106 protein-coding genes and 1 pseudogene (2 of these 107 running past the window's edge) are annotated in these 115343 nt (G+C 62.9%); 55 read left to right on the top strand and 52 right to left on the bottom strand.

The features are described 5' to 3' along the window. Positions 1 to 1715: the 3' portion of an FAD-dependent oxidoreductase gene (locus PP1Y_RS04070; protein WP_013836817.1), read on the top strand. 274 nt of this gene lie to the left of the window's left edge; 1715 of the gene's 1989 nt are visible here — the last part of the coding sequence; the start codon falls outside the window, past its left edge; it ends in the stop codon at positions 1713 to 1715. Between the two features lie 7 nt (positions 1716 to 1722). Here the strand turns inward: PP1Y_RS04070 and PP1Y_RS04065 are convergent, their stop codons facing one another. Genes PP1Y_RS04065 through PP1Y_RS04050 form a run of 4 tightly spaced genes read right to left on the bottom strand, consistent with a single transcriptional unit; the run spans position 1723 to position 5875 of the window. Further along, positions 1723 to 2565 (bottom strand): helix-turn-helix domain-containing protein, encoded by an 843-nt coding sequence (locus PP1Y_RS04065; protein WP_013836816.1) that lies wholly within the window; start codon positions 2563 to 2565, stop codon positions 1723 to 1725. A gap of 38 nt (positions 2566 to 2603) precedes the next feature. Then, a complete protein-coding gene (locus tag PP1Y_RS04060) occupies positions 2604 to 4019 on the bottom strand; it encodes an SRPBCC family protein (protein WP_013836815.1) in 1416 nt (471 codons plus the stop codon). 19 nt (positions 4020 to 4038) lie between these two features. Beyond that, the gene (locus PP1Y_RS04055) at positions 4039 to 5064 is read right to left on the bottom strand and encodes an NADP-dependent oxidoreductase (protein WP_051009941.1); all 1026 of its coding nucleotides are present in this window, start codon (positions 5062 to 5064) and stop codon (positions 4039 to 4041) included. 16 nt (positions 5065 to 5080) lie between these two features. Then, positions 5081 to 5875 (bottom strand): SDR family NAD(P)-dependent oxidoreductase, encoded by a 795-nt coding sequence (locus PP1Y_RS04050; RefSeq protein WP_013836813.1) that lies wholly within the window; start codon positions 5873 to 5875, stop codon positions 5081 to 5083. Between the two features lie 299 nt (positions 5876 to 6174). Between PP1Y_RS04050 and PP1Y_RS04045 the strand changes: the two genes are divergently transcribed. Continuing rightward, entirely contained in the window at positions 6175 to 6789 is a 615-nt protein-coding gene (locus tag PP1Y_RS04045; RefSeq protein ID WP_158511830.1) for a TetR/AcrR family transcriptional regulator, read from the top strand. A 42-nt stretch (positions 6790 to 6831) separates the two neighbouring features. Here PP1Y_RS04045 and PP1Y_RS04040 read toward each other — a convergent pair whose 3' ends face one another. Then, positions 6832 to 9135: a TonB-dependent receptor gene (locus PP1Y_RS04040; protein WP_013836811.1), complete on the bottom strand. Its 2304-nt coding sequence runs from the start codon at positions 9133 to 9135 to the stop codon at positions 6832 to 6834. A gap of 267 nt (positions 9136 to 9402) precedes the next feature. Here PP1Y_RS04040 and PP1Y_RS04035 point away from each other — a divergent pair, with 267 nt between their 5' ends. From PP1Y_RS04035 to PP1Y_RS04025, 3 genes are all read left to right on the top strand, one after another. Continuing rightward, positions 9403 to 10638, top strand: a complete 1236-nt coding sequence (locus PP1Y_RS04035) for an aromatic ring-hydroxylating dioxygenase subunit alpha (protein ID WP_013836810.1) — start codon at positions 9403 to 9405, stop codon at positions 10636 to 10638. A gap of 11 nt (positions 10639 to 10649) precedes the next feature. Continuing rightward, positions 10650 to 11222 carry a VOC family protein gene (locus PP1Y_RS04030; protein WP_013836809.1) on the top strand — a complete coding sequence of 191 codons (573 nt, stop codon included), beginning with the start codon at positions 10650 to 10652 and terminating at the stop codon, positions 11220 to 11222. A gap of 198 nt (positions 11223 to 11420) precedes the next feature. Then, the gene (locus PP1Y_RS04025; RefSeq protein ID WP_013836808.1) at positions 11421 to 12275 is read left to right on the top strand and encodes a p-hydroxycinnamoyl CoA hydratase/lyase; all 855 of its coding nucleotides are present in this window, start codon (positions 11421 to 11423) and stop codon (positions 12273 to 12275) included. Positions 12276 to 12468: 193 nt separating this feature from the next. Here PP1Y_RS04025 and PP1Y_RS04020 read toward each other — a convergent pair whose 3' ends face one another. Next, positions 12469 to 14598, bottom strand: a complete 2130-nt coding sequence (locus PP1Y_RS04020; protein WP_013836807.1) for an acetate--CoA ligase family protein — start codon at positions 14596 to 14598, stop codon at positions 12469 to 12471. Positions 14599 to 14885: 287 nt separating this feature from the next. Here PP1Y_RS04020 and PP1Y_RS04015 point away from each other — a divergent pair, with 287 nt between their 5' ends. The 4 genes from PP1Y_RS04015 to PP1Y_RS04000 all read left to right on the top strand — a co-directional run bounded on the left by PP1Y_RS04015 (position 14886) and on the right by PP1Y_RS04000 (position 18774). Next, the gene (locus PP1Y_RS04015) at positions 14886 to 16310 is read left to right on the top strand and encodes an aldehyde dehydrogenase family protein (RefSeq protein WP_013836806.1); all 1425 of its coding nucleotides are present in this window, start codon (positions 14886 to 14888) and stop codon (positions 16308 to 16310) included. A gap of 172 nt (positions 16311 to 16482) precedes the next feature. Continuing rightward, complete coding sequence (locus tag PP1Y_RS04010; protein ID WP_013836805.1) at positions 16483 to 17610, top strand: cobalamin-independent methionine synthase II family protein; 1128 nt, start codon at positions 16483 to 16485, stop codon at positions 17608 to 17610. Then, a complete protein-coding gene (locus PP1Y_RS04005) occupies positions 17607 to 18008 on the top strand; it encodes a nuclear transport factor 2 family protein (protein ID WP_041558362.1) in 402 nt (133 codons plus the stop codon). The genes PP1Y_RS04010 and PP1Y_RS04005 overlap by 4 nt, the downstream gene beginning before the upstream one ends. 7 nt (positions 18009 to 18015) lie before the next feature. Next, positions 18016 to 18774 carry an IclR family transcriptional regulator gene (locus PP1Y_RS04000; RefSeq protein WP_013836804.1) on the top strand — a complete coding sequence of 253 codons (759 nt, stop codon included), beginning with the start codon at positions 18016 to 18018 and terminating at the stop codon, positions 18772 to 18774. A gap of 210 nt (positions 18775 to 18984) precedes the next feature. On the opposite strand, the gene PP1Y_RS03995 is transcribed toward PP1Y_RS04000, so the two are convergent. Further along, positions 18985 to 20388 (bottom strand): aminomethyltransferase family protein, encoded by a 1404-nt coding sequence (locus PP1Y_RS03995; protein ID WP_013836803.1) that lies wholly within the window; start codon positions 20386 to 20388, stop codon positions 18985 to 18987. Next, positions 20388 to 21002, bottom strand: coding sequence for an alpha/beta fold hydrolase (locus tag PP1Y_RS03990; protein WP_232512244.1), 615 nt, complete (start codon positions 21000 to 21002; stop codon positions 20388 to 20390). The genes PP1Y_RS03995 and PP1Y_RS03990 overlap by 1 nt, the downstream gene beginning before the upstream one ends. A 281-nt stretch (positions 21003 to 21283) precedes the next feature. Between PP1Y_RS03990 and PP1Y_RS03985 the strand changes: the two genes are divergently transcribed. From PP1Y_RS03985 to PP1Y_RS03970, 4 genes are read left to right on the top strand one after another with little or no spacing between them, the layout of a single operon-like run. After that, the gene (locus PP1Y_RS03985) at positions 21284 to 22153 is read left to right on the top strand and encodes a methylenetetrahydrofolate reductase (RefSeq protein ID WP_013836801.1); all 870 of its coding nucleotides are present in this window, start codon (positions 21284 to 21286) and stop codon (positions 22151 to 22153) included. Positions 22154 to 22186: 33 nt separating this feature from the next. Continuing rightward, positions 22187 to 23044, top strand: a complete 858-nt coding sequence (gene purU, locus PP1Y_RS03980) for a formyltetrahydrofolate deformylase (protein WP_013836800.1) — start codon at positions 22187 to 22189, stop codon at positions 23042 to 23044. Between the two features lie 29 nt (positions 23045 to 23073). Continuing rightward, positions 23074 to 23484 (top strand): protocatechuate 4,5-dioxygenase subunit alpha, encoded by a 411-nt coding sequence (gene ligA / locus PP1Y_RS03975; protein WP_013836799.1) that lies wholly within the window; start codon positions 23074 to 23076, stop codon positions 23482 to 23484. After that, a complete protein-coding gene (locus PP1Y_RS03970) occupies positions 23484 to 24395 on the top strand; it encodes a class III extradiol dioxygenase subunit beta (protein WP_013836798.1) in 912 nt (303 codons plus the stop codon). Before ligA ends, PP1Y_RS03970 begins: the two co-directional genes overlap by 1 nt. Before the next feature lie 125 nt (positions 24396 to 24520). On the opposite strand, the gene PP1Y_RS03965 is transcribed toward PP1Y_RS03970, so the two are convergent. From PP1Y_RS03965 to PP1Y_RS03955, 3 genes are all read right to left on the bottom strand, one after another. Beyond that, the gene (locus PP1Y_RS03965; RefSeq protein WP_013836797.1) at positions 24521 to 24964 is read right to left on the bottom strand and encodes a DUF6152 family protein; all 444 of its coding nucleotides are present in this window, start codon (positions 24962 to 24964) and stop codon (positions 24521 to 24523) included. 89 nt (positions 24965 to 25053) lie between these two features. Beyond that, on the bottom strand, positions 25054 to 25548 hold the full coding sequence (locus PP1Y_RS03960) for a DUF6644 family protein (protein ID WP_013836796.1): 495 nt from the start codon (positions 25546 to 25548) through the stop codon (positions 25054 to 25056). Positions 25549 to 25586: 38 nt separating this feature from the next. Next, positions 25587 to 26057, bottom strand: coding sequence for a DUF6644 family protein (locus PP1Y_RS03955; RefSeq protein WP_051009940.1), 471 nt, complete (start codon positions 26055 to 26057; stop codon positions 25587 to 25589). 203 nt (positions 26058 to 26260) lie between these two features. On the opposite strand from PP1Y_RS03955, the gene PP1Y_RS03950 reads away from it, so the two are divergent. The 3 genes from PP1Y_RS03950 (at position 26261) to PP1Y_RS03940 (ending at position 28899) form a co-directional block, all read left to right on the top strand. Continuing rightward, positions 26261 to 27043, top strand: a complete 783-nt coding sequence (locus tag PP1Y_RS03950) for a hypothetical protein (protein WP_232512242.1) — start codon at positions 26261 to 26263, stop codon at positions 27041 to 27043. A 118-nt stretch (positions 27044 to 27161) separates the two neighbouring features. Beyond that, entirely contained in the window at positions 27162 to 27518 is a 357-nt protein-coding gene (locus PP1Y_RS03945; protein WP_041558359.1) for a DUF6152 family protein, read from the top strand. Between the two features lie 82 nt (positions 27519 to 27600). Then, the gene (locus tag PP1Y_RS03940) at positions 27601 to 28899 is read left to right on the top strand and encodes an allantoate amidohydrolase (protein ID WP_369799478.1); all 1299 of its coding nucleotides are present in this window, start codon (positions 27601 to 27603) and stop codon (positions 28897 to 28899) included. A 470-nt stretch (positions 28900 to 29369) separates the two neighbouring features. Here the strand turns inward: PP1Y_RS03940 and PP1Y_RS03935 are convergent, their stop codons facing one another. The 18 genes from PP1Y_RS03935 to PP1Y_RS03850 form a co-directional block, all read right to left on the bottom strand. Further along, positions 29370 to 31676: a TonB-dependent receptor gene (locus PP1Y_RS03935; RefSeq protein WP_013836792.1), complete on the bottom strand. Its 2307-nt coding sequence runs from the start codon at positions 31674 to 31676 to the stop codon at positions 29370 to 29372. A gap of 260 nt (positions 31677 to 31936) precedes the next feature. Then, a complete protein-coding gene (locus tag PP1Y_RS03930) occupies positions 31937 to 32665 on the bottom strand; it encodes a hypothetical protein (RefSeq protein ID WP_232512241.1) in 729 nt (242 codons plus the stop codon). A 183-nt stretch (positions 32666 to 32848) separates the two neighbouring features. Beyond that, positions 32849 to 34213 carry a nucleobase:cation symporter-2 family protein gene (locus PP1Y_RS03925; RefSeq protein ID WP_051009939.1) on the bottom strand — a complete coding sequence of 455 codons (1365 nt, stop codon included), beginning with the start codon at positions 34211 to 34213 and terminating at the stop codon, positions 32849 to 32851. Between the two features lie 142 nt (positions 34214 to 34355). Next, positions 34356 to 36434 (bottom strand): TonB-dependent receptor, encoded by a 2079-nt coding sequence (locus PP1Y_RS03920; RefSeq protein WP_232512239.1) that lies wholly within the window; start codon positions 36432 to 36434, stop codon positions 34356 to 34358. A 121-nt stretch (positions 36435 to 36555) separates the two neighbouring features. Continuing rightward, complete coding sequence (gene uraH / locus PP1Y_RS03915) at positions 36556 to 36888, bottom strand: hydroxyisourate hydrolase (protein WP_013836788.1); 333 nt, start codon at positions 36886 to 36888, stop codon at positions 36556 to 36558. Continuing rightward, on the bottom strand, positions 36885 to 38333 hold the full coding sequence (locus PP1Y_RS03910) for an FAD/NAD(P)-binding protein (protein ID WP_013836787.1): 1449 nt from the start codon (positions 38331 to 38333) through the stop codon (positions 36885 to 36887). The genes uraH and PP1Y_RS03910 overlap by 4 nt, the downstream gene beginning before the upstream one ends. After that, positions 38330 to 38770 (bottom strand): 2-oxo-4-hydroxy-4-carboxy-5-ureidoimidazoline decarboxylase, encoded by a 441-nt coding sequence (uraD, locus tag PP1Y_RS03905; RefSeq protein ID WP_013836786.1) that lies wholly within the window; start codon positions 38768 to 38770, stop codon positions 38330 to 38332. The genes PP1Y_RS03910 and uraD overlap by 4 nt, the downstream gene beginning before the upstream one ends. Continuing rightward, positions 38767 to 39147: an oxalurate catabolism protein HpxZ gene (hpxZ, locus tag PP1Y_RS03900; RefSeq protein ID WP_013836785.1), complete on the bottom strand. Its 381-nt coding sequence runs from the start codon at positions 39145 to 39147 to the stop codon at positions 38767 to 38769. The genes uraD and hpxZ overlap by 4 nt, the downstream gene beginning before the upstream one ends. After that, entirely contained in the window at positions 39144 to 40031 is an 888-nt protein-coding gene (puuE, locus tag PP1Y_RS03895; RefSeq protein ID WP_013836784.1) for an allantoinase PuuE, read from the bottom strand. Before puuE ends, hpxZ begins: the two co-directional genes overlap by 4 nt. Beyond that, positions 40028 to 41209, bottom strand: a complete 1182-nt coding sequence (locus PP1Y_RS03890) for an alanine--glyoxylate aminotransferase family protein (protein ID WP_013836783.1) — start codon at positions 41207 to 41209, stop codon at positions 40028 to 40030. The genes puuE and PP1Y_RS03890 overlap by 4 nt, the downstream gene beginning before the upstream one ends. Before the next feature lie 102 nt (positions 41210 to 41311). Next, positions 41312 to 42955, bottom strand: a complete 1644-nt coding sequence (locus tag PP1Y_RS03885; RefSeq protein WP_013836782.1) for a gamma-glutamyltransferase family protein — start codon at positions 42953 to 42955, stop codon at positions 41312 to 41314. Next, positions 42892 to 44265 carry an AtzE family amidohydrolase gene (locus PP1Y_RS03880; protein WP_041558352.1) on the bottom strand — a complete coding sequence of 458 codons (1374 nt, stop codon included), beginning with the start codon at positions 44263 to 44265 and terminating at the stop codon, positions 42892 to 42894. Before PP1Y_RS03880 ends, PP1Y_RS03885 begins: the two co-directional genes overlap by 64 nt. Further along, positions 44262 to 44453: a DUF4089 domain-containing protein gene (locus tag PP1Y_RS26300; protein ID WP_041558351.1), complete on the bottom strand. Its 192-nt coding sequence runs from the start codon at positions 44451 to 44453 to the stop codon at positions 44262 to 44264. Before PP1Y_RS26300 ends, PP1Y_RS03880 begins: the two co-directional genes overlap by 4 nt. Continuing rightward, entirely contained in the window at positions 44450 to 45007 is a 558-nt protein-coding gene (locus PP1Y_RS03870) for a cytochrome c (protein WP_041558348.1), read from the bottom strand. Before PP1Y_RS03870 ends, PP1Y_RS26300 begins: the two co-directional genes overlap by 4 nt. Positions 45008 to 45317: 310 nt before the next feature. Beyond that, a complete protein-coding gene (locus tag PP1Y_RS03865; protein ID WP_013836779.1) occupies positions 45318 to 46253 on the bottom strand; it encodes a LysR family transcriptional regulator in 936 nt (311 codons plus the stop codon). Positions 46254 to 46581: 328 nt separating this feature from the next. Continuing rightward, positions 46582 to 47838 (bottom strand): chorismate-binding protein, encoded by a 1257-nt coding sequence (locus PP1Y_RS03860; protein WP_232512237.1) that lies wholly within the window; start codon positions 47836 to 47838, stop codon positions 46582 to 46584. After that, a complete protein-coding gene (locus tag PP1Y_RS03855) occupies positions 47829 to 48218 on the bottom strand; it encodes a dihydroneopterin aldolase (RefSeq protein ID WP_013836777.1) in 390 nt (129 codons plus the stop codon). The genes PP1Y_RS03860 and PP1Y_RS03855 overlap by 10 nt, the downstream gene beginning before the upstream one ends. A gap of 30 nt (positions 48219 to 48248) precedes the next feature. Then, positions 48249 to 49133, bottom strand: a complete 885-nt coding sequence (locus PP1Y_RS03850; protein ID WP_041558346.1) for a bifunctional 5,10-methylenetetrahydrofolate dehydrogenase/5,10-methenyltetrahydrofolate cyclohydrolase — start codon at positions 49131 to 49133, stop codon at positions 48249 to 48251. Between the two features lie 316 nt (positions 49134 to 49449). Here PP1Y_RS03850 and PP1Y_RS03845 point away from each other — a divergent pair, with 316 nt between their 5' ends. Beyond that, positions 49450 to 49926: a MarR family winged helix-turn-helix transcriptional regulator gene (locus tag PP1Y_RS03845; protein ID WP_232512235.1), complete on the top strand. Its 477-nt coding sequence runs from the start codon at positions 49450 to 49452 to the stop codon at positions 49924 to 49926. Between the two features lie 175 nt (positions 49927 to 50101). Here the strand turns inward: PP1Y_RS03845 and PP1Y_RS03840 are convergent, their stop codons facing one another. From PP1Y_RS03840 to PP1Y_RS03825, 4 genes are all read right to left on the bottom strand, one after another. Next, positions 50102 to 51547, bottom strand: coding sequence for a sulfatase (locus PP1Y_RS03840; protein ID WP_041558344.1), 1446 nt, complete (start codon positions 51545 to 51547; stop codon positions 50102 to 50104). Positions 51548 to 51655: 108 nt separating this feature from the next. Next, positions 51656 to 53125 (bottom strand): aldehyde dehydrogenase, encoded by a 1470-nt coding sequence (locus tag PP1Y_RS03835; RefSeq protein WP_013836773.1) that lies wholly within the window; start codon positions 53123 to 53125, stop codon positions 51656 to 51658. Between the two features lie 74 nt (positions 53126 to 53199). Continuing rightward, on the bottom strand, positions 53200 to 54687 hold the full coding sequence (locus PP1Y_RS03830; protein WP_013836772.1) for a carotenoid oxygenase family protein: 1488 nt from the start codon (positions 54685 to 54687) through the stop codon (positions 53200 to 53202). Positions 54688 to 54853: 166 nt separating this feature from the next. Beyond that, positions 54854 to 56467: a GMC family oxidoreductase gene (locus tag PP1Y_RS03825; RefSeq protein ID WP_013836771.1), complete on the bottom strand. Its 1614-nt coding sequence runs from the start codon at positions 56465 to 56467 to the stop codon at positions 54854 to 54856. Positions 56468 to 56702: 235 nt separating this feature from the next. On the opposite strand from PP1Y_RS03825, the gene PP1Y_RS25950 reads away from it, so the two are divergent. The 4 genes from PP1Y_RS25950 (at position 56703) to PP1Y_RS03810 (ending at position 60509) form a co-directional block, all read left to right on the top strand. Continuing rightward, entirely contained in the window at positions 56703 to 56840 is a 138-nt protein-coding gene (locus tag PP1Y_RS25950) for a hypothetical protein (protein ID WP_158511829.1), read from the top strand. Between the two features lie 30 nt (positions 56841 to 56870). After that, positions 56871 to 57179 carry a hypothetical protein gene (locus PP1Y_RS03820; RefSeq protein ID WP_013836770.1) on the top strand — a complete coding sequence of 103 codons (309 nt, stop codon included), beginning with the start codon at positions 56871 to 56873 and terminating at the stop codon, positions 57177 to 57179. 404 nt (positions 57180 to 57583) lie between these two features. Beyond that, the gene (locus PP1Y_RS03815; protein WP_013836769.1) at positions 57584 to 59566 is read left to right on the top strand and encodes an acyltransferase family protein; all 1983 of its coding nucleotides are present in this window, start codon (positions 57584 to 57586) and stop codon (positions 59564 to 59566) included. Between the two features lie 418 nt (positions 59567 to 59984). Then, positions 59985 to 60509: a MarR family winged helix-turn-helix transcriptional regulator gene (locus PP1Y_RS03810; RefSeq protein ID WP_013836768.1), complete on the top strand. Its 525-nt coding sequence runs from the start codon at positions 59985 to 59987 to the stop codon at positions 60507 to 60509. Positions 60510 to 60617: 108 nt separating this feature from the next. Here PP1Y_RS03810 and PP1Y_RS03805 read toward each other — a convergent pair whose 3' ends face one another. After that, positions 60618 to 61712, bottom strand: a complete 1095-nt coding sequence (locus PP1Y_RS03805) for a PLP-dependent aminotransferase family protein (RefSeq protein ID WP_232512365.1) — start codon at positions 61710 to 61712, stop codon at positions 60618 to 60620. Between the two features lie 123 nt (positions 61713 to 61835). After that, positions 61836 to 62036 (bottom strand): annotated as a pseudogene (locus tag PP1Y_RS26295) (GntR family transcriptional regulator); the annotation flags it as partial. 65 nt (positions 62037 to 62101) lie between these two features. On the opposite strand from PP1Y_RS26295, the gene PP1Y_RS03800 reads away from it, so the two are divergent. Both PP1Y_RS03800 and PP1Y_RS03795 read left to right on the top strand, forming a co-directional pair. Further along, positions 62102 to 62572: a DUF983 domain-containing protein gene (locus PP1Y_RS03800; RefSeq protein WP_013836766.1), complete on the top strand. Its 471-nt coding sequence runs from the start codon at positions 62102 to 62104 to the stop codon at positions 62570 to 62572. Next, positions 62565 to 62870, top strand: coding sequence for a hypothetical protein (locus PP1Y_RS03795; RefSeq protein WP_041558544.1), 306 nt, complete (start codon positions 62565 to 62567; stop codon positions 62868 to 62870). The genes PP1Y_RS03800 and PP1Y_RS03795 overlap by 8 nt, the downstream gene beginning before the upstream one ends. A gap of 288 nt (positions 62871 to 63158) precedes the next feature. On the opposite strand, the gene PP1Y_RS26290 is transcribed toward PP1Y_RS03795, so the two are convergent. Beyond that, a complete protein-coding gene (locus PP1Y_RS26290) occupies positions 63159 to 63521 on the bottom strand; it encodes a hypothetical protein (RefSeq protein WP_232512233.1) in 363 nt (120 codons plus the stop codon). A 64-nt stretch (positions 63522 to 63585) separates the two neighbouring features. Between PP1Y_RS26290 and PP1Y_RS03780 the strand changes: the two genes are divergently transcribed. From PP1Y_RS03780 to PP1Y_RS03770, 3 genes are read left to right on the top strand one after another with little or no spacing between them, the layout of a single operon-like run. After that, positions 63586 to 65859 (top strand): arylsulfatase, encoded by a 2274-nt coding sequence (locus PP1Y_RS03780; RefSeq protein ID WP_232512231.1) that lies wholly within the window; start codon positions 63586 to 63588, stop codon positions 65857 to 65859. A 34-nt stretch (positions 65860 to 65893) separates the two neighbouring features. Further along, positions 65894 to 67171 carry a TetR/AcrR family transcriptional regulator gene (locus tag PP1Y_RS03775; protein ID WP_013836764.1) on the top strand — a complete coding sequence of 426 codons (1278 nt, stop codon included), beginning with the start codon at positions 65894 to 65896 and terminating at the stop codon, positions 67169 to 67171. Between the two features lie 50 nt (positions 67172 to 67221). Further along, positions 67222 to 69537 (top strand): arylsulfatase, encoded by a 2316-nt coding sequence (locus tag PP1Y_RS03770; protein WP_013836763.1) that lies wholly within the window; start codon positions 67222 to 67224, stop codon positions 69535 to 69537. A gap of 119 nt (positions 69538 to 69656) precedes the next feature. Here the strand turns inward: PP1Y_RS03770 and PP1Y_RS03765 are convergent, their stop codons facing one another. Beyond that, complete coding sequence (locus tag PP1Y_RS03765) at positions 69657 to 70037, bottom strand: UrcA family protein (protein WP_041558541.1); 381 nt, start codon at positions 70035 to 70037, stop codon at positions 69657 to 69659. A 156-nt stretch (positions 70038 to 70193) separates the two neighbouring features. Continuing rightward, entirely contained in the window at positions 70194 to 70742 is a 549-nt protein-coding gene (locus PP1Y_RS03760; protein ID WP_013836761.1) for a cupin domain-containing protein, read from the bottom strand. A gap of 266 nt (positions 70743 to 71008) precedes the next feature. Here PP1Y_RS03760 and hisD point away from each other — a divergent pair, with 266 nt between their 5' ends. Together hisD and PP1Y_RS03750 are read left to right on the top strand one after the other, a co-directional pair. Then, positions 71009 to 72340 carry a histidinol dehydrogenase gene (gene hisD / locus PP1Y_RS03755; RefSeq protein WP_013836760.1) on the top strand — a complete coding sequence of 444 codons (1332 nt, stop codon included), beginning with the start codon at positions 71009 to 71011 and terminating at the stop codon, positions 72338 to 72340. A gap of 96 nt (positions 72341 to 72436) precedes the next feature. Continuing rightward, positions 72437 to 73201, top strand: a complete 765-nt coding sequence (locus tag PP1Y_RS03750) for an SDR family NAD(P)-dependent oxidoreductase (RefSeq protein WP_013836759.1) — start codon at positions 72437 to 72439, stop codon at positions 73199 to 73201. A gap of 129 nt (positions 73202 to 73330) precedes the next feature. Here the strand turns inward: PP1Y_RS03750 and PP1Y_RS03745 are convergent, their stop codons facing one another. Continuing rightward, positions 73331 to 75892: a cation-translocating P-type ATPase gene (locus tag PP1Y_RS03745; RefSeq protein WP_148274822.1), complete on the bottom strand. Its 2562-nt coding sequence runs from the start codon at positions 75890 to 75892 to the stop codon at positions 73331 to 73333. A gap of 181 nt (positions 75893 to 76073) precedes the next feature. Then, positions 76074 to 77159: a L,D-transpeptidase family protein gene (locus PP1Y_RS03740; RefSeq protein ID WP_232512230.1), complete on the bottom strand. Its 1086-nt coding sequence runs from the start codon at positions 77157 to 77159 to the stop codon at positions 76074 to 76076. Positions 77160 to 77279: 120 nt separating this feature from the next. On the opposite strand from PP1Y_RS03740, the gene PP1Y_RS03735 reads away from it, so the two are divergent. Continuing rightward, complete coding sequence (locus tag PP1Y_RS03735) at positions 77280 to 77879, top strand: murein L,D-transpeptidase catalytic domain family protein (RefSeq protein WP_013836756.1); 600 nt, start codon at positions 77280 to 77282, stop codon at positions 77877 to 77879. Positions 77880 to 78007: 128 nt separating this feature from the next. On the opposite strand, the gene PP1Y_RS25695 is transcribed toward PP1Y_RS03735, so the two are convergent. Next, complete coding sequence (locus PP1Y_RS25695) at positions 78008 to 78718, bottom strand: EthD domain-containing protein (RefSeq protein WP_041558336.1); 711 nt, start codon at positions 78716 to 78718, stop codon at positions 78008 to 78010. After that, the gene (locus PP1Y_RS25690) at positions 78715 to 79266 is read right to left on the bottom strand and encodes a carboxymuconolactone decarboxylase family protein (protein ID WP_158511828.1); all 552 of its coding nucleotides are present in this window, start codon (positions 79264 to 79266) and stop codon (positions 78715 to 78717) included. The genes PP1Y_RS25695 and PP1Y_RS25690 overlap by 4 nt, the downstream gene beginning before the upstream one ends. Positions 79267 to 79513: 247 nt before the next feature. Here PP1Y_RS25690 and PP1Y_RS03720 point away from each other — a divergent pair, with 247 nt between their 5' ends. Continuing rightward, positions 79514 to 81001 carry a thymidine phosphorylase family protein gene (locus PP1Y_RS03720; RefSeq protein ID WP_013836753.1) on the top strand — a complete coding sequence of 496 codons (1488 nt, stop codon included), beginning with the start codon at positions 79514 to 79516 and terminating at the stop codon, positions 80999 to 81001. Beyond that, entirely contained in the window at positions 80998 to 81888 is an 891-nt protein-coding gene (locus PP1Y_RS03715) for a ribose-phosphate diphosphokinase (RefSeq protein WP_013836752.1), read from the top strand. Before PP1Y_RS03720 ends, PP1Y_RS03715 begins: the two co-directional genes overlap by 4 nt. Here PP1Y_RS03715 and PP1Y_RS03710 read toward each other — a convergent pair. Beyond that, positions 81879 to 83507 (bottom strand): MBL fold metallo-hydrolase, encoded by a 1629-nt coding sequence (locus PP1Y_RS03710; protein ID WP_013836751.1) that lies wholly within the window; start codon positions 83505 to 83507, stop codon positions 81879 to 81881. The two genes, PP1Y_RS03715 and PP1Y_RS03710, sit on opposite strands and share 10 nt — an antisense overlap. A gap of 233 nt (positions 83508 to 83740) precedes the next feature. Here PP1Y_RS03710 and atpD point away from each other — a divergent pair, with 233 nt between their 5' ends. From atpD to PP1Y_RS03640, 14 genes are all read left to right on the top strand, one after another. Next, the gene (gene atpD / locus PP1Y_RS03705; RefSeq protein ID WP_013836750.1) at positions 83741 to 85171 is read left to right on the top strand and encodes a F0F1 ATP synthase subunit beta; all 1431 of its coding nucleotides are present in this window, start codon (positions 83741 to 83743) and stop codon (positions 85169 to 85171) included. Further along, positions 85168 to 85617, top strand: a complete 450-nt coding sequence (locus PP1Y_RS03700; protein ID WP_041558335.1) for a F0F1 ATP synthase subunit epsilon — start codon at positions 85168 to 85170, stop codon at positions 85615 to 85617. The genes atpD and PP1Y_RS03700 overlap by 4 nt, the downstream gene beginning before the upstream one ends. Continuing rightward, positions 85614 to 85901, top strand: coding sequence for an AtpZ/AtpI family protein (locus tag PP1Y_RS03695; RefSeq protein WP_041558333.1), 288 nt, complete (start codon positions 85614 to 85616; stop codon positions 85899 to 85901). The genes PP1Y_RS03700 and PP1Y_RS03695 overlap by 4 nt, the downstream gene beginning before the upstream one ends. Continuing rightward, positions 85898 to 86182 (top strand): ATP synthase subunit I, encoded by a 285-nt coding sequence (locus tag PP1Y_RS03690; RefSeq protein WP_041558331.1) that lies wholly within the window; start codon positions 85898 to 85900, stop codon positions 86180 to 86182. The genes PP1Y_RS03695 and PP1Y_RS03690 overlap by 4 nt, the downstream gene beginning before the upstream one ends. Further along, positions 86179 to 86889: a F0F1 ATP synthase subunit A gene (locus PP1Y_RS03685; RefSeq protein ID WP_013836749.1), complete on the top strand. Its 711-nt coding sequence runs from the start codon at positions 86179 to 86181 to the stop codon at positions 86887 to 86889. The genes PP1Y_RS03690 and PP1Y_RS03685 overlap by 4 nt, the downstream gene beginning before the upstream one ends. Beyond that, on the top strand, positions 86873 to 87121 hold the full coding sequence (locus PP1Y_RS03680; protein ID WP_007014698.1) for a F0F1 ATP synthase subunit C: 249 nt from the start codon (positions 86873 to 86875) through the stop codon (positions 87119 to 87121). Before PP1Y_RS03685 ends, PP1Y_RS03680 begins: the two co-directional genes overlap by 17 nt. Positions 87122 to 87125: 4 nt before the next feature. Continuing rightward, entirely contained in the window at positions 87126 to 87869 is a 744-nt protein-coding gene (locus PP1Y_RS03675) for a F0F1 ATP synthase subunit delta (RefSeq protein WP_013836748.1), read from the top strand. Next, on the top strand, positions 87856 to 89412 hold the full coding sequence (locus PP1Y_RS03670; RefSeq protein WP_013836747.1) for a F0F1 ATP synthase subunit alpha: 1557 nt from the start codon (positions 87856 to 87858) through the stop codon (positions 89410 to 89412). Before PP1Y_RS03675 ends, PP1Y_RS03670 begins: the two co-directional genes overlap by 14 nt. After that, complete coding sequence (locus PP1Y_RS03665; protein ID WP_013836746.1) at positions 89405 to 90268, top strand: F0F1 ATP synthase subunit gamma; 864 nt, start codon at positions 89405 to 89407, stop codon at positions 90266 to 90268. The genes PP1Y_RS03670 and PP1Y_RS03665 overlap by 8 nt, the downstream gene beginning before the upstream one ends. Positions 90269 to 90374: 106 nt before the next feature. After that, a complete protein-coding gene (locus PP1Y_RS03660) occupies positions 90375 to 91700 on the top strand; it encodes an erythromycin esterase family protein (RefSeq protein WP_013836745.1) in 1326 nt (441 codons plus the stop codon). After that, positions 91697 to 92353 carry a dienelactone hydrolase family protein gene (locus PP1Y_RS03655; protein ID WP_013836744.1) on the top strand — a complete coding sequence of 219 codons (657 nt, stop codon included), beginning with the start codon at positions 91697 to 91699 and terminating at the stop codon, positions 92351 to 92353. The genes PP1Y_RS03660 and PP1Y_RS03655 overlap by 4 nt, the downstream gene beginning before the upstream one ends. Next, the gene (locus tag PP1Y_RS03650) at positions 92350 to 93036 is read left to right on the top strand and encodes a phosphoribosyltransferase (RefSeq protein WP_013836743.1); all 687 of its coding nucleotides are present in this window, start codon (positions 92350 to 92352) and stop codon (positions 93034 to 93036) included. Before PP1Y_RS03655 ends, PP1Y_RS03650 begins: the two co-directional genes overlap by 4 nt. A 116-nt stretch (positions 93037 to 93152) precedes the next feature. Beyond that, positions 93153 to 94178 (top strand): TonB-dependent siderophore receptor, encoded by a 1026-nt coding sequence (locus tag PP1Y_RS03645; protein ID WP_013836742.1) that lies wholly within the window; start codon positions 93153 to 93155, stop codon positions 94176 to 94178. Continuing rightward, positions 94151 to 95188 (top strand): TonB-dependent receptor, encoded by a 1038-nt coding sequence (locus tag PP1Y_RS03640; protein ID WP_013836741.1) that lies wholly within the window; start codon positions 94151 to 94153, stop codon positions 95186 to 95188. The genes PP1Y_RS03645 and PP1Y_RS03640 overlap by 28 nt, the downstream gene beginning before the upstream one ends. On the opposite strand, the gene PP1Y_RS24570 is transcribed toward PP1Y_RS03640, so the two are convergent. After that, a complete protein-coding gene (locus PP1Y_RS24570) occupies positions 95107 to 96606 on the bottom strand; it encodes a winged helix-turn-helix domain-containing protein (RefSeq protein ID WP_148274818.1) in 1500 nt (499 codons plus the stop codon). The two genes, PP1Y_RS03640 and PP1Y_RS24570, sit on opposite strands and share 82 nt — an antisense overlap. A 263-nt stretch (positions 96607 to 96869) precedes the next feature. Here PP1Y_RS24570 and PP1Y_RS03630 point away from each other — a divergent pair, with 263 nt between their 5' ends. The 3 genes from PP1Y_RS03630 to PP1Y_RS03620 are packed head-to-tail and all read left to right on the top strand — an operon-like array spanning position 96870 to position 100198. Further along, a complete protein-coding gene (locus PP1Y_RS03630) occupies positions 96870 to 97820 on the top strand; it encodes a transferrin-binding protein-like solute binding protein (RefSeq protein ID WP_148274817.1) in 951 nt (316 codons plus the stop codon). Next, positions 97817 to 98827, top strand: a complete 1011-nt coding sequence (locus PP1Y_RS25685; protein ID WP_041558325.1) for a hypothetical protein — start codon at positions 97817 to 97819, stop codon at positions 98825 to 98827. Before PP1Y_RS03630 ends, PP1Y_RS25685 begins: the two co-directional genes overlap by 4 nt. 15 nt (positions 98828 to 98842) lie before the next feature. Further along, the gene (locus PP1Y_RS03620; RefSeq protein ID WP_013836738.1) at positions 98843 to 100198 is read left to right on the top strand and encodes a surface lipoprotein assembly modifier; all 1356 of its coding nucleotides are present in this window, start codon (positions 98843 to 98845) and stop codon (positions 100196 to 100198) included. 42 nt (positions 100199 to 100240) lie between these two features. Here the strand turns inward: PP1Y_RS03620 and PP1Y_RS03615 are convergent, their stop codons facing one another. Genes PP1Y_RS03615 through PP1Y_RS03605 form a run of 3 tightly spaced genes read right to left on the bottom strand, consistent with a single transcriptional unit; the run spans position 100241 to position 103169 of the window. Beyond that, positions 100241 to 100933 carry an ABC transporter ATP-binding protein gene (locus PP1Y_RS03615; protein WP_013836737.1) on the bottom strand — a complete coding sequence of 231 codons (693 nt, stop codon included), beginning with the start codon at positions 100931 to 100933 and terminating at the stop codon, positions 100241 to 100243. Further along, on the bottom strand, positions 100930 to 102180 hold the full coding sequence (locus PP1Y_RS03610) for an ABC transporter permease (protein ID WP_013836736.1): 1251 nt from the start codon (positions 102178 to 102180) through the stop codon (positions 100930 to 100932). Before PP1Y_RS03610 ends, PP1Y_RS03615 begins: the two co-directional genes overlap by 4 nt. After that, positions 102177 to 103169 (bottom strand): efflux RND transporter periplasmic adaptor subunit, encoded by a 993-nt coding sequence (locus PP1Y_RS03605; protein WP_013836735.1) that lies wholly within the window; start codon positions 103167 to 103169, stop codon positions 102177 to 102179. Before PP1Y_RS03605 ends, PP1Y_RS03610 begins: the two co-directional genes overlap by 4 nt. A gap of 305 nt (positions 103170 to 103474) precedes the next feature. On the opposite strand from PP1Y_RS03605, the gene PP1Y_RS03600 reads away from it, so the two are divergent. The 4 genes from PP1Y_RS03600 to PP1Y_RS03585 all read left to right on the top strand — a co-directional run bounded on the left by PP1Y_RS03600 (position 103475) and on the right by PP1Y_RS03585 (position 107071). Then, on the top strand, positions 103475 to 104149 hold the full coding sequence (locus PP1Y_RS03600; protein WP_013836734.1) for a TetR/AcrR family transcriptional regulator: 675 nt from the start codon (positions 103475 to 103477) through the stop codon (positions 104147 to 104149). A 200-nt stretch (positions 104150 to 104349) separates the two neighbouring features. Further along, positions 104350 to 105558, top strand: coding sequence for a CaiB/BaiF CoA-transferase family protein (locus PP1Y_RS03595; protein WP_041558323.1), 1209 nt, complete (start codon positions 104350 to 104352; stop codon positions 105556 to 105558). Further along, positions 105555 to 105923 (top strand): Zn-ribbon domain-containing OB-fold protein, encoded by a 369-nt coding sequence (locus PP1Y_RS03590; RefSeq protein ID WP_013836732.1) that lies wholly within the window; start codon positions 105555 to 105557, stop codon positions 105921 to 105923. The genes PP1Y_RS03595 and PP1Y_RS03590 overlap by 4 nt, the downstream gene beginning before the upstream one ends. Further along, complete coding sequence (locus PP1Y_RS03585; RefSeq protein ID WP_013836731.1) at positions 105920 to 107071, top strand: thiolase; 1152 nt, start codon at positions 105920 to 105922, stop codon at positions 107069 to 107071. The genes PP1Y_RS03590 and PP1Y_RS03585 overlap by 4 nt, the downstream gene beginning before the upstream one ends. Positions 107072 to 107120: 49 nt before the next feature. Here the strand turns inward: PP1Y_RS03585 and PP1Y_RS03580 are convergent, their stop codons facing one another. Then, on the bottom strand, positions 107121 to 107579 hold the full coding sequence (locus tag PP1Y_RS03580) for a VOC family protein (protein ID WP_158511827.1): 459 nt from the start codon (positions 107577 to 107579) through the stop codon (positions 107121 to 107123). A gap of 103 nt (positions 107580 to 107682) precedes the next feature. Between PP1Y_RS03580 and PP1Y_RS03575 the strand changes: the two genes are divergently transcribed. After that, positions 107683 to 108453, top strand: coding sequence for an enoyl-CoA hydratase/isomerase family protein (locus PP1Y_RS03575; protein WP_013836729.1), 771 nt, complete (start codon positions 107683 to 107685; stop codon positions 108451 to 108453). 26 nt (positions 108454 to 108479) lie between these two features. Here PP1Y_RS03575 and PP1Y_RS03570 read toward each other — a convergent pair whose 3' ends face one another. Further along, positions 108480 to 109106 (bottom strand): TetR/AcrR family transcriptional regulator, encoded by a 627-nt coding sequence (locus PP1Y_RS03570; protein WP_013836728.1) that lies wholly within the window; start codon positions 109104 to 109106, stop codon positions 108480 to 108482. A gap of 396 nt (positions 109107 to 109502) precedes the next feature. On the opposite strand from PP1Y_RS03570, the gene PP1Y_RS03565 reads away from it, so the two are divergent. After that, on the top strand, positions 109503 to 109811 hold the full coding sequence (locus PP1Y_RS03565) for a hypothetical protein (RefSeq protein WP_148274814.1): 309 nt from the start codon (positions 109503 to 109505) through the stop codon (positions 109809 to 109811). A 340-nt stretch (positions 109812 to 110151) separates the two neighbouring features. Continuing rightward, a complete protein-coding gene (locus PP1Y_RS03560) occupies positions 110152 to 111117 on the top strand; it encodes a LacI family DNA-binding transcriptional regulator (protein ID WP_232512228.1) in 966 nt (321 codons plus the stop codon). 206 nt (positions 111118 to 111323) lie between these two features. Here PP1Y_RS03560 and PP1Y_RS03555 read toward each other — a convergent pair whose 3' ends face one another. The 3 genes from PP1Y_RS03555 to PP1Y_RS03545 form a co-directional block, all read right to left on the bottom strand. Then, positions 111324 to 113012: a glycoside hydrolase family 3 protein gene (locus PP1Y_RS03555; protein ID WP_013836725.1), complete on the bottom strand. Its 1689-nt coding sequence runs from the start codon at positions 113010 to 113012 to the stop codon at positions 111324 to 111326. Next, positions 113009 to 114352, bottom strand: coding sequence for a sulfatase (locus PP1Y_RS03550; RefSeq protein ID WP_148274813.1), 1344 nt, complete (start codon positions 114350 to 114352; stop codon positions 113009 to 113011). The genes PP1Y_RS03555 and PP1Y_RS03550 overlap by 4 nt, the downstream gene beginning before the upstream one ends. 61 nt (positions 114353 to 114413) lie before the next feature. Continuing rightward, a protein-coding gene (locus PP1Y_RS03545) for a TonB-dependent receptor (protein ID WP_013836723.1) crosses the window boundary here: on the bottom strand, positions 114414 to 115343 show its 3' end. The gene runs 1446 nt beyond the window's last position; the window shows 930 of its 2376 coding nt (coding positions 1447–2376); its start codon lies off the right edge, out of view; the stop codon is at positions 114414 to 114416.

The raw sequence follows: 115343 nt of genomic DNA, 5'->3' as shown, positions 1-115343 counted from the left end.
CCGCGCAATGCGCACCGCACGGCATGAAGATCTTCCAGCAGATCGGCCACCTCGGCAACGAGGTTCCCGAACTGGACGGCTCGCCCCCGTGGTCCTCGTCGGACAGTGTCGGGGCCATGGTCGGCATCCCGTCGCAGCCAATGACGCTTGCACAGATGGATTTCCTCGTCGAATGCTACGTCAAGGCAGCGCGCGACTGTGCCGATGGCGGGCTCGACGGCGTCGAACTGCACATGGCGCATGGCTACCTCCTGCAGCAGTTCCTCTCACCTCTCTACAACCGGCGCGAGGATGCCTACGGCGGCAGCTTCGAGAACCGCATCCGCCTCCCGGTCAGGCTGCTCGAGGCGGTTCGTGCAGCAATCCCCGACACCATGGCGCTGGGCGTCCGCCTGAGCAGCGAGCCGTTCGAAGGCGGACTTTCGCCCGATGACGTCAGGCACATTGCCGGCCATTTTACGGAAAGAGGACTCATAGACTTCCTCAATCTCTCCTCAGGTACCGACTACAATCCGCACAAGATCATCGGGGCCATGCACGAGCCGGCGGGCTATGAACTGGAGGGCGACCGGCCCGCGGCCCACGCCAGCAAGGTCCCGGTCATTGTCACGGGTCGCTTCCGCACACTTGAGGAAGCCGAGCAGGTGATCCGCGAAGGCGACGGCGATCTGGTCGGCATGACCCGCGCGCACATCGCCGACCCCGCACTCGTGCACAAGACCATGGAGGGACGGGCCGACGACGTGCGTCCGTGCATCGGCTGCAACCACGGCTGTATCGGCGGCCTGCTCACTCGCGGCCAGATAGGCTGCACCGTCAATGTCGCGGTCGGGATGGAAGCCTCGTTGTCGGAAGAGCTGATCCGGCCATCGGCCGACCCGAGGCGGGTGCTGGTCGTCGGCGGCGGACCTGCGGGACTGGAAGCTGCCCGGGTTGCCGCCATGCGTGGCCACAAGGTCGTGCTCGCGGAGGCCTCCCCCCATCTGGGCGGCGCCGTCAATATCGCCGCACTCGCACCCCGGCGCGCCGGGATCGCCGATATCGTGCACTGGCTGGAGCGCGAGGTGCGCCGCTGCAGCGTCGACATCCGCCTGTCGACCTACATCGATGCCGAGGACATCGCAGACTACGCGCCCGATGCCGTCATCGTGGCGACCGGTTCACTGCCGCGCCTGGACGGCGCGCAGCACCGCTCGCCCGGCCTCGTAGCCACGGGCATGGATCATGGTTCAGTCGTCTCGAGCCATGAAGTGCTGACCGAGGGCAGCAACCGCCATTGGGGGAGCCGCGCCGTCGTGTTCGACGATACCGGGCACTACGAAGCAGTCGCCGCTGCCGAATACCTCGTCGCCAAAGGCCTCGCGGTAACCTTCGTGACACCCCACAAGTCCTTCGCCCCCGGCCTCGAACCCGCGCTCAGCGATGAAGCCGCGCTCGAACGGCTGGCCGCGAACGGGAACCTGCGCCTCGTCACCTATGGCGAATTGCTCGGGGTCGGCGACGGCGGCGTGGAGGTCAGGCAACGCTTCGGCGGCGGGGCCTTCCACATCGATGCCGATACGGTCGTGTTCGTCTCGCACAATGCGCCCAATCGGGACCTGCTCGACGAACTGGGCGATGCCCCCTTCCCCGTGATCGCTGTGGGCGACGTGCGCAGCCCGCGCTATCTGCAGACCGCAATCCGCGAAGGACACATGGCCGCGCGCAGCCTGTAATTCGCCCTCAACCCAAGGTGATGTAGCCCAACTGCGAGGCCTTGAAGAGCGTCTGGCAACGATTCACCGCATTGAGCTTGAGCGAGGCATTGTGGATGTGAAAGCGCACCGTCGCGCGCGAGCGCGAGATGATCATGCCGATTTCCAGATCGGTCTTGCCCAGCGCGGCCCAGCGCAGGCACTCGACTTCTCGCTTGGACAGCAGCGCGCCCGCAGGCAGAGCCTGCGCCCCGCCCATCAACTTGACGTATGTCGTCACGAAAAGCCGCGAATAGATCGCCAGCATGTCACCATGGGCGGCGAAGATGTCCGACAGGTCCGTGCGCGACTGGTCCTGCGGCGTCAGGCAGACAACGCCGATCTGGCCGAACGCCATGTGCACCGGCACAACGATTGCGGCGCTGGTCAAGGCCCGGGCCTCGAAGTCGACAAGGTCGATCGCATCGAGATAATGGTTCACCGCATGCGCATGGAAACCCTCGGCGTTGACCCAGAAAGGTTCGGTTTCGAACCGGCAGGCCATGGTTATCGGCGATTGCAGGGCGATGCGCGAATTGCGCCACCAGACTTCCTCGTCAGCCTCCCAGCCGAAAACATCGCGGGCCAGCACGTTGCCCGCCGCATCGACGGGCGTTCGCTTGTCGGTCAGGTCATGTGCACAAGCGACGCGCAGTCCCTTGGCTGCCGCCAGGTCACGCAGGAACTCGGCTGCCGGGCGAATGTCGCTCTCGCCGGAAATCCGCACGGCATCCAGTTCGGCCAGGGTCAGCTCGCCGACGGGTCGACGCACACGCCTGAATTCGACCTCGATCACCGATGACGGCCGTTGCCTCGCGGGCAGCCTGCTCATTGAGATCATCTTGCCTTCTCCTCCTCCTCGGCACGCGTTCAGGCCCTGTCGCCAGGCTCTCCCGTCACGTACTTCGTCATGGTGTCCTGGAACTGCCGGATGCGTATTTCCTGGTAATTGGCGTAGTTCACTTTGCCGCTTTTGGAGGCCTTCAACCCGGCCTGGACGTAAGGCAGATTCTCCATGTCCTGTTCGAAGACTTCCGCCAGCATTCCCAGTTCAGGTGCCTCGGTCCATTTCTGGTCGAGCGTGAGATACCTGGGCGGAGCGCCGTGCGGCACGGGCTGGCCCTTCTTCACGCGCGCGAGTATGCGCACTTCCATCACACAGGTATCGGGCGTCTCTCCCGGGATCCAGCGATAGACGATGTTCGGCATGAACCCGCCCCACGGTGCGAAGTTCGGGAAGACGTTGTAAACCAGTCCATCCAGCAATTCGCAGTCGCTGGCGTCCGCATGATCGTAGCCGGTCTGTTCGGTATAGACGGCACGCATCGCCTCGCCCAAGGCCTCGCGCGCGGTTTGCCCCTCGGGGACGGTGATCGCCATCGGGTCCGCTTCGGGATCGTAATTGTCCGAGGAGCGCCCGTTATACTTGGCGAATTCGTCGACGATCCACTGCTCGCCCTGCCCTTCGGCAATATGCGGGCTCATGATCCCGAAGGGCACCAGATTGACGTTCACGTTGTCACCGTACGTGCGATAGCCCGCGTTGCAGTCCCCGGTGAATGGCAACAGCTGCGGGTGGGTGACGATCGTGTGCCAGGCCTCCATGAAGGCCTCCATCACGACCTTCCAGTTCGCCGGGACTTCCTTGGCCACGCGCATGACGGTCGCGCATTCTTCGTGCCGCCAGCGCTTGAAGTGCTCGGGCAGCGGCGCGAGGTATTCCTCAAGGCTCGGCCCGCCCTTTTCCTCGCGGATGAAGACGTAGCCCGCCCAGCGGCCCACTTCGGCTTCGGGAAGCCCCATCTCCTTTTCCTTGAGATGCGGGAAGTCCCACTGGCAGGGCATCGAATTGAACGAGCCGTCCTTGTTCCAGGCAAAGCCATGGAAGGGGCAGACGAACTTGTCGGCGCTGCCGTCTTCGGTGCGCAGCTTGCGACCACGGTGGAGGCAGACGTTGTGCATCGCACGGATCGAACCGTCCTCCTGCCGCACGACGAGGTACGTGCGCCCGGCGTTCTCATAGACCACGAAGTCGCCCGGCTCGGGCAAGTCCTCTTCACGTGCGGCAAATTGCCACACGTACGGCCACATTTTCTCGCGCTCCAGCTTCGCGATTTCCTCGCTGGTGTAGCGTTCGGCCGGGACCGGCTCGGAGCCGCGATAGGTGTAGCTTTCCTTTGTCAGAAAATCCGGAACCGCGCGGGAATCGAGAGCCATCAACCCGTTCCAGTCGATGCCCTTGCTGCGCGCGCTACCGTCAGTCAATTCGGGATCCCTCTCCGCCATGGTCAGTCGTTTCCTTGCATCAGGCGATCTTCACGAGCTTGCGGCCTTTTACCCCGCCATGGAAACCGGCGAGTGCGGCATCGGGTACGGTCTCGAAGCCTTCCGAGATATCGAGCCATTCGTGAATGCGCCCTTCGACCAGCCAGCGGGCGAGACGCTGGCGCCCCTCCTCCCACAGGTCGACGTGGTCGAAGTAGAAGAAGCCGCGCATCGTCAGCGAACTCATCGCCATGTAGATGTGGTTGTAGATCGGCTCCGGCTTGGCCCCGTAATGCGCAGTCCCGCCGCAGATCAGCACTTGTCCGTAGTGCCGCATGTTGACGAGCGCAGCATCGAGCAGCGGTCCGCCGACATTGTCGAAAAACAGGTCGACACCTCCGGGGCAGGCCCTGGCGATCTGGCCGGGCAAGTCGTCAGCCTTGTAGTCGACCATGGCATCGAAGCCGCTTTCGAGCGCGGCCGCACATTTCTCCGGCCCACCGGCAATGCCCACGGGCCGCGCTCCGAAGAGGGGGACCAATTGTCCGGCAATCGATCCGATTCCGCCCGAAGCACCCGAGACCAACACGGTATCGCCGGGTCGTGGCCGGGTGAAATGGGCCAGCCCCAGCCAGGCGCAAACCCCGCTCATCCCCAATGTCACAAGGCCGCTGGCCGTGGCTACACCCTCGGGAATGCGCTGGAGTGGCACACCCATGTGGTCGGTACCGTCGCTGAGCGAATAGTCCGCCCAGTCGAGGAAGCCGGTCACACGCGTACCCTCTGTCCAGTCGGCATTGCGGCTCTCGACGATCGTCCCGGCAATGCCCCCGCGCATCGTCGCGCCGGGAGCGAGCGGGTCGAACTTGCCCGGCATGCCGCGCACCCAGGCATGGTTCATGGCGTCGGGCGAGAAGTACTCCGCCCTTACCAGCACCTGCCCTTCGCCGACTTCGGGCACTGGGCCCTCGCCGCGCTCGAAATGACCGCGCACCAGCGCCATGCCGCCAGCGGTATCGTCGTTGGGCTTGCCCACCTGCCAAAGGCGGTTAGGGACATTGCGCATCGCTGCCTCCTTGCGATCAGGGCAGCGTATGCATGCCGCCTTCGAGCATGACGGTCTGGCCGGTGATGTAGTCCGACCCCGGGCTCGCAAGGAACACGGCAAGCGGTCCGGCATCGCGTTCGGGATCGCCCAGGCGACGCATCGGGATCTTCTCCTTCAGGGCCTCGACGAATTCCGGGCGAGCCTGCTTCCACTTGTCGAAGGCGCGCGTCTCCAGCGCGGGATTGATGATATTGACGTTGATCCCGTACTGCCCCCACTCGCGCGCGGCGGTGCGTGAAAGTGCGCGGATCGCCTCCTTGGTAGCGTTGTAACAGGTATTGCCCTCGAACCCGATCTGCCCCGAACTCGACGCGAAGTTGATGATCTTGCCCCAGCCGGCCTTCTTCATGTGGGGAAAGCAGGCCTTCATGAACCACAGGCTGGCCGTCGCGCCGGTCCGGAAGGTATATTCCCACTCGTCCTCGTCGGTTTCCTCACAGGCAACGAAGACGGTCGAGGGCTGGGGATCGGCCTCGGTGCCGAAACCTTGCGCATTGTTGACGAGGATATGCACTGTGCCGAAGGACTCGACCGCCTTGTCGACGCAGGCCATGACTTCGGCCCGATGGCCGACATCGCAGGCGACCCCGATCGCAGTCCCGCCGGCATCGACGATTTCCCGGGCCACCCGCTCGACCGTATCGGGCGTGCGTGAGGCTACCACCACTTTCGCACCGGCCGCGCCATAGGCGAGTGCAATCGCCCGCCCTATTCCGCGACCCGCGCCGGTGACGATCGCAACCTTGCCCTGAAGAACCTTGCCTTCCATCGCTTTCCTTCCCATTGCCGCGCGGCATCGATGGGCCACGCTTGCTTTCAGTACTGGTTTCGCGAGCAGATTGCTCCCGCCCTGTACTCTTCGATACTATCCTATATTATAGTTTAGGTATCGACGCTATTGGCCCCGACGGCCAGGCAAGGCATATAGACGAGACATAACGATCTTCACGAAAAACAAGGAAATTTTGAGTGCCTGAGGTAGCTCTAGCCGATCGGATCGGCGAATATGCGACAGATCGCAGAGGCCGGAAACTAAGCAAAAATCGTCTATTGCGGCGCGCGATGATCATGCGTCAGACGCTCCATCTCGTCGCGGCGCGCGGGTACGATGCCGTCACCGTCGACGAGCTGGCCGCAGCCAGCGGCGTCACCAAGAAGACGCTTTACGACATCTACGGCAGCAAGCAGGCCCTGGTGGCGCAGGCGGTTGCCCTGCGCCTCGACACGCTGATCGCGGATTTCGAGGAAATGCTGTCGGGCAATGGGCTAGCCCGCCTGATCACGATCGTCGAACAGACCTGCCGCGCCGTGCTCGACACCCCCGAGCTGTCGCGTGCGCTGGCGCCGCGGCTCGTCAGCTCCGCCGACGAATTCCATCTGACGGCCTTCTTCGAACGCCTCCACTGTCAGGCGATCGCACAAATGAAGGCAGAGAAGCTCGTCCAGCCCTGGGTCAACGTAGACTTTACCGCGCGCTCGATGATGTTCGACCAGGTCGCAGTGCAGAACATGTGGGCCGGCGGCAACATCAGGGACGAGGACTATACCGGTTTCGCCCTCCTGGGCGCGCTGCGCATCGTCACCCCGTTGGCGCGTGCTTCGCTTCGCAAGGATCTGGTCGAAAATGTCCGCAAGCTCCAGTCCGAGCTGAGCTACGGACAGGAGCTTGCGGCAGAGGGCTGACGGCGGCGGGCCCCAAGGGAGGAGTAGCCGCGCCGGGCTCCGTCAGAATTCGATGCCGAAAGACGCGCCGAAGACGCGCGGCTCGCGCGGTACGGCATAGTGCCAAAGGTTCGGATAGGCTGCGACCGCGAAGGAGAATGAAGGCCCGCGATCGTCAAGCACGTTGCGCACGAAACCCGTCACGCGCGCCTTGGCGCCTGCGTCGTTCATCGGGAAGACCGCCGAGATGCTCAGATCGACGAGGTTCTGCGGATCGGAACGCACGCGCGGATCGTTGCGTGGCACGATGAACGGCACGTCGCTCGGCCCGTCCGCCAGGAGCTGGCCATAGAGCGCCGGATCGGGCGCGATCTGCTGGTCATAAGGCGCAAGGTAGCGATAGCCCGCCGACAGGGTGACGTCGACCTGGCCGACCGGAATCGTGTAGTCGCCATTGACCGAGACAGTCCACTTGGGTGCGAAAATCGGATCGACCCCCGAATAGTCGAGCGGACGCAGGAACACAGAGCCGTCCGCCTGGGTAATCGGCTGGCCGATGATGAAGCCCTTGAACTTGCTGTCCGTATAGCCAAGCGCGGCACGCAGATTTAGCCGATCTATCGGCTCGACCGCCAGGTCGGCCTCGACGCCCTTGATCTTGGCGCCGGCGGCATTGACCACGATCGTCTCGTTGCCTTGTGCGTTGGCTGCCGTGATGACGCTGCTTTGCTGGATGTCCTTGTAGTCGGTGTAGAAGGCGGCGACGTTGAAGGTCATCCGGCCGTCCCACCACTTGGTCTTGGCGCCCACTTCGAAGCTGTCGACCGTTTCGGGATCGTAGGGCGTGCTGGCCGAGAACGCAGTGCCGGCACGACCGCTGAAACCACCGGAGCGATAGCCGCGCGACCACGTACCATAGAGCATGACCGCATCGTTGGGGCGCCAATCGAGCGTCACCTTGGGGGTGAACTTGCTCCAGCTCTCGCTCACCGGATCGGTCAGGATCAGGGGGAAGCGGTAGCGCTTCTTGTCATGCGTATAGCGCCCGCCGCCCGAAAGGCGGACGGTGTCGAGCAGCTGCCAGTTGAAATCGACGAAGCCGGCGTAGCTTTCCGAATGGCCGATGACGTTGATGCCGCCGGCAGGCGCACCGAACACGGTCGTCGTCTGATCAAGCTCGTAATCGCTTTCGAAGTAGTAGAGCCCCGCGACATAGTCGAAACCATCGAACAGGTCGCCGGCAAAGCGCAGCTCCTGGCTGAACTGCTTGTAGGTCTGGGGACGGTCGGCGATGAACAGGCCGTTCGTGCCGATGTCGAAAACCACATGCTCGCGGCTCTTGCGGTAGGACGTAACCGAAGTGATATCGACCGGCCCGGTGTTCCAGTCCACGTTCAGTGTGGCAGCCTTGGCCTTGTAGAAGCCCGGGGAATCGATGCCCTTATAGACTGTGTAGAGGTCATCGGTCAGATTGCCGCCGCAGGCGCCCGCGGGCACGAAATTGCAGAAGGCATCGCCCGGGATCATCGTCGAGCCCATGTAGGATTCGAAATTCTGGTCCTGCTTTTCGAGCGTCAGGATCATGTCCAGCGAACTGTTCGGCTTGAAGCGGATCGCGGCGCCGTAGTTCTCGGTATTGCTCGCACCCAGGAGCTGACCGGTGAGGTAGTGCTTCTGGTACCCGTCGGTTTGCTGGTGGAACTCGAAGAGCTTCACGCCCAGCTTGTCTTCGATCAGCGGCACGTTGAGCACGCCCTTGAAGCCGAAGGTGCCGTAGCTGGATACGCTTGCCTCGCCCTTGCCGCTGAAAGTCATCGTCGGCTTGGTGCGCTGGATGGTAATGACGCCCGCAATCGTGTTGCGACCGAAAAGGGTGCCCTGCGGGCCGCGCAGGACCTCGATGGAATCGATGTCGAAGAAATCAAGGTACTGCCCGGTCGAAGTGCCGATATAGACGTCGTCGACATAAATGCCGACGGCCGGGTCGAAGCTCTTCTCGACGTCTGCGAAAGCGATGCCGCGGATCGAGATATTGGCGGCCGATGAACCCGTCGGCTGCTGCGTGATGAGCAGGTTGGGCGCGGTTCCCTGGAGGTCGCCGATATCGAGGGTGCCCTTGGCCTCGAGCTGGGCGGGCTGGATCGCGGTGATTGCGACCGGCGTGTTCTGCAGCGTTTCGCTGCGGCGGCGCGCGGTCACGATTATCGCGCCCAGCTCCCCGCCCGCATCGGCTTGCGAAGCCTTCGACTGATCGTCGCCTTGCTCCTGCGCGGCGGCAGGTGCAGCCCATGCGATGGCAGCAAGCGCTGCGGCTCCCGACAGGGCTGCCCGGCTTGCACGGCGAGATTTCGAGATTGTGCCAATCATCGTCCCACTCCTCTTCCCATTGATTCTGTATGTTCTTCGCCCGATCGTTGGCGCCGGGCGATATAACTTTAACGCAGTTTATTTTCGATTGCGATTGTGCAAGTCATGCCAGTCACCGGAAACTTGCTCATCTATTCATTTCGATAGTGGAGTCGAATGGCATGATGAGGTTCCATTACCCCTCGTGCGCGAATTATAAAACATAATGATTTCTGATACTTAAGGTTTCCCGCAAGCAGCGCCGGATCAAGGCAAGAGGAGAGATTGATGTCTGGCAGCATTTATGACGAAGTCGAAAAGGTCATCGATTTCGAATCTGCACGCGTCGGACCGAGGCCTGATTTTCCTCCTCTTCCCGAGATTCCGGGCGGCCGCTACACCAGCCCGGACTTCCACGAACTGGAACGCAAGCACGTGCTTTCGAAAAGCTGGGTCTGCGCCGGTCGTGACGAGGACTTGCGCAAGCCTGGTGACTATCGCCTCTGGGACCGCCTGGGCGTGCCGCTTCTCCTGATCCGCGGGCAAGACGAAAAGCTGCGTGCCTTCTACAACACCTGCCGCCACCGCGGCGCTCCGGTGGTGCGCGACGACAGCGGCAACACCAGGCTGCTGCGCTGCCAGTACCACAGTTGGTCCTACGGTCTCGACGGCAGGCTCAAGGGCGTACCCGACGAGCGCGACTTTGCTTGCCTCAACAAGGCCGAACGCGGCCTCATTGAAGCCTCTTGCGACACTTGGGGGGGCTGGGTCTTCGTCAATCTCGATCGCGACGCGCAGCCCCTGCTGGAGTACCTTGCCCCGGTCGTTTCCGAACTCGATTGCGTGGGCATGGAGAAGCTGCGCACCGTCCACGTGCAGGACTATCCGATCGCCTGCAACTGGAAGGTGGCGATGGACGCCTTCCTCGAGGTCTATCACATCAACACCATCCACCCGACCAATGCCGGCATCATGCTCGACAGCAAGGCGGCCGCGATGGGGCTGATGGAAGGCGGCCACTCGCGCATGGCGACACGCAAAAGAATGAACGAGGGCCTGAACTTCGTGGAATTCGAAGGTGCACCCGACATCCCATCGATGCCGGACTTCTACCGCCTCAACAACGTCGCCTACATGATGTTCCCCAACCTGATCACGCCGGTCGAGCCAACCGGCTTCCCGGTTCTCCTGTTCTGGCCGGACGGGGTCGGTCACTGCACGATGCAGGCCATATACGTCGCGCCGGACTGGGGCGAAGGCGAGCGTCCCGCCTTCTGGGACCGGTTCCTGCCAATCTTCCACGACGTCCTGCAGGAAGACATGATGAACCTGGGCCCTATCCAGCGCAGCCTGGAATCCGGAGGTTTCACCGGCATGATGATCAATTACCAGGAGCGGCGTATCTACTGGTTCCACGAAGAAGTGGACCGGTGCATCGGCGCAGACCACATACCGGAAGGGCTGGCGGTCGAACAACTCCTGGAACCCTTCGCCGAGCAACCGATCAGCGAAGCCGCGGAGTAAGAGGGATGAGCATGAAGCGCGCGTTTTTCCAGCAAGCCTACTTCGTCCGCAGCATCGACGAGGCGGCCCGCAAGTGGTCCGATGCCTTCGGAGCCGGCCCTTTTTGCATGGTGCGCCATCACCATTGCGACGAGTTCACCTATCGCGGCACAGCCGAAGAGGCGGACGTCTCCTATGCCTTCGGCTACCTCGGCGACCAGATGATACAGTTCATCGAGCAGCACGATGACCATAAGTCGATCTATCGCGACATGTTCGCCAAGGGTGAGGAAGGCTTCCACCACGTCGCCTATCTCGTCTCCGACTTTGCTGCAGAGCGCCAGCGCTGGCTCGACATGGGTTTCGAGCTGGCCACCGAACTCTACGCCGACGAGGTGAACGCGGCATACTTCGATACGCGCGCGCTCAATGGCGTTTTCACCGAAATACACGGAGACCCGCCCCATATCATGGGCCTCTTCGCCCACTGGAAGCGGCTCCATGACGCGCGAGAGGCCGACACGCCAGCGACGTACGAAATGGAAGACCTCTCGTTCTTCGAGCGCGCGCCGCTCCTGCCCAAGCGCGAGCCCGCCAAGGCCTGATACCAGCTACATTGCACTTCCGGCGCCTTGCGCCCTGCTCTTCGCAGTTCGGCGCCCGGTGACACAGGCCAGACTGGCAATGTTGCGCCTTGTGCTTTCCCATTCTCACGTCTATTGTATCACAGGCATACACAATGGCGCCAACCGGACTCATGGCTGGCGACCGGTGCAAGACAACAAGTACAAGGAGCCTGCCTGATGTCAGAAACCGAAAACGAAGCCGATACCGTCACCTTCACGATCGACAACGGCATTGCGTGGGTCTACTTCTCGCGCCCCGCCAAGCGCAATGCGATGAGCCCCAAGCTCAACCGACGCATGATGGCAGTGCTGGACGAACTGGAATTCCGCGAGGACGTGGGCGTCGTCGTGCTTGGCGGCGAAGGATCGGCTTGGTCGGCCGGCATGGATCTCAAGGAATACTTCCGTGAAACCGAGGCAAACGGGCTTCGCGGCGTGCGCAAGTCGCAAAGCGAAAGCTACGGATGGTTCCGTCGCCTGCGCTGGTTCCAGAAGCCGACGATCGCGATGGTCAACGGCTGGTGCTTCGGCGGCGGCTTCGGCCCGCTGTTCGGCTGCGACCTGGCAATCACTGCCGATGAGGCGAAATTCGGCCTTTCCGAAATCAACTGGGGGATCCTGCCCGGTGGCGGCGTGACAAAGGTCGTGGTCGATCTTCTACCCATGCGCGATGCCATGTGGCTGACCCTGACCGGCGATCTGATCGATGGCAAACAGGCCGCAGCAATGCGCCTCGTGAATGAAAGCGTGCCACTGGACCGCCTGAAAGCGCGCACCGAGGAAGTCGCGCGCATGTTGCTCGAGAAGAACCCGGTCACGCTCAAGTTCGCGAAGGATGCCGTGCGCCGCGTCGGGTTGATGACCTATGACGAAGCCGAAGACTATCTCGTGCGCATGCAGGAAGCCTGCAACTTCCATGACAAGACCGAAGGCCGCAAGGAAGGCATTCGCCAGTTCATCGACGAAAAGAGCTACAAGCCGGGCCTGGGCGCTTACGACAAGTCCCGGGCAGCCGTTACCAACGAGGGCTGATCCAACTTTCTCCGGTTTGGGCCTGGTGAACCACCCTCTCTCCTATCGGCCGCCAGGCCCACTGGAACTGCGTTCCGGGCAGGACTTCGGTCCCTGATCGAAACTCTCCCGGCACAACCTGCAAGGCCCTGCCCGTCAATTCGGGCAGGGCCTCTTCATGCAGCGGACCGAGGGAAAATCGCGGACCGGAGGATCACCCCGAGATCAGGGCATCCAGCGCAACAACGCCATCACCTTCGGGCAGGACCAATACGGGATTGAGGTCGACTTCGCACAGCTCGGGCGTCCCGCGCACGATTGCCGAAAGCGCCTCCACGGTCTGCGCCAAGGCATCGATATCGGCGCGCGGCGCTCCCCGGAAGCCGGTCAGCAGCGGCGCAAGGCGCAGGGAGAGAATGCGTGCCTTGATATCCTCCACGCCCAGATCCGGCGGGAGTAGCACGGCATCGTGAAGCAACTCGGCAGTGACACCGCCGAAGCCGACAAGAATGACCGCCCCCCAATCCCGATCGCGGCGCGCACCTACGATCATTTCCACGCCGCGCGGGGCCATGGCCTCGACCAGCAAGCCGTCAAGGACGAGGCCCGGTCTCGCCTTTGCAACATCTGCCTGCATGCGCTCCCATGCCGAGGCAAGGGCCGCCGCATCCGGAATGTTGACGATGACGCCGCCTGCATCGCTTTTGTGGCTGAGTGCCGCGGCCTGAGCCTTGAGGACGACCGGATAGCCGATCCGTTCGGCAATTGCCTGCGCTTCTTGTGCAGTAGTCGCCAGTTCGCCCGCGGAGAAGCACACGCCGTGCGCAGCGAGCATCTGCTTGGCGCGGTATTCGGGCACGATTTCACCGGGGGCAATCGCGGCAAGGCTGATGGCGGGTTTCGGTGAAACCGTCTGCGGACGGCCGGCGTATGAAACGAGCCGGGCGACAGCGGCCAATGCACGCTCAGGCGTCGGAAAGTACGGGGCCCCAACTTCACGCAGCGCGGCGATGTCTTCGGCAAGTACGCCGCCGCCCTCGTCGACCCCGGCCACGATCACCGGCTTGGCTCCGTTCAATGCGGCGATGGCCTTGGCCACCGCAGAGAACTTCACATGAGCGGTATGGGTGTCGGTCTGGATCAGGGGAATGAGGATCGCATCGATCCGGTCATCGGCGCCCAGCGCCGCGATCGTGCGATTGTACAGGGTCGAATCGACCAGCCCCTGCGCGGTGATGTCGAGCGGATTGCTGACCGGCACGAAAGGCGGCAGCGCCTCGCGCAGGGCCGGGCTGTCCGCGTCGGTCAGCCTGGGCAGGGCCAGACCGATGCGCTCGGCACCGTCCAGCATCATCGCCTTGAGCGCACCCGATTCGGAAACCACGCCGATCCCGCCCTGGGGCAACCGGGGACAGCGCAGCGCGATCTCGCTGACATCGCCCAGTTCCTCGAGCCCATCGACGATGATGACCCCGGCGCGTTCGACCAACGTGCGCATGACCGCGTGATCGCCAGCCATCGCGCCAGTATGGGTCGCAGCGCTCTCCCGTCCAGCCTCGCTGCTGCCGGGATGGAGCAGCACAACCTGCTTGCCCTTCTCACGCGCAAGGCGTGCCGCGCGCAGGAACGCGTCGGGCTTGCGGAAGTGCTCGACGATCATCGCGATCACGCCCGTGGCCGGGTCATCGGCGAGATAGGCTACGTAATCCTCGACGCCGCTTGCGGCCTCGTTGCCGGTGGAGATATAGCAGGACAGCGGCACGTCGCGGGCGATCATCGTGGTCGCAAGCACAGCGGCCATGGCGCCCGATTGCGAGACTACGCCGACGCGCGGTTCGCCCTTGGCGCGGGCCTCGGGCAATTCGACGAATGTCAGCGCAACATTGCCTGAGAAATTAACGAGGCCCAGGCAATTGGGGCCCTCAATAACCATGCCGGCTTCACGGGCGATACGGCCGAGCTCTTCCTGCTGGGCGAGGCCCTCTTCCCCGCCTTCGGCAAAGCCAGCGGAAAAGATGACAGCCGCCCCGCATTTGCGATTGGCCAGTTCCCGAACCGTATCCAGAACCGCGGGCTGCGGAATCGCCAGAACCGCCGCATCGATCCCTTCCGGAAGAGTCGAAACGTTGGGCACGCAGGGCCGTCCGTTGATCTCGTCGCGCTTCGGATTGACGAGGTGGATCTCTCCGGAAAAGCCGCGTCGTTCGAGGTTAGTCAGTACCGATGCCCCCAGCGATCCCGGCCGGTCGGACGCGCCGACGATCGCCACGCTACGCGGGTTCAAGAGCCGGTCTATTCCGGCCCGGTCGAGCGTAGGGGACGATAGTTCTAGGGTTGTGGACATCTGCTTCTCCCGGCTGGGCAATAGTCTTCACCCGCTCTGTGGCGGACCGCGCGCCTTGTATCCCTATGATACATAATGCGCAAGACTGGCCCGCACTCTACGCTGCCGACACGCTTGTCATCCGAAGACAGTCAGCTACCATTTTGGCGGAACCACGCTATCGCAGCGCTTGCGTTATATGTATCATCGGCATACATATAACGGCGCCGCACGGCCACAAACTCGATGCCTTACGCTGACGGAGCGAAACTCTCTGTCCGTCAGGACGCTAATCAAGGAGAGCGATCGTGAAAACAGATTTCAAGCTGCTGGTGAACGGAAACCTGATCGACGGAGCCTCAACCTTCGACGTCATCAATCCCGCGACCGAGGAAGCCTTCGCCCAGTGCCCGCGTGCCGACGAGGCAATTCTCAATCAGGCCGTCGCTGCTGCCAAGGCGGCGCTCCCCGCCTGGTCGGCCCTCACCGCGGACGAACGCGGCGGCTATATCAACCGCCTTGCCGATGCGATCGAAGCCCGCATCGAGGAGTTCGCCCGCCTGCTCACAGCCGAACAGGGCAAGCCGCTCGATCAGGCCACTTACGAGATCGGCGGCAGCATCTACACGCTGCGCGCTTTCGCAGCGATGCGCCTGCCCGACCAGACCCTGCGCGACGAGAATGGCAATACGGTGATCGAACACCGCACGCCGCTTGGCGTCTGCGCTTCGATCACGCCCTGGAACTTTCCCGTGATCCTGCTGGCCAACAAGATCGGGCCGTGCCTGATTGCCGGCAACACGATGGTCTCCAAGCCCGCGCCCACCACGCCGCTCACCACCCTCTTGCTGGGCGAAGTCGCCGCCGAAATCCTGCCGGCAGGGGTCTTCAACGTCGTGTGCGACCAGAACGAGCTCGGTCCGCTGATCACCGGCCATCCGGACATTGCCAAGGTCGCCTTCACCGGCTCCACCGCGACGGGCAAGAAGGTAATGGCTTCGGCCGCCGAAGGCGTGAAGCGCGTGACGCTGGAACTCGGCGGCAACGACGCTGCGATCGTGCTCGACGACGTGCCGGCCAAGTTGGCAGCGCAGAAGGTCTATGCCGGGGCGATGGCCAATGCGGGACAGATCTGCGTCGCGATCAAGCGTGCCTACGTTCCCGAAGCGATGTACGACGAATTCTGCGCGGAAATCGCCAGTCTGGCCGAAGCCGCCGTTGTCGATGACGGATCGAAGCAGGGCGCAACGATCGGTCCGGTCCAGAACCGCATGCAATACGAAAAGGTCCGGGACCTGATCGAGGATGCCAAGACCCGCGGGCGCGTCCTGGCTGGCGGCGAGATGCCCGATCGCAAGGGCTTCTTCATCCCGCCCACCGTCGTCGCGGATCTCGACGAAGACGCACCGCTTGTGCGCGAGGAACAGTTCGGCCCCGTCCTGCCCGTCCTCAAGTATGCCGAAATCGACGATGTTATCGCCCGCGCCAACGATTCTCCATATGGCCTCGGCGGCACTGTCTGGGGGATGGACCAGCTGCGGGCGATGGATGTCGCGCGTCGTATCGATGCCGGTACTGTCTGGGTGAACCAGCACCTTGCGATCGATCCGAACATTCCGTTCCGCGGCTCGAAGCAATCCGGCCTCGGCACTGAGCACGGCCTTGCCGGGCTTATGGAGTACACCCAGGCGCACGTCATCAATGCCGTGCCCCTCGCCGCCGAACCGGCCTGAGCGGCAGCCTCAGTCGATTGATAACTGACGCAAGGGGTCGGATAAGTCCGGCCCCTTCGCGTTTTCAGAGCCTTGCGGCACATTGCCATGACAAAATTCATGATTTCGCAAATGCGAATCTATACACACTTGTGAATTCATGGCAGGCAGGACTCGAAAGAGGAGCTGCCTGATGACCATTGCCACCACCCACGTCGGAAGCCTTCCGCGCGGAGACGAACTGACCCCGCTGCTGCTCGCGCGTGACAAGGGCGAGCCTTACGATGCCGCCGAATTCGACCGCCTGGTGCAGGCGGCGGTCGATGAGGCCGTGCGCCAGCAGGTAGCGAGCGGTGTAACCTGGGTCAGCGACGGCGAACTCGGCAAGGTCGGCTATTCGACCTACATGATCGAGCGCCTCGAAGGGTTCGGTGGTCATATCGACCGCAAGCCCGCCGCCGATCTGGCCGAACACCCGGACCTGTCCCGCAAGCTGTCGGCAATCATGGGCAGCCAGGAGTTCACCCGCGCCTCCTGCATCGGCCCCGTACGGCTGCGGACACTCGACCCGCTACACGAAGACACCCGCAGGTTCCGCCATGCGCTCGACAAGCACGGCCAGGGCGTGCGCGGCTTCCTCAATGCCGCTTCGCCCGGCCTGATCACCGCTTTCCAGGTCAACCGCCACTACCCGAGCCACGAAGCCTATCTCGCCGATCTCGTCGATGCCATGCGCCCGGAGTACGAGGCCATCGTCGCAGCCGGTTTCGACCTGCAGCTCGATTGCCCCGACCTCGCAATGTCGCGCCATACCGGCTACCAGGACCAGGACGAAGACACGTTCCTGCGCACGGCTGCCGCCAACGTGGAGGCGCTCAATGCCGCAACCGCCAACATCGATCCCGATCGCTTGCGCATGCATATCTGCTGGGGCAACTACGAGGGCCCGCACGACCACGACATTCCGCTCGAGAAAGTCGTCGATACCGTGATCGCCGCCCGCCCCGCGACGGTCCTGTTCGAAGCTGCCAACCCTCGCCACGAGCACGAATGGACAGTGTGGCGCGATGCCAGGCTGCCCGATTGGAAGGTGCTGGCCCCCGGCCTGATCGACACCTGTTCCAACTATGTCGAGCATCCCGAACTCATCGCCCAGCGGATCGAACGGTTCGCTTCCTTCGTCGGCAAGGACCGGGTCGTGGCGAGCACGGATTGCGGATTCGGTACCTTCGCGGGCTACGGCAAGATCGATCCCGGCGTGACCTGGAAGAAACTGCGCGCCCTGCGCGAAGGGGCCGACATCGCGGACGCCCGCCTGTGAGCGGCACGCTTTCCCCCGATACTATCCGCGCGATCGAGCACGACTGCGCGAAGCTGGTCGCCCGCTACGCCAACCGCAACGATGCCGCGGACTGGGTGGCGGTTGCAGCGCTCTATGCGCCCGACGGCCGCATGGCGCGCCCAACGGCGCCCGACGACTGGATCGCCGGGCGCGAGGCCATTCTGGCGGCCTTCAAGGCTCGCCCGCCGCGCGTTACCCGCCACATCTGTTCCAACGTCGAGATCACCGTTGTTGACGCGGACACCGCGCTGGGCGAGAGCGCAATGCTGCTCTTCACCGGTGAAGGCGCACCAAAGGTCGGATCTTTCCACGACCGGTTCGTGCGCCTGCCCGATGGCTGGCATTTTGCCGAAAGGCGCGGGTTGTTGACGTTCTGAGGGGACAATGGCGATAGCGGGGGCACCGGGAAGCACTTCACCGACGGTCAAGTCGGCGATGCGTACGCTCGACATCATCGAGTATGTCGTCGCCAATCCCGACGGCGTCGTGGCTCAGGAAATTGCGCAAGCCCTCGCCATTCCCGTGAGCAGCCTGTCCTATCTGCTTGCGACGCTGGTGGAGCGCGACTACCTCGCGCGCACCGGACGCCACTACCAACCCGGCGCCGGGCTCGAACGCCTTCGGTCAAGCCCGCGCAAGCTGCCGCTGGTCGAGCGGGTTCGACCTCTGGTGCGGACACTGCGGGTACGCTCCAATGAAACGGCCAGCTTCTTCCTGCAGCGTGACTGGTTTCTCGAAGCGGCGATCACCGAAACTGCCGAGCATACGCTGCGCTATTCGATCGGGGTCGGCACGCGCACGCCGCTGCATTGCCTCGCCGCGGGCAAGGCCCTGCTTGCCGCGCTCGATCCGGAAACTCTGGAACATTACTTCCGGGAATCCTCGCGGGAGCGCTATACAGCGGCGACGATCACCGAGGAAGCCGCGCTACGCCGCGAAATCGACGAGGCACGCGAACTCGGCTTCGCAGTGACCCGTGAGGAAATGACCCCTGGCATCTGCGGCGTGGGCACGGTCCTGCGCGAGGATGGCCAGCCGGTGGGATCGCTGGCCATTGCCATCCCGACCGTGCGCTGGACGCCGGAAATCGAGGAGGCCACCAGCAAGGTGCTCATCTCCGTGGCCGAGAGCTTCTCCCGCTAGATTTCACGAAGACGAAGAAGCGTGCGTCTGCGTCTGCGGGCGAGGGTTCCGCCTGCGTAATGCACTGGACAGGCGGAGCTGTCATGCAGATACGCGAACAGGGCCGGGACAACGCCCGGCCCTGCTGCCTGTTCTGTCTATCCCGCCCCCCAGCGTGCCAATCATGAACACGCAGGAGGTCCGTCTTCGGATAGCTGAAGAGGTACTGCCTCAGTCAGCCGACTTCGTGCGCCAGCCTTCTGCGTAGGAGTCGCGAGCGACTTCCGAGTAGGGAACCGGCGCAACGGTGGCGCGGATCTCGGTCTGGACATGGCGCTCGACGGTCGGCTTGCGGGTGCCGCCATTCGGCTCACCCCACAGCAGAGAAACCTGCGTGCCCGGCTCCGCAACCGATTCATCGACCATGGCGAGGGCCAGGAAACGGCCTTCGTTCTGGGTGTAGCCAATCCATGTCGACAGACCGACTTGCTTGCCGTCCACAAGCACGCTGTCATAGGGGTGCATCGCGTAGACCGCGCTCGGGAAGTCCATGTACTTGGCGCGATCGCCCTTGGTCAGCATCGAGCTGATCACGCGCATCACGTCCTCGTTGTCGAGCGCGAGGGTGACCTTGCGACGCTTGGGCTGGTCCTTCATTTTCTCCAGCGCTTCGCGGCCGATGAAGTCATGGTCGAACTTGACCATGATGCCGTAACCCAGCTCCCAGGGGTTCAGGTAGTAGTCTTCGATGTTGTCGGAGACGAAGCTGCCGCCGATCGAAGTCATGCCACCGTACGACTTGGCCGAGAGCCATTCGCGGTATTCGCGCATGGATTCACCGGTGTAGATCGCCGGCAGCGGCGAGGGAATCCAGCCCGATTCAAGAGTGTTCGAGCTGTAGGTGCGACCGCCCGAGGGGAGCAGGCCGAAGTCCTTGCCGGCGTCGAGCAGCGCGTTGCGCACGGTGTCGTAGTCCTTCCAGGGTCCGAACAGCTCGTAGCCCGGCTGGCCGGCCATGCCGTGACGCAGGGCGCGCACTTCGACGCCGGCGATCTGGATCGGTGCCATGTGGAAGAACTTGAGATCCGGCGGCGTCTCGCCCATCGCCTTTTCCAGCACCTTCATGGCGTTCGGGCCCTGCAGCTGGAAGCGGTAGTTACGACGGTAGCCCTGCTGGTCGAGAGGACGTGCGGCGGTGCGCTCGTCGCGCTCGACCTTGACGTCCCACTTGCCCGAGGCCGCGTGGAATTCGACCCATTCGATCGTCGGCGCACGGCCGACCAGCTCGAACTTTTCTTCTTCGAGATAGAACAGGATGACGTCGCCGATGACATAGCCTTCCGGGGTCACCGGGGCGAACTGCTTTGCGCGGTTGGGCACGAAGCCCTTGAAGCTGTTCGGCGCAAGGTAGGACAGCATCTTGAATGCGTCCGGGCCGGTCACCAGCAGGTCCACCATGTGGAAGCTCTGGTTGAAGAGAACCGCGGTCTCCGCCCAGGCACGCTGTTCGTCGCGCCAGTTCGAATATTCACCCGGAACGCCCGGATAGACGTTGGGGCCGGTCTGCTGATTGCGCAGGAAGTCGACCATGTCGCCCTTCTCTTCGATCAGCTTCTGGAGGCTCTTCTCAGTCATTATATTCTGCCTTTCAGTACTTTGGTCAGGTTCTTCTCAGGTTGTGATTCATTTGATGCGAGCCATTCGCGAATGACCGCATTGAAAGCGACGGGCCTTTCGGCAGGAGCCATGTGGCCGGCGTCCGGCACGATGGAGAGCGGGCAGCCGCCAATGGCTGCAGCAATCTCCCGGTGCTGTTCGACCGGCGACCAGGCATCGTCAGCTCCAACAATCAACGAGACCGGACAGGTGAGCTCAGAAAGCACACCGGAGACGTCCGGCCGATTCAGCAGCGCCTCGATCTGCGCCTCGAACACGGTCTGCCCCGCGTCCAGGCACATCGCGCGCAATTGGCCGACGAGATCCGCATCATCGCGCATTGCCGGGCCGATCATCGGCGGCAACCAGGCATCGACAAGCGCGGCGAAGCCCTGCTCCCGCCCTATATCGCGCAAGGCATGGCGCTGCTCGCGCTCACCCGGGCGCGGCACGTGAATACCGGTATCGGCAAGCGCCACTCGACTCACGCGGTCGGGCGCCTTGCGCACGATCTCCAATGCCACGCGTGCTCCCATCGAGTGCCCGAGGACGGCGCAGCGCGAAGGCATGCGTTCCAGCGCATAATCGGCCATCGCAGCAATGCGATCTGCGCCGCCGTAGAAGCCGTCGATGCTTCGGCTTCCGGCGAATTCCGCAAGCTGGCCAGCGAACATACGTCCGTCGCACAGCAGCCCCGGGAGGATCACGAGGATTTCAGATTCGGCATCTATATTCGCATTCATGAATTTTCACCTATACGAATCTTCTTTGACGCGCTAGAGAGAATTCCGCAATCAGTTCTCGAAAAGCCCATCCCCAATTCCGGTTCGCAGGAATGCGGGCAAGAAGGGCGCGGGGGGAGAAGGAAGTGACTATGACCACCCCAATCATCCATCCGAACTGGGCGCGCCCGGCTCTCAACATGGTCGACGGCTATTCGCTGGAAATAACGGCCAAGGACGTCGATAGCCTGCGCGCGGCCGCCCCGGGGATCCTCCCAGAGACCCCGATCGCCCTGACTTTCCTGCCGGGAGAGGAATTCGACGCCCGCGTCGCCGCGGCGCGCACGGTGCGGGAACTCGGTTTCGAGCCGATGCCCCACTTCTCCGCGCGTCGCATCACTTCACGCGATGAATTCGAGCGTTACCTCGCGGCCGTGACGCGGGAGGCCGGCGTGAAGCGCAGCTTCATCATCGCCGGCGACCCGGCAGAGCCGGAAGGCCCCTTTGCCGACAGTATGGCCCTGATCGCCACGGGCGATTTCGAACGCAATGGCATCACGGCCATCGGCATCGGCGGCCATCCCGAAGGACATCCCAACATGTCAGACGAACAGTGCTGGCAGGTCCTCGAAGACAAATGCAATGCCATTGTGGCACGCGGCATGGCTCCTCTGATCGTCACACAGTTCGCCTTCGACGCCGATGCGGTGCTTGCCTGGCTCAAGGAACTGCGCGAGCGCGGCATCGAGGCACCGGTGCGCCTGGGCGTACCCGGCCCGGCCGGCATCAAGACCCTGATGCGGTTTGCGGCGCGCTGCGGCGTCGGCGCTTCGGCTTCCGTCATGGCCAAATACGGCATTTCCATCACCAGGCTCATCGGCTCGGCCGGTCCCGACAAACTCGTGAAATCTCTCGAACAGGGACTGGGCGAGGAACACGGCCCCGTTCGCCTGCACTTCTACCCCTTCGGCGGCCTCGAGAAGACCGTCGCATGGATCAACGAGTTCGCGCGCAAGAACTGACGCGGCACTCCAGAAAGAGAGGAACCTTCAAAGGTGTCTGAGATCTACACCCTGCGCCTGCAATGCGATGATGCGCCCGGTCTTGTCGCCAAGGTCGCAACTTATCTTGCCGAGTGCGGCTGCAACATCGTCGACGCGCAGGAATTCCACGACCGCCCTGCCGGTCGGTTCTTCATGCGCGTCGAATTCCAACCCGGGAAGCCCGGCTCGGTCGAGGTGCTGCGCGCCGGCTTCGCGCCCATCGCCGAGGCTGCAGGCATGGAATGGAGCCTGCGTGACAAGGCCCGCCCCAAGAAGGTCATGCTGCTGGTCTCCAAGTGGGACCACTGCCTGGGCGACCTGCTCTATCGCCAGCGGATAGGGGAACTGCCGATGGAAGTCGTCGGCATCGTCTCCAACCATCCGCGCGAAGTGCTGCATACCTCGCTGATCAACGGCCTGCCCTACATGCACCTGCCGGTCACCAAGGACACCAAACCGCAGCAGGAGGCGCAGATCCGCGCTTTGGTCGAAGAAAGCGGTGCCGAACTCGTCGTCCTGGCACGCTACATGCAGATCCTGTCCGACGAGATGGCAGGCTTCCTCTCCGGCCGCTGCATCAACATCCACCATTCGTTCCTGCCTGGGTTCAAGGGCGCCAAGCCCTATCACCAGGCATTCGATCGCGGCGTAAAGATGATCGGCGCGACCGCCCATTACGTAACCGCCGACCTCGACGAAGGTCCGATCATCCATCAGGACGTCGAGCGCATCAGCCACGCCGACATGCCCGAAGAACTCGTGCGCCGCGGCCGTGATATCGAACGGCGAGTGCTCGCCGAAGCGGTTCGTCTGCACCTCGATGACCGGGTCTTTGCCAATGGCGCCCGCACCGTCGTGTTCCGCGACTAGGCCGCACCGGAACCGAAAGGACAGTCTCCATGCGCGAAGCGACAGACATCGCCAGTTACCTGGCGGACCTTGAAGATATTCCAGGCACGCAAGTATTCACGGCGCAGAGAGCCCGGCAGGGTTATCATCTCAACCAGTGCGCCATGAGCCTGATGAAGCCGGAGAACCGCGAGCGGTTCAAGGCCGACGAACGGGCCTATATCGACGAATGGCCGATGAGCGAGGAGCAGAAGCAGGCGCTTCTTGCCCGCGATTACAACCGGCTGCTCAATCTGGGCGGCAACATCTACTTTCTCGCCAAGGTCTTCTCCACCGATGGCATCAGCGTGGTCCAGGGCGTTTCGACGATGACCGGCATGAGCGTCGAGGAATACCAGGCGATGATGATGGCGGGCGGGCGCTCCCCTGTGGGGCAGCGTTCGATCCGGGAGAACAACTGATGGCACGCATTACTCACGGCATCGGCTGCAGCCACATTCCCGTGCTGGGCTATGCCCACGATCACGGCAAGGACGGCGACGATTATTTCAAGCCCGCCTTTGCCGGGTTCGACTGGACCCGCGAATGGATCATGGCGCCTGAAAGCCGTCCGGACGTCGTCATCCTGGTCTACAACGACCACGCCAGCGCCTTCGACATGAAAGTCATCCCGACTTTCGCCATCGGTTGCGGCGAACGTTACACTCCGGCCGACGAGGGCTTCGGCCCGCGCCCCGTGCCGGTGGTCGAAGGCCACCCCGATCTTGCCTGGCACATCGCGCAGAGCCTTGTCCTCGATGAATTCGACACCACCATCATCAACGAGATGGAAGTGGACCACGGCCTGACAGTGCCGCTCACGATGATGTTCGGCGATGTCGACAAATGGCCGGTGAAGGTAATCCCGCTGGCGGTCAACGTCGTCACTTATCCGCCGCCATCGGGCAATCGCTGCTGGGCGCTGGGCGAAGCGATCTCCCGCGCGGTTTCAAGCTTTCCCGAGGACCTCAAGGTCCAGATCTGGGGCACTGGCGGCATGAGCCACCAGTTGCAGGGGCCGCGCGCGGGCCTGATCAACAAGGAATGGGACAACCGCTTCCTCGACGGCCTGACCGGAGAGGGACAGGATCTGCGCCACGTCCCCCATATCGAGTACCTGCGCGAGACCGGCTCGGAAGGCATCGAGATGGTCATGTGGCTGATCATGCGCGGCGCCCTGGGCAAGAGCACCCGCGCCTTGCATCGCCACTACCATGTGCCGGTCAGCAACACGGCGCTCGGCCACATTGTGCTCGAACCCGTCGATCCCACCGTACCGCCCAGCCGCACGCTGGAAGGCAGCAGCGCCATTCCACAGGACATGGTCGCCTGATCCACCGAATTCCCCGCCTGTCCTGCCATGAGCAGCACGGGCGGGGAAGCAGCCTTCCAGGCCTTGAACGCGCCTTGTCCGGGAGATCCCCGACGCAAGGCGCAGTGGTCTAACGTCGTGCGAAATCAGAAAGAGTTCTTGGAGTCCGCATTCCACAGGACAGTACCGTCCGGCAACTTGATCGAGATGACGCTGCCCACCTGAGAACCGTCCCGCATCGGGTGCATCGTCACGCTGATGCGATCGCCCTGTTTCAAGGTCTGGCGGTTCCACCCCTTGCGTGCGATGATATTGGGCGCATGACATTCGCCCGACCACTTGATCACCTTGCCGCCCGACTGGGGCAGCGTCATGTAGATCCATACATGCGGCATCTGCCAGCGATACTGCTCGACGGTTCCGGTCACCGTGACCGTCTTTGCATTGTCGAACATGGCAAAGCTGTGGTGAGCATCTGCCGAGATCGAAACCAATCCCACGCCACTCGCAGCCGCTACGGCAAGCGTCGACTTCAGGAACGCGCGCCGCAAGCTGCGCCGAACGGTCGGACGAGAATGAACTTCAGACATCTGGTTTTCTCCACGAATTTCTGCCGCGCGTTCGGAGACTGAGGAACGAACTTCACCCAGTCTCGCGCCGGCGGGACCAAGGGACGACTTCAGAGGAACCCGATCCAGCGACCGGCGGCGATGGTGCTGACCCACAGGATGATCGAGGCTCCGCCGGACACCTTCATCGCCGGACTCGCAACGGCATGCCCGCCCACCACCTGCCACTGCTTCATCGCGTGAGTGTGGAAGAACAGCACGTTGACCCCGGCTAAGGCGAGAACGATGACCTTGATCCGGAACGCCGGGTTATCGGCAAACATGATAGCCGAGGACATGAACATCAGCGCGCCGGTGATCAGGGCAAGTGCAAAGACAATCCAGGTGACCGGCAGCATCTCGTTCATGACCGACTCGATGCTGCGCCGCTGCAACAACAGGCCCAGTATTCGCAGGTCGACGATCCAGATGCTGCCGACCACGAGCGCAATAGCCATGACATGCAGTGTTTCGAGGGTGGGGTAGGCCCAGGTCGATTCCCGGACGTACTGCGCCGCACCGATCGATTCCAGGGCGGCAAGGAAAGGAAAAGCAGCGCTTCCCATCGCGTATCTCCTGCTAGTGGCAGCCGGTAGGCGCCGGTTCAGACGTAGGCGATCCAGCGACCAGCGAAGATGATGGAAGCCCACAGGCCGATGAGGACGGCGGCCAGCAGCTTGCCACTCAGTCCGCTCCAGGCCTCTTCGCTGCGATCGCTTTTTCTGATGTATAAAATGACTGCGCCAGTGATTGCCGCGACCAGCAGCATCTTGATCTGGAACAGCGCGTTGGTCAGCTCGCGAGCGGGCTCACCAATTATCAGGACAATACCGCTGAGCAACAATACGAAGCCTGCACCGATTGCCACGCGACCGTCGCGCCTGGCCGCCCCCGCCATTGCATGGCAGGGAGCGGCGAGGCCAAGCAGACGTAGGTTGATCATCAGCAACGCGCCCGAAAGAGCGGCAATGGCCAGAATATGGATGCTCTGCACAAAGGGCGTGACCCAAAGATGGTTGGCAACGAAAGCGCTGGCCGCGGTTTGCGCTATCTGCTGGCTGATTTGTTCGAACAATGCGGGACCTCATCCTCAACTGTCGGACGAACCTTAGTCGAGCCACCGGTGATCCGTTTTCAGATAGGCTTTGAAGGTCTTCACGAATCGTCCGCGATGCGCATCGACGCTGCCTGTGCGAAAGATCGTGCAGCAACAGAAAGCCCCGGCTTTCCTCACAAGCAACCGCCAGTCAATTCAAGCAAAGCATCGGAGTACGATCCATGCCCTCCGCCATTTCAAAGGCTGCGACCCTGGCCATCGGGCTCGCCATCGCGCCAACGGCTCAGGCCGATGACCTTCCCATCGAAGGCATGTGGAACTACCGCGTCACGGAGTGGACCGACGGCGTCGCCGTGCCGGAGCCGGAGCTGACGCAGGAAGCGAAGGATTTCCTCGCCAAGAGGAAGGCGGCGGAGCAGGCTGGCTATGTCCGCGGCGTCACGAGCATGCTCTGTCTTCCGGGCGGTTTTCCAAGCGTGATGTTCCTGCGTACGCCGATGCAGATTCTGGCGGGCATCGGGCGTGTTGCCATTACCGCAGAATCCTCAATAGAGCCGCGTACCGTCTATCTGAATGTCCCCCACCCGGACATCATCGATCCATCCTGGTACGGAAATTCGGTAGGTCACTGGGACAACGGCGACCTGATCGTCGACACCATCGGCCTTAACGGACGCGGCAAGAGGCACGGAATCTGGCAGGTTGGACGAGACCTTCCCGGCACCAGCGCTGAAGCCCACATTGTCGAGCGCTTTCACGTCGAACCCGGCGGCAAGGTCCTGACCCTGACGATGACCGTCGACGACCCGGTCTACTACGCGAAGCCCTATTCGGTGACCGTCCATTACGACCGGATGCCTGATGACAGTCCGCGCTACGAGGCCGTATGCGAAGTGGATCTCGACGCACTTTCCAAAGTCGATCTCGAGGCGATCAAGGATATCGATATCGAGGCAGAACGCTTGCTCGAAGACAAGGTCACGGGCGATCCCTTCGACCACTGAAAATAGGCCGTCCTGTCGGCATTCCCTGGCCCGATCGGCAGGGAGGGTACTTTTTCGGCCCATCGGCCACTCAACTGAAACACCCGGGCCCCGGCCCTTCCCCATGATGAGGCAAAACATGAAGAAGATCTGCAGCCTGGTTGCCATCGGCCTGGCTCTCTCGTCGCCGGCCGCATTCGCGCACCATTCCTTCAACATGTTCGATTCGAACAAGTACGTCGAATTCGACGGCGTGGTCAAAACCTTCACATGGCGCAATCCGCATGTGATGATCACGGTACAGTCCGGAAACAAGGTGTGGACCGTCGAATGCTCCACCCCCAACATTATCGGCCGAAAAGGCTGGAGCCCCACGATCATGAAGGCAGGCGACAAGGTCCGCTTCCGCGTGCACCCGCGCAAGGACGGTGTGGACTATGGCCTCGCGGTATCCGCGAAGCTGCCCGACGGCACTGTCATTACCGACAAGCCCTGATTACCGGTCGCACGCTAGCTGAGCTCCCATGCCTTCATCTGCTCCAGGCCCCGGCGCGTCCGCCTTCGGAACTATCGCGCCAATTCCGCTCCACTCGCCCCCACACAGCAGTTCGACAGACGGCGCACGCGTCGTGGCGCGCTGCGACTTGCTCAAGTACGAACCGTTCAGCGATGCCGGCGATTACCTGTTCAGACCCTACCTGGGACCAGCCCATCACGCGACCATACGGCAGGTGATCGACTGGGCCGGTGAAGCCGGAATGACGGCAAGGATCGACGGCATCGGGAACGTTGTAGCTCGTTATGAAGCAGACACGCCCGACGCGCCTGCAATCCTCATGGGATCGCACATCGACAGCGTGCGCAATGCGGGTGCCTATGACGGGCCACTGGGCGTGCTTCTCGGTATCGAGCTTGTCAACCGTTTCCATAACCGAGGCGAACGCTTTCCCTTCGCTCTTGAGGTCATCGCATTCGGCGACGAGGAAGGATCGCGCTTTCCCGGCTCGATGATGTGTTCAAGCGCCGTAACAGGTACGCTGGAGACCCACAGCCTCGAGATCTGCGACGGCGAAGGTGTCAGCGTGGCACAGGCACTTGATACGTTTCCGGAAGTGGCTGGCCAGCGCATTTCCGCAAAAACGGTAGTGCAGGCCCGCCGCACTGCGGCCGAACTGCTCTGCTTCGTCGAGGCCCATATCGAACAGGGGCCCCTGCTGGAAGCTATCGATGAAGCGATCGGCGTTGCCACCAGCATTGCAGGGCAGCAGCGTTACCTTGTCACCTTCAGTGGTCAGGCAGGGCACGCAGGCACCACTTCCATGTCGCTGCGAAAGGATGCCCTGGCCGCGTCAGCCGAGGCAATCCAGATGGTCGAGACCGTCGCCAGGCGCTTTGGTGAAGATCTCGTCGCCACAGTGGGCCATGTCGAGGCCCGGCCCGGCGCCGTCAACGTCATCCCCGGCCAGGTCGAATTCACGCTGGACATCCGTTCGGGCGATGATGTCCTGCGCAAGCGCGCTGCCATGCAGATCCTGCAAGGCCTGGGAGACATCGGGGAGCGCCGCGGGATCCCTGTCATGCATGAGCTGATCCAGGACCTGCCTCCCTCTCCCTGCGATCCGAAACTGATTGAAATTATGTGCGAAGCCGTGCGCAAGACCGGAAGCTCCGGCCGCAGGATGGTTTCGGGCGCCGGTCACGACACCATGGTCATGTCCCGCTTCGTACCGTCGATCCTGCTTTTCATTCGATGCCTCAAAGGCATCAGCCACAATCCCGCGGAAAGCGTCACCGTGGAGGACGTCGATCAGGCCTTGGAAGCTCTTGAGCACTTCATTCGGGCCTTCCCCCTTGCCCGGGATCGAGCGGAGGACTGATCGCCCGCTACTTGAAAGTTTGCCGGTCCCATCCTGAGAAGAGCGGCGCCCTGGAAGGGGCGTCGCTCTTTTTTTGATCGTATGCGCATGCTCCAATAGCCGGGAGCAGGCTGGCGAAGATCTCCCGCCCATGCGGGCCGGCTCATTGGCCGTCCTCCGGCAGAGCGCGGTCTCGTTCCGACGAAGCGGCATGACCGTCAGCCCTCGATGTGGACGGAACTCACAAATATGGCCGCTGACCGCGAAAGGCGGTTGCGATGGTTGCAGCTGCGATCATCTCGTCTCGCGGATCACCCTGCCTTATCATGTCCTGCCCTGCCAGTTCCTGTCATCCAACCGCCATCGCCGACCCGGCGTTTGACGCAGGCTGCACGAAAAAAAACCGCGCCACAGGGGATATCCTGTGGCGCGGAGAGGGAATGACCCGGATCATCGACGTCCCGGCCAGCGGCATCTATGCAGTCAGGTGATCAGAAGCGCGTATCGAGGACGACGCCGAGCGTGCGCCGGGCTTCGAGATCCAGCACGTTAACAAGCGAGCCTTCGTCGAAACCGCCCAGTTCAATTCCTGAAACGTAGTACTTGTCGAAGAGGTTGCGGGCGAACACGCCGACACGCCAGGTATCGTCCTGGGCTCCGACCCCCAGGTTGACGTTGACAATGCCGCGGCCGTCCACACGGGTATTGGGATCGACGCCGTTGGTGTAGAAATCACTGCGATAAGTATAGTTGGCTGTCGCATCGACTGCCAGATCTTCTCCGATCGGCTGCTCGAAGCTTGCCGCCAGCGCCAGGTTCCACTTGCTGGCGTTCGGCGCGGGCGATCCCTTTGCCTGGATATAACTCAGCCCGGTACCGGGTACGGTATAGCAGGCCCCGACGACATTGGGATCGTCCGTGACGGGCGGCTGGATCGGTTCGTACTCGGAATAGCAGGCGCTAAGGAAATCGGTGTACTTGGCATCCTGGTAAGTGCCGTTCGCAATCAGCGTCAGCCCCGGCGTCGGCTTCACAGAGAATTCCACCTCGATGCCCTGCGTCTTCATGCCACCGGCATTACCCAGCGCAAAGCCGGGCGGCAGGAGGGTCGTGTCGGGAACACTGGTCTGGAAATTGCGAAACTTTTCACGAAAGGCAGTCAAGTTGAACAGCAGGTTGCCGTTCAACCACGTCGTCTTGATCCCGGCTTCGAGCGACTTGACGGTCTCGGGATCGACGATCCGCGCCGAAGAACCGGCGACGGCAATCGCCAGCGGTCCCTTGTAGCCGCGCGCAGCAGTAAAATAGGCCATTACATTCGGCGTGAAATTGTACTGCAAGCCAGCGCGCCAGGAAAAATCGGTATTCGCGGTCTTGGCACTGCCAGGGCCTGAGACCATGCCCGTCAACGGGTAAACGCCCTCGACTTCGACGGTATAAAGGCTGGAGGATGCCTTGTCCCGGGTCAACCGTCCGCCGAGGATCAACTTGAGATCGTCGCTAACATTGACAGTGCCGTCGATGAAGCCGGCAATGCTGTCGACCGAATAGCTGAGGTAATCGCGGCCACCGCTGAACGAAAGCAACGCGCCCGGGCCATGAAGCAGCTCGGCCAGGCCGCCGAAATCGCCCGCAAACATGCTGACTTCCTTGGAACTGCGGTGATAGTAGTAAAGCCCCGAGGTGAAGTCGATGAACTGGCCGCCCGACGAACTCAGGCGCAGTTCCTGAGAGAACTGGTCGCTGCGCACGCGCACAGGCCCTTCGGCCGCAGTGATCGGCGTGCTGCCCAAAGTTGCGAAGGCATCGCGTCCGAGCATGCGATATCCGGTTAGCGCTGTCAGGGTATAGTTGCCGAAGTGGTAATTCGCCTCGAACGTACCACCGCCGACGCGGTTGATCTGATAGCTGTCGCTGGCAAGACCTGTTTCGGTGTTGTTAGGCCCCGGTTCGATCCCGTAGTCGAGGATACCGAACCCGGGTGGAACAGTGCCGCTGCCGATGCCCAACCGACGATAGCTGGAGAGAAATGCGGGGCTCGAGTAGGAGCGACGGTAATCGACGCTGGCGAAGATGTCGAAATCAACAGTGGGCGCCCACTTGAGCTTGCCCTTGAGACCGACCTGATCCCTGTCGCCGGCGTTTTCCTGGCGCACCGGGTTCCACGCCCAGCCATCGCGGTTCTGGTAGGATGCGACACCCATTACGGCAAGGGTATCGGTTACAGGAACGTTGACCCGGTAGCTCGCATTCGTGTCGTCGTAGGAACCATATGAAGCGTGAAGGACGCTGTAGGTCCGGTCGGTAGACGGACGTTCAGTGGTAATGTTGATCACGCCCGCGGACGCGTTCTTGCCAAACTGCGTGCCCTGTGGACCGCGCAGGATTTCCACCCGCGACACGTCGCTCATGTCGGCGCCCAGATCATTGACGAAACCATAGACGATGCCATCTACGACGAGACCCACGGTCTGCTCGGTCGCGGCATTGAAACTGTTGGTGCCCACGCCGCGTACGTTGAAACCGGCGCCGCCGCTGGAGCTGACCTGCACGCTGGGCGAAAGGTACTGTAGCTCGGAGGGGTCCTTGTAGTTCGAAGCGACGAATTGCTCGGCGCTGATCGCCGTCACCGCGATCGGAACGTCCTGAAGCTTCTGCTCACGGCGTGTTGCCGTCACGACGATATCGAGCGAAGTGCCGGTCTCCGTGGCGGCACGATCCTCCGAGGCAAATGCCGGTTGCACGATGCTCGCCAGGCTCGTCGATAGAGCCAGGGCGAGTGCTGTCTTTCCTGTCATGGTTCAAATTTCCCGCTGCTTTCCCACCGCGCGATGCGGCATGAAATATGCTGCGAGCCCACCGCTCGCTGCAATGCAACATCAGGCAATTTCCCGGAAAGTTCTCGCTGATTTGATTTGAAAGTATTTCGCCGATGGGCGAAATACGTGTTTGTAATAAAGGTTCTTAAGAAACAAAAATGCGCAGGCCGGTCGGGACATTCATCCCACCGGCCCACGCTCGGGGTCGAACTTTCTCAGGCGAGAATTCAGCCCTGGAACTACAGGGCCGTAGGATCATCCTTCCATCCTACCATGCAAGGGCTCTCCCATAGCTCGGAGTCTTCCGGAAGGCGCTTGTAATGGCGCACGATCTTGTAGGAATCGGTCAGATACCGAGGATCGCGCAAGGTCATCTCGTCGACCAGCATCTGGCCGTCTTCGCTCAGGCTGATGCGCTCGGTCATCGTGGTCGTAGCGGAATGAACCGCGTTGCCGAAACGAAACGGAAATCCGGTATCGTTGAAATTGTCGGTCTCGATGACCAGCGTCTCGCCTTCCCAATGGCCCATCGAATAGCCATTGTACATCGGCGGCAGCCCTTCGGTAGCCTTCTTCCGGTTGAGATAGACTGTCCGCACAAGCGGGCTCATCTCGGAAATGATGGTGATGCGCCCCGGCGTCTCCAGGATCTCCAGCGGAAATTCCGAGAGCATTATCCCGGGGAGGCCGATCGGCTCGCAGGCCCGGGTTTCGTCGTCGATGACCTTGCCCGCATTCTCTTGGGCTTCGCGCTCCTCGACCATCGCCCTCGCCTCAGGCCTATAGGGCGGCTCCACCGGCGTCTCGAAATCGTCCTGTTCCAAGAACCACATGCCCGTCAGACCGGTGACGGTACTGGGTTTGCCCGCCGGCTGCGCCTGCGCAATCGTCACAGGCATACCGGCCAGGGCAATGGCGAGGATGCCCCGAAGCGCAGCGCTTCCTCGCTTCTGAAAATGAGATTTCATCGTCATTCCTTCTATCATCGGTCCGCAACCAGGCTCGGCGCTGCCTTCGCGTGGATCGAAAGCCCCTGCATGATGGCATTCCGCACTGTCCGAGGTGGTAGCGCGAGATCTAGCACCGCTGTGCTCCCGGGTTTTTCACATAGCGCTTGAAGGTATTTCCGCAGCGCCGAGCGGACCCGCGCTTCATCGGTGTTCCTTGTTTAGCAGCCAATTGAGGGCCACGGCAGAGATCGTCGCCAGGACGATGCCGGAATGAACGAAGGGCTGCAGCGGCTGCGGTAGAGAGGCAAAGATCCCCTCCGAAACGAGCGGCACCATGCCCATGCTCAGTGAAACCGCGAGGATCGTCTGGTTATGGGGATTTCCCGAGAGGTCGACCTTGCCAAGAATCCGCACACCGGTAGCTGCGATCATCCCGAACATGACAAGGCCGGCCCCGCCCAGCACGAAGGAGGGAATCGATGCAATGGCGACGGCAAGCTTGGGGCTGAGCGCCAGGCCCAGCATGATCACCGCACCGGTCGCGCACACGAAGCGCGAACGTACCCCGGTAATCGCGATCAGGCCAATATTTTGAGAGAACGAGGTGTAGGGAAAGGCATTGAACAGCCCGCCGATAATCGTTCCCAGGCCGTCGGCACGCAGACCACGCGTCATCAGCGCCGTATCCATTTTCGTCCCCACGATCTCCGACACGGCGAAGAACATGCCCACGGATTCGACCATCACGATGATCATGACGAACATCATGCTGATCGAGGCACCCAGTTCAAAACGGGGCAAGCCGAAAACCAGCGGTGGCGTAAAGCCCAGTATCGCAGACTCACCGACCGCCGAAAAATCGGTCATGCCAAGGCCCGCAGCCACAAATGTACCCACCGCGACACCGATCAGGATCGCGGCATTGCGCACCATGCCCTTGCCGAAGCGCAGCACCGCCAGAATCAGGGCGAGGACGAAAAAGGACATCGCAGCGTGCGCGGCATCGACTTCGCCGCTCTTGCCCTGACCCACGATCCAACCGACGCCGATACCGATCAGGGATACCCCGATGACGAGGATGACCGTGCCCGTTACGACCGGCGGAAAGAACCGCGCGACCTTGCCGAGCACAGGTGCGATGGCCAGTCCGAACACGCCGGCGACCAGCACCGCGCCGCAGATCACCTGCAGGCTGTGTTCGGCACTCTGCCCGGCGGCGATATTGCTGTTGGCGATAGCCAGCATAGGCCCGATAGACGCAAAGGTAACGCCCATCATAATCGGCATGCGCAAGCCCACACCCTTGATGCCCACAGTCTGCAGCAATGTAACGAGCCCGCATCCGAACAAGTCGGCACTTACCAGAAGACCGATTTGCGACGCCGAAAGGCCAAGCGCGTGACCGAGTACGAGCGGAACCGCTACAGCACCTGCATACATCACCATGACGTGCTGCAGACCCAGGACAACCAATCGCGACAGTGCGGGTATTTCATCCACCGCACCCGGATCGGGCTCCGCTTCGGCAACAACCGCCTCGGCGGAAATCTCGGATTCCATGAGCATCAGACCTGGGCCTCCTTTGCGCCAAGCCTAGTACGCATATTCCGATTTGACCTGCTATTCAGCGATGGATCATTTTCAAAGAAACTTTCACGATGCGAGGAAACCTGATCGCCAAGCGAATACCGCGCCGTCAGGAACGCGATCAGAAGCTGAACTTCGCGCCGACCTTCACCGTACGCGGTTCGACCACGCGGCTCAGCACGCCCTCTGCCGGCCCCGCCGGATCGTAGGCGGGAATGTAGGACTCGTAGAAGTAGGCGATATCCTTGTCCCGGCTGTCCAGGATATTGAGCACTTCTCCATAGATCTGCACATGCTTGCCCTTCCAGGATGCGCGACCGTTTAGCACCGTACTGCCCTTGTTGCGCACGCTGTTGTCTTCGATCAGCGGATAAGGCCCGAGATGCCGCACACGCAGGCTGGCCTCCCACGGATCGAGCACCACCGCGACACCGCCGGAGGCGGCATTCTCGAAGGCATTGGGAATACGATCGCCGTTGTCATAGCGCGAATGGCTGGCGGTGTAGTTGCCGTCCAGCGCCAGCCAAGGCACCGGCCGCCAGAAGGCGACGATCTCGTATCCATGACGGCTGCTCGCCCCGGTCGGTTCCACGGCATTGGAATCGCCGACGAAGCGCAACTCGCTGCCAACGTCGAGCCACCAATAGGTCGCCGTCAGCGAGAACTCGGAGAGCTGCAGGCGCCCGCCAAGTTCCTTACCGGTGCCGCGCACGAGAACCGGCACTGGCGTCTCCACGTTCACCGCGCCGCGCACGTCGTTCGAGTGGAAGCCGCGCCCCCAGTTGGCGTAAAGTTCGAACTGCGGAGAGATCTCATAGGCTGCCGAGAGCTTGGGCGACACGATCGAATCGTGCCCACTGCCCTCGCCAAGCGCCGCGGCCGCCGAATCGCGCGCGCGCACCGAATAGCGAAAGTGGTCCCCGCGCAGGCCGCCCGTCAGCCGCAGTCCCGCCAGCGGTTGCCACGTCGCCTCTCCATAAAGCGCGGCCGAAAGCTCATCGACACGGTAGCGCCCCAGGGAATAGAGCAGTTCCCGCATGGCCGTGCGTTCGACGCCAACATTTCCCATGTTGTCGTAGCGGTTCTCGGTGCCCACGGTGAAGGTAAGCCCGGCCCCAAGTTTCCAATGCTTGCGGGCGGACATGCCAAGGATCCAGCGCCGGTCGAACTGGCGGATCTGCGCACTGGCCCCGTCCGGATCCGCATAAGTTGGATTCGAATACATCGACCAGTCATAGTACTGCGCATCGAGGTTGGCGCTCCAGCCGGGTTGCGACAGCGCGATATTACCGACGAAGCGCGTCGTCTGGCCGCGCGCAGTGGGATCCGGGGAACAAAAGACATCGCCGCACTGGTCCGATCCGATGATGCGCTCTGGGATTTGCTCCGTGGGTCGCCAGGTACCGCGATAGCCGTGCAGCGAAGCTGCGAGATCGCCTTCATCCACTGAGACGAGATACTTTGCAAAGCCCGAATAGTGGCGCAGGTGTTCCGGCTCCTGCCAGGGACCGTCGTAGCGCCTGGCCTGCGCGACGAGCGTCAAGTCGCCCGGCCCCAGGTCGCGGATCGTTCCACCCATGGCCAAGCGCCGCGATCCGTAAAATCCACCCTCCAGCGACAGCCAGGTATTCTCGAACCCGTCGATCGTGGTCATGTAGGCCGCGCCAGCCAGCGCGAAATCACCGCCATCTGCGCGGTAGGGACCCTTGCGGAAATCCTCCCGCGCAACGATCTCCGGAATCAGCCCGTTGAGATCGAGGTAGCCCTGCCCGTGACCATGCGTGCGTAAATTCATCTGAACGCCATCGACATAGGTCGTGAAATCCGAACCGTGATCGAGGTTGAAACCGCGCAGAAAGTACTGGTTGGCCTTGCCACTGCCCGAGTGCTGCGCAGCGACCATGCCGGGCACGGCTTCGAGAAGCTCCGCCACACGCAGCAAAGGACGTACCAACAGGTCGGAGCCGGCCACGCTGCCTTCGCTCGACGCATTGGCCACGCCGATCTTCGCCTCGCCCCGTCCGAATACGACGATCTCATTCTCCCAGCTTCGAACCGCGCCCGGCGCCTCACCGTGTTTCCCGGCTGCTTCTGCCCCGGAATCCTCCTCAGCGTGGACGGCAGGTGAGAGCAGCGCGACGAGACCACCGGCGACGCAGGATGCAAGCAGCTTCATGCGCAAGGCATCGCAAGAGATCATGAAGGGTCCTTCCGGTAATTTTTGGTTTTGTCGAAGAGGCATCTGCCAGACCCTTCACAACGTGCCGAAGCATCGACCGATAAGCTGTATCGGCTGATAAGATGGTCTCTGGATCAGTCCCTCAGCTTCCTCGATACGTCGAATATCCGTAGGGAGAGACGAGTATCGGCACGTGATAGTGCCCCGACGCTTCGGCCACGCCGAAATCGATGGAGACACGGTCCAGAAATGGCGGATCGGGCAAGTCGGCGCCAAGGCCGCGAAAGTAGTCGGCGATTTCGAAGCTCAGTCGGAAGCGCCCGGCTGCGACTGTCGGCAACTGAGGACAACGTCCGTCGGCATCGGTCGCCCCGATAAACAGGATGTCCCCGTCACCATTGGCGAGGGCAAGCGCAACACCGGCTGCAGGACGGCCAAGCGCCGTGTCCAGAACGTGGGTGGACAGCGTGATCATGCCGCATCCTCCTGTGCCATAGGCCAGGTCTCCTCGAACTCCGGCTCATCGTAAGCGAGAAAGTCGGCGATAAGCGCCTCGCGATCGTCAAGAAAGAGCTGGTCGGCCACCCCGCGCACAAGCCGTGGAAGTGCGGCCTGCAAGCCCGAGAGCGCCGAAGCCGAAAGACCGAGACTCGCGAGGGCCGAGTAATTGAAGACGAACAGGCCATGCAGAGCCTGGGAAGGGGAGCCCTTGCGCGGCAGGAACTCGAATGCCGGGCCGAGATAGGGATGCGCGTCCAGCAATGCGTTTTCCTTGCCGGGCGGGGCGCGATAGACGTCCGACCAGCGGGCGATCGCATCGCTAACACCGGCAAGTTCCGGGCGCAGCCCGGGATCGCTGAGCAGCCCGGTCGACAGGACCAGGAAATCGAACGCAAATTTGCCGCGTGGCGTCGTCACCAGGGCCCGCTCACCTTGCACCTCCACCGAGAGCCACGGCGAGCCGAGATGAAGGCTGAACCCGGACCTGGCGGCAGCGCGACGGAAGGTATCGTTCGTCGGCGGCTGGTTGTGGCCGAGGAAGGCCGACATGACCGTGTATTTCTCGGCATCATCGAGAGCCGGATAGCGCGCGGTAAAACCCACGCGCTCCATGAAGCGGATCGGGTTGATACGGGGCAGCACCTTGCGCCTCATATGCACTTCGACTTCGCGCACGCCCGCCGCCAGTGCGACATTTGCATTGTCGAAGGCAGAGGCTCCCCCGCCGAGAATGGCAATGCGCTTGCCGGCCAGCGCCGGGTAGTCGATCGCTTCGCTGGTATGCGCATAGAGGTGACGCGGCAGGGCTCCACTGATGAGGGCCGGGGTGTGCCATTCTCCGCCGCCCTGTATCCCGGTAGCAAGGATCACCTTTCGGCTCAGGAGAGTTCCCCCGCCCGCGAGCTTGAGGCGGTAAAGCCCCTGCCCGATCGGCTCTATCAGTTCCAGTTTCGTTTCATTGCGCACAGGCAAGTCGAGCACACGCCGATACCAACGCAGATAGGCCATCCAGTCGCCGCGGACGATCTTGTCGACCTGTGTCCAACTCTCGGCACCGTGCCGGGCTTCCCACCAGGCGCGGTAAGTCAGCGCCGGGATGCCGAAGTCGATCGGCGTCAGGTCCTTGGGCGTTCGCAAGGTCACCATTCGCGCATAAGTTTCCCATGGCCCTTCGAACCCGGCAGGATTCTCGTCGATCACGAGGATGTTGCTGATGCGCTCGCGGATCAGGCCGAAAGCCGCCGCCAGCCCGCTTTGTCCGCCGCCCACGATGACGACGTCATGCACATGACCTTCGGGATGGCTGCGCGGCCGGGTCCAGTCCTGCCCGCCAAAGCCGGTAAGGGTCAACTGGCGGGCCAATTCCGCTTGCAGGGCTTCAAGACCGGCCGCTCCGGCGGGGGAACCTGTTTCACTCATTTCAGATCTTCCAGTCGGAGGCGCACGATCTCGCCGATCTGGGCAAGAGCAGTGGCTATTTCCTGCTCGCGGTCATTCTTCAGCCGCGCCCTCATGGCCGCGAGAATTCCGGCCTTGTCGGTCAACCGCACACAGATGATGAAGGGGAAGTCGAAGCGCGCGCGATAGGCCGCGTTCAACGCGTGGAATTCATCGAATTCCTCAGGCGTCAGACGGTCCAGCCCCGCCGAGGCCTGTTCCGAGGCGGAAGCTTGCGTCAAGGCGCGATTGACTGCGGCCTTGCCCGCCAGCTCGGGGTGTGCACGGATCAGTGCCAACTGGTCGGCAATCTCGGCTTCTTGGACGACTGCCATGAGATCTGCATGACGGTCGCCCGAAGAAGGACGGGCATCGGCCCGTTCCTCGACCCAGGGACTGTGTTCGAAAAGAGCCGTCATGACGTTGCTCCCTCCAGGCTGACATGGGCGGAGACGACCTTCCAGCCGTCCGCGAACCGGACCCAGCTTTGCGACTGGCGACCGCGCCGGTCGCTGCCATCCCGGAAGAATTCGGCGTCGGCCGTCGCGAAATTGTCACCATAGACCGTGATCGCGACCTTCCCGAGGCGACGCTGCGGTGAACCGCACCGCCCCTTGCGAAAGGCGCGGATGGCGTCGATGCCGTAGAGTACCTCACCAACGCCGTAGCGATTGGTGGTCGGGGCATCGTGGAACAGCGCATCCATCGCCTGTAGGTCATCTTCCATCAGGGCGCGTTCGTATTCGTGAAAAGCTGCCGTCACTTGCGCCAGTGCCTGCGGATCGTCGATCGTCATGCCGGGTGGTTCGCAATCCAGTGGCGCGCGATATCGATGCGCCGCGCAATCCAGGCATCGCCGGTCGCCGTGACGTGATCCACGAACCGCGCGAGCGCTCGGGCGCGCGCCGGGCGCCCGGCAATGCGCCCATGAAGGCCGATCGACATCATCCGACCGCCTTCCTCGCGCAATTGTTCGAAAGTATCGTGCAGGTAGCGGAAGAACTGCTCGCCCTCGGTAAAGCCATTGAGTGCGACCATCTTCATGTCGTTCGCGTCGAGCGAATAAGGCACGACGAGCTGCGGCTTGCCATGCCTGCGATCCCAGTAGGGTAGGTCGTCGGCGTAGCTGTCGGCATCGTAGAGAAAGCCCCCTTCCTCGACGATCAGGCGGGCGGTGTTGGGCGAAGTCCGCCCTTGGTACCAGCCCAATGGCCGCTGTCCGGTAAGCTTTTCATGCAAGGCAATTGCTTCGGCGATATGCGCCCGTTCCACCTCTTCGGGCACGTTCTGGTAATCGATCCAGCGCAGACCATGGCTCGCGACCTCCCAATTGGCGACCAACATCGCCTCCACGGCCTGCGGATTCATTTCCAGCGCACGCGCGACGGCGAAGACCGTTACCGGTAATCCGCGCTGTACGAATATGCGATGCAAACGCCAGAAGCCAGCGCGGCTGCCGTATTCGTAAAGGCTTTCCATCGCCATGGCGCGGTCAGGATGGCTGGCAGCGCCGACCATGTCGGACAGGAAGCATTCCGAACCGGCATCGCCATTCACGACGCAGTTTTCCGCGCCCTCTTCGTAATTGATCACGAACTGTACTGCGACGCGGGCCCCGCCGGGCCACTTCGCATCGGGAATGGTCCGGCCGTAGCCGACAAGGTCTCGGGCCTGGCTCATGCGTCCCAAGCCTCCATCGCAGCCGGCACGGCTTCGCCAAGCGCGACCGCATACCCCTGGGCGCGCAGGCAGGCCTCCAGCGCTCCAAGCGTGAGGAGGACCTTGTGCTTCATTGCATTGTAGCCCATCGTTCCAAGCCGCCAGATCCGGCCTTCGAGAGGACCGAAGGCGGTGCCGATCTCGATCTCGAAATTCTCGCGCATTGCCCGGCGCACGGCTTCGCCGTCGACGGTATCGGGAATATGGACGCCGGTCACATTGCTCATGCGATGGCTGTCGTCTCCGAAAAGGGTAAGACCCATCGCGCGCAGGCCCGCCGCCATCGCCCGGCCTGCGGCGCGGTGGCGCGCATAGCGTGGCTCCAGCCCTTCCCCCAGCGCTATGCGCGCGCATTCGCGGGCCGCATAGAGCATCGATGTCGCCTCGGTGTGGTGATTGAGGCGCTTGTCCGACCAGTAATCCATAATCATCGCGAGATCGAAGTAGTTGGAGCCGATGCGCGGCCCCTGACCATCCTCGATGTCCTCGCGCCGGATACCTCTCTCAACGTGACGGCGACGACCGATGTATTCGGCGGCGCGGTTGGAAATGGTGATCGGCGCCGAGCCGGACGGTCCGCCAAGGCACTTCTGCAAGCCGCCGCTCACGACATCCACGCCCCAACGGTCCGCGGCAATTTCCATACCGCCGATGGTGGCCGTGACATCGACGTAACTGAGAGCGCCCGCAGCCTCGCAAAGCGCGCCGAGCCCCTCGAGCGGCTGCACCATCGTCGTCGAGGTATCACCGTGGATCGTCGCGACAAGACGCGGCGACACCCGGTCGATCGCGGCCGCAACCGCTTCCATCGACACCACTTCGCCCCAGGGCACGTCAATCGTCTCGATGCGTGCGCCGATCCGGACAAGGATCTCGGTCAGCAACAGACCGAAGCGTCCGGCGTTGAGCACCAGCACCGTGTCGCCGGGAGCCACAAGGCTGACCAGCGCCGCCTCGATCCCGGCGCGAGCGGTACCGTCGATCAACATCGTCCAGCGGTTTTCGGTCCCGAAGATAGGCCGATACAGCGCCATGACCTGGTTCATGAATTCGGTCATCTCGGGATCGAACTGCCCGAGGAGATCGGCAGACATCGCGCGCAGCACCCGCGGATGGGCATTGATCGGACCGGGCCCCATCAGAAGCCGCTGGGGCGGGTCGATTTCGCCAAACAGCAGGGGATCAAGTTCAGGCAACCTGTTCAACTCCAAAAAATCAAATGATTCTGCAAAACCGCGGCATCAGAACGCTGCGACCAATCCGTCAGAACGGGGATCGCTGGCCCCTTCGAGACGCCCCCCAGGATGGCGCACGATGGCACCGGCATGTCCCATCAGCGCGTTGCACGATGGTACGATTTCGACTTCGTGACCGGCCCGGCGCAGAGCATCGATCGTCTCCGGCGCGAAGCCCTCTTCAAGCTTGAGCGAGGTGCTTTCTTCGCCCCAGGTCCTGCCCAGCAACCAGCGCGGCGCGGCAATCGCCTGCTCAAGCGCGACACCGAACCTCGCATAGCGCGTGAAGATCGCGGCCTGCGTCTGCGGCTGTCCTTCGCCGCCCATCGTGCCATAGGCCATGACCCGTCCGTCATCGAAGACGGCAAGCGCCGGATTGAGAGTATGGAAGGGCTTGCGACCTGGTTTGAGGGCATTCCAGCCATCGTCGGCAAGACGAAAACCGGAGCCGCGGTTTTGCCACGTGATGCCGGTCTGGGGCAGGACGAGGCCGGACCCGAACTCGAAATAGGTCGACTGGATGCATGAGACGACCTGTCCCCGCCCATCGGCGGCGCCGAACCAGCACGTGTCTCCCCAATGCGTCGGGTGCGGCCAGGGCATCGCCCGGTCCAGCCGGATCTCACTCAACATCGTACCGATGGCGGCGTTGCTCGACAGCAGGCCCTGCGGATCGAGCGACATCCATGCCGGGTCGCCAAGATGGGCATCGCGCACAAGGAACGCGTGCTTGGTCGCTTCAACCAGCCCATGCAGGTAATCGAATCCATCGGCCCGGGCAATGGTGAGGCGATCAAATAGCGCCAGGATGAGCAGTGATGCGAGGCCCTGCGTCGGCGGGGCAGTATTGTAGAGCATCGCCCCGTGGATCTCGGCCGACAGAGGCACGGTTTGCTGCGCCTCATGCGCGGCAAGGTCGATACCATCGACCGGGCTGCCCAATACCTGCAGGTCCTGCGCGATCAGCGCGGCAAGATCGCCGCGATAGAAGCTCCCGAGCCCTTCATCGACCAACTTGCGAAAGGTGCGCGCCAATTCGGGCTGGCGCAGCACTTCCCCTTCGCGCATGGGCCTATTCGCAGGTTCGAAGATCCGGGCATAGGCCCCCGGCTGTGATGCGAGTTCGTCACTCCTGGACCCGGCGATGGCGGCTCCCCCCCGGGTAACCGAAACGCCCGCTTCCGCGTGCGTGATCGCAGCGCCCAGCAGCCTGTCGAGGCTGAGACCCCCACCACCCTCGCCGAGAGCCATCTGCCAACCGGAAACCGTGCCGGCTACCGTGTTCGCGGCGAGCGGCCCACGCATCGGAATCGCGTCGAGCCCCGCGTAAAGTTCAAGGCTTACATTGCGCGAGGCCCTACCGCAGGCATCAATGGCCCAAAGCGCACCATCCGGTTCACGGATCAACCAAAATCCGTCGCCGCCGATGCCGGTCATGTGCGGGTAAACGACCGCAAGGCACGCTGCCATCGCCACACAGGCCTCCACTGCCGTACCGCCATCGCGCAGAACGTCGAGCCCGGCTTCGGAAGCGAGGTAGTGCGGCGCCGTCACGATGCCGCCGCGCGGATCATCCAGGCCGCCGCTCAAAGGCCCGCTTCCTGCTTCTGCACGGTGCCCGAGGCGACAACGCCTTGTCTCTCCAGCCATCGCGCAACCTGGAACAATCGCTTTTCCGCCCAATACGGCGCGATAAGCTGCACTCCGATGGGAAGCCCATCGGTTTTCAATGGTACGGACAGGGCTGGCAGTCCCGCGAAGCTGATCGGCTGCGTATAGAGGCCAAGATTCGCCCGCACCGGCAGCTCGACACCGTCGATTTCCACGCAGGCCTCGCCGATCCTGGGAGCAGAGCAAGGGGTTGTCGGAGATATCAGTATGTGGAAGCTGCCGAAAAGCTGCGCGACTTCGTCGATGAACTGACGGCGCATCCGCCTGGCCAGTTCAGAGACGCGCGCAGGAAGCAGCAGCCCGGCGAGCAGACGGTCGCGCACCGCCGGATCGTAATCCATGGGCCTTGTCGCCAACTGGCGTATGTGAAGACTTCCGCCCTCGATGCCGGTCATGCAAAACGCCGCCGAACGGGCAGCCTGGGCGCCTTGAAGCTCTACCCTGGAGGCCTGGGCAAAGACACCCGCAACAAGATCGAGCGCATCCTTCGCTTCCGCCGCAGCATGGCGAATGAACCACCCACCCAGAACACCGACGCGCAGATCGGAGGGCATGACGTCGAAATCGGCTGCGATCGGATCCGGGTCGGTATGGCTGCACGCAGGGTCCGCCCCGTCGGCGCCCTGCATCGCGTCATAGCTGAGGGCAAGATCGTCAAGTGTGCGCGCGAAAGGACCGACGTGATCCAGGCTCGACACGAAGGGGTAGGTGCCCGCCCGAGAGAGGCGCCCGAACGTAGGCTTCAGGCCATAAATGCCACAAAGCGAAGCGGGAACGCGGATCGAACCGTTGGTATCCGAGCCGAGGGCGACCGGAACTATGCCCGCCGCGACGGCGGCCGCGGAACCGCCGGAAGACCCGCCAGCCATGCGGGTTTCATCGCAGGGGTTGCGGGTCGCCCCGAAGTGCGCGTTCTCGGTAGCGAAGCCATAGGCGAACTCGTCCATGTTGGTCATGCCGACCAGCGTTGCCCCGGCATTTGCGAGCCGCGAGATAACCGTAGCGGTGCGCCGGGCCGGCGGGGCATCGCGATTGATCCTGGCCCCCGCTAGAGTCGGATGCCCAGCCACATCGAACAGGTTCTTGGCTGCGAAGGGCATACCCGCCAGCGGCCGATCAGCAGGCGAGGCATCGACGCACGCCGCTTGTGCCATCGCATCCTCCTCCAGGAGGCTGGTGAAGGCACAAAGCCGGGCCTTGGCGCGCGCTGATTCAAGCGATGCCCGGGCCCAGTCCTGCGCACGCGCCTTGCCGTTGCGCACCTCGCCGATGTGCGCGAGCGTATTCACAGCAGCTCCGCCGGATCGCGGAACGGATCGACGATCTCGTCCAGAACTGCTGCGTGATCCAGAAACAACCTGAGATTGGCGTGCACACCGTCCCGGCATTCTTCCGGAATGGTAAGGCCTGCCAAGCGGGACGCAGCATCCATATACGCCTGGCGGTCCGCGTCAGTCAGATGTCCGGCGAACTTCACTGCGTGCTCTCACCGGCCGGACCGGTCGGCTCGGGCCCTTCAAGTTGCGGGGCAAAGCGGTAATGGCACGAAACGCAGGCGTCGTTGACCGCGCCGCCGGCATCGAGGAACGCCGCTTCGTCCCTCTCCTCGGCCGCCTTGGCTACCTTGCCGGCGGCAACTTGAAGCGCTTTTGCCCTGTCGGACCAGGCCGGATCGTCGACGCGATAAGGAGCGTACTGAATGGCGCGGGCCAGCTCGGCAACGGTCAGGGCATCGCTTTCGGCGTCCTCCCATTCCTCGTCGGTCTTGGGGACCATGGAATGCGGACCCGTTTCATCACTGACGAAAGCCTGCCAATTCCACATCTGAATGGCATTGCGCTGCATGACGTGCGCCATGAGTTCCCGCAGGGAGAGGTCGCTGCTCACTTCATCGGCGGGGGCACTCGCAGCTTGCGCCTGACCAGCCTTGTCATCCGCTGCGCCGCAGCCACAGACGGCAAGCGCCATTGCCAGCACAAGGCCGGTCGCGCCGCTTCGCCGCAAACGCGCGCAGTTTCGCAATGCCATCATCGACCTAACTCCTTCCATGCGACGCAATCTCGCGACCGCGAGGCCGCAGCACCTTTCAGTTCGAGGATGAACCGGCGGACAGGTATCCGAGCCACCGAAACCGCCATTCACAGTGCCCCATCCCGGGATCAGACTTGCAGCCCTATCGTCATAGGCCCCGGGGCGAGGATCGGCATCGCCATAATTCCGGAAGCACTTTTCGACGCAATTGGAGAATGCTCCGAAACATCTCAGAAGAAGCCTGCGAACCGCAGCGGCTTGCAGGCACAACCAATTCAAGATCCGCTCATTCAGAAAAACTTTGCCGGCGTCAGGTTCCGAACCGGACCACTTTCCCCTGATCGTCGAAATGCTCCATGCAGGGAAGCAGCGAGCGTTGTTCCGCCATGAAATCGATGAAGACGCGCAGCTTCGCGGGCATCAGATTACGATGCGGGTACATCAGCATCAGCTTGACCGGTTCCGGTGGGTAATCGGCCAGCACAACCTGAAGTCGACCGCTGCGAATATATTCCGCCACTTCCCACAAGGGCTTCATGACGATCCCGCCGCCATGCAGGGCCCACTCGGTAAGAACGTCGCCCTCGTCGGCGTCGAAATCTCCCGTCGCTGGCACCGCGACGGGACCATCGGGTCCCTGCAGGCGCCAGCGCACTTGTGGGCTCCCGGGAAAACGCAGAACGAGGCAATTATGGTCGATCAACTCGCCCGGCTCGCGCGGTCTGCCTTTCTGATCGAGATAGGCGGGCGAAGCGCAGAGGACGCGTTCGCAGTCGTCCAGGTTGCGCGCGATGAAGCTGCTGTCGACGGGATTGGCCATGCGGATCGCGACGTCAACGGCCTCGTCCAGCAGATCGATAAGCCGGTCGGACAATCGCAAATTGACCCTGACCTTGGGATAGCGCTCATGAAACTGGACGATCAAAGGTGCCAGAATACGGCGACCGAAGCCGATGGGCGCTGTGACACGCAAGGCACCGATCGGCTCTCCGCCAGCTGTGGCGATACTGCTCTCGGCCCTTTCGATCGCCTCGAGGACATCAAGCGCATGCTCGTAGAAGACCAACCCCTCCTCGGTCGGATGCAGCGCCCGCGTCGTGCGGTTCAGCAACCGGGCCCCGATCCGGTTTTCCAGCTGCATTATCCGATGGCTCGCCGCAGCCGGAGTCAGATGCAGGCTTCTGGCCGCAGCAGAGATGTTCTTCATCTGCACTGCACGCACGAATATCTGTAGTTCACTACTCATTATTAGCGCCCCCGCAGCTAAAACTGTCGTCGAACGCCCCCTGCGATCATCTTGTTTTCTTTGACTATGTCACAGCACCTTCGCAGCTGCAACATAACTTCTCGAATCCGAACCCAATCACCCAAACGCTTGCAAGACCGTGCTATTTCTTCACTCTTACGCCAAACGCCACCGCTTCGTATGCACCGGAGAAACCGTCACGCGAACAGCGCCGCAGGTGAAAGATTTTCAAGGAAAATTTGATTATGCGGGCAATCGCTGAGTCGCACAGGAGATGCCGAAGCAATGTCGCCATGCGCCTCGTCGATCGGGGCATCGACGCCATCCGTCAAGCCAATGCGGGTGAGACCACCTCGCCTGCAAAACGCGCCTTTGCGAGGCACTCCTCCCATTCGAGGGCTGGCACGCTATCGGCAACAATGCCGCAACCCACATCCAGGCGTCCTGTATAAGCCTCGCCGGCGGGTGTCACGTCCATCGTCCTGATCGCGACGTTGAACATCGTCCGGTCCTTGCCGAGAACACCGATGACCCCTGTATAGAGACCGCGTGCAAAGGTTTCGACGCGCGCGATAACTTCGCTGGCCCTGATCTTCGGGGCCCCGACGATTGAACCGCAAGGGAAGAGGGCCCTGAGGATGTCGACAGGTCCGACGCCGGCCCTTACGCAGCTGCTCACTGTCGATGTCATCTGCCAAACCGATGGATACCCCTCGATATCGAAAATCGCCGGACAACGCACGCTGCCCGCCTCGCTTACACGCGACATGTCATTGCGCAGCAGGTCGAGGATCATCAGGTTCTCGGCACGATCCTTCCCGCTGCCAAGCAGCTCGTCATGCAATTGACGATCCCGCGTCGGATCGAGATGACGCGGCCGCGTGCCTTTCATGGGCCGGGCCTGCAGGCGACTTCCTTCAAGTCGGAAGAACAGCTCGGGCGAGAAGGACAGCACGTGACGCTCGCTAGTGGCGATCATGGCGCCCAGCGGCGCCTTTGCGCGCGAACGAACGCGGCGATAGTATGCCAGCGGATCGCGCAATATCGTTCGCGTCGGAAATGTCAGGTTGGCCTGATAGATCTCGCCAGATTCAATACTGTCGAGAACGGAGCGAACCCCGGTCTCGAAATCACGCTGCGAGACCAGGGATGTCAGCAGTGTCTCAGATGCGCAAAGACTATCGCTCAGGGATGCACACAGCGGCGACGGGCCGGAAGTCTGCCGGGCGAACACACCGAACCAGAGCAAAGGAGCCGGCCTGCCGCGAGGTTCGACACTGTCGGCGCGGACTGTGAAGCGATCAAAGGCAGGCGCTGCTGCGAAAGAGAGAAATCCAGAGAGCGTCTTGCCCCGGGCAATCAATGCGTCGATCCGCGAAAGCGCCCCTTCGACCTGATCGAGCCGATCGCAGCGCACTTCTTCCTCGAGGCCAGTGAAGATCGTCGCCATGTCCCGGGCCTGATCGTCGAGCAGTACAAAAGGACGGCCTAACGCGTATTCGGTCTGGACAGTGCGCTGAAGTATTGCGGCGGTTCCCGAGCCGATGAACCAGCCTTCGGGACAGTTTCGCCCGCTCAGGTCCACCGCACCACCCGCGTGGAGGCCAATCCGTTGAGGAGGGCCGCCGGCTTCTGAACGCAGACCTCGACCCGTAAGACGAGATCGCTTTCGAGACATCGGTCAGCCAATTTCGCCGCGAACGTCTCGATCAGCGAGATACGCTCGCGGGCCAGATCCTGCGCATGTTCGACTATGCGGTTGTAGTCGATAGTCTCTGTGAGGATGTCTTCGCGCGGAGTGACGATATCGGCGACCACGCCAATGATCAGCGTCTGCTTGCGGCCGATCTCATGCGAGTGCACGCCGATGTCGGCAGCGACGCGCAAGTCGTTGACAGCCACTTGTGAAACGCATTTGAGGGCTCCGATCTCCTCGATGCTTTCAAGATCCACTGGCAGGTTCATTTTCACCCCTTTCTCCGGCAACCTTGGCCCTCAGCCTGGGCGGCTTTGCCGCGCTTCGTCGAGGCTCAATTCGGCCGCCTTCGCCGTATTGGCCAACAGGCAGGCAATCGTCATCGGCCCGACACCGCCGGGAACCGGCGTGACCGCCCGGGCGTGCTGCACTTCGTCGAATGCGACATCGCCCTTGAGCGCGGTCGTGCCATCCGCCTGGGTCACGCGGGTAATACCGACATCGATGATCACCGCCCCTTCCTTGACCCAAAAGCCCCTGACAAGGCCGGGCGCACCGGCGGCCGCGACGATGATGTCCGCCTTGCGCACGATCTCGGACAGGCCCCGCGTTTCGATGTGCGTGACGGTAACGGTCGCCTCTCGCTCCAGCAGCAGCATGGCTACCGGCTTGCCGACAATATTGGACTTGCCGATCACCACCGCGTCGAGCCCGCGATAATCCCTGATCACGGTATCGAGCAGCATCATGATGCCAAGCGGCGTGCAGGGAACGAGACCCCCGGTACCGGTCGAAAGACGCCCGACATTAACCGGATGGAATCCGTCAACATCCTTGGCCGGCGAAATCGCGTCCAGGACGAGACCGGCATCGATATGCGCAGGCAACGGCAACTGCACGAGGATCCCGTGGATGCCGGGATCGGCATTGAGGTCCGCGATCAGGGCGAGCAGTTCAGCTTCACCGGTGGAAGCTGCCAGCCGGTGCTCGATTGAGCGCATGCCCACCTTGCGGCATTCACGAATCTTGCGGCCGACATAGACCTCGCTCGCCGGATCGTTACCGACCAGCACCACGGCCAGTCCCGGCGCCTGGCCAAGCCTGCCCGCCAAGGTTCGGACCGTCTCCGCAGTCTGTTCCGAAACGCGCTGGGCCAGCACCTTTCCGTCGATAAGAGCGCTCACTGACCCCCCGCCGGAATGGTCAGGCGACGGATCATTCGAAGGAGATTGCAAGCGCGCGAAACGCCAGCCCGACAGATCTTCATTGCTTCCTCTCGCCAATCGCGAAGCCGAGGCACAGCGCCTCGGGACAACTCAGTTTTTCCAATATACGAATTTTCACGTCTATGAAATAGAGATCTCAATATTTATCAGCGATGGCTTCATTTCGAGATCACGGGGCCTCAATCCGCTTGTCTTGACGCCGCGACGGGGAATGGCCATCGTTCGCCGCAATCGACGCCAAGCGTCGCAGGGTGGGGCTAGAGACTCGTTGCAAGTGGAAGACAATAACCGGCCGGACGATATGGACCTCGACAATTCGTTTGGTTACCAGCTCAAGATGCTCCAGTTCGACGTCGACGGCCGGGCACGTGAAGCGCTGGCCGAGTTCGACATATCGCCGGCACGCGTTACGGCAATGATCGTAATCAGCAGGAACGCGGGCTGCACGCAGACCGCTCTCGGCGAAGCGCTGTCGATCAACCGGGCCAGTGCGATGAAGCTGGTCAATATCCTCGAGGCACGCGGGTTCGTGACGCGCGCGGCAGCGGCCGACTCCCGAGCGAACGCCCTGTACCTGACCCGATTGGGGGACACCACCTTGCGCAGGATGACCGCTGCCCTTGAAGAAGCGGACCGCGACGTGCTCTCGCCGCTGAGCGATGCGGAGCAGGAAACCTTCCGTCACTATATCCAACGCATCCGCAACGGCCTCGCGAAAGGTCGGAACCAGTCGACCGATCAGTCGGAGTGAGAGGCTTCGGAGGCCAGATCTTCCAACAAACGCTTCATGCCGGTTTCCCCCGCGAAGATCAGCCTGCTTTCGCGTCCCTCTGCCCGGCACGACCCATAACTTCGCGCATTGCGGGAAGCCTTCATCGGACGGTGAGGCAACAGGCCGCCGGACATGCCGGCGGCCTGCGCTCTCCTCACTTCGTTTCGACCATCCGGCGCTCGGAAACGCCAAAGTGGTCGGCAAGGTCTTCACCGCTGAACCCGCTGGTCGACGCCTCGAAATCGAGTGGCAGCATCGCCGCGTCCCATTTGCGGTAGTCGTCCACCAGCTTCGCGTAGATCTGCGGATACCTGTCCTTGAGGTTCGCCCGCTCCTGCGGGTCGTCGACAAGGTTGAACAGGAAGGTCCGGTCGAGGATCTTGAGGTATTTCCAGTCCCCGGAGCGACAGGCTTCCTGCGAGAGGTTAAGGTATCGCCAGCACAAGGTGCGCGGCACCGGCGCCGCACCATCGAGCAGCGTCGCGCTCAGGTCCATGCCGTCCATGGGATAGCGCGGGTCGGGAGATGCCTGGATGAGTGAAAGGAAGGTCGGCATCCAGTCCATCGACATGATGACCTGTTCACTCTCCTGCCCTGCGGCAATGCGGCGCGGCCAGCGCATAACTGCCGGAACGCGCAGGCCACCTTCGAGCAGTTCGGTCTTCAGGCCGTTGTAGGGCCAGGTCTTGGAGTAGCGTTCGCCGCCATTGTCGCTGGTGAAGACGATAATCGTGTCTTCCGCCAGGCCCAACCGATCCAGTCTCTCGAGAATGCGCCCGATCTCCATGTCCATGCGGGTGACCATCTCGGCATAGGTCTTGCGCGACCCGCCATCGGTGTCGAACATCGAAAATGGCTTGTCGCTGGCCGCAAGACGCTGCGATTCCGTCTGGTCGTCGGGACCTTCCCAGGGCCAGTGCGGCGCGGTGAAGTGCAGGCTCATGAAGAACGGCTGCTGCCGGGCAGCATAATCGTCGATAGCCGTCATCGCCCGCTCGGCCAGCAGGTCTGTCATGTAGCCTGGCTGCTCGATCTCGCGGTCGTCCTCCCACAAGTCCGGCACGCCGTTGAAGTCGTGAGAGAAGTAATCGATCCCGCCGCCGCGCAGGCCCCAGAAGTGATCGTATCCACTTTGGAGCGGACCGTATTTGGGGAGCTGGCCAAGGTGCCACTTGCCGATCAGCGTCGTTTCATAGCCCTGGCTGCGCAGTAGCGAGGGCATCGTCGGATGAGATGGCGGCAGCCCCCGAACGCGCCGGCCCAGCGGCTCTTCCAGTCCCACCGGCAGGCGGTTCTGGTACCGGCCGGTAATCAGCGCCGTGCGCGATGCCGAACAGACCGCCGAATTGGCATAGGCCTGTCGAAACAACATGCCCTCTCTCGCGATCCGATCGATCGCCGGCGTGGCGTAATCGGTCCGCCCATAGCAACCGAGATCGGCATAGCCCATGTCGTCGGCAAGAATGAACAGGATGTTCGGAAGCTTGCCACGGCTCCGCTCGGCATTGCGGGCAAAAGCCGTGCCGGCGAGGGCGGACATCCCGGCCGCAGCGGCGCTACCGGTGAGGAGCCTCCGGCGCGAAATCTGGCGAGCGTTCATATGGTCACTCTTCCCTTGTAGCAGCGCGTCCCTTCAGCAGCGCGCGACTGGACCGTTCCGCAGCTCCGGCCCGGAGCTGCGGATGGCGATCTTCACTGACAAATGGTGTCAGAGGCTGGAGGGCGCTCCGTCGAGCAAGATGGTCTTGGTTTCGACGAAGGCGTTCAAACCTTCCGGCCCACCTTCGCGGCCGATACCGGACTGCTTGAAACCGCCGAATGGCAGGCCGAACTCCATCTTCATGCCATTCTGGCCGAAAGCCCCGCTGCGCATGCGCCGGGCGATGCGGTACGCCGCATCCACGTCGTGAGTCAGCACCGAACCGTTGAGGCCGTAATCGCTTTCGTTGGCAATCCGGATCGCGTCTTCCTCGTCGTCTGCCGGGATCAGGCACAAGACCGGCCCGAAGATTTCCTCTTGGGCGATGCGGCTGCGGTTGTCGACGTTGGCGAAGAGGGTCGGCTCCATGAAGAAGCCCTTGTTCATCGACACGGGACGGGTACCTCCCGTCACCAGGTCGGCCGTATCGCGACCCAGTTCGATGTAATGCTCGACGCGGTCGAGCTGGCGCTTCATTGCCAGCGGGCCAAGCTGGGTCTCCGGATCCTCGCTGTGGCCGATGCGGATCTCGCGCATGACCTTGGCGATCGCGTCCGCCAGCTCATCGTGACGGCGGCGCGGGACGATGGCGCGGCTCAACATCGCGCAGACCTGCCCGCTCATGATCGTGATCGTGTTGCCCAGCAGCGCGGCGGCGGCCTCGATCGGGAAGTCGTCGCGGATGATCGCCGCGGATTTGCCGCCCAGTTCCAGCGTGCAGCGCGCCACGCGGCCCGCGCAGACTTCGCCGATCCGCTTGCCCGCCAGCGTCGAGCCGGTAAAGGTCACCTTGTCGACCCCCGGATTGCGCACCAGGTGATCGGACGCCTCGCGACCGGCAGCGACGAGGTTGACGACTCCCGGCGGAAAGCCCGCTGCTTCGGCGGCCTCGGCCATGATGTAAGCTTCGAGCGGCGTTTCCGGAGACGGTTTCATGATCACCGTACAACCGGCCACCAGCGCATAGGCGACTTTCGAGGAGAGAATGCCGTAAGGCGCGTTCCAGGGCGCAATGGCGGCGCAAACGCCGGCCGGTTCGCGCACGATAACGGCCGTGTCGACTTGCTGGCCCTGGCGCTTCTCGACAAACTGGTACTCATCGCCGTAGCCGGCGATAGCCATGAAAGTGGCGGTCGCGCCGCCGGTCATGATGGGAGCGAAGCTGGCAAGCCCCCCCACCTGCGCGGTCCAGGCCGAAGCCAGTTCGGGTTCGCGCTTTTCCAGCTCGGCTCCCATCCTGCGCACGAGAGCGGAACGTTCTGCAGGCGGCATCGAGGACCACGGACCCTGATCGAAGGCCTTGCGCGCAGCCTCCACCGCGCGATCCATGTCCTGTTCGGTCCCCTCGACCACGCGCGCGATCACCGCCTCGCTGTCGGGTGAGACCAGTTCGAGCACACGATCACCGCTAGATTCGACCCATTCGCCGCCAATGTAGAGTTTGTCGGGGTGTGCGATCCGAATGTTTTCAGGGACCATCACTTCGTCCTTTTCCTGTTCATATGCAGCATCGCCCAGGCTGGCCGGACGTTGCCAGTTCGCGCCACCCGAAATCAGGCAGCCTTGTCCTGCTGACGGCTGCGCGCCTGCTCAAGCTTCGCGGCGGGAACCCAGGTGCCGTGGACCTGCGCCCGCATGGGCAGCGGCATCGGAACCCGTGCGACCGGCCCGGCATTGAGGTTGGCGGCGTCGACGACCCAGAGCTCGGATTCGAAGCGGTTCTCATCCACCCGCCGGTCGACAACCATGAGCAGCCAGCCTTCGTGATCGGGCCTTGTCGATTCGACATGGACCGGCTCGTTGATCGCCATTCCCGGTTCAAGCCCCATCATCTCGATCCGGCCATTGCCGGGTTCGATCCGGATCAGCGCGTTGAACGCAACCCCGACCGGCCCGCCAGGCAGCGGGGGACCGCCTTGCGGATTCATCGAGAGGTACCAGGCCGCCCGGTAGGGGCGCCCCTGATCGGCATCGCGCAATCGGGGCATGTCTCCCGGGGGTCCGACAACGCGTTCCTCGTAGCTGTCTGCATCCTTCGAAAGATCGAAGGTCCAGCGCGTGAGGCCGCCGCCGATCTCGCGCTGGTCGCGCATGACCCCTCCTGCCTCACGCATGAAGCCGAAGGCATTGGTATCGGAAAGGCACAAGTCGAGGTGGAGCCGCCCCCCGTCCTCGAAGGCATTGACTAGGTGAAATGCAGAGATGCCCGGCCCACCCTTGAACCAGCGCATTTCCTCTACCTTGCCGTAGCGCGGCATGATCCCGACCCAGCTTTCGAGTTCCTGCTGGTGGGCCCAATGGGCCCCGCCCTGCTTGAGTCGATCGAGGTCGGCAGTCGTCGGAAAGATCGGGAAGATCGCGTAGTTCTGGGTAATCGCAAAGTCGTGAATCGTCGAGCAATAGGGCTGATCGAACCACTGCTCCGAGACGAGATTGCCTTGCGCATCGGCAATGGCGTAGGCGATCTTCGTCGAACACAGGCCATCGGCCTCATACCCGAAGAAGAACATCTCACCTGTTTCGGGGTCGATGCGCGGATGTGCGGTGAATGTGCGAGAGCGAAGGGCGCCGAAATAATCCCAGCGGCCTATCGTCTCCAAGGTATCGGGATCGACTTCGTAGCCGAGGCCATCTTCCTTTGTCATGAACAGTCGCCCGGCATGCCAAACCGGCGTCGTATTGGCGACGGTGCGGTCCTTGCCGGCAACTGCGGGGTCATCGGTAAAGGGATTACGGTACCGCCCGAAGAGAGCGTGGCGCGCTTCGCGCTCGAGCATGTAGCGTTCTGTTTCGACGTAGCGGATCGCGTAGTCGACCTCGCCGCCGCTGATCGTGAACTTCGCCACCATACCGTCTGCGGACAGGGCGATATCGTCGTCATACCTGGGCGGATGCGCGGGATCGGGAACCGCGCGAAAAAACGCGCCTTCGATCTCTGCCGGAATTTCGCCGATCACGTCCAGATTACGGGCGGACCATTCGACCCCGATCGGGGTATTGAGGCCCGTGAAATGGATCGTCGGCGGATAGCTGCGTGGCATGGCCTGGGCTCCTTCTCCGGTGAACACGTTACGCGTCACCAGTGCAGTTTCAAGAAAAAATGTATGACTGGCATACTATTATTTGGTTCCGCACTTGCGGACCCTCATGGAAGATTGCCCCGAAGCCCCTGCAGGGGCCCCGAGCCACCACCTGGAAGCGCGGCACTCACGCCCGTGTGAGGCACGACAGCACATGATCAGCCCCCTTGTCGCCGATCATGATAGCCGTCGCATTCGTATTACCGGCCGGTACCGCTGGCATGACCGAGGCATCTGCGACCCACAGCCCCTCGACCCCGATCACTTTCAGGTCCGGATCGACGACGGCACACGGATCGTCCTTTCGGCCGATCCGGGCGGTTCCACAGGGGTGATACAGCGGCACCGAGGCGAGCTTGACGTATTCGCGCAAGGCCACGGCATCGCGCAGCGTCTCGCCCGGCCGGATCTCACAGCGCACGCTGCTGGCCATCGGCTCGCTTGCGAGGATGGAACGGGCGATGCCGATGCCTTCCACAAGCTGCTCGATATCGTCATCACTGCCAAGCAGGCGATGTGCGATCACGGGATGGTCCATCGGATCGGCGGAGCGAAGCGAAACCCGCCCGCGATGGCAGGGCCGCATCAGACCGATCAAGGTCGAAACGGAAGCATTGCGCCGAAGGGCAAGCCTGCCCTTGTCGTCGAAATCGAAAGCAAAGGCCGAAAAGGCGAGCTGTAGGTTGGGCGCGGGCAAGTCCTCCCGGCTTTTCACGAAAGCCTGGGCGTGGCCGATCGCCGTGGTCAATGCCCCCTTGCGCCCGGCGGCGAAGCGCAGAACCTGCCATGCACCGCGCAGGCCGCGGGCATCGTTGTTGAGTGTGTGACCCGCGACATCGCTGACGATGTGGGTACCGACATGCTCCTGCAGATTAGCGCCAACCCCCGGCAAATCGCGATTGACGGCGATGCCCGTGGCCCCGAGATGCTCTGCCGGGCCGAGCCCCGAATGCATCAGCAGCCGCGGCGTGCCGATGGCACCGGCGGCCACGACGACCCCGTACCGGGCACGAAGTTCGCGTTCCTGCCCGGCCTGACGATAGATGACCGCAGCCGCGCGGCCGTTTTCAAAGCATATCCGAAGCACCTGGGCATCGAGAACCATGTGCGGCGCCTGTCCGGCCGGCAGATTCTCCAGATAGCCGCGCGCAGACGAACACCGCGTGCCGCGCCGCTGCGAAACCTGGACGTAATCGACGCCTTCCGTCCGCTCACCGTTCAGGTCTTCGCTGCGCTCTATCCCGGCATTGGCGGCGGCTTTGATCCAGTCCTTGACGATGGGGTAGGTCGCGCGGCCTTCCGAGACGGAGATCGGCCCACCAGTTCCGCGCCATTCATCGGCACCGCGTTCGTTGTCTTCGATGCGGCGGAAATACGGAAGGACCGAATCGTAATCCCAACCCAGCGCGCCGAGCCGGGCCCAATTGTCATAGTCCCAGCGATGACCGCGAATGAACATCATGCCGTTGAGCGCACTGCCGCCGCCCAGCATCCGGCCAGCCGGCCAGATATCTGCGCGGCCACCCAGCGAGGGATCGGGCTCGGCGCCGTAACACCAATCGTATTGCGGGTTCTGGACCAGGGAGCTCGTCAACGCGGGAATACGCGAGCGCACATGGCGATCGGAGCATCCCGCCTCGATCACTGCGACCCGCAGTCCCGCCTCGCAAAGCCGACCGGCCATGGCCGACCCCGCCGAACCGCCACCCACCACGATGATATCCGGAATTCCGGCATTCATGATCGAGCCTCACCCTCCCGCAATATTGTATCGCACGTTATCGTTATGTCTGCCCGAAGTCGGATCGCTGCGCAAGGTATAGCTGCGAAATATTAGCCAAAAGCGCGGCGGAACGCGGGCCGAGAGCGCCGGATCTGGCTCGCACAATATGGAGTTTTTGTTATTGTATCTATAGCAAACTTAATGAGCCAATAGTATCCGCGCCGGGTGAGCCATTCCCACGGAGAGATTTGTGATGACTGATACGGCCTCCCGAGCCCCGCTTAAGCCCGATGCGCAAGTTACCAGGGGCAAAACCCCGCCCATGATCGCCGTCGATCACGAAGCGATGCTGCTTAGCGAAGACCCGAATATGAAGCGCCTCGACGACTGAACCCGAAGGCAATGCCGGACATGAAGAAGGGTGACCGCGCGGCGCCCCTTTTCTTTACTTTGCCGGGATCAGATCGGCTATGTCGAGGTGCTCGATTGCGGCTGCGTCAATCCAGTGGGTTCGGCCAACAATCCGGCTGACGGCGGCATCGCATCCAGCCGCCCCCCCCCCCCGCGTGTCGATGTGCCGTGCCAATCGGGCCTCTACGCCGCAGCGCGCAACGAGAACACCAACTACGTCCCGGCCCACACCCTGGTGAACGGTCGCCTGACCTGGCGTAACCCGGGCAGCGAGCTCGATGTCTCGCTGCAGGTCACCAACCTTATGGACAAGTACTAACTGCTGACCGTGTTCGACCAGACCTCCGGACAGGGGTCTGTTGCAGGACAGCCAGGTCGCCCGCGCGAATGGGCCTCGAACGTGACCAAATGCTTCTAAGTCCCTCGCCGGCTCCTCGAAAGCGGGGCCGAGACAATGGGAGAACTGCCGGCGGGACCTCTAGGGGTGTTCCGGCGGCCGACCCGTAACTGCGCTGAACGCTCGGGGTGGGATGAACCGACCGGGTGCTGGAGACATCGTCGGCGCCGGACTGCCAACAGAGTGCTGGCAAGCGGGCAAACGAGTTATATCCGTGCCCTTCAGGGCGAATTGCGGTCTGCGGCAATTATGCGTGAATTGCTGTGGATGCACACGCGCGAATCGAAACCCCTCGCGCCGACCCGCACCGCGCTGCGACGGTAACCATGCAATACCGCAAGGATATCGACGGACTTCGCGCGATAGCGGTAGGCGGCGTCGTCCTCTACCACGCCTTTCCGGGCTTCCTTCCCGGCGGCTACGTTGGCGTCGATGTCTTTTTCGTGATCTCCGGGTTCCTGATCACGTCGATCATCGCCTCTGAAGCGCAGGCCGGAACGTTCTCCATCGGTGGCTTCTACGAACGCCGCTTCCGCCGCATCCTGCCCGCGCTCGCCTTCATGCTGGCGCTGACCACCCTGGCGTCCACCCTGATTCTGCCGCCGGGCGAACTGGAGCAGTACGGCCAAAGTCTCGTCGCCGTTGCACTGTTCGGCTCCAATGTACTGTTCTGGCATGAGGGCGGCTATTTCGACGGCCCGGCAGGCGACAAGCCGCTTTTGCATACCTGGTCTCTGGCGGTTGAAGAGCAGTTCTACATCGCCTGGCCCCTCATCGCGGCCGGGCTCATCATGCTGGGCCACCGGCGCCTGCTGCGCCACTTCATCTGGTTTGCCATCCTCGTGTCGCTGGGAGCGGCCGAATTCGTCGTGCGACACTGGCCCTCGCAGGCCTTCTACCTGATCCCGTACCGCGCGTGGGAACTGGGCTTCGGCGCCCTTCTCGCGGTTGGCGCGGTACCCGCGCTCCGCCGTCGCTGGCAGCGCGAGATGGCGGGCTGGACCGGCCTTACGCTCATCAGTCTGCCAATGCTGCTCTACAACGAGGAAACGCGCTTCCCAGGGCTTTCGGCTGTTCTCCCATGCCTGGGCACATTACTGCTCATCCATGCTGGACAGGGCACCGAAACCACGGCAGGCAGGGCCCTGTCACGACCTGCCGCGGTATATATCGGACTGATATCCTACAGTTTCTACTTGTGGCACTGGCCGGTTCTGGTCCTGTCGCACATTGCCTTGAACCGGCCTCTCCAGGTACCGGAGGCAGGCCTTGCAGTGATGGCCGCCTTCGCGCTCGCAGCCATTTCGCTGCGCTTCGTGGAAAGACCGTTCCGAGGTCGCGGCACGCTGCTGCCGGGCCGCCGCCTTGCCCTTGCCGCCAGCGCCCTCATCCTTTCACTCTTCGCCGCCGCCGGTCTTGGCGCCTGGCGCACCAACGGGCTGGCTGCTTTCGCTTCCCCGGCGGTGACGGCCGCCATGGAAGCAACGGCCAGTATCAATCCCTACCGGTCACGATGTCACAGCGATGGGCACAATGCAGTCCTGTCCGCCGCGAACGACTGCACTGCGGGCCGCGGACCGGAAGCGAGTGGCTATCAGGTCCTACTCTGGGGAGATTCCCACAGTGACCACCTCATGCCCGGCCTCGCCAGACTGGCGGAGCAAAAGGGCTTTCGCGTGCGCCAGTCGACCGTCTCTGGCTGCTCCCCGCTGGTCATGCTCTCCAATGAGGTGGACCCCTTGCTCCCCACCTGCGCCGAACTTCATCGCGAAACCTTGCGTGAGGCTGCGCGCCAACCCGATTTGCGCGCCGTGATCCTCAGCGCACGCTGGTCGACGACGGTGCAGAGCCTTGCCCGCACGACCCTGCCTGACGGCAGCATGGTGCGAAGCGATCGCGTTGCGAGCGATGCCCTGCGCACGGAGTTGACTGCACTCGTGACGCAGATCCGTAAAACCCTTGGCGATGGGCCGGAGATCATTCTGATCGGCTCCACACCCGAATTCGGCTTCTGGCCTGCCAACTGCTTCGCTCGGGCAGTCAAGCTCGGAAGCGATGCAAGCCGCTGCCGCAAGGCCAGTGCCGAAGACGGGCACTGGGGGCCATTGGCGGACTCGATCCTTGCCCGCATCAAGGCGCAGCGGCTTACAGTCGTCCTGCCGCGCGCAACATTGTGCGCGAGGCACCAGCAGTGCTTGACGGCAATCGGTGATTCAATCCTGTTTCGCGACGATGACCACCTCAGCAACGAGGGGTCTCAATTCATAGCTGAGCAGATAGACCCGCAGCTTACGCAAGCGCTGCAATAGTCGGCAGAAAAGGCGCCCCGTTCAGGCTGCCGTTGGCGCCTGACTTATCCACCCGTTTACAGTTGCGTAAGTGGGTGCCCGGGCGCTTGGCACACACGAGCACGCCGGGCAGCGGCTGGGTCATTTTCGCACCAGTCGGGCGCATTGTGGGTCTTGCCGGCCCATGCCGCGTCATAGCCATTGTCATGCAGGACCGGAGCTGGCGGGAATGACCGAGATACAGCCCGGGTCGTCGACCGAAACGTTACTGACCGAGCCGGAACCGACTCCGCGATATGCCTGGTGTGCCGGGTGCTGGCTTGATCCGGCGCCTTCAGGCCGGGTCGTAGCGATCTCTAACGGTCGTGATCGTCTTGACACGACCGGCAAGCTATGCGCTAGGCTGGCATTCGGCGAGCAATCACGCAGCGGAGCGGCCATGACGCAAGACATTTCCGACAGGAGCCCGGATGACGGGACGGGATCCCATGCGGATACCTTGCACCGTCTGCTCAAGCTCTCGAACAAGCTCCTCGCGCCATTCTCGACGCATCTCGAACGGCAGTACAAGATCAGCATCAATGAGTTTCGGCTGCTCATGCTGATCGGTCGCTATCCCGGCTGCGCCAGCCACGAACTGGTGGACATGACCGGGGTAAGCGCAATGAGCGTTTCCCGCGCCGTCTTCGCGCTGGAGCGCAACGACCGCGTCCGCGTGGAGCGCGATCCGCAGAACAAGCGACGCAAGCGCCTGAACCTGACCGAAGAGGGGGAAAGGCTGTTCCGGATAATGGAACCGCAGACCGGACAGGTGGCGGACTATCTCATGTCCAAACTGCTGCCGCATGAAGTCGCTATGTTCGATCACATCCTCAGGATCCTGATCGACACGCTGGAGGCGACCGATGAGGAAGGCAATTCATTGTTCCTCGAACGCACCCGCCCGCAGAACGACCCCGAATAGGCGCCCTCGCCCCTGTCTGGACCGGCGCGATGCGGCCATTCTGCCTGGCTCCTGGGAAGGCGAGCCATGCTGGTTGGACTTCCTGCCCTGCCAGCACATGCCTGCGGTCTAGACCATCGGCATGACCCAGCCGTCACGGTGGTTGAGCATGGCATCCAGCAATTCGAGGGCGCGCTGGAGTCTTTCACGGTCCAGACTGCCTCCGATTGACAGCCTGATCGAACGATTGCCGCCTTCGCTCCCGGCGCAAAAGCTCCGGCTCGACACGACCGACACGCCGAGCGGCTGCATCGCAGCCACTAGGTCGAAGGCATTCGCATCGGAGGCAAGGGGAACCCAAAGATGGTACCCTTCAGGAGCGGCCCGGTAGCTACCTGCCCCCAATATCCCCGCGACAAGTTTCTGCCGCGCCGCGCATTCGCTGCGCACTTCGCCGACCAGTTCGGCCCAGGTCCCGTCGAGCAACCAGCGCGTGCTGACCGCCAGGTTCAATGGCGGGGCCATGATAGTGGTTTCATGCAGGTCGGTGGAAAGACGCAGAACATCACGGACATGTGGCGCGCGCAAGTAAGCTATGCGCAGGGCCGGCGAAATCATCTTTGACAGACTGGCGACGTGCCAGGTCCGTTCCGGCGCAAGGCTTGCGACTGGGGAAATCTCCGCAGATGCAAGACAGCTGTAGGGGTCGTCCTCGATGATTGCGACGCCGTGCCGCTGAGCGATAGCGGCGATTGCCTTGCGTCGCTCCAGTGGAAGCGTCGCCGTGGTCGGATTTTCGTTCGTGGGGACAAGATAGATCGCGCGGATCGTATCTTCGGCGCAGGCGCGCGCAAAGGAATCAGGATCAATGCCATCTGCATCGGCTATGAGCGGAACGATGCGGATGTCGCGCCGCATACAGACAGACAACCAGCCCGGGTAGACATACGAAGCAGTGCACACGGCATCGCCCGGAGAGAAAAGTGAATTGGCAATGGCGTGGAGCGCCGATTGTGCGCCACTCGTGACCAGGACATTGTCCTCGGTTGCCGGGATTGCGCGCTGTGCGAGCCAGGCTGCACCAGCCTGGCGATCGGGTGGCGCCCCGCCTGCAGGCTGGTACTGCATGCGGTTGGCGGCGCTTGGACCTCGCAGGACCTCCTCGATCGCAACCGTGTAACGGTCAGCGAAGGTGCTATTCGCCGGAATAGGAGGCAAATTCATCCCGGTATCGAATGCCTCGTCCCGTGCTTGCGGCGCAGAACCTGATCCAGCTTGTCTTGCCAGGACAAAGCTTCCCCGGCGTCCTTCTGCCGCAATGAAGCCTTGGCGCCGTGCTTCGGAATAAGCACGCGTTATCGTGCCCAGATCCACGTTCAAGGCGTCGGCAAGCTCGCGCTGGGGAGGGAGGCGATCTCCCGGTGCGAGCCGCCCTGTCTCTATGTCGCGGGCAAGGGCTGCACTGATGGCCAGATAAAGAGGGCCAACATCGCCTGAGATTGCGGGCAACCACTTTTGCGACGCCTTTTGCGCTGATATTGTATGCATACAAAACCCATATAATCGGTTAATACGAGTCGCGAAACGGGAAACTGAAAGTTCGAGTTCGCATCATGGAAACCGACAGCACCGATAACAACGCCGCCAATCGCCGGGAAGCCGTGCGCCAGGACAAGGCCCGCTGGATATTCCGCTGCGGGATGAAGGGCCTTTGCCCGCGCTGCGGCGATCCCAGCATGTTTCACAAGTGGCTGAAACTGAACGACCATTGCCCCAATTGCGGGCTGGACTACAGTTTTGCAGCGCCCGATGACGGACCGGCCTTCTTCTCACTTTGCATCGTCGCCTTTCCGCTCACGTTTTTTGCAGTCTGGCTGCAGGTTGCCTACTCACCCCCGTTCTGGGTGCATCTTCTGACCTCTTTCCCCCTGCTCGCAATCGGATGCGTGTGGCCCCTACAATACATCAAGGGATGGCTTGTCGCTTCACAGTTCGTCAACAAGGCGCAGGAGGCCGGCACCGAAACGCTATGGGCGCAGCTCAATGCGCGCGCGGCAAGGGCTCGCGAGAATGGCGATGACTAATCTCATCAAGCGCGCACGCGGCGTCGCAGCAGGATACTTCGACGAATTGAAACGTCATGACCTGTCTCGGGTTGTGCTCGATGGCAGCGGCGACGACCTGCCTGAAGTCCAGATGGTAGCAAACCTGCTCTCAGGAGAGGCCGAGCGACTACTTCGCTACGAAACCGCCCTGAAGCAATATGCCGACCCGGAGTTCTGGGATGACGCAATGCCCGGAGGAGCACTGGCCATGCACGATAGCGGCGAAATGGCACGAAACGTCCTTGCCGGCCGCACTGCATTTTTCCATCGGGACTAGATCGACAAATGACTGGCCCGGTAACTTGACGCCTTGATCGGACCGGTCATAGCCCGGCCATATCGACTTTCAATATCTTGCAAGTCTGCCCGACAAACGCCTGAGCGCAATCCATTCGGGCCCGGGAAAGTATTTTCGCAACGTCCTTCCCTTGAATTTGAACTTGCGAGCATCCGCCATTGGCGAAGCGGATTTTGATAGCAAAAGCCGCTTCGCCCTCATGCGCTGCAGTCAGGCGGACTGCTTCAAGCCGGCCCGTCACGACACGATCTTTCGAATTCGCACTCGTCAGGCTTCCACGCGTGGCGGCTCGCTGAACACGATATCCGGCGAAGTGATCGAGGCGCCTCCCGGACGGAGAATCGGAAAAAGGTTCCAGCTCTGCAATTGCTGGGCAGCCTCCTGAATCGGGACGTCCGGCAGGACCTGAGCCGCGATGGCTTCGCAGTCGTCGCCGTACCGCGTTTGGATGAAGGCGCGTGCGAGCTGAACACGTGATTCGGATTTCAGCATGTCAAATTCCTTCAGGCGACCATTTGCAGCCCTTGTATTGTCCGAAATTAAGCCGTACAGACGCAAATCGTACGAAAATGAATCGTACAAAAATTGCGCTGGACTGGAGGGGCAGAGGATGAGCAAAGGGCGCTTCAAGATTTGCAGATTCGGCTCCCTTGCCCTTGTTCTAGCCGGATCCGCGCCCGCTGCGGCTCAATCGGTGCTACCCGATCCGGAAGCCCCCTTTGCGGGCAAGATCGGCGAAACGTATGCCGACTCGGTTCCTGCATTTCCCAAGCGACCGGTTGCCCCGAAGGGTGCGCCCAACGTCCTGCTGATCATGACTGACGACGTCGGCTTTGGCGCAGCCTCGACGTTCGGAGGGCCGATCCCGACGCCCAATCTCGACCGGCTGGCCACACGCGGCCTCATCTATAATCGCTTTCACACCACGGCGATGTGTTCGCCGACTCGCGCAGCTCTGCTGACCGGGCGCAACCATCATGCCGTCGGTAACGGCATCGTTGCCAATCTCTCCACCGGATTTCCCGGCTATGACAACATCATGCCGAAAAGTGCGGCCACGATAGCCGAAGTCCTGCGCCAGAACGGCTACAACACCGCCATGTTCGGCAAGCATCACAATGCGCCGGAAGCCGACGTGTCTCCGGCGGGTCCTTTCGATCTTTGGCCGACGGGACTGGGCTTTGAATACTTCTACGGCTTCATGGCGGCCGAGACCAACCAGTTCACGCCTGCCCTCTATCGCGGCACGACCTCCATCCCAACGCTCAGCGAGGGTGTGCTGGACAAGTCGCTTGCAGACGAGGCGATCCACTGGATCCATAACCAGAAATCCGCTGCGCCGGACAAGCCGTTCTTCGTCTATTACGCCACCGGCTCCACCCATGCCCCGGTACAGGCGCCGGCAGACTGGATCGCGAAGTTCAGCGGAAAGTTCGACAAGGGATGGGATACAGTGCGCGCCGAAACCTACGCGCGGCAGCTCAAGATGGGAATCATTCCGCGCGGCACCGTCAATACGGCAAGGCCGGAAGGCATCACCGCCTGGCAAGATCTGAGCCCGGATGAGCGCAGGATCAATGCGCGGATGATGGAGGCCTATGCCGGGATGCTTGCCTATCAGGACGATCAGATCGGCCGGGTGCTCGACGAACTCGACCGCATGGGCGAGAGCCACAATACGCTGGTCATGTTCATCGAAGGAGACAACGGTGCTGCGGCCGAAGCCGGCCCGAACGGCAGTACGAACCCGATGGCTGCCTTCGCCAATGGCATGCCCGAAGACTTGCAGTCGCTGCTGGCCAATCTCGACCAGGTCGGCGGTCCGCAGACCATTTCGAATTACGGATATGGCTGGGCCTGGGCGACCAACGCGCCGTTTCGTCTTTTCAAGCAATACGCTTCGCACCTTGGCGGCACCCGTAACGGCCTTGTCGTCTCGTGGCCCGACCATATACGGGATCGCGGCATCCGGTCGCAGTTCACGCATGTCACCGACATCGTTCCCACGATCCTCGAGGCAACCGGTGTGTCGGCACCCCAACGGGTCAATGGCGTGGACCAGCAGCGCATGGACGGTATCAGCTTCACCTACAGCTTCGATGCCCCCTCCGCGCCCGAGCGCCATGAGCGCCAGTATTTCGAGATGATGGGCAACCGCGCCATCTATGAACATGGCTGGCTGGCGAGCACTACGCCCGTCAACAAGCCCTGGAAACGCGGAGACGGATCGAAGCTGCCGACCGACTATGCCTGGGAACTGTACGATTTGCAGCATGACTTCTCGCAGGCGTACGACCTTGCATCGCGCGAGCCGGGAAGACTGAAGGAAATGCAGGCTCTGTTCCGCAACGAGGCCGAGAAGAACTACGTCTATCCACTGGACGACAGGTTGACGCTAGCGCGCTTCGGTGCAGCGCAGGCCCAGCACCCGCAACACAGCGATTATACGTATTGGGGTGCCGGAACCAGCATCCCTTCGGTCAATACCGCCGGGCTGCTGGCGCGCAGTTTCCGCATAACCGCACAGATCGAATTGCCTGAAGCTGCCAATGGCGCCGTGCTGTCGCTCGGCAGCCGTTTCGGTGGCTGGAGCTTCTACCTCAAGGATGGCCGCCCTGTCGCCCTGATGGCGGCCTCGCAACTGGCCGGAGACCAATCGCGGGTAGCCGCGAAGCGTCCCCTGCAAGCAGGCATGACCAAACTCGTCTTCGACTTTGCCTATGACGGCGGCGCCAATGCAGGCGGCGAGATGATCATTCGCGCTGACGACCGCGAGATAGCTCGGGGACGGATTACGCGGACGATCTCCAAGCTTCCGGAAATGACCGACACGCTCGACATCGGATTCGATGCCGACACGCCCGTAACCGACGACTATGCGCCGGGCGGCAAGTTCACCGGCCGCATCATCCGGGTCGATGTCGAACCGGGCAAGCACGGCGTGCCGGGTCCAGTGGCAGCGCATTGACGCACGGGACAGTTTCGTTGCTAGGAACCGGCTCATGAATGAGAATCATGATCGCAAGTCCGACAGGCTGACGGCAAACCGCGCAAAGATCCTGAAGGCGGCAGGCGAAGTGTTCCTGGACACCGGCTTCGAGCGGACAAGCGTCGATCAGATCGCTGCCACCGCTCACATGAGCAAGCAGAGCATCTACGAGCTGTTCCCGAACAAGCAAGCGCTGTTCGAGGCTGCCGTGCGCGACGCGCTCGACAAGGGCCACTCCGGGCTTGCATTCGTCGAGCCCTCGATGAACCTCGAGCAGACATTGTCCGACTTCGGCGAAGGTCTCTTCAGGGGCTTTGCCGAACCCGTGAACTTCGGACTGTTCCGGGCCAACATCGTCGCCGCCACCCATTTTCCGGAACTGGCCGACGATCTTCACGAAGACCGTATCGCCAGGTCGCGAAAGTTGGCCGACTACCTCGAAGTGCAGATGAACAAGGGCGCCCTGCAGCCCGCCGATCCGATCCTGACCGCGAGCCGTTTCGGCGGCCTCGCGGTCGAGGGCAGCCGATACTTCCTGGGAACGCCGCTACCCGCAGACCAGGCGCGCAAGGCAATCGTCCGGTCCGCGATCGAGCTGTTCCTGCACGGCTATGCAGGCATGGCCAACACCGACGACCTGGACCCTGCGATCCTGGCGGATGCATCCCGCCCCCCTGCGATCGAAAGCAACGTTGCCGTCCGGCTCTCTTCCGAAAAGGTCCAGCGCCTGATGGACGCCGTACTGACCGAATTTCTCGAGCATGGCTTTCCGGCTGCGAAAATCAATCGGGCTGCTTCTGCCGCGCAGTCCAGTACGGCTACCGTCTACCGGCATTTCAGCAGCAAGGAAAATCTCCTGCGCCATGTCGTCGAACGCGAGATCCACGCGACGAGCCAGGTGGTATTGCAGTTGGACGTGGCGAGCGATGCGGAGACCGCCCTCACCGCGCTCGCCAGGCAGGTCCTCGATTGGCATCTCATGCCTGAAAATATCGGCCTGCATCGCCTCCTGATCCAGGAGAGCGACCTCGTCCCCGACCTTGCCGCCCGCTGGCATGACGTGCGTGTTGCCGTCTCGGGCAGGGCGCTGACGGAGCTCCTGGCAATACACGGCCTCCCTCGACCGAATTCGGCTGCAATCCGGGCCTTTTACGTCCTGGCGACATTCGCGGCGCGCTTCCTGACCTTCACCACAGTTCCAGAACCCGCGAAGCGCGACATCTATTCGAACGAATGCGCAAGACTGTTCCTCCACGGGCTCGCCTCGCCGCCCAGGGCAGTAAATCGCTGAACCGGGACAGGGCGCGACAGAAATAATCAGAGGAATCATCGAGGAGAGACATGGCGACGAAGATCCAAGGTGCCACGCGCCGCACGCTACCCTTCCTGCTGGCCGGCGCTTGCGGCCTCGCCCTGCCCATCGGTGCCTTCGCACAAGGTGTGCCGCCGACAGCGCCGCCCGAATTCGTGCGCCAGGTGCCCGCGGGAGCACCCAATGTCGTTGTAATCCTGTTGGATGACGTCGGCTGGGGATCGGCGAGCACTTTCGGAGGCCCCGTCGCAACGCCCGCGCTGGATGCCTTGGCGAAACGAGGCCTGAGTTACACACGCTTTCACACGACCGCGATCTGTTCGCCCACGCGCGCTTCGCTGCTGACCGGCCGCAATGCGCACGCCTCGGGCATAGGCGCAGTCATGAACTCGGCCGATGCGCGGCTCGGCTATTCGGGCTTCCATCGCAAGGACACGGCCACAATCGCCGAAGTCTTGCGCCAGCGCGGCTATGCAACCGGCGCCTTCGGCAAATGGCACCAGACCCCGGACTGGGAAGCCTCGCAGGCCGGCCCCTTCGACCGTTGGCCGACCGGCGAAGGCTTCGACACCTTTTACGGCTTCCTCGGCGGAGAAACCGACCAGTTCGCGCCCACGCTCTATGAAGGAACCGCCCCGATCGACCAGCCCCGCCGCGAAGGCTACCACCTGAGCGAAGACCTGGCGGACCACTCGATCGCATGGATGCGCGAACAGAAGGCGCTGCGGCCCGACCATCCCTTTTTTCTCTACCTTGCAACCGGCGGCATTCACGCGCCGATCCAGGCACCGGACGCCTACATCGCGAAGTACAAGGGCCGCTTCGACATGGGCTGGGACCAGCTGCGCGAGCAGACTTTTGCCCGCCAGAAAGCGATGGGCCTGTTCCCGGCCGATGCCAGAATGCCGCCCCGGCCACCGGAAATTCCGGCATGGGATTCGCTCTCGCGCGAGCAACAGGCTTTTGCGGCGCGCACGATGGAGGCCTATGCCGGCTTTCTCGACCACACCGACGCGCAAGTGGGCCGCGTACTGCAGGCGCTCAAGAACGACGGCCAATTCGACAATACCTTGGTATTCTACGTGGTGGGCGACAATGGCGCGAGCCTCGAAGGCGGGCTGCTCGGCAGCCTGAACTATCTTGGCGCCCTCATCGGTCTGCCACAGGACGAAGCGGCCAAGCTCGCCCGTACCGGCGACGCCGGAACGGTGCGGTCCTATACCCACATCAATTCCGGCTGGGCCTGGGCCGCAGATACGCCGTTCCAGTGGGGCAAGGCCATGCCCGCATGGCTCGGGGCCATCCGCAATCCGCTCGTCATCTCGTGGCCGGAGAAGATCGGGCCGGATGAACAAGGACAGCGCAGGAGCCAGTTCGGCCACGTCAACGACATCGCCCCGACCATTCTCGAAGCTGCGGGCATTGCCGCGCCCAAAATGGTCAACGGAGTGGACCAGCGACCAATGGACGGCACCAGTCTGATTTACAGCTTCGACGAACCCCGCGCCATGGAGCTGCACACGCGGCAGTACTTCGAAGTTTTCGGCAGCCGCGCACTTTACGAAAATGGCTGGTTCGCCGCGGCCGATCATGGCCGTCTTCCCTGGAAAAGCTTCAATCCCATGGCGCCCTCGCCCGACAAGGATCAGTGGCGTCTCTATGACCTGCAAGCCGATCCGACCCAGGTAACTGACCTCGCCGACAGCGAGCCGGCCCGGCTGGCACAGATGCAGGCCGATTTCCTTGCCGAAGCTGCGCGCAACGACGTTCTTCCGATCGAAGGGCAGCACCTGCGATCCGGCCTCCCCGAACTGGCGGCGGGTCGCAAGAGCGTGACCTATCCCGGAACGGCGCGGGCCATACCGGAATCCGCACTCCCGAAAATGGCCAACCAGTCGTGGCGCATCGAGGCCAAGATTGAAGCCGGCAAGGCAGCGAAGGGCGTCATCGGTGCGCTGGGCGGTCATTCGGCGGGCTGGTCGCTCTGGCTGGATGAACAGTCACGTCCGGTCTTCACTTATCGCCTGTTCGACCTGCAGACGTTGAACGTTCAGGCCGACACACCGCTCAAGCCGGGATTGCGCACTATCGCGGTCGATTTCCACTATGACGGTGGTGGTTACGGCAAGGGCGGCGATGTCACGCTGACCGTGGATGGCAAACAGGTCGGGGCCGGACGCCTGCGCGCCAGCACGACCGGGGTCTATACAATCGACGAGACATTCGATGTCGGTCGGGATCGCGGATCAGCGGTGGCGGCCTATCCGCAAGCTGATCACCTCGGCTATCCCATGACCGGCGCGGCAGTAGACGGCATCACGATTTCGCTACCGGAGAGGAAATAGGTCGAAGCGGCGGGATTTCCTGCCAACAGCATCGCACAGGCCCGCGCGGTCATCGATCCCGCGACGGGCGAATGACTTCAGCACGGCCGTCAGCCTGCGCACGCTCATGGCGGGGGCTTCTATGGTACGGTTTGCGCCTCGGCTATCGCCTGCTCGGCGGCTTTCGTGCCGTTGGCAAGGGCCCGCGTCATGCAGTCCTGATCCGGATTGAACGGATAGATCCGGTCAAGCTCGTCGCACACGTCGCGGGCGACGCTGCGCACGCGAGTCATGAACCTGTCCTGATCGTGAGGCTGGCTCAGGTCCAGATCATTGTAGAGCACCGGAATGCGCACGGTCGTGGTGATGATCGGCGCGCCGGTCGAGCTGGAACGCTCGACCCGGGCTGGCACCGAGCGCGGGGCCTCGACGACGATTTCCTCGGGCGTGGCCGGCTCCTGCGCATCGCCGGGTGGCCGCTCCTGCGCGATAACCGCCGTTGCCGACAGAGCCAGGGTCATGCCGCAGAGCGCCGCCGTACCGATGATCCGTGTCCCATACACCATAATTTCACAAACCTCCGCCCCTGCTCTTGCGCGAGGAAGTATCGCAGATCATTGATCCGTCGCAATCCTTGCCCGATCGCTGCCTTGCCGGAAAGATCGAACAAGCGGCGATCAGGGCCTGCTGGCAGCCGCGATGTAGACGGGATCGACCTGCTCGGGCTTGGCTTCATGGAGCGGCACCCCGTTGTGCAGGTAGGCGGGCGCCTCGATCAGGACAAAGGCGATCCGGCAGACTTCGTCGGTCGTGTTGCGCCAGAGATGGTTGGTTCCGCGCTGGACGATTATCCCGCCCTCGCGAATTGTCTTCTTGCGGCCATCTTCCAATTCGAGCTCGATCTCGCCCTTCATCACGATGCCGTAGTCGATCGAATTGGTGCGGTGCATCGGACTCTGCTTGCCCGGGAGCATGTCGACCACCCGAATCACCGAGCCGCCCTCCAGCGTTGTCCCGGTCGCACGGGCGCGCCCCTCCGTCTCGTCGTTGTTGTCCGCTGGCACCGTGGCGGTCGTCCAGATCGTCAGGAAGGAGGCATCGCCGGAAGGCACCATTCGGGTGGGCTCGCAATCCTCGGAACGGAAAACTGCGCGGCCGTTCTCGTCATGACCGGTGACCACGCGCTGCACCGGCGGCAAACCGGAATCGGAAAGGACTTCGCTCATGTTCTCATCACCTTCTGTTCAAGAACGCCGAACGGCAGGAGAGCGAGCAGATCGGCGACATCGAGCTGACCGGGGAACACATCGGTCGCATGGGCGCGGCCTCCTTTCATTCTTGCCTGGAAATCCGGTTAGCCGGGTCCGCCCCAGGCAACAACGGCATAACATCAATAGTCGCCCATCGATAACTTGCGACGGTCATGCATATTTTCGCGTCGCCAGTGAGCTATGCAAGGGCCCGGTTCACGAGATTTCCCGGGAGATAACTGATGGCCATCTGGCTCAAGCGCGGTGCATCGGCGGAAGCGAAGGCAGATGCTGACCGCAAGGTTCGCGACATCGTCGAAGCGGCACTGGCGGACATCGAGAAGCGCGGCGACGAAGCCGTGCGTGAAATGTCGAACAGGTTCGACGGGTGGGACCGCGAAGACTACCGCCTCTCGCAGGCTGAGATCGACGCCTGCGTCGACAGCCTTACCGCGCAGGAGCGCAAGGACATCGAATTCGCCCAGGCTCAGGTGAAGAACTTCGCGCAGATCCAGCGCAATTCGATGAAGGACGTCGAAGTCGAGACGATGCCCGGCGTCGTGCTCGGTCACAAGAACATCCCGCTCAATTCCGCCGGCTGCTACGTGCCGGGTGGCAAGTATCCGCTCCTGGCTTCTGCGCACATGAGCGTGATCACCGCCAAGGTCGCGGGCGTGAAGCGTGTCATCACTTGCGCGCCGCCGTTCCAGGGTCGGCCCGCACGCGCGATCGTGGCCGCGCAGGCCATGGCCGGCGCCGATGCGATCTATGCGCTGGGCGGCATCCAGGCCGTGGGCGCAATGGCGCTGGGCACGCAGTCGATCGATCCGGTCGATATCCTGGTGGGCCCGGGCAACGCCTTCGTCGCCGAAGCCAAGCGCCAGCTCTACGGCCGTGTCGGCATCGACCTGTTCGCCGGCCCGACCGAGACGCTGGTCATTGCCGATGACGTGGGCTGCGATCCCGAGATCGCCGCAACCGACATCCTCGGCCAGGTCGAGCACGGCCCCGACAGCCCCGGCGTGCTCCTTACCAATTCCGAGAAGTTCGCCCGCGAGACGATGGCCGAGATCGAGCGCCTGCTGCAGATCCTTCCCACCGCCGACCATGCCCGCAAGGCCTGGGACAGCTTTGGCGAAGTGATAGTCGCCGACAGCTACGACGAGATGGTTCGGATCGCCGACGAGATCGCGTCAGAACACGTGCAGGTCATGACAGCCGAGCCGGATTACTTCCTCAAGCACATGACCAACTACGGGGCGTTGTTCCTGGGCAGCCGCACCAATGTCAGCTTCGGCGACAAGGTGATCGGCACCAACCATACGTTGCCGACGAAGAAGTCGGCGCGCTACACCGGCGGGCTGTGGGTCGGCAAGTTCCTGAAGACCTGTACCTACCAGCGCGTCACCACCGACGAGGCCTCGGCACTGATCGGCGAGTATTGCTCGCGCCTGTGCGCGCTGGAAGGCTTTGCCGGGCACGGCGAACAGGCCAATATCCGCGTGCGCCGCTTTGGCCAGCGCAACGTCCCCTATGCTGGGCAAGCCGAACCGACCGAACAGACGAAGGCCTGACTTTTCGGCCTCTCCCCGGCAGAGAAACGAATTGCGGTGGGCAGGCCGCTTCGTCCGCGAAACAACAACGCGAGCCAAGGACCGAAGGATAGAGACATGACCTTGCCTGTAACTCCCAGCTTCAGTCTCGAGGGGCGACGTGCACTCGTAACGGGCGCGGGCCGCGGCATCGGCCTTGCCGCGGCTGCCGCACTGGCCCAGGCCGGGGCTGAAGTCACGCTGGTTGCACGTACCGCATCGGAGATCGAGGCGGCGGAAGCCGAACTTGAGGCAGCCGGGCACAAGGCGCAGGCCGTCACGCTCGACGTCTCGGACCTCGCGGCAGTCAGTGCCTTCTTCGAGAGCCGCGATCCCTTCCATGTACTCGTCAACAATGCGGGCACCAATCGCCCCAAACCGATGTGGGATGCCAGCGAGGATGATTTCGATGCCGTCCTCGGGCTCAACGTGAAAAGTGCCTTCTTCGTGGCCCAGGCCTGCGTGAAGCGCATGATGGGCACGGGCACGCAAGGCTCGCTGATCCACATGGGATCGCAGATGGGCCATGTCGGCGGCCCCAACCGCTCGCTCTACTGCGCCAGCAAATGGGCGATGGAAGGCATGAACAAAGCCTTTGCGCTCGACCTTGCCCCGCACGGGATCCGCTCGAACACGATTGCACCTACCTTCATCGAGACGCCGCTAACCAGACCCTTCTTCGAGGACGAGGCCTTCAGGGCCAGCGTCCTGTCCAAGATCAAGCTGGGCCGGATCGGCCAGCCCGAAGACCTGATGGGCGCCGTGCTATTCCTTGCCTGCGATGCCTCCGCCCTGATGACCGGCACGAGCCTTGTCGTCGATGGCGGCTGGACCGCAGAATAGGACCTGGAGATACTCGGGTCCTTCCCCGGAAACTACGTCCGGAACCTCGCCAACAATTTCACCTTGGTGTGAGGCCGCCATGAAGTGGCGGCGGCGATGGGCTGGCGACGGCCACTGAACCCGGCACCTTCAGTTGGTCAAGACCCGGCCGAACCGCAGTTTTGCGAGCAACAAGGCTCCGCCAAGAAACAGCGCGGTGATCCCGACCGCCTGCATGCCAACGGGCTGAAGGACCGAAAAGCCGAGAAGCGAAGCCACGGTGGGAGAAAGGAAAACCGCCGAGAATACCCCGACCACCAGCCCCATGATGATTGCAAGTGGCAGGTTGTGTTCGACCTTGCCGCCCGGTGCCAGCGAGCGGAACGAGCGATTGGCCAGCACGAGTGCAAGTACCGCGACGATGAGACCGGCAAAGCTCGTCGTCCGCGCGGCATCTGCCGGAATGGCGCCATGATTTGCCCAGCCGGAAAGCAGCAGCAACGCGGCCAATACGAGGAAGCCCTGCATAAGCGACCAGCCCAGCAGGCTTCGCGAGATCAGCGGGCTCTCCGGCGCCCGGGGCGGCCGACGCATGACGTCGGGTTCCTCGGGCTCTGCCTCGAAGGCCAGCGAACAGACTGGATCGATGACCATTTCGAGCAGGGCGATATGCACCGGCCCCAGGATCAAGGGCCAGCCTGCCAGAAGCGGGAAAATGGCAAGGCCACCGATGGGAATGTGGACCGCAAAAATGAAGCCAACGGCCTTGCGCAAGTTGTCGTAGATGCGCCGGCCAAGCCGGACCGCGGTAACGATCGAGCCGAAATCGTCGTCGAGCAGGACGACCGATGAAGCTTCCCTGGCGACATCCGTTCCCCGCTGGCCCATCGCGATGCCGATGTGCGCAGCCTTGAGAGAAGGCGCGTCGTTCACGCCGTCCCCGGTCATTGCGACGACTTCGCCCATTGCCTTGAGCGCCCGCACGATCCGCAGTTTCTGGTCGGGCATCACCCGCGCAAAGACAGCGACGCTTCCGACACGGCGCACCAGCTCGGCATCATCCAGACGCGCAATCTCATCCCCGCTCAGGACATCGCCTTCGACGATGCCGGCCTGCCGGGCAATGGCGCGCGCTGTCGCAGGGTAGTCACCGGTGATCATCACAAGGCGGATGCCGGCCTCCTGCAACTGCGTGACTGCCGGCGGGACCGAGGCGCGGATCGGATCGGCAAGGCCGACGAGACCGCGAAAGGTGAATGCGAACCCGCTCTGGTGGTCCGGCAGGCTCCCACCTTGCCAACGGGCCTCGGCAATGCCCAGGACCCGCAGCCCCTTGCAAGCCATCTGCGCGGCGTCCGCTTCCAGGGTAGCGCGGTCGTCATCCGTCATGCCGCATAGCTGCGCAATAGCCTCGGGCGCACCCTTCGCGGCGACGATCCCGTCGGATGTCGTCCCGTTGGTCCACACATTCGCCATCGCCAGGAGCTGTGAGGAGAGCGGATATTGCCGGCGCAGGTGCCAGCCATTGCGCTTGCGAAGCTTGAGCTCACGCTCGGGAAATTCGTCGTCAAGCGCGTGGAACGCCTGTTCCATCGGATCGAACGGCTCTTCCAGGCACGCCGAGATCCCAAGGGCCGCCAGTTTGGCGAACGTAGGCCCGAGCGTGTCGTTTTCGCCATCGAGCCGCTGCACCGAACCGTCGGGCAGCCGCAACTCGGCAATCGCCATGCGGTTCTGGGTGAGCGTACCCGTCTTGTCGGTGCAAAGGACAGTGGCGGCGCCCAACGTCTCGATCGCACTGCCCCGGCGTGCCAGCACGCGCCTTTGCGCCATGCGAAAGGCGCCCATCGTCATGAACAGGGTGAGGACGACCGGAAGCTCCTCCGGCAGGAGCGACATGGCGATCGCGATGCCTGAAAGGAAGGCTTCCAGCCAGCCTCCCCGCAGCAGGCCGTAAAGCAGGATGGCAAGGACACTCACGCCAAGGCCGAGCACGGCCAGCCAGCGCACCAGCCGCTTCGTCTGAAGAGTAAGATGGGGCACTTCGGTTTCCAGCGAGACCAGAGACTGACCGATCCTTCCGATTTCGCTGTGCAGCCCGGTTGCAGCCACTTCGACCGTCCCTGCCCCGCGAACGGCGAGAGTGCCCGCAAAAAGATAAGGCAGGTCCTCACCTCCCGGACGGGGCGGCTGCGCGGCAGGCTCGCCCTCCAGAGGCGGCTTGGCGACCGGTACAGATTCACCGGTCAGCAAAGACTCGTCGGCCTGCAGTCCAGAGCCTTCGATGACCCAGCCGTCTGCAGCGACCCGTTCTCCTTCCCCGACAACCATCAGGTCACCGCGCACCACTTCGCGCGAGGGTATTCGCTGCCTGTGGCCATCGCGAATGACCAATGCCTGCGGCATGCTGAGGTCGCGCAGGGAATCGATTGCCCTTTCCGTCCTGGCTTCCTGAACGATGGCAATGACGACGGTGAGCCCGGCGAAGGCGAGCAGGATTAGCGCCTCGTGAAGATCGCCAAGCAGCAGGTAGATTCCGCCCGCCGCAAGCAGCAGCAGCAACATCGGCTCACGCAGCACGTCACGTACGATGCGCAAGGGAGAGCGGCTGCGCGCGCCCGGCAGGGCATTTGGGCCTTCTTCGCGAAGGCGCGCTGCTGCCACCTCGCTTGGCAGGCCCCTTCGCATCGAACCTGAGGCCTGGCCGTCCATGATCTCCTTTCGGGAACGTCTATTGCCCGGAACCCAATATACCGGCTTTGGCGGGAAATGTGACCCGCAGTATCATGTCAGACAAACCAGGATGGCCCCTTGATCGAGATCATCGAACGCATGCGCGTACGGTGAACAACCTCGGCCCGCTTCGAAAAGAGACGCAAGCGCCCCTCCCTACTCAGCCATTGCAGGCATTCCCTCCCGAGTTCGGATCGCCGGTGCGACGGTCGCGCTTGTAGAGATCGGGATAGAATCGGAGCCGGCCCTCTGCATCGGTGCCCGCTGTGAAGTACGTGATGTAGACCGGCAGCGCCTTTTCGAGAGTCAGGCGCGTCGTCTCTTGCTTGGCGACGATGGTATCGACCTTCTCTCGATCGTGTTCGCCGCCAAGCACCTTCGCTGCGAAGCCGAGGGCATCGCCTATACGAATGCAGCCGTGGCTGAATGCGCGCACGTCTTTTGCGAAAAGATCCTTGCTGGGCGTATCGTGAATATAGACGGAGAAGGAATTGGGCATGTCGAGCTTCATTTCCCCCAAGGCATTGCCCGGCCCCGGCTTCTGGCGGACCTGCCCGCCGCTTCGAACGTAGCCGAGGCGAGCAGGAAATACGCCATGCTTCTCGCGCACGATGCTGGCGGGCACCACCCACCAGGGATTGAGGATCACGCCGGTTATCCTGGCGGAGAACACCGGGGTTGGCGTCGAGCGCTTGCCGACGATCACCGGCCATGTGCCCTCCCGGCGGTCTTGACGCCACAACTCGGCTTCGAACGCGGCTGCATTGACAAGCACGTAATCGGACCCGAGCGACTGGGGCATCCAGCGCCAACGTTCCATGTTGCGCGCAAGGGTCAGGCGGCGTTCCGGATCGGCCTCGCTGGCATAGGCCCGGCGCAGGGCCGCGTATTGGTCGCTGTGCGGCTGCAGCCCCGAAAAAAAGGAATCCAGGACATCGAGCGACACCGCGCGAGCCAGCCGTTCATGCAAGTCGACGGCCCCGTCGGTATCGACGATGTGCCAGCCTGCACGCTGACCCGCGCCAGCCGCCCCGAGCAGCTGCATACGCGCCAGGTCCAGGGCGAGGGCCGTTGCAGCCTGCGACACGGCATGAGCGTCACCTCGGGCCTGCGCCTTCTGCAAGGGGCCGGTGTCGAGAACCGGCAGCGCATCTTCCCGAGCCCGCGCCACCCAAACCTCGAGCCTTGCCAGCGTGGCGGGCGTCCAATCGACCGGGTCCTGCGCGCGCGCGGCGCCTGGCGTCAAAAAGAATGCCGTGAATACAACCGGTATTGACCGAAGGAGAGCCGCAATCGCGATGAACGGTTTGAAATTGACGCCCGATGACCTTACGTCATGAACAACGGTATCGAGGATTTCCACATCATGACTCTCAGTCGGCGCCATATCATTGGCGGCGCTCTTGTGGGTACTGCGGGGCTGGTCGCGCCGCGCGCTTTCGCCGCGGTCCGATCTACGGAAGAACCAGACCTGCTGCCACAGGCAAAGGCCGCTCTTGATGCCCATGCATCCCGAATCCGCCACCGCGACGTGGTCGGACTCGTCGATTTTTCGCAGCCTTCGCGCAACCCGCGCTTCCAGATCGTCGACTTGTCCAGCGGTCGGATACTGCAGACGTACTTTGTCGCGCACGGGCGCGGCTCCGACCCGGGCAACAGCGGATTCCTCGAGCGGTTCTCCAATCGGCCGGGTTCCAATGCCTCGTCCCGCGGCAGCTTCCTGACGGCCTCCACCTATTACGGGAAGCACGGACGCTCGGGCCGTCTCGTCGGGCTCGACCCGGACAACAGCAATGCGGCCAGTCGCGCCATCGTGATGCACGGGGCCGACTATGTGAACCCGCATATGGCGCGCCTCAGCGGCAGGATCGGACGCAGCCTGGGATGCTTCTCGGTGCCGGTTCACGACATCAACGAAGTGCTCGGCCATCTGGGCGAGGGCCGCCTGCTCTTTGCCTGGAAGTAGGCGTCTTTTCACCGCTGCATCACCCTTGGCCGATCCGGTCCTTCTCGTGGCCGGCTTCACGCCGCGCGGCATTGATGGCGATCAAGAAGGGCTATGGGCGCATGCAGACCATGCGCCCGCATTCCCGGTCACGATCGCCAGAGCGTCTCGTAGAGCGCGAACTGGGATGTGGGGTGATGAATGAAGCGCTTTTCGTCTTCGATCGCCCCAACCGCCACATCCTCGCGGCTGAGAAGCGCGAGCGCGCCATCCAGTACGTCGAAGTACGACTCGGTGAGACCATCCATCGGCGGGAAGGACAAACCGACCCGCCCGGCCAGATCCGCCGTCGCTGTCGCATCGACATGGTTCTGGCGATAGCGCACGCCCTCCACCTTCTCGCCAAGTGCGGCATGGCGACCGAACCATTGGTCCATGAAGTCGTCATGGCTGAGCGAGGGAACACGGCGTAGCGGCATGACGACGAAAACAGGCCCGTCACCGGCCGTGATCGTGATTTCGGTTCCGGCGAAAACGGCGGCCGTCTGCCTGTCGATGCGATCGCCCAGAACGCGCGCCATACCTGCAATCGCGACCTGCAAGGGCTCTGCCGCCGCGTCGCCAGCGCCGCTGGCCTCGAAGACATAATCGAACGGGGCCGGACTGTCCGCCATCAGCACTTCGTGAGGAAGCGGATCGTAGCCGGTGAGCCTTCGCCCTATGCGCAAGTCGGTTCCGGGCGGCAGATCGGCCAGCAGCGCCGCCGCGGCCTCCTTCATTTCCGCCGGCAGGCCCTCTTCCCCACCGCGTGCGGCGCTGAAATAAAGACCCGCCTTAGCCAGTTGGTAACTCTGGCTCATTCCGCGGCCATCGCCGGAATGGCGCAGGCCGTATTGGTGGCGTCAAGCACCGCGAACATGCGACCGATCCCGATGAACTGGGCGACATCGAAGCAAAGCTCGACGATTTCTTCCTCACTAAAATGCTGGTGCAGCCTGATGAAATCGTCATCGCCGACGTCGAAGTGGTTGAAGGCCATCTTTTGCGCGAACACGATGGCCGCACGCTCCCGTTCGGAGAAGAGCGGCGAAGTCTCAACCCCGGGCAGCGCCGCGATCAGTTCCTCGGTCAGGCCTTCCTCGATCGAATCCTGATACCGCGACTGCAGGCAATTCGCGCACTGGTTGATCTGCGCGATCGCAAGCCGGACCAGTTCGACGAGCTTGCGGCTGAGCAGTCCCTGCATCTGCAATTGGGCATAGAAGGCACCGAAAGCCTTCACGATATCGGGGCGGTGGGCCACTGCTCGCATGGCCGTTCCATCGCCGACCATCTCTTGCATGTTGGTGGCGATCTCCGCCATTTCCGGATCCATCTCTGAAAGCTCAAGCAGCCGAATCCTCGACATCTTCATTCTCCCGGTATGTTCTATCCTGCAGACAATACTACCCGCGCAGGCTGCAGTCTCCAGTTCTCGACGCGACTCACACCTATCGAAAGTCCTAGTAGGATTGCGATCCCAGGGTATTGCGCCTCGGCATCCCTTTACTTCAGCAGACTGCAGCGACCGGGCCAAGCGACTGTAGGGTAGAGCAGAATTGCATTCCGCACCCACCGGGGCCAGAACGTGCAAAGGCAATGCAAGGTCGTCGTGGATGCTAAAGATAAAACGCCTGGCCATCGACACTCACCCCGAGAACACCGCTTTCCTGCTGCGTCACGGCAATGGCTACTCGGCTGAGCAGTTCCAGGCCCTGCGCAAGATCCGGATCAGCAGCGATACCTCGGAAATCCTCGCCACGCTCGCAGTCGTCGACGAAAGCGCCTGGATCACGGCGGGCGAGATCGGACTGGGAGAACAGGCCTTCCGCCGGCTCGGCCTGCCCGAAGGCGCCGAAGTCGTGATCGAACAGGCCCGCCCGCCGGTCAGCCTCGAATTCGTGCGCCGCAAGATCGACGGGGATACGCTGGAAGACAGCGAAATCGTTGCCATCGTGCGCGACATCGCCGCCCATCGCTATTCGCCCATGGAAATCGGCGCCTACCTCGTGGCCTGCGCCGGCTTCATGAGCACGCAGGAAACGCTGTCGATCACGCGCGCCATGGCCGACGTGGGGGAGAAGCTCGACTGGAAATCGCCGCTGGTGGTCGACAAGCATTGTATCGGCGGCATTCCCGGCAACCGCACTTCGATGATCGTCGTGCCGATCGTGGCCGCGCACGGCCTGATCATGCCCAAGACGTCTTCGCGCGCGATCACCTCGCCCTCGGGTACCGCCGACACGATGGAAGTGCTCGCCAATGTCAATTTGTGCGCGAGGGACATGCAGGCGATCGTGTCGAAGGAACATGCCGTCCTGGCCTGGGGCGGCCAGGTCAATCTTTCACCCGCCGACGACATCCTGATCTCCGTCGAGCGCCCGCTGCGCATCGATACCTTCGAACAGATGGTCGCCTCGATCCTCTCCAAGAAACTGGCGGCAGGATCGACCCATCTCGTGCTCGACATCCCGGTAGGGCCGACCGCCAAGGTCCGCTCGCAAAGCGAAGCCGTGCGCCTGCGCAAGCTTTTCGAATATGTCGCAGGCAAGTTGGGCATCGAGATCGACGTCGTCATCACCGACGGTTCCCAGCCGATCGGACGCGGGATCGGTCCGGTGCTGGAGGCACGCGACGTCATGGCGGTGCTGCGCAACGATTCCGATGCGCCCGAAGACCTGCGCGACCGGGCGCTGCTGCTGGCCGGGCACATTCTTGATTTCGATCCCGAACTCAAGGGCGGAAGAGGCTTTGCCAGGGCGATGGAAATGCTGGCGTCCGGCGCCGCTTTGCAGGCCATGGAACGGCTGATCGCTGCGCAGGGCCCGCAGACCGAGAAATTCGCGCCTGGGCAATTCACGCATGAAGTCTGCGCGCCGCTCGATGGTCGCATCAGCATGATCGATTGCCACGTGATCGCTCGCATCGCCCGCCTTGCCGGGGCGCCGATGGACAAGGGCGCAGGCATCGACCTGCTGCACAAGGTCGGCGAACAGGTCCGCAAGGGAGAAGCGCTCTATCGTATCCATGCCCAGTCCGAGACGGGCCTGGGCTTTGCCCGCGATCTGGCTGGCGAGGACAGCGGCTACGAGGTCCTGCGTTGAACGCCCTCGTCCTCGGCTTTGCGCATTCCCTGTCCAGCGCGCAAGCGCTGGCGGCGCAATTGGGACTGCCTTGCGACAAGGTCGGTGTGCACCGCTTCCCCGACCTCGAAAGCCTCGTGCAGGTGCCGCGAAGCGCGCCGACGGTCATTCTTCACCGCTCGCTGAACGACCCCAACGCCAAGCTCATCGAACTGATCCTTGCCGCATCGGCAGCGCGCGACGGCGGCGCGCGGCGCGTGGTACTGGTCGCGCCCTATCTCGCCTACATGCGCCAGGACATGGCCTTCAAACCGGGCGAAGCGGTAAGCCAGCGCGTCATCGGGCAGCTCATCGCCGCGCATTTCGACGGCATCGTCACCGTCGACCCGCACCTTCATCGCGTGGCCACCCTGGCCCAAGCCGTGCCGGGCATTCCCGCGATAGCCCTCTCGGCCGCCCCGGTTCTGGCCAGCGCGATAGAGGCCGGGCAAGACCCGGTCATCGTCGGACCCGACAGCGAAGCGCGTCAGTGGATCGAGAGCATCGCCCGGCCGCTCGGCCTCGACATGCTGCTCGGCAGCAAGGAGCGCTTCGGCGATCGCAAGGTCGCGCTTTCCATTGCCGGGATCGAGAAGGCGAAAGGGCGCAGTGCGATCCTGGTGGACGACGTCATTTCCAGCGGAGAGACGCTGATCGCCGCAGCAGGTGCCCTACGCAAAGCCGGCGCGCAGCGCATCGAGGCGCTGGCAACGCATTGCCTCGCCAGTAGCGAAGACCTTGCCCGCATGACAGCCAGCGGGATCGCGCGCATCGTCTCGACCGACAGCATTCCCGGCCCGACTTGCGGACCGACGCTGGCGCCGCTCCTCGCCGATGCCCTCAAGTCCTCGGGCCTGCTTCAGACCTGATCGTTATCGCCCGGCGCGTGGCGGCGCTTTTGCCGTTCGCGCGCCTCGTTGTAACTGTCGAGAACACGACGCATGTCGCCGAGCGCCTGCTTGCGCGCCTTTTCGTCGCGGATCTTGCCCAGATGCGCCTTGAGGTTCGATACGAAGTCCGCGTATTCGTTCTGCCAGTCGGTGCCGGCCATCTGCTCCAGATCGAGCCGGCCGGTCTGCGTACGCCGCGCCAGTTCGCCTGCGCCCAGCGCATAGACCTCGCCAATCTGCGGCTTGATCACGCGCAGCTTCGGGTCGTCCTTTTCCACCTGCGCCTTGAGCGACGCGATCGCCTCGCTCTCGCCATGGCTCAGGAACAGGCTGCCGACTATGGGCCGCCGCGCCGCGATCCAGGCCAGCAGCTCGTCGCGGTCGGCATGGGCAGAATAGGAATCGATGCGCCTGATCTGCGCGCGCACATTGATGTCCTCACCCGAAATGCGCACCCGCTTCGCTCCCTCCAGGATGACACGGCCCAACGTGCCCTGCGCCTGGAAGCCCACGAACAGGACCGTCGATTCGCGCCTGTGCAGGTTGTGCTTGAGATGATGGCGGATGCGGCCTGCCTCGCACATGCCCGAGGCGGCCATGATGATCGCCCCCGACAGCGTGTTGATCCGCATCGATTCCTTCACATCCTCGACGTAGTGGATCGCGGGATGATGGAAGATGTCGTCGCCGCAGATGTCTTCCAGTTCATCGGCATGGGCTGCAAAGACCTTGGTCGCCCGGCTTGCCAGCGGCGAATCGACGAAGACCGGCACATTGGGAATACGGTTGGCATCGGCAAGGCGCGCAATGTCGAGCAGCAGTTCCTGCGTGCGTTCCAGCGCGAAAGTCGGGATCACGAGGTTGCCGCCGCGTGCAATGGCATCCTTGATCTCGCGCTCGAGCTGGCTGCGGCGCTGCGCCATTGTCAGCTTCTGGCGCGCGCGGTCGCCGTAAGTGGATTCGCAAATGACGTAGTCGAACTGCGCCGGCGCTTCCGGATCGGGATGGAAGGCCTTGTGCTCGGGGCCGAGATCTCCCGAACACAGAATGTGTACGCCGCCGACCATCAGTTCGACCGAAGCAGAACCAAGGATATGGCCGGCATTCCACAGGCGGGCACGAAATCCGGGCACCGGCTCGAACCACTCTTCGCGCTCGACCGGCTCTGACATGCGCCAGGCCTTCAGGGCATCTTCCGCAGTATAGATCGGCACGAAGCGCTCCTCGCCCGCCCGGTCGCGCCTGCGGTTATGCCTCTCCGCCTCGCTTTCCTGGATGCGCCCGGCATCGCCCAGCATGTATTCCAGCAGATCGGAGGTTGCCTGTGTACACCAGATCTTTCCCTTCCAGCCCTGTGCGACAAGCTTGGGCAACAACCCGCAGTGATCGATATGCGCATGAGTGAGGACCACGGCATCGATCTTGTCGATGTCGAAATCGAAGGACCCGTGGTTGAGCGCTTCGAGACTGCGCGAGCCCTGAAACATGCCGCAGTCGACCAGCAGGTGCCGTCCGCCAAGCTGGAATTCCATGCACGATCCGGTGACGGTCCCGGCTGCACCATGGAAACGGAGCGATAGCGTGTCTTCGTCGGCCATGGGCTGGCTCTCCTCTCATACGGGCCTCTCCCATGCCTGCCACGTGCAATCGGCTGCGTAATTGCGCTGGATCATGGATCGCCCGCCCGGTCCCGGACATAGCCTTTACAGCAGATGGCGGAAAGGCTGTGCTTTTGGAGCAGTTTGCGCCATCCTGTGCCCAGCCTGTCGCGGCAGCGGCCTTTCGGTCTCGGGCCAAGCGGCGCCCTGACCAGTCTCGGAGGTGACCTTCGATGGCAGTACCGGATCGTACCGAGCACAGCGATGGCGCGGTCGTGGCGGTTCGCGGGGCTGTGGTCGATGTCCGTTTCCAGCCGGGCAAGCTCCCCGCGATCGAAGAGGCCGTGCTGATCGAAGAGACCGGCGGGACCAGCATCATCGCCGAAGTGCAGGCCCACCTCGATGTGCGCACGGTACGCTGCATTGCCCTGCAGGCGACTGCCGGCCTCAGGCGCGGAGAGCGCACAAAGTCCCTTGGCGGTCCGCTTACCGCTCCGGTCGGACAGGCCGTGCTGGGCCGGCTCATCGACGTGGTCGGAAACCCCGGCGATGACGGACCGGCGATACCGCCTGCCACGCCGCGCCGTCCGATCCACCGCCCCCCTCCGCCGATAGCGATCCAGGGCCCATCGACAGAGCTGTTCCTGACCGGGATCAAGGCGATCGACCTGCTGACCCCGCTTTCCCACGGCGGCAAGGCGGCGATGTTCGGCGGGGCCGGCGTGGGAAAGACCGTTCTGGTCATGGAACTGATCCACGCCATGGTCAGCGGCTATCAGGGCATCTCGGTCTTCGCAGGCGTCGGCGAGCGTTCGCGCGAAGGCCACGAGATGTTGCTCGACATGCGCGAGTCCGGCGTTCTGGAGCGCACCGTCCTCGTCTACGGGCAGATGAACGAGCCGTCCGGCGCACGCTGGCGCGTGCCGATGACCGCACTTACCATCGCCGAGCATTTCCGCGACGAGGAACACCGCAACGTCTTGCTGCTCATGGACAACGTGTTCCGCTTCGTCCAGGCGGGCGCAGAAGTGTCCGGCCTGCTGGGCCGCCTGCCCTCTCGCGTGGGCTACCAGCCGACGCTGGCCAGCGAAGTGGCCGCGCTGCAGGAACGCATCGCTTCGGTCGGCGAGGCCGCCGTCACGGCCATTCAGGCCGTCTATGTCCCTGCCGACGATTTCACCGACCCGGCCGTCACCACGATTGCCGCCCATGTCGATTCCATGGTCGTCCTGTCGCGCTCGATGGCTGCAGAGGGCATGTATCCGGCCATGGATCCCATCGCTTCGTCCTCGGTCCTCCTCGACCCTGCCATCGTCGGAAATGAACATGCCCGCGTCGCCATCGAGGTTCGCCGGGCGATCGAGCATTACCGCGAGCTGCAGGACGTCATCGCCCTGCTCGGAATGGAGGAACTGGGCAGCGAGGACCGCCGCATCGTCGGGCGAGCGCGCAAGCTGCAGCGGTTCCTGACGCAGCCCTTCACAGTGACGGAGGCATTCTCCGGCACCCCCGGCAAATCGGTGAAGCTGGAAGACACCATCGCCGGCTGCCGGGCGATCCTCGATGGCGAATGCGACGACTGGCCGGAAAGCGCCCTGTTCATGATCGGCGCGCTCGAGGAAGCCCGGGCGAAGGAATCCGCCGCAAGGGAGGCCGCCGCATGAACGACGGGCTCCACCTCTCCATCGCGACGCCTGAAGCCTCGGTGGTTTCGGTCGAGGGTGTGCGCTCGGTGCGGGCAATGGACGAGAGCGGCAGCTTCGGATTGCGGCCGGGCCATGCCGATCTCCTGACGGCGCTGCCCGCCTCGGTCGTGCGCTGGTGCGAGGCCGATGGAACCATGCGTTATTGCGCGGTACGCGGCGGCGTCCTCACGCTGAGCGGCGGCAGGCACCTTGCCATTGCCTGCCGCGAAGCCTTTTGCAGCGAGCGGCTCGACAGATTGGAAGCGCAAGTTGCCGCCATGCGCGAAAGCCAAAGCGAGGCGGAGCGCAAGGCGCGGGTCGCACAGACGCAGCTTCATGCACGCGCGGTTCGCCAGCTCATGCGCTATCTGCGCCCGGGTAGCTGCGATCCGCTGCGCGCCATCCTCGAAGGAGAGGTGCCATGACCGCGGACCCGCCCGACGACCGCCTGGCCGAAGCCGCGCGCACGGAGGAACGACGCGCCCGCCTTGGCAAGGATGTGCCCGAACCCTCGCTCGGCGCGCGACTGGGCCAGATTGGCGTGCTGGGTTGGATGATCGTCCTGCCCATGCTTTTCGCCCTGTTCGTCGGCCGCTGGATCGACCGGCACCTGGCCACCGGGATCGTCTTTTCCGCCGCTTTCCTGATGCTGGGCGCAGCCCTTGGCTTCTGGTCTGCCTGGCGCTGGATGCATGGACGCATCGGATGATGCAGCTGGCCCCGATCGCTCTTGAGGCTCTGGCCGGTTTCGCAGTGGGATTGCTGCTCGGCCTGATCCATTTCCGCTCGCTGCTGCAGGTCAGCGGCGATTACCTGCAAGGCAGGGCCATTCGCACCGCCCTGCTCCAGCTTGCCCGGATGACCGTGCTGGCCGCCGCGCTCTACGTCATGGCGCGGGTCGGCGCGGGCTGCCTGCTGGGCGGCGCGGCCGGAGTTCTCGTCGGACGCAGGTTGGTCATGCGAAGGGTTGGCAAGGAGGAAACGCCGTGAACGCCTCTCCACTTGCCATCGAGCCGGTCTTCCACATCGGGCCCGTGCCGATCACCCAGCCGGTCATCGCGACCTGGGCGATCATGGCGGTCATGACGCTCGGCTCGGTCCTGCTGACCCGCCGCCTTGCACTGCGCCCCGGAAAGCTGCAGGCGGCCGCAGAACTGGTAACCGGTGCCATCGACCATCAGGTTCGCGAAGTCATGCAGTCCGATCCGGCGCCCTACCGCGCCCTGATCGGCACGATCGCACTGTTCATCCTGATTGCCAACTGGTCCGGCCTGCTCCCCGGCGTCGAACCGGCGACAGCCCATCTGGAGACCGACGCCGCGCTGGCACTGATCGTGCTGGCCGCCACGCTCTTTCACGGCGTGCGGGTCAACGGCCCTGGCGGCTATCTCAGGACGTTCGCGCAGCCCAGCTGGATCATGATACCGCTCAACATCATCGAGCAACTGACGCGCACGTTTTCCCTGATCATCCGCCTGTTCGGCAATGTCATGAGCGGGGTCTTCGTGATCGGCATCATCCTTTCGCTTGCCGGCCTCTTCGTGCCTATCCCACTCATGGCGCTCGATCTGCTGACGGGCGCCGTGCAGGCCTACATCTTCGCCATTCTCGCCGCAGTCTTCATCGGCGCCGCGATCAGCGAGGGCTCCCCATCCAGAAATCCAACGACCAGCCAGGGAGATGTGCATGACGATTGAGGAAATCAGCATCCTTTCAGCCACCATCGCCGTATCGTTCGGAGCGATTGGTCCGGGGCTTGGCGAAGGCCGCGCAGTCGCGGCGGCCATGGACGCCATAGCGCGCCAGCCCGATGCAGCGGGCACCATTTCCCGCACGCTTTTCGTCGGCCTCGCCATGATCGAGACGATGGCGATCTATTGTCTCGTGGTCGCCTTGCTCGTACTCTTCGCCAATCCCTTCGTGAAGTGAACTGATGCACCTCGACTGGTGGACACTGGGCCTGCAGACCGTCAATCTGCTGGTGCTCCTGTGGCTGCTGGGACGCTTCCTGTTCCGGCCGATGGCGCGCATTGTGGCCCAGCGCCAGCAAGCGGCGGCAAAGCTGCTAGGCGACGCCGAAGCAAAACGTGCGAAGGCGGCAGAGGACCTTGCAGGGACGCAGCGCGAGCGCGGCGCGCTGGAAAGCCAGAAGCAGCAACTGATCAAGGACGCACAGGCCGAGGCGGAGGCCACCCGCACCGCAATTGTCGAGGCCGCCCGCAAGGATGCCCACCGCATCGAAGAGGACGCGAAGAACGCGAGCACGCACTTGCGCGCGCAAGCAGCCGAGCAGGTAGAACGCGATGCCAGCCGGCTGGCGACGGAAATCGCCGCAAGGCTGCTGCAAGGCCCGGCAAAGCAGATCCCCCTCACCGGGTTTCTCGGCGGCTTCGAACATGCCCTCGCCTCGCTGCCTGCCGAAGTGCGCGAGCGGATCGGGCCGCAAGGCAAGCCGATCACCGTCAGCCTCTCGCGCACGCCTTCGCCGGATGACCGCGAAGCGCTGCACGCGGCCCTAACGCGCGCATTGGGCCGGGAGGTCGAATTCGACACGGTGGTGGACCCCGAACTTATTGGCGGCCTTGCCCTGGAAACGGACATGGCCGCTATCGAGAATTCGCTGCGGTCAGACCTGAGCCATGTGCTGGACGGACTGGATGACCATGACCGGCACTAGGCCATCCCGACCCGGCGGCGCGGCAGCCGACGATCCGCTTGCGCACGACTGGCTAGCGCGCCAGCGCGAACGACTTGCCGGGATTGCCTTGTCCGCAAAGGCCGAAACCTTCGGCCGGGTCACCCATGTCGCCGACGGCATTGCCCGGATCCAGGGCCTGCCTGAAGTCCGCCTCAACGAACTGCTTCATTTCGAGGGCGGGCAGACCGGGCTCGCCCTTGCCCTCGACGAAGACGCGATCAGCGCCGTCCTGTTCGATGACCTGACAGGCATAGAGGCAGGCACGCGCGTGTCGGGAACGGGCGATGTCGTCCGGGTGCCGGTGGGGCCGGATCTGCTTGGCCGGATCGTCGACCCGCTCGGCCGCCCGCTGGACGAAGGCGATGCCATCGCCCCGGCCGATCATTGGCCGGTCGAGCGCCCGGCCCCGGCGATCATCGAGCGCGACCTTGTGTCGCAGCCCGTCGAGACCGGCGTCCTGGTGGTCGACTCCCTCTTCGCATTGGGCCGCGGGCAGCGCGAATTGATCATCGGCGACCGGGCGACGGGAAAAACCTCCATCGCCGTCGACGCCATCGTCAACCAGAAGAATTCCGGCGTGGTGTGCGTCTATGTCGCGGTCGGCCAGCGCGCGACGGCGATCGAGCGGGTGATCGAGGCGGTGAAAGTCCACGGCGCGCAGGAACGCTGCATCTTCGTGCTCGCCTCTGCCGCGGCCAGTCCCGGCATGCAGTGGATCGCGCCCTTCGCCGGTATGACCATGGCCGAATATTTCCGCGACCGGGGACAGGACGCGCTGATCGTCATCGACGACCTGACCAAGCACGCCGCTACGCACCGCGAACTGGCCCTGCTGACGCGTGAGCCTCCCGGCCGCGAGGCTTATCCCGGCGACGTCTTCTACCTGCACGCTCGGCTGCTGGAACGCGCGGCGCATCTCTCGCCTGCGCTTCGCGGCGGCTCGCTCACGGCCCTGCCGATTGCGGAGACCGATGCAGGCAATCTTTCAGCCTATATCCCGACCAACCTCATTTCGATCACCGACGGGCAGATCGTCCTCAGCACGAACCTGTTCGCGGCCAATCAGCGCCCCGCCGTCGACGTTGGCCTGAGCGTCAGCCGCGTGGGCGGCAAGGCACAGCGCCGCGCGCTGCGACAGGTCTCGGGACGGATCAGGCTCGACTATGCCCAGTTCCTTGAACTGGAGATGTTTACCCGCTTCGGCGGAATGTCGGACCAGCGCTTCAAGCCGATTCTCATACGCGGCGAGCGCATTCGCGCGGTTCTCACACAGGACCGCTTCGCGGGCCTGTCGGGCGCAGCGCAAGTGGCGCTGCTTGCCGCTCTCAATGCCGGAAAACTCGATACAGCGGCGCCCGAGACGATCCCCGCCTTGCAGAGCCGGGTGGATCGTGCACTGGCCTGCGGCGCCCGCGATCTGGTCGACAGGATCAACGCCAATTCCGAGATCGATGATGCCGACCTGACCCGCCTTGCGGACATCGTCGGTGCATTGGCCGACAAGGCACAGGACCATGGCTGAGCGGCTTGCCGAAGTCGAAGCGCGGATCGAAAGCGTTCACCAGCTCTCATCCGTCATCGGCGCCGTGCGCGCCATTGCCGCGGCTCGCTTGCGCGAAGCCAAGGCAAGGCTTCCCGGTATCCAGACTTATGCCCGGACAATCGGCGAGGCGATTGCCCAGGCGCTTGCGCTTGTCCCCCAGGCGCCGGCCAATGCCGCGAAAGGAGGGAACCGGAAATCCATCGTTCTGGCAATCGGCGCGGAGCAGGGGTTCGTCGGCAATTTCAACGGCCGACTTCTCGATGCCCTTACCCCGCTGACAAGGTCGAGCCGAACTCCGAGCTGCGAACTTCTCCTCGTCGGCAGTCACGCTGCTTCGGCCGCGTCGGAACGCGTGCTTACCGTCAACTGGTCCGCCCCGATGGCGACCCATGCGCAGGAGATCGCTGGACTCGCCAACCGCATCGCCGATGCCCTGTTCGATCGTATTGCGAACGGCGAGGTCAGCGAGGTGCTGCTCGTTCACGCCGCGACCGACGCGCAGCAGCCCGAGAGCCCGGTGCAAGTCCGCCCGCTCCTGCCCTTCGACTTTTCGCGCTTCGCCCCTCTCGCCAGGGCCCAGCCGCCGATAATTCAGCTGCCACCGGAAAGGCTGCTTGCACAGCTGGCCGACGAATACGTTTTTGCCGAGATCTGTGAAGCGCTTGTCCTTTCTTTCGCAGCAGAGAACGAGGCGCGCATGCAGGCCATGGTCGCGGCGCGCGAAAACGTGGCCCGCCGCAGCGACGAACTTGCCGCCAGGGCGCGACTCATGCGGCAGGAACAGATTACCGAAGAAGTCATTGAACTTGCCTCCGGTGGGGCGTCAATGCGCTGATAAGCGCCAGCGCCGCCAACCCATTTTGCAGCCGGATTGCTCTGGATCAATGCAAGAGACAGGCGCATGATCCTATCCAGACCGTACGCTTGCTGGGAGTCTCACCATGACGATCCAGAACCGAATAACGGTGAACGAGGCCGACTTTCTGGACGGCCTGCGCGGCGCGGCCCGGATACTGCCGAGCCCCGACGCGCCGCACTTCGCCGATGCGTTCGAAAGTTTCGGCGATGCGCGGATTGTGCTGCTGGGCGAAGCGACGCATGGCACTCATGAATTCTATGCCGCGCGCGCCGCGATTACCCGGCGCCTGATCGAAAAGCATGGCTTCAACATCGTGGCGGTCGAAGGCGACTGGCCGGACGTGGCCCGGATCGATGCCTATGCCCGGCACCGCGCCGCCCGCCCGCGCAAGGGCGAGCCCTTCGTGCGCTTCCCGACGTGGATGTGGCGCAATGAGGAAGTCTTGTCTTTCGCCGACTGGTTGCGCGGCCATAATGAAGCTCTTCCCGATAAGGAGCGGGCGGGCCTCTATGGTCTCGACGTCTATTCGCTGGGCGAGTCGATCCATGCCGTGATTGCCTATCTCGATGCGCATAACGAGGCCGCGGCGGCCGAGGCGCGCCGGCGATATGCCTGCCTCATGCCCTGGCAGGATGAACCGCAGCACTATGGCCGGGCGGTAGAGCATGGGACCCTGCACGGCTGCGAGGACGCGGTGGTCGCGCAGCTCGAAGGCCTGCTTGCCGAGCGGATGGACTATATCCGACAGGACGGCGAGGCCTTTCTCGATGCAGAACAGAACGCGCGCATCGTGCGCGCCGCCGAGCAATACTACCGCGCGATGTATCGCGGTTCCGCGGCAAGCTGGAACCAACGCGATCGGCACATGTTCGATACGCTGCTCAGGCTGATGGCCCATCGCAAGGACGCCCGTGCCGTGATCTGGGCGCACAATTCGCATGTCGGCAATGCTTCGGCGACGGCGATGGGCTGGCACGGCGAATTCAACATCGGGGAACTGTGCCGGGCGGCCTTTGGCAACGAGGCAGTGCTGATCGGTTTCGGCACGGATCGCGGCACCGTCGCGGCGGCTTCGGACTGGGGTGCGGACATGCGTGTGATGCAGGTTCGCCCGGCGCGCGACGATAGCTGGGAAGCCGCGTTCCGCCGGACGGGTCATGCCCGCAGTCTGACCGATTGGCGCAGACGCAAGGATCCGCGGCTTGTCGAGATGCTGTCCCAGACCCTGCTCGAGCGGGCAATCGGGGTCGTCTATCGTCCCGAGACCGAGCGCGCGAGCCACTATTTCGAAGCCATCCTGGCCGACCAGTTCGACGCTTTCGTCTGGTTCGAACAGACCAGGGCGGTCACGCCCCTGGGGCATGAACGCCCGCACGGCGCGCCGGAAACCTGGCCCTTCGGACTATGATCGCGCCGCTCCCTTCAACCGGGCTCAAGGAAGTTCAGATCGGCCCGCATGCGCTAGCCGCTATCCTGGGCGTACCGGCAGGGGCGCGAGGTCTCGTCATCTTCGCGCACGGCAGCGGCAGCGGCCGGCTCAGCCCGCGCAACAATTACGTCGCGGCCCGACTGCGCGATGATGGACTGGCAACGATACTGCTCGACCTGCTGACGCCGGAGGAGGAACACGATCGCCGCAACGTCTTCGACATCGCGCTGCTGGCCGAGCGCCTGAGCGGCGCTGCCGACTGGACCCGCGATCATCCCGAAACAAGCGACCTGCGTCCCTGCTACTTTGGCGCCAGCACCGGTGGCGGCGCGGCGCTCAGGGCCGCTGCCGACGATCCGCGCATTGCCGCCATAGTCTCGCGCGGCGGTCGTCCGGACCTTGCCGGGGCGGACATGCTTCCTCGTGTGCAGGCCCCGACGCTGCTAATCGTCGGAGAGCTGGACGGAATAGTCATCGATCTCAATGCCGCCGCTTACGATGCCCTGAGGTGCGAAAAGGATATGGCCATCGTTCCGGGCGCCGGACATCTTTTCGAGGAACCCGGCACCCTCGATCAGGTCGTCACACTCGCGAGTCTGTGGTTTCGCCACCACCTTGGAAACGTGCTATGACTGGCCGGTCCGGATTTGCCGATCGCGAGGATGCCGGAGTAGCATTGGCGAAGGCTGTCTCAACGCTCGACCTGAAAGACCCGGTCGTGCTCGCCCTGCCCCGCGGCGGCGTGCCGGTGGGTTTCGAAGTGGCGAAGGTCCTGGGCGCGCCGCTCGACATCCTGATGGTGCGCAAGATCGGCGCGCCGGGTCACGAGGAATACGGCATTGGCGCCCTTGTCGACGGGGCATCGCCGCAAATCGTCATCGACGAGGCTATGGCCCGCCTGGTCGGCGCAGACCGCGACTATATCGACATGCAGATCGCCCGCCAGCTTGCCGAGATCGAGAGGCGCCGCGCGCTCTATCGCACCGGCCCTCCAGTGATGCTCTCCGGCTGCACGGTTATCCTTGTCGATGACGGGATCGCCACTGGCGGCACCGTGCGCGCCGCGCTCAAGGCACTCGCCAAGGCAGGTCCCTCGCAGATAATCCTCGCCGTTCCCCTAGCCCCTGCCGACGTCCTCCCCGAGTTGCGGGAAATGTGCGACATGGTGATCTGCCTCTCCTCACCCACGCCATTTCATGCGGTTGGCCAGCATTACCGCAACTTCGACCAGACCGGAGACGAGGAAGTCATTCGCCTGCTGGAAAAAGCCAAGGCCTGGGAAAAGCCGGGCCTGCGCGAGGCCAGCGATATCTGAAGCCTCGCTGCGGCAAGGAGAAGCGCCCCAACGGCACAATGGCGCCAAGCGCGAACTTGCTCTACAAATAGCCCCCCAGGTCCGGCCGGTAGAGGGGGCTTGGCTTTCACACAATTATGCTGGCTGCACTATATCTCGTTTCGGCTGCCGCTGCTGCGCTGCCCCCGTCGGAACCTGCTTCCGGAGACGAAATCATTGTTACAGGCGAGCGGATCGCCCGTTCGGTCCAGCATACGGCTTCAAGCGTCAGCGTAGAGACCGCGCGCACGATCAAGGACAAGGCCGCGCCCGATCGCATTGAGCAACTGCTCCAGTTTGTGCCGAACGTCCAACTTGGTTCTGGTGGCGAGGGGCCAGTCATTCGCGGCCAGGATTCGACGGGCGTCGTGCGCGATCTCGCCGCCTTCCTGAGTGGCTCTCGCCCGCGGGCCACGATCCAGGTCGACGGTCGCCCGGTGAGCTATTACGAACTGGCCTTCGGGCTGACGCCGCTCTGGGATGTCGAGCACGTGGAAATTTTCCGCAGTCCCCAGTCCACTACCCAAGGACGCAATTCGATAGGCGGTGCGATTTTCATCGAGACTGAAGATCCGGATTTCGCTTGGGAAGGGAAGGCGCGCCTGATCGCAGGCGAGGCGATGACACGTCAGGCTTCCGCGGCCCTGTCCGTGCCTCTCGTCAGCAATGAGGTCGCCCTTCGGCTTTCCGGCGACGTGCGCCGTGGCCGCACATCCAGCCGTATCACCAACCCGGCGGCGGGAATCGATCCGAACCGTGACGATTTCGACCTCCTGCGCGCCAAGCTGCTGGTTCAACCCGAAACGCTTCCCGATACCAGCCTGCTCATCACTTATGGACATGGCCGGTCACAGATGCCGCAAGTGGAAGGCGTAGAGGCCCCCTATCGAGAACGGCGCAATCCCAATGCAAATTACGGGATCTTTGCGATCAGGACGAATTCGCTGACCGGGCGCCTTGCCTATCTTCCGGACGGCGCCTTCGATGCCCATGCCACGTTGAGCTATGGTGACGTCAAGGTACACCGCTACGCGCCGCCGGGTCTGGGGCGTGCCAGGATCGGCACGCATGATTTCTCGATCGAACCTTTCCTGGGATGGCGTGCACAATCGGACTTCGCCTGAATGCAGGCCTCAATTTCACCCGTGCGACGCTGGGCCAGACCATCGACATATCCGCGCTTCAATTCGGATCAGGCACCTTCATGGACCTGCAGAGAAGTCTGGGTCTCTTCGGCCAAGCCGAACTGCCGTTGACCGGCACCCTCACGCTGACGACCGCTCTGCGGTACCAGCGCGACAGCCAGCTGCGGACCGGGGGTCTCATCGGCGGCCTGAGGACCATCCAGGTAGACTTTGATCGCAGCTTTTCGGCCTGGCTGCCCCGCGTCTCCCTCGCCTGGGATGCCGCCCCGAACCTGCGGTTGGGCCTGCAGGTACATCGCGCCTACAATCCAGGCGGTCTCTCGCTCAATACGCAAACCGCACGCATCGAAACATTCGAGGCCGAACGCCTGTGGGACTATGAGGTTTTCCTGAGGGCAAAGCTGGACGACTGCCGGTTGACGATTGCCGCCAATGCCTTCGTCTACGACATGTACGATGCCCAGCGCACCGAAACGATCGTCTTTCGTACCCCCAACGGGGAGCTGGTGACGGCTGTCCAGGTCGGCAATGCGCCGCGCGCCTGGTCGAGGGGCATGGAACTCGAAGCCGACTGGAAGCCATCGCCGCATTTCAGCCTGAGTGCGGGCCTCGGTCTGCTCGATACGCGCATTACGCGGACAATCGAGGTTTCCGACCCGATTAGAGGCAAGCAATTCCAGCGATCGCCGCATTTGAGCGGATCGCTTGCGATCAGCTGGAATCCTGCCAAGACCTTGCACTTTTCAGCGCAGATGCGGCACAATGGCCGATACTTCAGCGATGACACCGAGGATTACGAGCAGCGGATCGCTGCATCGACCAGTGTCGATGCCAAAGTCTCCTGGACTTTCTCTCGCTTCACCGTCTTCGGTTACGCCCGCAACCTCCTCGATGAATTCCATCTGACCTACAAGTTCTCGGCCGGATCCGGGCTGGCGACTGCAAGCGACCCACGCGAACTGGGGCTGGGCCTCGAGGCCAGTTTCTGATCTGGCATGAGGAAGGCATCCGGACCGACACCGCGAGCCTTCCAGTACCGCGTTAGACCGATCCCGTCGCAGAGCGCTGCGAAACGGGGATCGGCTCGCATCGGTCGAGTCGCGGGCGTGAACAGGTTCATCGTGCGCCGCCAGAGATCATCCGGCGATATCATCTGGTTCCGCACCGGCCAGATCGAGCCGACCAGCGGCCCCTTGCGCAGCAGGAACCCCTGCGCGACATCGAATGCGGCATCGAGCTCGCCCATGGCCGAAAGGCACATGACCGCCTGAACCGAGAAGCCCGGTGTGACCGCCTGCGCCAGAGCACGGCGAGCCTCGGCCAGGTTTGCAGAACTGGGCGTGTCCAGTGCAGTGAGCGCGATGCGCCAGCGTTCCTCCTGCTCGCTGGTGAACTTGGCGGGGCGCAGGCTCACGTCGTCCAGCAAGGTCAGCGCGGCCCTAGTCCTGCCGGTAAAGGCGAAGATATACAGCCGCGCGCTCCAGATTGCCGGATACTTCGGCCAGAGCTGCATGGCGCGGTCGATCGCCAGATCGGCTTCGGCGATCCTTCCGAAAATCCAGTATTTCAGTGCCCTGCGAAACTGATGTGGCGGCGATAGAGGCTCCAGTGCAATCGATCTTTCATTGTATTCCCACGATTGCCGCGCATACCCTACCGATTGCAGCAGAGTGACCAGATGAAGCAGCACATTGGCGTTGTCGGGAGCGACTTTCAGGACATCGCGCATGCGGTCCTCGGCTGCCTGCCAGTCGCCAAGGTAAGGGCGCAGGGTGGCAAGGGCGGCCAGGGCATTGCCTTCGTTCCGGTCGAGCGCCAGTGCCTGCCTTGCCGCTTCCTCGCATCCGGTCACAGCATCGCTGACCTGGTCGGGCGGCGCGCCTTCCGCGACATTGCGCCACGCCATTGCGAGCAGGCCCCAGGCTTGGGCATTGTCGGGATCGAGTTCGACTGCCTTGCGCAGCACTTCGACGCCGCGCATATCCTGGTCGGGCCATAGCTCGCGCAGGATGCGGCGCCCCTCGGCGATTTGCTGCGCGGCAGAGCCGCCGGTGTGTCTTGCAGCCAGCCACCAGGCCGATCCGGATGCCGCGACCAGAACCGCCAGGCCGCCGGCTAGCCAGGCGCGCCTTTCGAAGCCGCGCGGTGCATTGCCCTCAACAGGGACGGCAGCATTCGGCCCGGCGACAGGGAGTTCTTCGATCTGTCCTACCAGTCGGTAGCCGGTGCGCGGAATCGTTTCGACCACGAACCCGGCTCCGGTTTCACGGGCCAGGCGCCGCAATTCGGCAATGACGCGATTGACAGCGTCGTCACCGACGATCCGCCCTCCCCAACAATTGAGCAGCAGGTCCTCGCGGCTCAGCACTGCACCCATGGCATCGGCAAGGGCAAGCAGTACCTGCATTACGCGCGGTTCTGCCGTAAGCAGGGCCAGGGGCCCTTCTATCGTTCGAAGAGACGGACGCACGATCGCCTTGCCCACGCGGAAATCCTCGCGGTGGGCAAGCTGTTTTGACCCGGGCGATCGCGGATCGACCGCGATTGGCTCGTTTATCGGCAAACCATCGGCCAAAAATCATGCCCCCCTCATTCACTGATCCCTGGCTTGATAGCACTTTGGAGCCATTCCGGGAAAGCACCTGCCAGCATCGCACAGGAGTGCTGCACATGAGACCATTACCCATCGCGTTCGCCCTTACGGTCTCGGCCACATGTATGGCGCTCGGCGGCGGCGGAGTGGCCTCCACGCCCGCTCCATCGCAGGCGCCAGCCCCATCCCCCACGCCCAGCCCGGAACCCGTCCTGCCACCGGACCAGATCGGCCTCATGAGCAGCGAGCCCTTCAATGCCCTGGGGCTGGGACACGAATACAAGCCGGCTGACGGGACCGAAACCACTGCCGCCTCCGCTGCGCAAAGCGTGGAGATCAGCTACGACGATGCCGAAGGCACCTATCAGATATCGCTGCCCGGCTTTCAGCCAGGCACTTTAGTCACGCAGGATTACAATGGCAGCGCCGGGCAGACGGCCACATCCACCTGGAACAGCATCGAGCCAAAATCGGGTAATACCGCGCAGAGCGTGAGGGTCACGCTGCAGGTTCCGGGCAGCAATTTCTCGCCCTATACCTACACCAGCTTCGGTTCCTGGTATGACGAAACCACGGATAGCCAGGGATTTACGATCCGGCGCGAAGGGGTCTATGCCTATGGCATCCCCACCGGCCCATCGGACATGCCCCTAAGCGGATCGGCAAACTATGGAGCGGTTTTGCTCGGCAATACTTCCGACGGCAATTACGTCGGCGGCTCTGCCTCGCTGCAATTCGATTTCGGCAACGGCATCCTGACCGGTTCGATGCATCCGCTCCTGTCGGATGGCTGGGACCTCTCGATCGACCTGGGAACATACAGCTTCAGGGACACCACCTTCGCGAAAGGCAGCACGACCTTCGCAGGCAGCTTCGACGTGCCCGGACTCCCGGATGCGTCTTCGTGGTTCGAAGGTGCATTCAATGGTCCGCAGGCGGCAGAAATCATGGCGCGCTGGCAGGCCCCCTATCTCCGCGAGGGCAATCAGGGCGCAATGTTCGGAATCATGGTCGGGAGGAAGCAATGAAACTGCGCACATCTCTGGTCCTGGCCGTGGCCCCGGTCACGCTTCTGGCTGCTTGCGGCGGCGGCGGCAGCGGCGGCATTGCGTCGACGCCCACTCCAGCCCCCGCGCCTGCCCAGAGTCCGCCCGCCGATCCCGAACCGCCGGTCGCGCAGTTCACGCCGAAGCCTGCGCAGATTTTCACGGCTCCACTCTACAACGACAATCTCGCCGTGCTGGGTCAGACCTGGGAACATGAAGCCTTGCCCAACTCCAGCGCCAGCCTTTCCAACGCCAGAAACGTGCGGGAAGCAGGCGGCTTCACTGTCACTTACGATGCGACCGGCGGCAACTACGTCATGACCGCACCGATTGCAGGGTCCGGAACCGTGTACCAGATCAGCGACGGCGGCGAGTTCGAACCAGGCGCCAGTTTCGCTGCCGTACTGGCCGACAACGCCGCAGAAGCCGCCGGCAAACCTGGCGAGATGCGCATCTGGCCGGCAGGCGGGAGCGCCACGGACTTCAGCTATGTATCGTTCGCCGAATTCTATGCCAGCGCGCCTGCAGGTTCCAGCCTGGAAACCGTGGCCTATGGCAGCATGGCGATCATCCAGCCGACGAGGCCCGGTGAAGTGCCGATGACCGGAAGCGCCAGCTATCATGGCTTTCTTGTCGGCTTTTTCGGCGGAGATCCCGGCGGAAGCTGGGTGGAAGGCAGAAGCAGGCTGGACTTCGACTTTGCCAAGGGATCGCTGTCCGGCGAACTGACCGCCAGAATGGTCTGCATGATGGGCTGCGCCTACGATGACCAGCTCTATACCCTGGCCGACACACACTTCGCGCACGGCGCGACCGAATTCGGCGGTAGCCTCACGACAGCGGGCGCCCCTTCGGCAGGGACGTTTGCGGGCATGTTCGCCGGCCCCAATGCCAGCGAGCTGGCCGCCCAGTTCCAGCTTCCCTTCTTCAATCAGGATTTCCGCAAGTGGGTGCCGGTATCGGGCGTCATCATCGGCAAGGGCCCGTAAAGCAGGAGAAAGCCGATGGCCGGTTCCGGCTGTTCCCCTGCGGCGTGCGCCGGCGCTGTTTTGGCGCTCGCTATCGCGGGCTTTTCGCCAACTGTTAAGGCACAGACCGCCGAGGCGCAGGGAGCGGCACAGACGGCCCGGCTTTCCGGCACCCAATTGCTTGCCTTCGCCAATCGCGCTCGCGATGAGGGGCGCTTCGAGATTGCCGAAGCGGCCTATCGCGCGCTGTTTGCAGATCCTTCGGTACAAGTCCGCAGTGAGGCACGATTCCGGTTGGCGATGCTTTATGTAGGCACGCGTCGGCTGTCGCAGGCTGCAGTGCTGTTTCGCGAAATCCTCGACGAACAGCCCGACGCGCAGCGGGTCCGCCTCGAACTGGCGCATGTTCTGGATCTCATGGGCGATGAGGTGGGCGCACGGCGTGCCCTTCGCGAAGCACAGGCGGGCAAGCTTCCCCCGGAAGTGGCACGCTTCGTCGATCGCTATTCCGCCGCGCTCAGGGCGCAAAAGCCCCTTGGTGCCAGCTTCGACCTTGCCCTGGCACCGGACAGCAACATCAACCGTGCCACCCGGTCCTCGACGCTCGGAACCGTGTTCGGCGATTTCGTCCTCGACGACGAAGCGCGCCAGCGCTCGGGTATCGGGCTTGCCCTGCGCGGGCAGGCCTATGCGCGTCTGCCAATCGGCGCCAGCGTAAACTTGCTCGCAAAACTGTCCGGTTCCGCGGACCTCTATCGCGCCCACGACTTCAATGACATTGCCGTTGCAGCAACGGTCGGTCCCGAATTGCGGCTGGGTGCCGATCGCCTTTCCCTGGATGGCGGAGCGCTCTGGCGCTACTTTGGCGGCCGACCCTATTCACGCGCGGTCACGGCAGAGGCGACGTACCTGCATCCCCTGGGCCGCAAGGCCCAGCTGCGCGCCGTGGCCAACGCGGCCCTTATCGACAATCGCCGCAATTCCTTGCTCGATGGCCACAGCTTTTCGGCAACGCTCGGCTATGAGCGGGCGATTTCAGGCCGGTCCGGCGCGGGGCTGACCGTCAGCATCGACCGGCAGGCGACGCGCGATCCCGGATATGCCACCTGGGGCTGGCAAACATCGGCCTTCGCCTATCGCGACCTGGGCGCGCTCACCCTCGTCGGGACGCTGGGAATGGGCAGACTGAAGGCAGATCGCAGGATCCTGCTGTATCCCGACAGGCGATCCGACCGCAATTACCGTGCCAGCCTGGGAGCGACCTTTCGAGCCTTTCGAATTGCAAGCTTCGCGCCTTTCATCAGAGCCACCTTCGAACGGAACCGCAGCAGCCTGGAAATCCATGACTACCGCAGATTGCGAATGGAGTTCGGCTTTACGCGGTCCTTCTAGCCCACGGTCGCCAAATTCTACCCCCTGGCAACCGCCAGCATCCTAAGCCCTGCGATCGACAATGTTCTCGATCCGGCCATCGAGCATTTCGATCTGTACATCGGAGATCTCGGCAATGCCCGGGTCATGGGTGACACACGCCACGGCCCGGCCCCCTTCGTGCGCGAGCGCTCGCAAGTCTTCAACGACGCGGGCGCTGTTGCGGCTGTCCAGGTCCCCGGTCGGTTCGTCACCGAGGATCAGCACCGGATCGTTGGCGAGCGCCCGGGCAATCGCGACGCGCTGACGTTCGCCGCCGGACAGGCGATCGGGCGTATTCGCGCTCTTTTCGTCCAGGCCCACCGCAGCAAGCAGCTCGAGTGCCCGCTGACGCGCGCCGTCGTGGTCCAGCCGACCGAGACGTTGCATCGGGAGCATGACGTTTTCCAGCGCGGAGAACTCGGGAAGCAGAAAATGGAACTGGAACACGAAGCCAAAGCGCGCGAGGCGAATGGCCGCCCGCGCGTCACCCGAAAGCCCGCTGACTTCGCGCCCCTCGAACAGCAGTTCGCCTGAATCGGGCCGGTCGATGAGACCGAGCAAATAGAGCAGCGAAGACTTGCCACAGCCCGATGGGCCAACAATGGTGGTGAAGCTGCCCCGCTCGATCGTCAGGCTGACATCGCGCACCAGATGCACCGGCTTGGGACCGGCCAGGGTGCGTGTAAGTGACCTTGCATCGAGGATCGCAGTCACAACGCCCCCCTCAGGATATCGACCGGATCGACGCGCGCCGCCTTTCGTGCCGGCAGCCACGCTGCCAGCGAGCCTGCGAGAAGCGACACCAGAGCCGCAATTGCATACTGGCGCGCGGACCGATCCATCGGAATGCGCTCGACATCGCCTCCGATGGGGAACCGCAACGTTCCCAGGATCGTCATCAGGCCATAACCGAGCAGCCATCCGAGCATGACGCCAATCACGGCCAGCACCAACCCTTCGACCACGAAGATGAACTGCAGGTCGCCTTCTGAAAAGCCCATCGAACGCATGATCGCGATGTCCCGCCGCTTGTCCGAAACATTGTTCGAGACGACGGTATAGATGCCGAAGCTCGCTACCAGCAGGATCGCGGAGACGACCGAATACATGATGACATTGCGGGTCAGGAGCAGGGAAAGGATGTCGGCCGATCGTTCCTGCCAGCTTTCCGCCTTGTAGCCGAAGCGGGATTCCAGCTGAGCGGCGACGGCCTCGGCAGCATAAGGATCGACCAGCTTGACGCCGATGCGGTTGATGATGAACGGTCTGCCAAGCAACGATTGTGCCTCGCGCAGCAGCACGTAGCCGGTTCCCGAAGAAAGCTGGGTCTGCCCTTTCTTGAACAGTCCCACGACCCGCATCGAGCGCCCGCTTGAGGAGGACGAGGTTGCAGCGACGATGTCGCCCACCTGCACGCCCAGGCGTGCGGCGAGATCCTCACCAATGATGATGCCCCCCTGCGTCGTCTCGAGATCGTGAAGGTGGCCGACGCGCAGCTTGTCTTCGATGGTACTGATCTTTTTCTCGATGTCCGGCTCCACGCCGACGATCCCGATTGCCTCGTCATGCCCGCCCAGACGCAAGGTCACGCCGCCGGTCAGGCTGGGCGACGCAATCGCGCCGGGCACTGAATTGGCGGCAGAGACGACGGCCTGCCAATCCTTGATTCCGCGCACTTCGCTGCGCACCTTGTAGCCGTGCAGGGCGACCGCGCCCTTGCCATAAGCGCGCGCGCCGGGTTGGGGCGATGGACTGCGCAGCTCGTCGGAAACGATGATGTGCGGGGCGGCATCGATAAGCTGTTCGACGAAGTCGTTCTGGCTGCCCACCATCAGCGCTGAAACCGCAAGGAAGAATCCGACACCCACTGCGACCCCGCTGACGGCCACCGCCGTCTGGCGGCGGCGGCGCGCAAGGTGTCTGAGCGCAATCGTGACAAGAAAGCCGGCGCGCCCGATCATGACCGCACCCGGTCCCTGTCCTCGAGCCCGGCGGGTGGATCGACGACGACCCGGTCCCCTTCGGCGAGGCCCGACACCACTTCCACCTTGTCGGCCCCGATGATCCCCGTGCGCACCTTGCGTCGCTCCACCCGGCCATCCCGGACGCGCCAGACATGGCCATCGATCAATGCACCTGCGGGCACTAGCAGGGCCCCCTCATGTCGGTTGGTGACGATGTTGACTTCAAGTGTCAGGCCGAAAGGAAGGTCCTTCCTGCCATCGAGGCCGATGCGAACGCGAAACGCGCGTTCTCCGGGATCGCCGCCGGGGGTGATTTCGGTGACATGACCGCGGATCACTTTGCCCGGGAGCGCGTCCGTGGACAGCAGGGCTTTCTGTCCAACCCGCACGCGCGGAATATCGCGTTCATCGACAGTGGCGGTCACCCGCGCCCTGGCCGGATCTCCGAGCTGCAACAGAGTCTTGCCCGGGTTCGCCAAATCGCCGGGCTCGACATCGCGCTTGAGCACGACGCCGTCGATACCCGCGCGCATCGTCAACTGGTTCAGCCGCGCTTCCAATGCCGAGGCAGCGGCACGCGATGCCTGTCCAGCGGCAACCGCCTCGTCGCGCGCGGCACGGGTCACCCAACCCTTCGCATAAAGTGCGGCGACGCGGTTTTCGGCCAGCGACTTGCCACGAGCATCGGCCCGGGCCTGCGCCAGGAGAGCACGCTGTTCGCTGTCATCGAGGCGCACAAGCGCTTGCCCACGCGTCACTCGCGCGCCCTCTTCGACCAGAACGGCAATGACCGGCGCAGTCAGACGCGAAGAAACCGCCACCGGATGCTCGGCTTCGACGAAGCCGGTAGCATAGACCAGTTCGACCGCCGGACCGCGCCCCACCGGTGCCGTGACTACCACCATGGGACGGCCATTGAGCAGCCACCAACCGCCTGCGGCAGCGAGCAGGATTGCAATTGCAAGCAGGACGATGGGCTTGCGCATTGCCGGGTCAGCCTCTCTGTTTCGGACGGACACCCTATGCCCCTGACCGGAGCGGAGATCATTGATCGCCGACAACCTTGTGGCAAGACAGGATTTCCTGAATGAATGGCCGGTTCAATTCAGCCAGCGGCAGAATACCTGGACCGCAAAACCGGAAGGCACGACAAGGTCACCGGCGCGCCCAATAAAAAACAGTCTTGACTGATTATATGGTGATGCTGGACAGTGCCGGAGTTGTCGCACGAAAACCATACATTGCAGACAGATGAAGACGTGCTGCAATTCTCGATCCGGGGGAAAACAGTTTGGCCGTCAATTCAGCCCGCAAGGCCATCGCTCCTGTCGCCGGTCGCAAGCCTGCCGATGACGGCAAACCGACACGCCAGTCGCTCAAGAGCGCGCAGACACGCAGCCGCTTGATCGAGGCTACGATCCAATGCCTTGTAAAGGTAGGCTATTCGGGGACCACCACACCCCTCGTCGCATCGGAGGCTGGACTTTCGCGCGGGGCCATGCTGCACCATTTCGAGAACAGCGCGACCCTGATACGGGCGACGATCGTGGAACTGCACGAGCGACGTCTCCGGGCCTTTCGGCGTTCATCGGAAAACAGCCAGCACGATCCCTCGACCATGGTCAGCGCTTACTGGCGACAGGTACAGAAACCGGCTTTCATCGCCTTTCAGGAACTGGCCATGGCAGCCCGTACCAATTCCGAACTCGCCCAGATCATGCGGCCGCTGCAGGTCGAGTATCGCGAACGCTTCAACGCCGAAGCGATCGCCCTCTATCCCGAGTGGCATTCCGCCCCAGAGAATTTCGCGCAGGCCATGGCGCTTTCGCAAACGCTCATGGAAGGCATGGCGATGAGCTTGCTTACAGGCGCCCTGGATGAAGCCATGGTGCCCTCCCTGCTGCACATGCTGGAGGACAAGATCCGCACCATGCGGCCAGGCGCGGGAACGGCATCGGCCGCCTGAGACTGCGGCCCGGCAGTGTATGTCGGCAATCGCGTGGCGGGCCGAAGCCGCCCGCGGGCGCAAACTTACAGTCAATCATGTTTGTCTTTTTTTCTTCCTCGTCTTGAGCTACGAAAATTGCGAAACAGGTTCGCAGAAGGAATTTGCGACCGGGCATGACAAGCCCGGCGAGGGAGAGCAGGATTGAAAGGAGCGAGCGAGTGAGCGGTCGAGGCAAGGGCCCACTGGCCGGTGTGAAGGTCATCGATCTCACCAGCGTGCTGATGGGACCATACGCAACACAGATCTTTGCCGACCTTGGCGCGGACGTCATCAAGGTGGAAAGCCCCGATGGCGATACGACCCGTTTCATTCCACCAGGGCCGGACGCGTCGCGCGGAGGCATGTTCCTCAACGTCAACCGGGGCAAGCGCAGCATCGTCATCGACCTCAAGCAGCCCGAGGGGCGCGATGCGCTGCTTCGGCTGGCGAAGGATGCCGATGTGTTCATCCATTCGATGCGGTCGCGTGCGATCGGTCGGCTGGGGCTCGACTACGAAGCCTTGCGGGCAGTCAACAAGCGGATCATCTACGCCAACCTTTACGGCTACGCGCGCAACGGGCCCTATCGCGATTACCCGGCATACGACGATATCGTGCAGGCCGCCTCAGGCATCGTCGACCTGCAGGCCCGCCTCTCCGGCGGCAAGCCGACCTATGCCGCCACGGTTATCGCCGACAAGGTAGCAGGTCTGACGGGAGCCTACTCGGTGATCGCCGCGCTTTTCGCCCGCGAACGCTCCGGACAGGGGCAGGAGATCGAAGTCCCCATGTTCGAGACCCTGGTCTCGTTCACCATGGTCGAGCACTTGTGCGGATCGCTGTTCGATCCACCGCAGGGGCCGCCTGAATATGCCCGGGCAACTTCGGAAGCGCGCCGCCCATACCAGACCGCCGACGGTTACATCGGCGTGATGATCTACAACGACCGGCACTGGCGATCCTTCTTCGATGTCCTGGGGAACCCCGAATGGTCGCGCGATCCGATGTTCGCTTCGATGCGTTCGCGCACCGAGAACATCGGTGCAGTCCTGACCAAAGTCGCGGAAGTCATCGCCACACGCACGACCGACGAATGGGTCGCGCTTTTCCGCGAGGCGCAGATCCCGGCCACGCCCATCGCCAGCCTGACCGAGCTGCTTCACGACCCCCACCTTATCGAGACCGGCTTCTGGGAAGAACGCCAGACCGACAGCGGCACCCTGCGATTCCCGGGCATCCCGACCTTGTTTTCGCAAACGCCAGGCGAAATCGGCGATCCCGGACCGGCCCTTGCCGGTCAGAGCGAAGAAGTGCTGCGCGAGGCGAACTTCTCAGAAACGGAGATCGCCACGCTTCTCGATAGCGGCGCGGTCAGGAAGTCGGCGTGAGCGGCCCCGAACTGCATTGGCGCACGGCGCTTGGCGAAGGGAAGTTCCTACTGCAGCGGGCACCGGACGGCACCGCGGTATTTCCGCCCCGGATCGCCGTGCCGGGAACCGGGGCCGGTTCGCTCGAATGGTTCGAGGCCTGCGGACTGGGAACGGTCTATTCGCTCTCATGGATCACTCGGCGCGCGCCGGCCGAGCCCTATAACGTCGCACTCATCGATCTCGACGAAGGCGCCCGCCTGATGAGCCGGGTAGAGGCCACCGACGCCGATTCCCTGATGATCGGAATGCGTGTCGAGGCCTTTATCGAAGGCACAGGCGATGACGCGATCCTGCTGTTCCGCCCGGCCGAAGGTGGCGCATGAGCGACGCTTTCCCCCGGGGCAAAACGGCCATCGCAGGACTCGCTACCTTCGGCGTCGGAGAAATGCCGGGCTACAACGCCATGGAACTGACCGTACAAGCGGCGAGCCTTGCAGTGAAGGACGCCGGCCTGACGTTCGAGGACATCGACGCGCTCTACATTTGCCAGCCGGACGACTTCTTTGCCGGTCTCACCTTTGCCGAATATCTGGGACTTCAACCCAAATACACCGACAACAACCGCACTGGCGGCTCGGCATTCATGAGCCATATGGCCAGCGCAGCTCTGGCACTGGAGGCCGGGTACATCGACTGCGCCCTGATCGCCTACGGATCGAACCAGCGCAGCAAGGGAGGAAAGCTGTCCACGCCCATGACCAGCAATGCATGGGATGCACCATATGCGCCGCTTTTCCCGCTCACATCCTATGCCCTCGCCGCCGCCCGGCACATGCATGAGTATGGCACCACGCGCGAGGATCTCGCCGCGGTAGCATTGGCCGCCCGGTCCTGGGCGAACACCAATCCGGAAGCCTTTGCCAAAGGGCCGCTGACGATCGAGGACTGCCTGACATCACGCATGATCAGCACGCCGATCTCGGTGCGCGATTGCTGCCTCGTCACCGACGGCGCCGCCGCCGTGGTCATGACCCGCACCGAACGTGCCCGTGACCTGCAACGCCTGCCAGTGCCGCTCTTGGGAGCCGCCGCCGCGACATGGTGGAACTCGATTACGCAGGCCCCTGAGGTGACCGTTACCGCCGCCCGGGAATCGGGTGCGCGCGCCATGGGCATGGCCGGGGTCGAGCCCCGCGATATCGGGACCTTGCAGCTCTACGACGCTTTCACCATCAACACGATCCTGTTCCTCGAGGATCTTGGCTTCTGCCCGAAAGGCGAAGGCGGCCGGTTCGTGTCCGACGGAACGATCGCCCCCGGGGGCAGCCTCCCGGTCAACACCAATGGCGGCGGCCTCTCCTGTTGCCATCCGGGCATGTACGGGCTTTTCGCAATCATCGAGGCAGCGCGGCAAATCCGCGGCGAAGCTGCCAACCAACTGCCCGGAATCGACCTTGCACTCGCCCATGGCAATGGCGGCACCCTGTCGAGCCAGGCGACCGTGATCCTGGGCAGCATGGCGACCTTGTGATGCCGCAGAGCCGAAGCTTGCAAAGCTGATGTCTGCCTGCTCGAGGAATCTAGGAGCCGATCCACTCTTCGATCATCGGCCGGATCGGCTCTCCGACGAGTTCGAGAACCGGTCCGTCGCCCTCAACCATGTAGGCCATTTGTCCATAGCGATGCTTGGGAGAGGCACCGGCGGCGATCAGGCGCCAGCCCTGCGCCAAGAGCGTGTCCACTTCCTCGCCGACATCGTCGACCCATGCACCGACATGCGCCTCGGAGACTGCGAGAAGACCGTCATAGGCACCGCCCGGAACCGCCTCGATGAGCTCGAAATGGATCGGCCCCTGCCGCGAATAGGTGACGGTGAGATGCGCCTCGGACCAACCGCCTTCGGGTGTCCAGACGCGCAGGGGATCGAATTTGCGAACCGGCGCCCAATCGAGGCCGAACTGCGCGGACATGCCGTCCATGGCACGGGCGATATCGGGCACGATCAGGCCATGATGATGAAGTCTACCGAAGGCTTTCACGTCTTGCACTCCAAGGATGAACGGGTTCGCCGCCAGCATGCGGACTACGGTCCGCAAGGCTGAATGCGACAGGCGCACGGGCGCCGAAAGAAAGGGAACTGCGATGACCGGTCTCAAAATCGAAAGACACGCCGCCATCTGCCTGCTCACCATCGACCGCACGGAAACGCGCAACGCCCTCGATGCCGCGACCTCGCATGCGCTCGACGTGGCGATCACGGCGGCCGAGGACGATCCCGAAATCGGCGCCCTGGTCATCACCGGTGCCGGTGACCGTGCCTTCTGCGCCGGAATGGACCTCAAGGAAGCGGCGCAGATCGGCGCGGGCCACGGCCTCGTGCCCGGCCGCGGCTTTGGCGGTGTGACCGAGCGCAAGCGCAGCAAGCCGCTGATCGCCGCGGTCAACGGCACCGCGGTTGCCGGCGGCTTCGAGATCATGATGGCCTGCGACATGGTCTTCGCCGCTGACCATGCCCTGATGGGCCTGAGCGAGGTAAAGCGAGGGCTCTTCGCCTTTGCAGGCGGCATTCAGCGGCTCGCCCGGCAAGTGCCTCGTGCGACCGCGCTGGCGATGATCATGACCGGCGAACTGCTCCCCGCGCGCCGTCTGTACGAATTGGGCATCGTCACCGAAGTGCTCCCCGGCCCCGAATTGCTGGCGCGCACGCTGGCTGTCACAGGCGCCATGCTGGAGAACAGCTGGGAGGCGATCCGCAACGGACGCGAGCTTTACGAACTGGCGAGCGGCATGGACATCGACACAGCGCTTGCCGTGGGCAACGCATGGGGCAAGGCGACGCTTTCGAGCGCCGACAGCCGTGAGGGTGTGGCCGCCTATACCCAAAAGCGAGAGGCCCGGTTTACCCGCGATTGAACCGGAGATGGGCGGGCACAGGCTACTCATCGTCGCCGCAACCCATCGAGCCCCAACATCACAGCATGCTCGCAGATGCGGCGGATCGAGTGGATGCCATTGGGGCGCACCCACAAGTGAAGCGAATTGAGAAAGCCGAGCAGGCACAGCGCTGTCAGCTTGGGATCGAGGTCAGGGCGCAGGGCGCCTTCCTCCTGCCCGCGGACGATCAGCGCCTCGACCCGCAAGCGGTAGTCCCTCTCATCGGCCGCGAATTCCGCCGCGCGCGCCGCGGGCAAGTGCTTGCGCGCTTCGAAAAATCCGGCCGTGAAAATCCTCTCGGTGCAGACGTAGCGTCCATGGGCGACGACGATCGCTTCCAGCCGCTCGATTGCCGGCCCCTCCTCTCGCGCAAGCGCAGAGATCGAGCGCAGGCCCCGATGGTGAGCCTCGCGCATAACGTGAACAAGCAGGTCACTCTTTCCCGAAATGTAGTGATAGAGGCTGCCCTTGAGCATACCCATCCTCTCGGCAATATCGCGCAGCGAAGTGCCGTCGTATCCTTTTTCAGCGAAGAGTTCCGCCGCAACTTCCAGCAATTCCGGCCAGCGCTCGGTGCGGTCCCTGCTCCCGCTCCGGGCTGGCGGATCGACGGTCTCGAGTGACTGATCCATGTCCCGCATCCGCACCTTCTACCTGTTGCCCGCAATTCACCAAACGGTCGTTTGGCTTAAGCTTTAGATGAAACGCCTCTTCACTTCCAGTCACCGTTGACTGTTTGGCTCGCCGCGCGGTCATGAGGCAAGCACCGCTTCGACGAGCGCAAACAATGCTGGCTGTCTCCAAGCCGATTATCGTCTGCGCCCGGAACATGGGTGACCGGGACCGAAGGGCGGAGGGAAAGATGCGCGATTGAGGGCACAGGTCCTGCTGCGCGAGTGTGCCGCGCTCAAACTCGAAGATGCGATTAGGGCGGTTATTGGCTGGTTCACAGTGTTGCGAATGCGGTCGTGCTTCCCGCACCGTATTCTGCCGAACTGGCTCATGACGGATCGGCTGACAGACATGGATTGCCGATTGCTGCAATTGTGCAAGGCTTGGCACTGCCCGGCATGGATTGCGAAATCGCTGCTGCATCCGCAATGACCGAGTATCTTGTCGCAGATGGCCAGCGCCAGATCGGCTTCGTCACCGCCCCCGAGGCTTGCCGGCAGCCGAGGCGCGCCTCAGCGGATTTCTTTCAACTTGTGACAGGCACGCCATTCTTCTCGATCCCAAGTGGATCATCGAAGGCGATTTCTCTTTCGATTCAGGTCACGCTGCCGGCAAGGTCCATTACAAATGAGGCCGTTCACGCCGCATCGAATTTGTCCAGATAATCCGCGAGGACGAGATGACGGGTCTTGCAGCGCTTTTCAAAAAGGCCAACGGCGAGCGAGAGTACTCTCCCTTTCTTCTGCATCGCGCCGATCGAGCCCGGATTATTTATATGGACCGATGAAAAGCATGTGATTGCCTATAGGGTTCGGCGCAAATCTTGGATAGGCTGCCTGTTAACGCTAAATCAAAATCCGGCACCGAGCAGGTCGAGCTTCGACTGCCGCACTTCGCCAATTGAAATGGAAGTCTATGACCAGCAGCACGAACACGCGAAAACGGCGACGCGGACGCAGCGGCCCCACAATTACGGCTGTTGCCGAATTGGCCGGCGTATCGGCAATGACCGTTTCGAATGTGCTCAACAATCGACCTGTAGTGCAGCCTGCGACGCGCGAGGCCGTTCTCAAGGCGGTAAAGACACTCAACTACACTCCGAATTCTGCTGCACGAGCTCTGGCAAGCGCGGCTACGCTGCGCATTGGACTGATACATCACGGCGCTGAGAGCGCGCTTTTGAGCGCAATTCTGGTAGGCACCCTGAGGGCCGTCTCAAGACTGGGCGCACAGCTGGTGATGGATACGTACGATTCGGCCGATCCCATCACGGGAGTTGAGCGCTTTCTCAAGATGGATCTCGATGGCCTGCTGTTGCCGCCTCCGCTGTGCGAGATGGTCAGCGCAGCCGGTCTGCCGGAAAGGTACGACACCAAGATGATTGCCCTCGCCCCTGGCGGCGAGCTGCCCAACATGGATTGCGTGCGTATCGACGACGAACAGGCCACCTATGAGATCACGCGCATCCTGTTGGAAAAGGGGCATCGTCGCATCGGCCTCGTCACTTTGCCGGGCGCTCTCGTCGCAGTTTCCCGTCTGCGCGGATATCTTCGCGCACTCGGAGAGTTCGGCATCGCACCGGACATGAATCTGGTGTGGGAAGCACGACCTACTTTCGATGCAGGGCTGGAACTGGCCGAACGCGTGCTGATCGAAGATCGCGATGCAACTGCCGTCCTTGCCGGCAACGACGATATGGCAGCGGCGTTTGTAAACGTTGCCTTGCGCCAGAACCTGTCGATCCCCGACGATATTTCGATCATCGGATTCGACGATTCGCCGATTGCGGTAAAAATCTGGCCATCATTGACTACCGTCCGCCAGCCCCTTGCGCAGATCGCCGAACAGGCGACTGATCGATTGGTCGATGCCTTGCGAAATCCCAATAGCGCCAACCAGATCTCGGCCAAGGCGATCTATGTCGACTTCGAGGTCATCGAGCGCCTCTCCGTGGGTACTGCCCGGTCGTGAGCCAGAAGAAGCAATCGGCGTCAGATCCGCACTCATCGCCGCACCGAATGTTCCTGCGCACGAGAGTTCTCGGGATACCTGTGCGTTCTTGATCCAGAATCTCGTTGATAGGCTTGACGCCAAGACACACCGGCGAGCGCCGCTCACTGACAACCCAAAGTTGTCTGGCGCAGTTGCAACGGAGTGCGCCTATCGCCTGTTCGACCTTACCACTTGAGCTGTTCGAGGCCACAGAACGCATCGACGGGGCTCACGCCAGTAAACGGTGCTTCGCCAACGAGGCGCCGCGCCGTTTCGCGCTGGACCGATTCAATCGAGCTGTAGGCATTGATACTGGTCTTCATGTGCGGCGCATCGAAGAGATAGTAAGGCTGACCGAAGGAAATCAATGCTGTCGGAATTTCCTGGGCAAACTGCGTCATTGCCTTGCGATTGGTCCCGTGCAGCTTCACGAAATCGAGGTAGATGTGCGCGGCGCTTGGCGTCGCTTCCTGCCCCACGAGGTAGAGCACGAGATCGGTATCCTCGCGTGTCGGCATATTGTCGGGATCATAAGCCCGAACCTCGAAGCCGCGCTGCGTCAATTCCCCGATAATGGGGCCATATCCACGGCCCAATGCGCCATCCCAGAAGCTGAACCCCTCCTCCATGACTGCCACGATGCGACGGTGGCGAATGGGATCAAGCGGCAGGAGATCCTGCACATCCTTGACCAAGGTGATGCTCTGGCCCGAGGCCGCATTGGCCTTCCGGACATCTGCAGACTGCTGCAACCCCGCGCGCATCTGCTCGAGGGGCGCGAGGCGTTCTTCCGGCTCGCGCAAGTGCAGGCCCAGACGAGCCTTAAGCGAGAGAATGCGGGTGATCGCCTCCTCGAGCCGCGCCTCGGATAGCAGGCCCTTGCGCAGCCCATCGATCATCAAACGATAATCCTGCTCGGGTGCACGGCTGAACAGGAACATGTCGCACCCGTTCTCGATCAGGGCCGGAACGGCTTCGGATCGTTCCATCCAGCTCGTAAGGCCGCCCATGCCGGTGGCATCGGATATGATCAGGCCCTTGAAGCCCAACTCTCCGCGCAGCAGTTCCTCGTTCAGCAGGCGTGAAACGCTGGCCGGCTGAAACGCTTCGCGACCGGCATCGGGCATACGCGCACGGATGTATGCCGGGAATGCGATATGGGCCGACATGACCGTCATCACCCCGGCGCGGATCAAGGAGCCGTAGATGCGTCCGTAGAGTTCATGCCATTCCTCGACCGACAGCGGATTGACGCTGGTGACAAGGTGTTGATCGCGCTCATCGAAACCATCGCCCGGCCAATGCTTGAGGCATGCGGCGACGCCTTCCTCCTGCAGGACGCGAGCATAGACACTGGCCTGTGCAAGGACACGATCCGGATCGGAACCGAAAGAGCGGGTACCGACGATCGCGCTGCGAAAGGCGGAATTGATGTCGACCACAGGACCGAACGACCAGTCGTAGCCCAATACCCGGCTCTCGCGTGCGACAAGTCGCGCCACCGCTTCGGTTGTCGCCAGGTCGTCGCAAGCGGCAAGGCCCATGATGTTCGGGACTGCCGTCGCGAAGGGATAGCTGATCGTGCCCCCTTCGATGTCGCCGGTGAAGATCGGCGGCACATTGCTGCTTTCAATGGCGAACATCGTCGCATCGCGAAAGGCAGCGAGATCGGGCCTGGGAAAGCGATTGATGCCACCGGGCTTGAGGGCCAGCAATGGCGCCAGCTCCTCGCGGCTGTCCTGCGAGGTGGAGAACACGAAGAGCTGACCGACTTTTTCCTCGGCGCTCATCGTATCGCGCAGGCGTTCCACCCAGGCCCGGGCGGCATCGTCGATGGTGAGCGGATCGGTGCCCCCCGAAGCAGGCTCAATCATGCGTGCGCGCCCGAAGATCTGGGTTGCGAAGCGCGCTTGAACGGTGCGAAGCGTTCGCGGGCACGCTCAAGCCGGCGACGCATGTCGGCAAGCACTTCGGGATGGCGGTCGGCCTTGCTGTAGTTTTCGGCCGGATCGTCCCTGAGGTCATAAAGCTGCGGATACTTCGGGTCGGTCGGCCGGAAGGCGGCCAGAAAGTAGTCACCCGAGACGAACTTCCAGTGCTGGGTCCGGATCGCGACAGGGTCTTCATTGTCGAACAGGACAAGCTCTTCATGGGGAGACTGCTCCGCGCCGTCGAATATGAGGGAGGAAATGTCCTTTCCATCCAGTTCGACCTCGGGAAGCGGGACACCGGCAAGCGCACAGCAGGTAGGGAGAAAATCGATGGCCATGGCGATCGCATCGCAGTGGCTTGAAGCGGACACGGATCCTGGGCTCCAGGCGATCATCGGCACCTTGCTGGCACCATCGTAACCGCCGCCGCCCTTGCGCTGGCGCAGCGGCCCGCTCGAGCCCTCATACCAGGGGCCATTGTCGGAGGTGAAGAGAACCAGCGTGTCACGCTCGATCCCGAGCTTTCGCAGCAGAGCAAGGATACGACCGACCTTGTCGTCCACTTCTTCCACCGAATCGCCATAGGCTCCCGCGCCGGAACGACCTGCGAACGGTGCAGGCGGGCGGCACGGCAGGTGCGGCGCACTGAGCGCCAGTTCGACGAAAAAGGGCCGCTCCGCGTTCTCGGTGATGAACTGCTCCGCCTCTTCGCAGAAGATCTGCTGAAGCGGAGTGATTTCAGTCGGAACCTGGTGCGCTTCCTTGCCCGCTTCCGCCCGGACCAGAACCAGCGGACTCATGTCATGGCTATAAGGGATGCCGACAAAGCGATCGAACCCATGATGTGTCGGCAGCCAGTCCGGTCCGCGGTGACCCAGATGCCACTTGCCGAACAATCCCGTCGCATATTCTGCAGTCTTGAGCGCGGTGGGAATGGTGACTTCGCTCGTCGGCAGGACGCGGTCGTCATTGTAGAGAATGACCTTGTCGCCAAGGCCCGTGCGCACGGGATAGCGGCCGGTCAGCAGTCCTGCCCGGGAGGGCGTGCACAAGTTTGCCGCCGCATAGAATTGAGAGAACGTGCGCCCTTCGCGCGCCATGCGATCGATGTTGGGCGTCTTGATGCCACGCGCGCCGGTGATGCTCAGATCCCCGTAGCCCAGATCGTCGCACAGGATGACAATGACATTGCGCGGTCTGCGCGCATTCGCTGCCATGGCAGCCGGAGAAGTACACACCGCTGCGGTCGTCATGGCGGTTGCGAGGAAACTGCGTCGGTCCACGGCCTGTACTTTCCCAAAGAGACAAGAGAGCCGGGCGCAAGCGCCCGGCTCTCGGTGCTTTTTAGAAGCGGACGCCGAAGGTGGCGCCGAAGTAACGGCTGGAGTCCTTGTTGTACGTAGCGACCAAATCGTAGGGATTGGCGACGGTCGACATCAACGAGTTATGACCGATGTTGGTCAGGTAATTCGTATCGAACAGATTCTTCACGAATACCGTCAGGTTGTAGCGCTTGTCTGCGGTCGAGACGCCGACCGATGCATCGACAAGCGTATACGCAGGCTGGATAGTCAACGGATCGAGTTCCGAGCTCAGGTATTGCGCACTGGTGAAGTTGACGCCGATCTGAGCGAAGGCATTGAAACGATCACCTTCATAATCGTAGCGCGGGACCACAGAGATGCGCCAATCCGGGCTGGCCTGCAGCGGGCGACCGCGCAGGTTCTGCTGAGGCGTGGCGCCTGCGCTGGTGCGATAGCAGACGTTGATCGGGGTCCCGGTCATGACCGGTGCACCGGCCTGCAGCTGCAGCGCGCAGTTCAGGCCATCGATGTCGATACGCGACTGTGCGTAGGTGACGGCGGCATTGACAGAGAACGAGTCCGAAGGACGCATGGTCGCTTCGATTTCGAAACCACGGGTGCGCGACGAGCCCGCATTGGTGGTCGTGAAACGGATAACGCCTGTGTTCGGGTCCGAACGGTTTGCCTGCACCTGAAGGTTCGAGTAATCCGCCTGGAACAGGGCTGCCGAGATGCTCAGCGTACGGTCAGCGGTGCTGCCCTTGAAGCCGATTTCGTAGGCATTGACGTGTTCAGGCTGGATCGCGTTCTGATTGGCCAGATCGGCTGAGATTTCCATCTCGTAGCCCAAGCCCTTGTAGCCACGGGTATAGGTGCCATAGACCTGCGCATTGCGGCTGAATTCGTACTGCAGGCCGGCCTTGCCGGTCACAGCGGTGTCATGTGCGCTGAAAGTGCCGCTGGTGCTTGC

The organism is Novosphingobium sp. PP1Y, assembly GCF_000253255.1.
Lineage (GTDB): Bacteria > Pseudomonadota > Alphaproteobacteria > Sphingomonadales > Sphingomonadaceae > Novosphingobium.
The sequence above is the reverse complement of the archived record's forward strand: the minus strand, read 5'-3'. Positions and strand labels throughout refer to the sequence as shown.

Coding starts and splice junctions, on each gene's coding strand:
- PP1Y_RS03865 (WP_013836779.1), bottom strand. CDS start 46,253: ATGAGTAGTGAACTACAGATATTCGTGCGTGCAGTGCAGATGAAGAAC.
- PP1Y_RS25950 (WP_158511829.1), top strand. CDS start 56,703: ATGACTGATACGGCCTCCCGAGCCCCGCTTAAGCCCGATGCGCAAGTT.
- PP1Y_RS03945 (WP_041558359.1), top strand. CDS start 27,162: ATGAAGAAGATCTGCAGCCTGGTTGCCATCGGCCTGGCTCTCTCGTCG.
- PP1Y_RS03760 (WP_013836761.1), bottom strand. CDS start 70,742: ATGAGCGAAGTCCTTTCCGATTCCGGTTTGCCGCCGGTGCAGCGCGTG.
- PP1Y_RS03935 (WP_013836792.1), bottom strand. CDS start 31,676: ATGACAGGAAAGACAGCACTCGCCCTGGCTCTATCGACGAGCCTGGCG.
- uraD (WP_013836786.1), bottom strand. CDS start 38,770: ATGACGGCTCTTTTCGAACACAGTCCCTGGGTCGAGGAACGGGCCGAT.
- PP1Y_RS03640 (WP_013836741.1), top strand. CDS start 94,151: ATGGCGTGCACAATCGGACTTCGCCTGAATGCAGGCCTCAATTTCACC.
- PP1Y_RS03645 (WP_013836742.1), top strand. CDS start 93,153: ATGCTGGCTGCACTATATCTCGTTTCGGCTGCCGCTGCTGCGCTGCCC.
- PP1Y_RS04055 (WP_051009941.1), bottom strand. CDS start 5,064: ATGCGCAATGTCCCTAACCGCCTTTGGCAGGTGGGCAAGCCCAACGAC.
- PP1Y_RS04065 (WP_013836816.1), bottom strand. CDS start 2,565: ATGAGCAGGCTGCCCGCGAGGCAACGGCCGTCATCGGTGATCGAGGTC.
- PP1Y_RS03965 (WP_013836797.1), bottom strand. CDS start 24,964: ATGTCTGAAGTTCATTCTCGTCCGACCGTTCGGCGCAGCTTGCGGCGC.
- PP1Y_RS03620 (WP_013836738.1), top strand. CDS start 98,843: ATGGCCGGTTCCGGCTGTTCCCCTGCGGCGTGCGCCGGCGCTGTTTTG.
- PP1Y_RS03695 (WP_041558333.1), top strand. CDS start 85,614: ATGACCGCGGACCCGCCCGACGACCGCCTGGCCGAAGCCGCGCGCACG.
- puuE (WP_013836784.1), bottom strand. CDS start 40,031: ATGAGCCAGGCCCGAGACCTTGTCGGCTACGGCCGGACCATTCCCGAT.
- PP1Y_RS25690 (WP_158511828.1), bottom strand. CDS start 79,266: ATGTCGAGGATTCGGCTGCTTGAGCTTTCAGAGATGGATCCGGAAATG.
- PP1Y_RS03630 (WP_148274817.1), top strand. CDS start 96,870: ATGAGACCATTACCCATCGCGTTCGCCCTTACGGTCTCGGCCACATGT.
- PP1Y_RS03825 (WP_013836771.1), bottom strand. CDS start 56,467: ATGAATGCCGGAATTCCGGATATCATCGTGGTGGGTGGCGGTTCGGCG.
- PP1Y_RS03830 (WP_013836772.1), bottom strand. CDS start 54,687: ATGCCACGCAGCTATCCGCCGACGATCCATTTCACGGGCCTCAATACC.
- PP1Y_RS03810 (WP_013836768.1), top strand. CDS start 59,985: ATGACGCAAGACATTTCCGACAGGAGCCCGGATGACGGGACGGGATCC.
- PP1Y_RS03735 (WP_013836756.1), top strand. CDS start 77,280: ATGACTCTCAGTCGGCGCCATATCATTGGCGGCGCTCTTGTGGGTACT.
- PP1Y_RS03990 (WP_232512244.1), bottom strand. CDS start 21,002: ATGGCCGATTATGCGCTGGAACGCATGCCTTCGCGCTGCGCCGTCCTC.
- PP1Y_RS03660 (WP_013836745.1), top strand. CDS start 90,375: ATGACGATCCAGAACCGAATAACGGTGAACGAGGCCGACTTTCTGGAC.
- PP1Y_RS25695 (WP_041558336.1), bottom strand. CDS start 78,718: ATGAGCCAGAGTTACCAACTGGCTAAGGCGGGTCTTTATTTCAGCGCC.
- PP1Y_RS03610 (WP_013836736.1), bottom strand. CDS start 102,180: ATGATCGGGCGCGCCGGCTTTCTTGTCACGATTGCGCTCAGACACCTT.
- PP1Y_RS03700 (WP_041558335.1), top strand. CDS start 85,168: ATGAACGACGGGCTCCACCTCTCCATCGCGACGCCTGAAGCCTCGGTG.
- PP1Y_RS03805 (WP_232512365.1), bottom strand. CDS start 61,712: ATGAATTTGCCTCCTATTCCGGCGAATAGCACCTTCGCTGACCGTTAC.
- PP1Y_RS03815 (WP_013836769.1), top strand. CDS start 57,584: ATGCAATACCGCAAGGATATCGACGGACTTCGCGCGATAGCGGTAGGC.
- PP1Y_RS03795 (WP_041558544.1), top strand. CDS start 62,565: ATGACTAATCTCATCAAGCGCGCACGCGGCGTCGCAGCAGGATACTTC.
- PP1Y_RS04020 (WP_013836807.1), bottom strand. CDS start 14,598: ATGTCCACAACCCTAGAACTATCGTCCCCTACGCTCGACCGGGCCGGA.
- PP1Y_RS03800 (WP_013836766.1), top strand. CDS start 62,102: ATGGAAACCGACAGCACCGATAACAACGCCGCCAATCGCCGGGAAGCC.
- PP1Y_RS03885 (WP_013836782.1), bottom strand. CDS start 42,955: ATGGCTGGAGAGACAAGGCGTTGTCGCCTCGGGCACCGTGCAGAAGCA.
- PP1Y_RS03690 (WP_041558331.1), top strand. CDS start 85,898: ATGATGCAGCTGGCCCCGATCGCTCTTGAGGCTCTGGCCGGTTTCGCA.
- PP1Y_RS03985 (WP_013836801.1), top strand. CDS start 21,284: ATGACCACCCCAATCATCCATCCGAACTGGGCGCGCCCGGCTCTCAAC.
- PP1Y_RS03930 (WP_232512241.1), bottom strand. CDS start 32,665: ATGAAATCTCATTTTCAGAAGCGAGGAAGCGCTGCGCTTCGGGGCATC.
- PP1Y_RS03920 (WP_232512239.1), bottom strand. CDS start 36,434: ATGATCTCTTGCGATGCCTTGCGCATGAAGCTGCTTGCATCCTGCGTC.
- PP1Y_RS03890 (WP_013836783.1), bottom strand. CDS start 41,209: ATGGGGCCCGGTCCGATCAATGCCCATCCGCGGGTGCTGCGCGCGATG.
- PP1Y_RS04000 (WP_013836804.1), top strand. CDS start 18,016: ATGGCGATAGCGGGGGCACCGGGAAGCACTTCACCGACGGTCAAGTCG.
- PP1Y_RS03835 (WP_013836773.1), bottom strand. CDS start 53,125: ATGGTCCCTGAAAACATTCGGATCGCACACCCCGACAAACTCTACATT.
- PP1Y_RS03745 (WP_148274822.1), bottom strand. CDS start 75,892: ATGGACGGCCAGGCCTCAGGTTCGATGCGAAGGGGCCTGCCAAGCGAG.
- PP1Y_RS03970 (WP_013836798.1), top strand. CDS start 23,484: ATGGCACGCATTACTCACGGCATCGGCTGCAGCCACATTCCCGTGCTG.
- PP1Y_RS03575 (WP_013836729.1), top strand. CDS start 107,683: ATGACCGGTCTCAAAATCGAAAGACACGCCGCCATCTGCCTGCTCACC.
- PP1Y_RS03680 (WP_007014698.1), top strand. CDS start 86,873: ATGTGCATGACGATTGAGGAAATCAGCATCCTTTCAGCCACCATCGCC.
- hisD (WP_013836760.1), top strand. CDS start 71,009: ATGGCCATCTGGCTCAAGCGCGGTGCATCGGCGGAAGCGAAGGCAGAT.
- PP1Y_RS03775 (WP_013836764.1), top strand. CDS start 65,894: ATGAATGAGAATCATGATCGCAAGTCCGACAGGCTGACGGCAAACCGC.
- PP1Y_RS03570 (WP_013836728.1), bottom strand. CDS start 109,106: ATGGATCAGTCACTCGAGACCGTCGATCCGCCAGCCCGGAGCGGGAGC.
- PP1Y_RS03995 (WP_013836803.1), bottom strand. CDS start 20,388: ATGACTGAGAAGAGCCTCCAGAAGCTGATCGAAGAGAAGGGCGACATG.
- PP1Y_RS03675 (WP_013836748.1), top strand. CDS start 87,126: ATGCACCTCGACTGGTGGACACTGGGCCTGCAGACCGTCAATCTGCTG.
- PP1Y_RS03840 (WP_041558344.1), bottom strand. CDS start 51,547: ATGAACGCTCGCCAGATTTCGCGCCGGAGGCTCCTCACCGGTAGCGCC.
- PP1Y_RS03605 (WP_013836735.1), bottom strand. CDS start 103,169: ATGCGCAAGCCCATCGTCCTGCTTGCAATTGCAATCCTGCTCGCTGCC.
- atpD (WP_013836750.1), top strand. CDS start 83,741: ATGGCAGTACCGGATCGTACCGAGCACAGCGATGGCGCGGTCGTGGCG.
- PP1Y_RS03555 (WP_013836725.1), bottom strand. CDS start 113,012: ATGATTGAGCCTGCTTCGGGGGGCACCGATCCGCTCACCATCGACGAT.
- PP1Y_RS03765 (WP_041558541.1), bottom strand. CDS start 70,037: ATGACCCTGGCTCTGTCGGCAACGGCGGTTATCGCGCAGGAGCGGCCA.
- PP1Y_RS03720 (WP_013836753.1), top strand. CDS start 79,514: ATGCTAAAGATAAAACGCCTGGCCATCGACACTCACCCCGAGAACACC.
- PP1Y_RS03560 (WP_232512228.1), top strand. CDS start 110,152: ATGACCGTTTCGAATGTGCTCAACAATCGACCTGTAGTGCAGCCTGCG.
- PP1Y_RS03870 (WP_041558348.1), bottom strand. CDS start 45,007: ATGATGGCATTGCGAAACTGCGCGCGTTTGCGGCGAAGCGGCGCGACC.
- PP1Y_RS04040 (WP_013836811.1), bottom strand. CDS start 9,135: ATGATTGGCACAATCTCGAAATCTCGCCGTGCAAGCCGGGCAGCCCTG.
- PP1Y_RS04035 (WP_013836810.1), top strand. CDS start 9,403: ATGTCTGGCAGCATTTATGACGAAGTCGAAAAGGTCATCGATTTCGAA.
- PP1Y_RS03585 (WP_013836731.1), top strand. CDS start 105,920: ATGAGCGACGCTTTCCCCCGGGGCAAAACGGCCATCGCAGGACTCGCT.
- PP1Y_RS25685 (WP_041558325.1), top strand. CDS start 97,817: ATGAAACTGCGCACATCTCTGGTCCTGGCCGTGGCCCCGGTCACGCTT.
- ligA (WP_013836799.1), top strand. CDS start 23,074: ATGCGCGAAGCGACAGACATCGCCAGTTACCTGGCGGACCTTGAAGAT.
- PP1Y_RS03960 (WP_013836796.1), bottom strand. CDS start 25,548: ATGGGAAGCGCTGCTTTTCCTTTCCTTGCCGCCCTGGAATCGATCGGT.
- PP1Y_RS24570 (WP_148274818.1), bottom strand. CDS start 96,606: ATGCAGGTACTGCTTGCCCTTGCCGATGCCATGGGTGCAGTGCTGAGC.
- hpxZ (WP_013836785.1), bottom strand. CDS start 39,147: ATGACGATCGACGATCCGCAGGCACTGGCGCAAGTGACGGCAGCTTTT.
- PP1Y_RS03770 (WP_013836763.1), top strand. CDS start 67,222: ATGGCGACGAAGATCCAAGGTGCCACGCGCCGCACGCTACCCTTCCTG.
- PP1Y_RS04050 (WP_013836813.1), bottom strand. CDS start 5,875: ATGGAAGGCAAGGTTCTTCAGGGCAAGGTTGCGATCGTCACCGGCGCG.
- PP1Y_RS03665 (WP_013836746.1), top strand. CDS start 89,405: ATGGCTGAGCGGCTTGCCGAAGTCGAAGCGCGGATCGAAAGCGTTCAC.
- PP1Y_RS03655 (WP_013836744.1), top strand. CDS start 91,697: ATGATCGCGCCGCTCCCTTCAACCGGGCTCAAGGAAGTTCAGATCGGC.
- PP1Y_RS04025 (WP_013836808.1), top strand. CDS start 11,421: ATGTCAGAAACCGAAAACGAAGCCGATACCGTCACCTTCACGATCGAC.
- PP1Y_RS04010 (WP_013836805.1), top strand. CDS start 16,483: ATGACCATTGCCACCACCCACGTCGGAAGCCTTCCGCGCGGAGACGAA.
- PP1Y_RS03950 (WP_232512242.1), top strand. CDS start 26,261: ATGCCCTCCGCCATTTCAAAGGCTGCGACCCTGGCCATCGGGCTCGCC.
- PP1Y_RS03670 (WP_013836747.1), top strand. CDS start 87,856: ATGACCGGCACTAGGCCATCCCGACCCGGCGGCGCGGCAGCCGACGAT.
- PP1Y_RS03750 (WP_013836759.1), top strand. CDS start 72,437: ATGACCTTGCCTGTAACTCCCAGCTTCAGTCTCGAGGGGCGACGTGCA.
- PP1Y_RS03925 (WP_051009939.1), bottom strand. CDS start 34,213: ATGCTCATGGAATCCGAGATTTCCGCCGAGGCGGTTGTTGCCGAAGCG.
- PP1Y_RS04060 (WP_013836815.1), bottom strand. CDS start 4,019: ATGGCGGAGAGGGATCCCGAATTGACTGACGGTAGCGCGCGCAGCAAG.
- PP1Y_RS04030 (WP_013836809.1), top strand. CDS start 10,650: ATGAAGCGCGCGTTTTTCCAGCAAGCCTACTTCGTCCGCAGCATCGAC.
- PP1Y_RS03710 (WP_013836751.1), bottom strand. CDS start 83,507: ATGGCCGACGAAGACACGCTATCGCTCCGTTTCCATGGTGCAGCCGGG.
- PP1Y_RS03910 (WP_013836787.1), bottom strand. CDS start 38,333: ATGAGTGAAACAGGTTCCCCCGCCGGAGCGGCCGGTCTTGAAGCCCTG.
- PP1Y_RS03650 (WP_013836743.1), top strand. CDS start 92,350: ATGACTGGCCGGTCCGGATTTGCCGATCGCGAGGATGCCGGAGTAGCA.
- PP1Y_RS04045 (WP_158511830.1), top strand. CDS start 6,175: ATGCGTCAGACGCTCCATCTCGTCGCGGCGCGCGGGTACGATGCCGTC.
- uraH (WP_013836788.1), bottom strand. CDS start 36,888: ATGATCACGCTGTCCACCCACGTTCTGGACACGGCGCTTGGCCGTCCT.
- PP1Y_RS03855 (WP_013836777.1), bottom strand. CDS start 48,218: ATGAACCTGCCAGTGGATCTTGAAAGCATCGAGGAGATCGGAGCCCTC.